Annotated in this window: 77 protein-coding genes and 4 pseudogenes; 46 read left to right on the top strand and 35 right to left on the bottom strand. The window is 72.6% G+C overall.

Features of this window, described 5'->3' with window-relative positions; translation table 11 throughout:
* Positions 1 to 108: 108 nt before the first annotated feature.
* Positions 109 to 2,352: a PIG-L family deacetylase gene (locus FM076_RS02080; protein WP_173868240.1), complete on the bottom strand. Its 2,244-nt coding sequence runs from the start codon at positions 2,350 to 2,352 to the stop codon at positions 109 to 111.
* Positions 2,353 to 2,748: 396 nt separating this feature from the next.
* Complete coding sequence (locus FM076_RS02075) at positions 2,749 to 3,768, bottom strand: Lrp/AsnC family transcriptional regulator (RefSeq protein ID WP_173868239.1); 1,020 nt, start codon at positions 3,766 to 3,768, stop codon at positions 2,749 to 2,751.
* A gap of 107 nt (positions 3,769 to 3,875) precedes the next feature.
* Between FM076_RS02075 and FM076_RS02070 the strand changes: the two genes are divergently transcribed.
* The 6 genes from FM076_RS02070 to yicI all read left to right on the top strand — a co-directional run bounded on the left by FM076_RS02070 (position 3,876) and on the right by yicI (position 12,311).
* Positions 3,876 to 5,291 carry an MFS transporter gene (locus FM076_RS02070; RefSeq protein WP_173868238.1) on the top strand — a complete coding sequence of 472 codons (1,416 nt, stop codon included), beginning with the start codon at positions 3,876 to 3,878 and terminating at the stop codon, positions 5,289 to 5,291.
* Positions 5,292 to 5,539: 248 nt separating this feature from the next.
* Positions 5,540 to 6,550 (top strand): LacI family DNA-binding transcriptional regulator, encoded by a 1,011-nt coding sequence (locus tag FM076_RS02065; RefSeq protein WP_173868237.1) that lies wholly within the window; start codon positions 5,540 to 5,542, stop codon positions 6,548 to 6,550.
* A 231-nt stretch (positions 6,551 to 6,781) separates the two neighbouring features.
* Positions 6,782 to 7,993 carry a sugar ABC transporter substrate-binding protein gene (locus tag FM076_RS02060; RefSeq protein WP_345944852.1) on the top strand — a complete coding sequence of 404 codons (1,212 nt, stop codon included), beginning with the start codon at positions 6,782 to 6,784 and terminating at the stop codon, positions 7,991 to 7,993.
* A gap of 9 nt (positions 7,994 to 8,002) precedes the next feature.
* Positions 8,003 to 8,995 (top strand): carbohydrate ABC transporter permease, encoded by a 993-nt coding sequence (locus tag FM076_RS02055; protein ID WP_173868236.1) that lies wholly within the window; start codon positions 8,003 to 8,005, stop codon positions 8,993 to 8,995.
* Positions 8,996 to 9,092: 97 nt separating this feature from the next.
* Complete coding sequence (locus tag FM076_RS02050) at positions 9,093 to 9,821, top strand: carbohydrate ABC transporter permease (RefSeq protein ID WP_202034953.1); 729 nt, start codon at positions 9,093 to 9,095, stop codon at positions 9,819 to 9,821.
* A gap of 138 nt (positions 9,822 to 9,959) precedes the next feature.
* Entirely contained in the window at positions 9,960 to 12,311 is a 2,352-nt protein-coding gene (gene yicI / locus FM076_RS02045) for an alpha-xylosidase (RefSeq protein WP_173868234.1), read from the top strand.
* Between the two features lie 271 nt (positions 12,312 to 12,582).
* On the opposite strand, the gene FM076_RS02040 is transcribed toward yicI, so the two are convergent.
* The gene (locus FM076_RS02040; RefSeq protein WP_345944851.1) at positions 12,583 to 13,506 is read right to left on the bottom strand and encodes a glycoside hydrolase family 16 protein; all 924 of its coding nucleotides are present in this window, start codon (positions 13,504 to 13,506) and stop codon (positions 12,583 to 12,585) included.
* A gap of 789 nt (positions 13,507 to 14,295) precedes the next feature.
* Between FM076_RS02040 and FM076_RS02035 the strand changes: the two genes are divergently transcribed.
* The 4 genes from FM076_RS02035 to FM076_RS02020 all read left to right on the top strand — a co-directional run bounded on the left by FM076_RS02035 (position 14,296) and on the right by FM076_RS02020 (position 21,723).
* On the top strand, positions 14,296 to 15,456 hold the full coding sequence (locus FM076_RS02035; RefSeq protein WP_173868232.1) for an ATP-grasp domain-containing protein: 1,161 nt from the start codon (positions 14,296 to 14,298) through the stop codon (positions 15,454 to 15,456).
* Positions 15,457 to 15,987: 531 nt separating this feature from the next.
* Positions 15,988 to 18,726 carry a non-ribosomal peptide synthetase gene (locus tag FM076_RS02030; RefSeq protein ID WP_173868231.1) on the top strand — a complete coding sequence of 913 codons (2,739 nt, stop codon included), beginning with the start codon at positions 15,988 to 15,990 and terminating at the stop codon, positions 18,724 to 18,726.
* A 50-nt stretch (positions 18,727 to 18,776) separates the two neighbouring features.
* Positions 18,777 to 19,733 (top strand): NAD-dependent epimerase/dehydratase family protein, encoded by a 957-nt coding sequence (locus tag FM076_RS02025; protein WP_173868230.1) that lies wholly within the window; start codon positions 18,777 to 18,779, stop codon positions 19,731 to 19,733.
* Between the two features lie 22 nt (positions 19,734 to 19,755).
* Positions 19,756 to 21,723 carry an aminotransferase class I/II-fold pyridoxal phosphate-dependent enzyme gene (locus FM076_RS02020; protein ID WP_173868229.1) on the top strand — a complete coding sequence of 656 codons (1,968 nt, stop codon included), beginning with the start codon at positions 19,756 to 19,758 and terminating at the stop codon, positions 21,721 to 21,723.
* A 64-nt stretch (positions 21,724 to 21,787) separates the two neighbouring features.
* On the opposite strand, the gene FM076_RS02015 is transcribed toward FM076_RS02020, so the two are convergent.
* On the bottom strand, positions 21,788 to 22,228 hold the full coding sequence (locus FM076_RS02015; RefSeq protein ID WP_173868228.1) for a hypothetical protein: 441 nt from the start codon (positions 22,226 to 22,228) through the stop codon (positions 21,788 to 21,790).
* 313 nt (positions 22,229 to 22,541) lie between these two features.
* On the opposite strand from FM076_RS02015, the gene FM076_RS02010 reads away from it, so the two are divergent.
* On the top strand, positions 22,542 to 23,591 hold the full coding sequence (locus FM076_RS02010; RefSeq protein ID WP_173868227.1) for an ABC transporter substrate-binding protein: 1,050 nt from the start codon (positions 22,542 to 22,544) through the stop codon (positions 23,589 to 23,591).
* Positions 23,592 to 23,700: 109 nt separating this feature from the next.
* On the opposite strand, the gene FM076_RS02005 is transcribed toward FM076_RS02010, so the two are convergent.
* Complete coding sequence (locus FM076_RS02005) at positions 23,701 to 24,534, bottom strand: SAM-dependent methyltransferase (protein ID WP_173868226.1); 834 nt, start codon at positions 24,532 to 24,534, stop codon at positions 23,701 to 23,703.
* A gap of 327 nt (positions 24,535 to 24,861) precedes the next feature.
* On the opposite strand from FM076_RS02005, the gene FM076_RS02000 reads away from it, so the two are divergent.
* Positions 24,862 to 25,242: a peptidase inhibitor family I36 protein gene (locus FM076_RS02000; protein WP_173868225.1), complete on the top strand. Its 381-nt coding sequence runs from the start codon at positions 24,862 to 24,864 to the stop codon at positions 25,240 to 25,242.
* A gap of 390 nt (positions 25,243 to 25,632) precedes the next feature.
* Positions 25,633 to 26,592 carry a hypothetical protein gene (locus FM076_RS01995; protein ID WP_173868224.1) on the top strand — a complete coding sequence of 320 codons (960 nt, stop codon included), beginning with the start codon at positions 25,633 to 25,635 and terminating at the stop codon, positions 26,590 to 26,592.
* Between the two features lie 43 nt (positions 26,593 to 26,635).
* On the opposite strand, the gene FM076_RS01990 is transcribed toward FM076_RS01995, so the two are convergent.
* The gene (locus FM076_RS01990; protein ID WP_173868223.1) at positions 26,636 to 27,061 is read right to left on the bottom strand and encodes a hypothetical protein; all 426 of its coding nucleotides are present in this window, start codon (positions 27,059 to 27,061) and stop codon (positions 26,636 to 26,638) included.
* 272 nt (positions 27,062 to 27,333) lie between these two features.
* On the opposite strand from FM076_RS01990, the gene FM076_RS01985 reads away from it, so the two are divergent.
* Positions 27,334 to 28,338: a pirin family protein gene (locus tag FM076_RS01985; RefSeq protein WP_173868222.1), complete on the top strand. Its 1,005-nt coding sequence runs from the start codon at positions 27,334 to 27,336 to the stop codon at positions 28,336 to 28,338.
* A gap of 205 nt (positions 28,339 to 28,543) precedes the next feature.
* A complete protein-coding gene (locus tag FM076_RS01980; RefSeq protein ID WP_173868221.1) occupies positions 28,544 to 28,918 on the top strand; it encodes a hypothetical protein in 375 nt (124 codons plus the stop codon).
* Here FM076_RS01980 and FM076_RS01975 read toward each other — a convergent pair.
* Positions 28,899 to 29,621 (bottom strand): nitroreductase family protein, encoded by a 723-nt coding sequence (locus FM076_RS01975; protein WP_173868220.1) that lies wholly within the window; start codon positions 29,619 to 29,621, stop codon positions 28,899 to 28,901. The two genes, FM076_RS01980 and FM076_RS01975, sit on opposite strands and share 20 nt — an antisense overlap.
* Positions 29,622 to 29,722: 101 nt before the next feature.
* Here FM076_RS01975 and FM076_RS01970 point away from each other — a divergent pair, with 101 nt between their 5' ends.
* From FM076_RS01970 to FM076_RS01960, 3 genes are all read left to right on the top strand, one after another.
* A complete protein-coding gene (locus FM076_RS01970; RefSeq protein WP_173868219.1) occupies positions 29,723 to 30,625 on the top strand; it encodes a sigma-70 family RNA polymerase sigma factor in 903 nt (300 codons plus the stop codon).
* A gap of 48 nt (positions 30,626 to 30,673) precedes the next feature.
* Positions 30,674 to 31,438, top strand: a complete 765-nt coding sequence (locus FM076_RS01965; RefSeq protein WP_173868218.1) for a YqjF family protein — start codon at positions 30,674 to 30,676, stop codon at positions 31,436 to 31,438.
* Positions 31,439 to 31,567: 129 nt separating this feature from the next.
* Complete coding sequence (locus tag FM076_RS01960) at positions 31,568 to 33,022, top strand: MFS transporter (protein WP_243274268.1); 1,455 nt, start codon at positions 31,568 to 31,570, stop codon at positions 33,020 to 33,022.
* A 139-nt stretch (positions 33,023 to 33,161) separates the two neighbouring features.
* Here FM076_RS01960 and FM076_RS01955 read toward each other — a convergent pair.
* Positions 33,162 to 33,395, bottom strand: a pseudogene (locus tag FM076_RS01955) (iron chelate uptake ABC transporter family permease subunit); the annotation flags it as partial.
* Between FM076_RS01955 and FM076_RS35230 the strand changes: the two are divergent.
* Positions 33,334 to 34,206, top strand: coding sequence for an HtaA domain-containing protein (locus tag FM076_RS35230; protein ID WP_428814634.1), 873 nt, complete (start codon positions 33,334 to 33,336; stop codon positions 34,204 to 34,206). The pseudogene FM076_RS01955 and the gene FM076_RS35230 overlap by 62 nt on opposite strands.
* Here the strand turns inward: FM076_RS35230 and FM076_RS34870 are convergent.
* Together FM076_RS34870 and FM076_RS34865 are read right to left on the bottom strand one after the other, a co-directional pair.
* Positions 34,140 to 34,706, bottom strand: a complete 567-nt coding sequence (locus FM076_RS34870) for a helix-turn-helix domain-containing protein (RefSeq protein WP_345944850.1) — start codon at positions 34,704 to 34,706, stop codon at positions 34,140 to 34,142. The genes FM076_RS35230 and FM076_RS34870 overlap by 67 nt on opposite strands.
* 179 nt (positions 34,707 to 34,885) lie before the next feature.
* Positions 34,886 to 35,053 (bottom strand): annotated as a pseudogene (locus FM076_RS34865) (AraC family transcriptional regulator); the annotation flags it as partial.
* A 438-nt stretch (positions 35,054 to 35,491) separates the two neighbouring features.
* Here FM076_RS34865 and FM076_RS01940 point away from each other — a divergent pair.
* The 5 genes from FM076_RS01940 to FM076_RS01920 are packed head-to-tail and all read left to right on the top strand — an operon-like array spanning position 35,492 to position 40,898.
* Positions 35,492 to 36,913, top strand: a complete 1,422-nt coding sequence (locus tag FM076_RS01940) for an ABC transporter substrate-binding protein (RefSeq protein ID WP_173868216.1) — start codon at positions 35,492 to 35,494, stop codon at positions 36,911 to 36,913.
* Complete coding sequence (locus tag FM076_RS01935; RefSeq protein WP_173868215.1) at positions 36,910 to 37,740, top strand: carbohydrate ABC transporter permease; 831 nt, start codon at positions 36,910 to 36,912, stop codon at positions 37,738 to 37,740. The genes FM076_RS01940 and FM076_RS01935 overlap by 4 nt, the downstream gene beginning before the upstream one ends.
* Complete coding sequence (locus FM076_RS01930) at positions 37,737 to 38,645, top strand: carbohydrate ABC transporter permease (protein ID WP_428814633.1); 909 nt, start codon at positions 37,737 to 37,739, stop codon at positions 38,643 to 38,645. Before FM076_RS01935 ends, FM076_RS01930 begins: the two co-directional genes overlap by 4 nt.
* Before the next feature lie 52 nt (positions 38,646 to 38,697).
* Entirely contained in the window at positions 38,698 to 39,837 is a 1,140-nt protein-coding gene (locus tag FM076_RS33275; protein WP_243274267.1) for a peroxidase-related enzyme, read from the top strand.
* A complete protein-coding gene (locus tag FM076_RS01920) occupies positions 39,834 to 40,898 on the top strand; it encodes an acyl-CoA dehydrogenase family protein (RefSeq protein ID WP_173868214.1) in 1,065 nt (354 codons plus the stop codon). Before FM076_RS33275 ends, FM076_RS01920 begins: the two co-directional genes overlap by 4 nt.
* Positions 40,899 to 41,035: 137 nt before the next feature.
* On the opposite strand, the gene FM076_RS01915 is transcribed toward FM076_RS01920, so the two are convergent.
* From FM076_RS01915 to FM076_RS01900, 4 genes are all read right to left on the bottom strand, one after another.
* Positions 41,036 to 43,471, bottom strand: a complete 2,436-nt coding sequence (locus FM076_RS01915; RefSeq protein WP_173868213.1) for an ATP-binding cassette domain-containing protein — start codon at positions 43,469 to 43,471, stop codon at positions 41,036 to 41,038.
* A gap of 528 nt (positions 43,472 to 43,999) precedes the next feature.
* On the bottom strand, positions 44,000 to 44,584 hold the full coding sequence (locus FM076_RS01910; protein ID WP_173868212.1) for a hemerythrin domain-containing protein: 585 nt from the start codon (positions 44,582 to 44,584) through the stop codon (positions 44,000 to 44,002).
* A gap of 292 nt (positions 44,585 to 44,876) precedes the next feature.
* Positions 44,877 to 46,136 carry an FxsB family cyclophane-forming radical SAM/SPASM peptide maturase gene (locus FM076_RS01905; protein WP_345944848.1) on the bottom strand — a complete coding sequence of 420 codons (1,260 nt, stop codon included), beginning with the start codon at positions 46,134 to 46,136 and terminating at the stop codon, positions 44,877 to 44,879.
* 85 nt (positions 46,137 to 46,221) lie between these two features.
* Complete coding sequence (locus FM076_RS01900) at positions 46,222 to 46,458, bottom strand: hypothetical protein (RefSeq protein ID WP_173868211.1); 237 nt, start codon at positions 46,456 to 46,458, stop codon at positions 46,222 to 46,224.
* A 333-nt stretch (positions 46,459 to 46,791) separates the two neighbouring features.
* Here FM076_RS01900 and FM076_RS01895 point away from each other — a divergent pair, with 333 nt between their 5' ends.
* Positions 46,792 to 47,835 (top strand): acyltransferase domain-containing protein, encoded by a 1,044-nt coding sequence (locus tag FM076_RS01895; protein WP_173868210.1) that lies wholly within the window; start codon positions 46,792 to 46,794, stop codon positions 47,833 to 47,835.
* A gap of 366 nt (positions 47,836 to 48,201) precedes the next feature.
* Here the strand turns inward: FM076_RS01895 and FM076_RS01890 are convergent, their stop codons facing one another.
* Entirely contained in the window at positions 48,202 to 48,792 is a 591-nt protein-coding gene (locus FM076_RS01890; protein ID WP_173874446.1) for a choice-of-anchor C family protein, read from the bottom strand.
* Positions 48,793 to 49,141: 349 nt separating this feature from the next.
* Complete coding sequence (locus FM076_RS01885; RefSeq protein WP_173868209.1) at positions 49,142 to 50,776, bottom strand: MFS transporter; 1,635 nt, start codon at positions 50,774 to 50,776, stop codon at positions 49,142 to 49,144.
* Between the two features lie 313 nt (positions 50,777 to 51,089).
* Here FM076_RS01885 and FM076_RS01880 point away from each other — a divergent pair, with 313 nt between their 5' ends.
* Entirely contained in the window at positions 51,090 to 51,746 is a 657-nt protein-coding gene (locus FM076_RS01880; RefSeq protein WP_173868208.1) for a maleylpyruvate isomerase N-terminal domain-containing protein, read from the top strand.
* Positions 51,747 to 51,817: 71 nt separating this feature from the next.
* Here FM076_RS01880 and FM076_RS01875 read toward each other — a convergent pair whose 3' ends face one another.
* Together FM076_RS01875 and FM076_RS01870 are read right to left on the bottom strand one after the other, a co-directional pair.
* Positions 51,818 to 51,979 carry a hypothetical protein gene (locus FM076_RS01875; protein ID WP_207730258.1) on the bottom strand — a complete coding sequence of 54 codons (162 nt, stop codon included), beginning with the start codon at positions 51,977 to 51,979 and terminating at the stop codon, positions 51,818 to 51,820.
* Between the two features lie 272 nt (positions 51,980 to 52,251).
* Complete coding sequence (locus FM076_RS01870; protein WP_173868206.1) at positions 52,252 to 53,652, bottom strand: glycoside hydrolase family 6 protein; 1,401 nt, start codon at positions 53,650 to 53,652, stop codon at positions 52,252 to 52,254.
* Between the two features lie 522 nt (positions 53,653 to 54,174).
* Here FM076_RS01870 and FM076_RS01865 point away from each other — a divergent pair.
* From FM076_RS01865 to FM076_RS01850, 4 genes are all read left to right on the top strand, one after another.
* A complete protein-coding gene (locus FM076_RS01865; RefSeq protein WP_173868205.1) occupies positions 54,175 to 54,465 on the top strand; it encodes a polyprenyl synthetase in 291 nt (96 codons plus the stop codon).
* Positions 54,452 to 55,510: a polyprenyl synthetase family protein gene (locus FM076_RS01860; protein ID WP_173868204.1), complete on the top strand. Its 1,059-nt coding sequence runs from the start codon at positions 54,452 to 54,454 to the stop codon at positions 55,508 to 55,510. Before FM076_RS01865 ends, FM076_RS01860 begins: the two co-directional genes overlap by 14 nt.
* A gap of 240 nt (positions 55,511 to 55,750) precedes the next feature.
* Positions 55,751 to 56,857 carry an oxygenase MpaB family protein gene (locus FM076_RS01855; RefSeq protein ID WP_173874445.1) on the top strand — a complete coding sequence of 369 codons (1,107 nt, stop codon included), beginning with the start codon at positions 55,751 to 55,753 and terminating at the stop codon, positions 56,855 to 56,857.
* A gap of 147 nt (positions 56,858 to 57,004) precedes the next feature.
* Positions 57,005 to 58,051, top strand: a complete 1,047-nt coding sequence (locus tag FM076_RS01850) for a TauD/TfdA family dioxygenase (RefSeq protein WP_173868203.1) — start codon at positions 57,005 to 57,007, stop codon at positions 58,049 to 58,051.
* Positions 58,052 to 58,198: 147 nt separating this feature from the next.
* Here FM076_RS01850 and FM076_RS01845 read toward each other — a convergent pair whose 3' ends face one another.
* Positions 58,199 to 58,831 (bottom strand): ANTAR domain-containing protein, encoded by a 633-nt coding sequence (locus tag FM076_RS01845; RefSeq protein ID WP_345944847.1) that lies wholly within the window; start codon positions 58,829 to 58,831, stop codon positions 58,199 to 58,201.
* Positions 58,832 to 59,103: 272 nt separating this feature from the next.
* Here FM076_RS01845 and FM076_RS01840 point away from each other — a divergent pair, with 272 nt between their 5' ends.
* Entirely contained in the window at positions 59,104 to 59,469 is a 366-nt protein-coding gene (locus FM076_RS01840; RefSeq protein ID WP_173868201.1) for a helix-turn-helix transcriptional regulator, read from the top strand.
* Positions 59,470 to 59,851: 382 nt separating this feature from the next.
* Here FM076_RS01840 and FM076_RS01835 read toward each other — a convergent pair whose 3' ends face one another.
* Together FM076_RS01835 and FM076_RS01830 are read right to left on the bottom strand one after the other, a co-directional pair.
* The gene (locus FM076_RS01835; protein ID WP_173868200.1) at positions 59,852 to 60,610 is read right to left on the bottom strand and encodes a trypsin-like serine protease; all 759 of its coding nucleotides are present in this window, start codon (positions 60,608 to 60,610) and stop codon (positions 59,852 to 59,854) included.
* 256 nt (positions 60,611 to 60,866) lie between these two features.
* Positions 60,867 to 61,691, bottom strand: coding sequence for a hypothetical protein (locus FM076_RS01830; protein ID WP_173868199.1), 825 nt, complete (start codon positions 61,689 to 61,691; stop codon positions 60,867 to 60,869).
* 196 nt (positions 61,692 to 61,887) lie between these two features.
* Here FM076_RS01830 and FM076_RS01825 point away from each other — a divergent pair, with 196 nt between their 5' ends.
* Both FM076_RS01825 and FM076_RS01820 read left to right on the top strand, forming a co-directional pair.
* Complete coding sequence (locus FM076_RS01825; protein ID WP_173868198.1) at positions 61,888 to 62,511, top strand: LysE family translocator; 624 nt, start codon at positions 61,888 to 61,890, stop codon at positions 62,509 to 62,511.
* A gap of 64 nt (positions 62,512 to 62,575) precedes the next feature.
* Positions 62,576 to 63,064 carry a glutathione peroxidase gene (locus FM076_RS01820; RefSeq protein ID WP_173868197.1) on the top strand — a complete coding sequence of 163 codons (489 nt, stop codon included), beginning with the start codon at positions 62,576 to 62,578 and terminating at the stop codon, positions 63,062 to 63,064.
* 206 nt (positions 63,065 to 63,270) lie between these two features.
* On the opposite strand, the gene FM076_RS01815 is transcribed toward FM076_RS01820, so the two are convergent.
* Positions 63,271 to 63,666 (bottom strand): MerR family transcriptional regulator, encoded by a 396-nt coding sequence (locus tag FM076_RS01815; RefSeq protein ID WP_173868196.1) that lies wholly within the window; start codon positions 63,664 to 63,666, stop codon positions 63,271 to 63,273.
* Between the two features lie 64 nt (positions 63,667 to 63,730).
* Here FM076_RS01815 and FM076_RS01810 point away from each other — a divergent pair, with 64 nt between their 5' ends.
* Positions 63,731 to 64,663: an NAD(P)-dependent oxidoreductase gene (locus FM076_RS01810; RefSeq protein ID WP_173868195.1), complete on the top strand. Its 933-nt coding sequence runs from the start codon at positions 63,731 to 63,733 to the stop codon at positions 64,661 to 64,663.
* 243 nt (positions 64,664 to 64,906) lie between these two features.
* Here the strand turns inward: FM076_RS01810 and FM076_RS01805 are convergent, their stop codons facing one another.
* Positions 64,907 to 65,947 (bottom strand): ArsR/SmtB family transcription factor, encoded by a 1,041-nt coding sequence (locus FM076_RS01805; RefSeq protein ID WP_173868194.1) that lies wholly within the window; start codon positions 65,945 to 65,947, stop codon positions 64,907 to 64,909.
* A gap of 56 nt (positions 65,948 to 66,003) precedes the next feature.
* On the opposite strand from FM076_RS01805, the gene FM076_RS01800 reads away from it, so the two are divergent.
* The 3 genes from FM076_RS01800 (at position 66,004) to FM076_RS01790 (ending at position 68,854) form a co-directional block, all read left to right on the top strand.
* Positions 66,004 to 66,519, top strand: coding sequence for an SDR family oxidoreductase (locus tag FM076_RS01800; RefSeq protein WP_173868193.1), 516 nt, complete (start codon positions 66,004 to 66,006; stop codon positions 66,517 to 66,519).
* Positions 66,520 to 66,527: 8 nt separating this feature from the next.
* The gene (locus FM076_RS01795; RefSeq protein ID WP_243274266.1) at positions 66,528 to 67,742 is read left to right on the top strand and encodes an MFS transporter; all 1,215 of its coding nucleotides are present in this window, start codon (positions 66,528 to 66,530) and stop codon (positions 67,740 to 67,742) included.
* Between the two features lie 677 nt (positions 67,743 to 68,419).
* Positions 68,420 to 68,854, top strand: a complete 435-nt coding sequence (locus FM076_RS01790) for a hypothetical protein (protein WP_173868191.1) — start codon at positions 68,420 to 68,422, stop codon at positions 68,852 to 68,854.
* Between the two features lie 357 nt (positions 68,855 to 69,211).
* On the opposite strand, the gene FM076_RS01785 is transcribed toward FM076_RS01790, so the two are convergent.
* Together FM076_RS01785 and FM076_RS01780 are read right to left on the bottom strand one after the other, a co-directional pair.
* Positions 69,212 to 70,117, bottom strand: a complete 906-nt coding sequence (locus FM076_RS01785; protein WP_345944846.1) for a serine hydrolase — start codon at positions 70,115 to 70,117, stop codon at positions 69,212 to 69,214.
* Positions 70,114 to 70,998: a LysR family transcriptional regulator gene (locus FM076_RS01780; protein WP_173868190.1), complete on the bottom strand. Its 885-nt coding sequence runs from the start codon at positions 70,996 to 70,998 to the stop codon at positions 70,114 to 70,116. The genes FM076_RS01785 and FM076_RS01780 overlap by 4 nt, the downstream gene beginning before the upstream one ends.
* Before the next feature lie 146 nt (positions 70,999 to 71,144).
* Between FM076_RS01780 and FM076_RS01775 the strand changes: the two genes are divergently transcribed.
* On the top strand, positions 71,145 to 72,257 hold the full coding sequence (locus FM076_RS01775; RefSeq protein ID WP_173868189.1) for an MBL fold metallo-hydrolase: 1,113 nt from the start codon (positions 71,145 to 71,147) through the stop codon (positions 72,255 to 72,257).
* Between the two features lie 99 nt (positions 72,258 to 72,356).
* The gene (locus FM076_RS01770) at positions 72,357 to 73,364 is read left to right on the top strand and encodes an MBL fold metallo-hydrolase (RefSeq protein ID WP_173868188.1); all 1,008 of its coding nucleotides are present in this window, start codon (positions 72,357 to 72,359) and stop codon (positions 73,362 to 73,364) included.
* Positions 73,365 to 73,416: 52 nt separating this feature from the next.
* On the opposite strand, the gene FM076_RS01765 is transcribed toward FM076_RS01770, so the two are convergent.
* The 7 genes from FM076_RS01765 to FM076_RS01735 form a co-directional block, all read right to left on the bottom strand.
* Positions 73,417 to 74,553 carry a class I mannose-6-phosphate isomerase gene (locus tag FM076_RS01765; RefSeq protein WP_173868187.1) on the bottom strand — a complete coding sequence of 379 codons (1,137 nt, stop codon included), beginning with the start codon at positions 74,551 to 74,553 and terminating at the stop codon, positions 73,417 to 73,419.
* On the bottom strand, positions 74,550 to 75,389 hold the full coding sequence (locus FM076_RS01760) for an SDR family oxidoreductase (protein WP_173868186.1): 840 nt from the start codon (positions 75,387 to 75,389) through the stop codon (positions 74,550 to 74,552). Before FM076_RS01760 ends, FM076_RS01765 begins: the two co-directional genes overlap by 4 nt.
* Positions 75,390 to 75,646: 257 nt before the next feature.
* A complete protein-coding gene (locus FM076_RS01755; RefSeq protein WP_173868185.1) occupies positions 75,647 to 76,420 on the bottom strand; it encodes a class I SAM-dependent methyltransferase in 774 nt (257 codons plus the stop codon).
* A gap of 96 nt (positions 76,421 to 76,516) precedes the next feature.
* Positions 76,517 to 76,672 (bottom strand): hypothetical protein, encoded by a 156-nt coding sequence (locus tag FM076_RS01750; RefSeq protein WP_173868184.1) that lies wholly within the window; start codon positions 76,670 to 76,672, stop codon positions 76,517 to 76,519.
* Between the two features lie 482 nt (positions 76,673 to 77,154).
* Entirely contained in the window at positions 77,155 to 78,114 is a 960-nt protein-coding gene (locus FM076_RS01745; RefSeq protein ID WP_173868183.1) for an alpha/beta hydrolase family protein, read from the bottom strand.
* A 687-nt stretch (positions 78,115 to 78,801) separates the two neighbouring features.
* Positions 78,802 to 79,131 carry a hypothetical protein gene (locus tag FM076_RS01740; RefSeq protein ID WP_173868182.1) on the bottom strand — a complete coding sequence of 110 codons (330 nt, stop codon included), beginning with the start codon at positions 79,129 to 79,131 and terminating at the stop codon, positions 78,802 to 78,804.
* Positions 79,132 to 79,241: 110 nt separating this feature from the next.
* Positions 79,242 to 79,736, bottom strand: a complete 495-nt coding sequence (locus FM076_RS01735; protein WP_173868181.1) for a hypothetical protein — start codon at positions 79,734 to 79,736, stop codon at positions 79,242 to 79,244.
* A gap of 305 nt (positions 79,737 to 80,041) precedes the next feature.
* On the opposite strand from FM076_RS01735, the gene FM076_RS01730 reads away from it, so the two are divergent.
* The 3 genes from FM076_RS01730 to FM076_RS01720 all read left to right on the top strand — a co-directional run bounded on the left by FM076_RS01730 (position 80,042) and on the right by FM076_RS01720 (position 83,992).
* Positions 80,042 to 81,823 (top strand): SpoIIE family protein phosphatase, encoded by a 1,782-nt coding sequence (locus FM076_RS01730; RefSeq protein ID WP_173868180.1) that lies wholly within the window; start codon positions 80,042 to 80,044, stop codon positions 81,821 to 81,823.
* A 104-nt stretch (positions 81,824 to 81,927) separates the two neighbouring features.
* Positions 81,928 to 83,394 (top strand): MFS transporter, encoded by a 1,467-nt coding sequence (locus tag FM076_RS01725; protein WP_173868179.1) that lies wholly within the window; start codon positions 81,928 to 81,930, stop codon positions 83,392 to 83,394.
* Positions 83,395 to 83,497: 103 nt separating this feature from the next.
* Positions 83,498 to 83,992 carry a VOC family protein gene (locus FM076_RS01720; protein WP_180217693.1) on the top strand — a complete coding sequence of 165 codons (495 nt, stop codon included), beginning with the start codon at positions 83,498 to 83,500 and terminating at the stop codon, positions 83,990 to 83,992.
* 98 nt (positions 83,993 to 84,090) lie between these two features.
* On the opposite strand, the gene FM076_RS01715 is transcribed toward FM076_RS01720, so the two are convergent.
* Together FM076_RS01715 and FM076_RS01710 are read right to left on the bottom strand one after the other, a co-directional pair.
* Positions 84,091 to 84,303, bottom strand: coding sequence for a hypothetical protein (locus FM076_RS01715; RefSeq protein WP_173868178.1), 213 nt, complete (start codon positions 84,301 to 84,303; stop codon positions 84,091 to 84,093).
* A 353-nt stretch (positions 84,304 to 84,656) separates the two neighbouring features.
* Positions 84,657 to 85,541 (bottom strand): restriction endonuclease, encoded by an 885-nt coding sequence (locus FM076_RS01710; RefSeq protein ID WP_173868177.1) that lies wholly within the window; start codon positions 85,539 to 85,541, stop codon positions 84,657 to 84,659.
* Positions 85,542 to 85,702: 161 nt separating this feature from the next.
* On the opposite strand from FM076_RS01710, the pseudogene FM076_RS01705 reads away from it, so the two are divergent.
* The 3 genes and pseudogenes from FM076_RS01705 to FM076_RS01695 all read left to right on the top strand — a co-directional run bounded on the left by FM076_RS01705 (position 85,703) and on the right by FM076_RS01695 (position 87,984).
* Positions 85,703 to 86,714: pseudogene (locus FM076_RS01705) on the top strand (ATP-binding cassette domain-containing protein).
* A 164-nt stretch (positions 86,715 to 86,878) separates the two neighbouring features.
* Positions 86,879 to 87,523: an ABC transporter permease gene (locus tag FM076_RS01700; protein WP_428814632.1), complete on the top strand. Its 645-nt coding sequence runs from the start codon at positions 86,879 to 86,881 to the stop codon at positions 87,521 to 87,523.
* Between the two features lie 12 nt (positions 87,524 to 87,535).
* Positions 87,536 to 87,984 (top strand): annotated as a pseudogene (locus FM076_RS01695) (MerR family transcriptional regulator).
* A gap of 57 nt (positions 87,985 to 88,041) precedes the next feature.
* On the opposite strand, the gene FM076_RS01690 reads toward FM076_RS01695, so the two are convergent.
* Positions 88,042 to 88,377 (bottom strand): hypothetical protein, encoded by a 336-nt coding sequence (locus FM076_RS01690; protein WP_173868176.1) that lies wholly within the window; start codon positions 88,375 to 88,377, stop codon positions 88,042 to 88,044.
* 2 nt (positions 88,378 to 88,379) lie between these two features.
* On the opposite strand from FM076_RS01690, the gene FM076_RS01685 reads away from it, so the two are divergent.
* Positions 88,380 to 89,714: an MFS transporter gene (locus FM076_RS01685; protein ID WP_173868175.1), complete on the top strand. Its 1,335-nt coding sequence runs from the start codon at positions 88,380 to 88,382 to the stop codon at positions 89,712 to 89,714.
* Positions 89,715 to 89,754 lie beyond the last annotated feature (40 nt).

Raw genomic sequence — 89,754 nt, 5'->3', positions numbered from 1 at the left:
CCCCGGGGACCCGGGCCCTGGCGGACAGGGGGCAGGGGCGTGCCCGCCGCGCCGGGTAAGGCACCGCACCGGCGCCCTGCGGGCTGAGAGGCCGCCCGCCCCCGGGCGTCAGGCGCGGCTCCAGCCCACGGTGCCGCTCCCGCCCGTGCGGGCCCAGTACAGGTGGCCGTCCAGTCCCGCCACGGCGAGATCGGCGTCCCCGTCGCGAGGGCCGGAGACACCCGCCGGGGCGCCGGCGCACAGGAAGCCGGTCCTGCTCCACCGGACACGGGCGGCCACCGTCTCGGCGCGCGGGGCGCCACCGGCCGTGTCCTGGCGCTCGTCGACGACTGCGGTCTGCAGGTCGCCGTTCTCCGCGCGGGCCGCGAGCAGTGTGCGGCCGTCGGGGAGGCGGGTGACGGCGACGGGGCCGTACCCGGCGGCCCCGCCCAGGTCCGCGACCCGCGCCGGGCGGACCGGGCCGCCCGGTGTGCCGAGCCCGGCGGCGCCGATCCGGGCGGTGAGCACGTGCCCGGAGCCGGGGGCGCGCATGTGGAGGCGTACGGCGTCGTGGCCGTCGCGGCGCACCGTGAGCGGGCCTGTGACGGCGGGCAGCCCGGTCGCGGACGGGCCCGAGAGCGGGCCGCCGGCAGCCGGCCGGGTCCAGGCGAGCACCGTTCGCGCCGTGGCACCGAAGACGAACAGCCGGCCGCCGCCGTCGACAGCCGCGGCCGGGTCGCCGTGCACCCCGGTGCCGCCGAGTGCCCGCCACGGCAGCCAGGTGCCGTCCGGCTGCCGGACGCGGGCGGCGAGCTGGTGGCGGGAGGTGCGGACGACGGCGGTCACGGTGCCGTCGGGGGTGACCGCGGCGGCCGGGGCGCTGATGTCCGAGAGCCCCGCCAGGTCGCCGGGCTCGGGGGTGCCCAGGGAGTGCCAGGGCCCGAATCCGGCGGGGGAGCCGGCCCCCGCGCCGCCGGGGCGCTGCACGGTCCAGCCGACCTCCCTGCGGTAGCCGCCGGGGCCGTCCTCGGTGACGGTACGGGTGCCGAGGAGCGCGGTACGTCCGTCGGGCAGGCCGACGGCGGTGAGCGTGGGATCGATGCCTTTGTCCGGCAGCAGGACGGGGGCGCTCCAGCGGGCGTGCGCGCCGGGCGGGCGGTGGCGGACGGCGATCCGGCCGTCCAGGACCCCGTACGCCCACAGCGCGCCGTCCGCACCGGCCCGCAGCCAGGAGACGGAGTCCCCGCCGGTGTGCCGTATGCCGTGCGACCAGCCGTGGTGCTGCCGGCGCGGCACCATCTTCAGATCGCCGCAGCCGGCCGCGAACGCGCAGGGCCGCTCGGCGCGGTCGGTCCACGCGTAGGTGTCCAGGGTGCGGAGCTTGTTCTCCGCCGTTCTGCGGCCGAGTACGGGCGGCAGACCGCCGTTGAAGTAGCCGAGGTAGGTGGCGACCGTGAAGTGCGGCACCCTGCCGCGGGCCGCCTCGTCCCCGTACCGGGCCAGGGCCTCCTGCACGAACCGGGCGCCCGCGAAGTGGTCCTGGTGGTCGGCGTAGGCGCCGCCGCGGTCGAGCCGGCCGGGTGTGGGGTCCTGCATCCGGATCTGTGTCGGCCGGAAGCGGCGCAGGTGGCCGACGAGGGTGTCCACGAGCGCGCCGCGCGTGACGTGGAAGCCGCGGGTGACCGGACCCGCGGACGTCAGCTGCGAGCCCAGTCGGGACGTCTCGCCCTTCCACAGGCCGTAGAGGCTGTGCGGACGGTCGCCGGTGAGGGTCCCGGCCTCGTGGAGCAGGTCCCACACCAGGCGGATGTGCGGGTGCCCCTCCAGGGTGTCCAGCTCGGCCCGGCCGCCGCCCGCCGTGTGCAGGACGGTGCGCTTCCAGGGGGTGGCGCGGTCGCCGGTGGCCATCTCGGCGTAGGCGGCGCGTATGCCGTTCTGCCGGGCCTCTGCGTACACCGCTTTGTCGCCCCGGTCGCCCGGCTTGCGGGCCGGTGCCGCGGCACCCGGTACCTGGCGGCGCGGGGCGTTGACGCCGTCGGACTCGCCGGAGGTCAGATACACCGTGGTCAGCGGCCGGCCCGAGCGGAGCGACTGGGCGGTCTCCGGGTTGATGAAGTACAGGTCGTCGTCCGGGTGCGCGACGATCTGCAGTACGGACTCGGCCGTGCGGACCCGGCCGCCGGCGCCGGCCCAGGTGCCGGTGGGGACGGGAGCGGCCTGGTGGGGCGCGCCGGCCTGCCGGGTTCCGCGCCGGTCGGTGGGCTCGACGTGGGCGCAGCCGGTCAGTCCGGCCAGCAGGCCGAGGGCGCACAGTGCGGCGGTCAGTGGGCCGTGGCGCCGCCGGCCGGTGCCGGCTCGGGATATGGGGGGCATGGGCGTGGTGCTTTCTGCATGCATGATCACTTCGCCATGCATGATCGTTCCGAGGCGCGCAGGGATGTACGCTCCGTTGTGAATTCTGCGGGACCGGCTGAGTGTCCAGGCCCGCGGCCAGGGGGAGGAGACGGGGTCCCGTGCCGACCCCACCCCCTGCTGAACGCGCAACCATGCGGCGGCGCAAGGGCGTTGCCATCCGTCGAGGTCTTCTTGGCGCGCGGAAGCTCGGGCGGGTGTGGGGTATCGCACAGTGCGCCCGCGCGGTGCGACCCGCGCGCCGCTGCCCCGGAAGCCGGGCGTACCCCCTGCCCGTCCCGCGCCGTTACCGTCCCGTTGCGTGCCCGTCCCGCGCCGTGACCGTCCCGTTCCGCGCCCGGTCCGCCGCCGAGGGGCTCAGCGTTCCGTCGGCAGCAGGGCGCCGGCCCGTTTCACCGTGCGGATGACGGGGGCCGTCTCCATGGTGTGGATCGCCTCCAGCGAGGCGATGCTCTCGGTCAGGTACCGCGCCAGGTCGAGGGAGTCGCGGCAGTTGACGGCCGCGAGGAGGTTGGTCGGGCCGGTGGTCTGGGCCACCAGCGAGACTTCGGGATGGCGGGCCAGCGCGGAGGCCACGGCGGTGAGCCGGGAGGGCTGTACCGACATCCACAGGCGGGCCTCGGAGTGGAAACCGAGCGCGGACGGCGGGATGTCGACGAGGAAGGTCAGCACGCCCGACCGGCGCAGGGCGGTGAGCCTCCGTCGCACGGTCGACTCCGACCATCCGGTCGCGGCGGCGAGTTCGGTGTGGCTCGCTCTTCCGTCCCGGGCCAGAACGTCGAAGAGCGGCCGGTCCGCGGGGGCGAGGGTGACCTCGCCCCCGCTGTCGCCCCTCTGGTGGCTGTCCGCGTGGTTCCCGGGGCCGCCGCCGGTGCCCGGCGGCGTCAGGAGCGCCGTCTGCTCCGGGGTGAGGCGGGCGGGTCCCGCCCAGGTGCTGGGCAGTGCGTGGTGGCCGAGCAGCAGGTGCGCGGAGACGGACGTGATGCGGCCGGTCCTGGGCGGCTTGTGCAGCAGCAGCGCCTCGCTCTCGTCCGCCGTGGGGGTCTGGACGCTGCACGAGATCTCGGTGCCGCCGGAGAGCAGGTAGACGTACGAGGTGTCGGAGCGGGCGGCGAGGGCCTTGGCCAGGGAGGTGGCCGCGTCCGGGGTGCACCGCAGCCGGATGGTCCATGCCTGGTACCCCAGGCGGACGCCGTTGAGGGTGCCGACCACCCGGAGGACGCCGGAGGTGCGCAGCCGGCGGTAGCGGCGGGCGACGGTGTTCTCGGAGACGCCGAGGACGGCGCCGAGGAGGCGGAGCGGGGCCCGGCCGTCGATCCGCAAGGCGTGCACCAGGCCCTGGTCGACCTCGTCCAGCGTGACGGTATTCGTCTTCATGGGGTGCCAGTGTGCCAGTATCCGCTGCGGTCGCCGGGCTGGATGGCGAGGACCGGGACCGTTCCGGACCGTGTGGAGCGTCCGGAAACTCCACGGAGGAAACTCTCATGCGCAAGTGGTGGCCCCTGGTGGCCGTCTGTCTCGGTACCTTCATGTTCCTGCTCGACACCACCGTGCTGTCCGTCGCCCTGCCCCGCATCGGGACGGACCTGTCCGCCTCGCTCCCCGCCCTGGAGTGGGTGGCCAACATCTACACGCTGGTGCTGGCCGCGCTGATGCTCACGGCGGGCACGCTGGTGGACCGGTTCGGCGCGCGCACGGTGTACGTGGCCGGCCTGGCCGTCTTCGGCCTCGCCTCCCTGGCCTGCGGCCTGGCTCCCGGTGTGGGCGTACTGGTCGCGGCCCGCGGGGTGCAGGGAGTCGGCGGGGCGGCCATGGCCGTGACGGCGTTCGCCCTGACCGGCTCCGTCTACCGGGGGCCGGACATGGGCCGGGCGATGGGCGTCTTCGCAGCGGTGACCGGCCTCGCGGCCGCGGCGGGGCCGATGCTCGGCGGCATCCTCACCCAGTGTCTCGGCTGGCAGGCGGTCTTCCTCCTCAACCTTCCCCTGGTCGCGGTCACCGCCGCGCTGTCCCTGCGGGTCCTGGAACCGGGAGGGCGGGGCACCGGGAAGCGCGTCGACCTGCCGGGCGTGCTCGCCTTCGCCGTGTGCGCCGGGTCGCTCACCTATGCCCTCACCCTGGCCGGCGAGGAGGGGCCCACGCACCGGGTGCAGGCCCTGCTGGTGACGGGTGCCGTCGCCGTGGTCGTCTTCGTCCGCCTCGAACTGCGCGGCGACGCCCCGCTGCTGGACGTCCGGCTGTTCTGCCGCGCCTCCTTCTCGGCCGTGATGATGTGCGTCGTCGCCTCCACGGCCGCCTTCGCCGCGCTCGTCCACACCTCGGTGTGGCTGCAGTCCGGACTCGGCCTGGGCCCGGTGCGCGCCGGGCTGGCCCTCATGCCGCTGGCCCTGGCCTCCTTTGTCACCTCCTTGGCCTGCGGGCGGGGGCTGCACGGGAAGTCCCCGCGCCTGGTCCTGGGCACCGGCCTGCTGCTCTGCGGGATCGGCAGCGCCCTGGAGGCGGCTTCGCACACGGACGCGTCCGCGGGCTCGCTCGCCGCCGGACTGGCCGTCACCGGCATCGGCGTGGGACTGACGGCGCCGGCCATGGGGGCCGCGGTCTTCGCGGCGCTCCCTCCCGAGCGGACGGGGATGGCCGCCGGTGCCATGACGACCTTCCGGCAGCTCGGACAGACCCTCGGCGTCGCGGTGTTCGGCGTGCTCTTCCAGCACGGCGGTGCCTCGATGTCCCACAGGCTCGACCTGGTGCTGACCGCCGCCGCGGCCGTCGGCATCGCCGGTTCCGCCCTCGCCTACGCGTTCGTACCGGACCCGGGGCGGGAGCCGGCCGCCGCGGCACCGGCCGGGCGGGAGCCGGCCGGGAGCGGCCGGGAGGCGGGCACGGTCGGCGGCGACGGCTGAGCGGCACCGGCCCGGCGGGGCGGGGCGGGGCGGGCCCGGTGGTGGCCCGCTTCGGCCGGGGCGATGCGCAGGGGCCATTGACATGGCCGTGACCCGGCCTTACGGTCCCGCACCCGAATCGCTTCGACGGACGCGTCGAACGGATTCGACAAAGCCGCCACCCCGGACCGGGGAGGCCCCGTCCGGGACACCCGCTCGCGTTCGGATGTCGTCCGCCGCACCGGATGACACGGCGACAGGAGAGGCCGTTGGTCAAGATCACCGATGTGGCACGGCACGCGGACGTCTCGCCGAGCACCGTGTCCTACGTGCTCAGCGGCAAGCGCTCCATCTCGGCGGCGACCCGTCAGCGGGTCGAGCGCAGCATCCGCGAGCTGGGCTACCGCCCGCACGCCGGGGCGCGGGCGCTGGCCAGCAGCCGCTCCAACGTGCTGGCGCTGGTGATGCCCCTGCGCAGCGGCATCCACATGCCCGTGCAGATGCGGTTCGCCGCTTCCGTGGTGACGACCGCGCGCACCCACGACCACGACGTCCTGCTGCTCACCCAGGAGGAGGGCGTGGACGGACTGCGGCGGGTGGCCGACAGCGCGCTCGTCGACGCGCTGATCGTGATGGACGTCCAACTGGACGACGAGCGCGCACCGTTGCTGCGCTCCTTCGCGCTGCCCTCCGTGCTCATCGGCTTCCCCGCCGAGGCGGCCGGTCTGACGTGCCTCGATCTGGACTTCACGGCGACGGGCGAGGTCTGCGTCTCGCACCTCGCCCAGCTCGGGCACCGCTGCGTGGCCTTGCTGGGGTCGCCGCCCGAGGTGTACGCGCGCGGCACCGGTTTCGCCCGCCGGACAGCGGCCGGCTTCACCGCCGCCGCCCGCCGCTTCGGCATGGTCTCGACGGTCCGTGCCTGCGAGCCGGGCGGGGAGGCCGCGCGGGAGACGGTCGACGCGCTGCTGCGCGAACACCCGGACCTGACCGGGGTGGTCGTGCACAACGAGTCCGCGCTTCCCCCGCTGATGGAGGCGTTCCAGCGGTGCGGGATGCGCGTTCCCGAGGACCTGTCCGTGGTGGCGGTGTGCCCCGACGAGCTGGCCGAGTCCGCCGCGATACCCCTCACCTCCGTCGCCATACCCGCCGCCGAGGTGGGAGCGCGGGCGGTCGGGCTGCTCATGGCCAAGCTGGCCGGCCGGAAGGTGCCCGAGGCCACCTGGCTGGCGCCCCGGCTGACCGAGCGGGCCAGCACCGTCCCGCGCCCCGTGCCCTGACCCCCGGCGGCGCGGCGCACCCGCACACGCCCGTCATCGAAGCGCTTCGACCCGGAGGAGTCCGCAGTGGACCGACAGCGCGTTCCCCGCCGCCGTTCGCCCGCCCGGCGCCCGGCGGTGCCACCGCCCGGCAGAGGTCACAGCCCCGGCACCGCCCACCCGGCCACCGCGCGAAGACGCCCCGCACCGGGCGGCGGCGCGCGGTTCCGACCGGCCCCGCGGGTGCTCGCCGTGGTAGCGGCGACGGCGACGGCCGCGCTCGCGCTGCCCGGATGCGCCCCCGCACCCGACCCCGGGACCGTGACGGTGCTCAACTCGGCGACGGACACCGCCGAGCACACCAAGAACCAGAAGTTCTTCGACCGCTGTGCCCGTCCGCTCGGCCTGCGGGTCGAACAGCTCAGCGTCCCCGCCGACCAGGTGGCCTCCAAGGCACTGCGGATGGCCTCCTCGCACTCGCTGACCGACATCCTCGAACTCGACGGCTCCGAGCTGCCGCAGTTCGCGGAGACCGGCGGGCTGCGGCCGCTGGCCGAACTCGCCGTCACCACATCGGGCTTCTCCCGCGGTGCCGTCTCCCTCGGTTCCTACCGGGGCACCCGCTACGGGATCGCCCGCGCCGTCAACTCCCTGGCGCTGTACTACGACCCGGACAAGCTGGAGAAGGCGGGTGTCGGACCGCCGCGCACCTGGCGGGAGCTGCGGACGGCCGCCAGGAAGCTGACCGGCGGCGGCAGCTACGGCCTGGCCTTCAGCGCGAGCCCCGACGCCGACGGCGTCTACCAGTTCCTCCCGTTCTTCTGGTCGGCCGGCGGGAACGAGGCCCGGCTCGACGGAGGCGAAGACGGGGGCGGGGGCGGGGGACGGGCGGCGCTGCGGCTGTGGAAGGAGCTGGTGGATGACGGGTCGGTCTCCAAGGCCGTCGTCAACTGGAACCAGCAGGACGTCAACGACCAGTTCGTCGCGGGCCGCGCCGCCATGATGATCAACGGCCCGTGGCAGGTCCCCGCGCTGGAGGCGCAGCGGAAGGTGGACTGGGCCGTGGCCTCCCTCCCGGTCCCGCACCGGGGAACAGCGGCCGTGGCGCCCATCGGCGGCACCGTCATGACCGTCCCCGGGAGCGGCGACGAGGGGCGCCGGAGGAACGCCGCGAAGATCCTCACCTGCCTCAACAGCCCCTCGAACCAGCTCGCCTGGTCGGAGGCCGTCAACAACGTCCCCAGCCGTACCGCGGCGGCCCGCCGCTACGCCGGCCAGAACCCGAAGCTCGCACCCTTCGCCGACCTGGTGACCACCGCCCGCTCCCGTACCGCGCGGGTCGGCACCCGGTGGCCCGCCGTGAGCGACGCCCTCGCGGGCGCGTTCCAGACCGTGCTGACCGGCCGCGGCAGCCCGGAAACCGCCCTGCGCCGCGCCCAGCGGCAGGCCACCGGAGGGGAGTGAGGAGCCGCCATGAGCACCGCCGTTCCCTCTCCGTCCGCCGGCGCATCGCCACGCGCCGGCGCACTTGTCCTCACGGGTGCGCCCGCGCGTGGCCGCCGGCACCGCGCGACGCTGCTGCGCTGGCTGTTCGTCGCCCCCGCCCTCGTCTACATGGCGGCCTTCTTCGGCTACCCGCTCGTCCGCAACGTGCTGATGAGCTTCCAGCGCTACACGCCTGCCACCTACTTCACCGGCGAGGCGCCCTTCACCGGCCTCGACAACTGGCGTGCCGTCCTGGCAGATCCGCTCTTCACCGACGCGCTGTGGCACACGGCGCTGTTCACGGCCGGCTCACTGCTGGGCCAGTTCACCCTCGGGCTCGCCCTCGCGGTCTTCTTCGCGCGCCGCTTCCCGCTCTCCGGGATCGTCCGGGCCGTCCTGCTGCTGCCCTGGCTGGTGCCCATGGTGGTGGCCTCCGTCGTGTGGCGGCGCGTCCTCGACCAGGAGCACGGGGTCCTCAACGCGGCACTGCGCGCCCTCGGGCTGACCGACGGCGGAGTGCCGTGGCTGAGCAGCCCGAGCGTGGCACTGCTGTCGGCGGTGCTGGTCAACATCTGGATCGGCATCCCGTTCAACATGGTCATCCTGTACGGCGGCCTCCAGGAGATACCGCGCGAGCTGTACGAGGCGGCCTCGCTGGACGGGGCGTCGGCATGGCGGACGTTCCGCAGCGTCACCCTGCCGATGCTGCGGCCCGTCATCACCGTGGTCCTCGTCCTCGGATTCATGTCCACGGTCAAGATTCTCGATCTGATCCTCGCCCTCACCGCGGGCGGTCCCGCCGACGCCACCCAGACCCTGGGCACCGTCACCTACCAGATGTCCTTCCTGCGGCTCGACTTCGGCCGGGGCGCCGTCGTCGGCAACGTCCTGATCCTCATCAGCGCGGTCTTCGCCGTCCTCTACCTGCGCGCGGACCGCGCCGACCGGGCCGACCGCACCGACCTCGGCAAGGGGAAGTGATCCCGTGGCCCCGACGACCGTCCGCCGGCTGCGCGGCGCCCGGAACACCGCCGCCGCGCTGCTGATCCTGGCCGTCCTGCTGTTTCCCCTCTTCTGGATGCTGGTCACCGCGCTGCAGCCGTCCGCGGGCATCGACGTGCGGTGGTTCCCGGCCTCTCCCGGACTCGACAGCTTCCGCGCCGCGCTGGAGAGCCAGGGCCGCTCCCTGCTCACCAGCCTCACCGTCGCCCTGGGCGCGGTCCTGGTCTGCCTCACGCTGGCCGCTCCGGCCGCCTACGGGCTGGCCCGCTCGGGACTGCGGGGCGGCCGTGCCGTCGTCTTCACCACGCTCATCACCCAGATGGTGCCGGGCATCGTCATCGCCAACGCCCTCTACAGCGCCTACGCGGAGCTGGGACTGGTCAACTCCTGGCTCGGCCTCATCCTGGCCGACGCCTCGCTGGGCCTGCCGTTCTCCATCGTGCTGCTGCGCGCCTTCATGGTCTCCCTCCCCGGCGAGATCGTGGAGGCCGCCCTGGTCGACGGCGCCAACCGGTTCACCGCGTTCGTCCGCGTGGTGCTGCCGATGTGCCGCAACGCCCTCATCACCGCAGGGCTGTTCACGTTCCTGTTCGCCTGGTCGGACTTCATGTTCGCCCTCACCCTCAACACCACCGACGACGTCCGACCGGTCACCCTCGGCATCTACCAGTTCGTCGGCGCCCACGTCAGCGACTGGGGCGCCGTGATGGCCACAGCCGTGCTGTCCGCCGTGCCCGCCGCGGTGCTGCTGGTCGTCGCGCAGAAGTACATCGCCGCCGGAATCGCCGGCGGTTCCGTCAAATAGGCCGCTCCGACCCGGATCTCGTACCCAGCTCTCCGCCCCGAGTCTTCGCCGAGGCCACCGTTCCAGGTCTTGGTCAGGCTCTTCGTCCCAGGCCCGTCGCAGGGCCGGCCCCCGCAGCGAGTGAGGCGTGTTCTCCCGATGAAGTTCACCGACGGCTACTGGCTGATGCGCGAGGGCGTCGAGGCGTCCTACGCCGCCGAGATCGCCGACACCCGTGTCACCGACGACCGCTTCACCCTCTACGCCCCCGTACGCCGTGTCCGGCACCGGGGCGAGACCCTCAACGGGCCGCTGCTCACCGTCGAGTGCTTCTCGCCCGCCGAAGGCGTCATCGGGGTGCGTGCCACCCACCACGCCGGGACGCCCGGCCGGGGGCCCCGCTTCGCGCTGCGCACCGGTACCGGACCGGACGGCGCCTCGGCCGGGACCGTCACCCGCGACGGATCGCGGCTCGAACTGTCCAGCGGGCGGCTGTCGTTGCGTGTGGACACGTCGGCCCCCTACCGGCTCGACTTCACCGCCGACGGCCGTGCTCTCACCTCCGTCGGGTCCAGGGGCACCGGCTTCGCCACCACTGCCGACGGCGCCCACCACTCCCTCGCCCAGCTCTCCCTCGGCGTGGGCGAACTCGTCTACGGGCTGGGGGAGCGGTTCACCCCGTTCACACGCAACGGGCAGAGCATCGACCTGTGGCAGGCCGACGGCGGCACCGCCAGCGAACAGGCGTACAAGAACGTGCCGTTCCACCTCACCAACCGCGGCTACGGCGTCTTCGTCAACCACCCCGGGCGCGTCTCCTACGAGGTCGGTTCCGAGGCCGTCGGCCAGGTCCAGTTCAGCGTCGAGGACCAGACACTGGAGTACTACGTCGTCCACGGCCCCGAGCCCAAGACGGTCCTCGACCGCTACACGGCCCTGACCGGCCGCCCCGCCCTGCCCCCGCCCTGGTCGTTCGGCCTGTGGCTGTCCACGTCGTTCACCACGTCCTACGACGAGGAGACCGTCGGGCGCTTCGTCCGCGGCATGGCCGAACGCGATATCCCGCTCGGCGTCTTCCACTTCGACTGCTTCTGGATGCGCGCCTACCAGTGGTGCGACTTCACCTGGGACCCCGACGTCTTCCCCGACCCCGAGGGCATGCTCCGGCGGCTCAAGGAGGAGCACGGGCTGCGCGTCTGCGTGTGGATCAACCCCTACATCGCCCAGAAGTCGCCGCTGTTCGAGGAGGCCGCACGGCTGGGCCACCTCGTCCGCAGGCCCGACGGGAGCGTGTGGCAGTGGGACATGTGGCAGGCCGGCATGGCGCTGGTCGACTTCACCAGCCCCGGCGCGTGCCGGTGGTACGCGGACAAGCTGCGGGCCCTGCTAGGCCAGGGCGTCGACTGCTTCAAGACCGACTTCGGGGAACGCGTCCCCACCGATGTCGTCTGGCACGACGGCTCCGACCCGTCGCGGATGCACAACCACTACACCCACCTGTACAACCGGACCGTCTTCACGACCCTGGCCGAGGAGCGGGGGAGCGGCGACGCCGTGCTCTTCGCCCGCTCCGCCACCGCCGGCGGCCAGCGGTTCCCGGTCCACTGGGGCGGGGACTGCGAGTCCACCTTCGGCGCGATGGCCGAGTCGCTGCGCGGCGGACTGTCGCTGGGCCTGTGCGGGTTCGGCTTCTGGAGCCACGACATCGGCGGCTTCGAGGGCACCCCCGCCCCGGAGGTCTTCAAACGCTGGGTGCCGTTCGGCCTGCTCTCCTCGCACAGCCGCCTGCACGGCAGCAGCTCCTACCGGGTGCCGTGGAACTTCGACGAGGAGGCCGTCGCCGTCACCCGCGCCTTCACCCGCCTCAAGCTGCGGCTGATGCCGTACCTCTACCGCGCGGCCCGGCAGGCCGCCGAGCACGGCACGCCCGTGCTGCGCGCGATGCTGCTGGAGTTCCCCGAGGACCCCGCCTGCCACACCCTGGACCGGCAGTACATGCTCGGCGACGACCTCCTGGTGGCCCCCGTCCTCGCCGCCGACGGCACCGTCGAGTACTACCTGCCGGACGGGGAGTGGACGCACCTGCTCTCCGGTGAGCGGGTACGCGGACCGGGCTGGCGCCGCGAGCGGTACGGCTTCGACAGCCTCCCGCTCCTGGCCCGGCCCGGTTCGGTGATCCCGTTCGGGGCACGGGACGACACCGCCGTCTACGACTGGGCGCACGGGGTGACTTTGCGGGTGCACGCGCCCGTGGACGGCGAGACCGTGACGACGTGCGTCCCGGCGCCCGACGGCGGACCCGACACGGTCTTCCGCACCCGCCGCGAGGGACGGCACATCCGGGTGGAGACCGCGCGCTCCCCGGGACCGTGGCACGTCCGGCTCGACGGCGGCGCGCTACTGACCGCCGCACCCGGCACGACGGAGCTGACCGGCCTGCTGGCCGAGCAGCGCGTGCCCGGCCTTGCCGGCCCCGCGGCCGCGACGCGGCGCCGGTCCACCCCGGGGTGACGCGGCGCCGGTCCACCCCGGCGTGACGCGGCCGCGGGGCCGGCAGGGCGGGATGCGCCGGTTGCCCACCCGGACACGACGCGGGCCGCCGGCCCCGCCGGCCGCCTTCTCGCCGCGCCGGCCGTGGCGCCCTTCACCGAGGAGACCGCGCACCGACCGGGGGACAGGCCGGTCCCCGCTCGGTGAGCACCAGCCGCACCGCGCACGGGCACAGTCCCACCGGGTGCGAAACCCGCGGGGCGTGTCGGGCCACGCCCCGCGGGCGGGCTCGTCAGGCCGCCGGCCGGGTGACCTCGACGGCGACGTGGTCGACGAGGAGGGAGCCGCCGGACGCGGTGGCGGCGGTGGGCGTCGGCCGGCCGGCGACGCCGTCCGGGAACGCCCCGCCCATCGCCAGGTTGAGCAGGACGAAGTGGCCGTGGTCGGTGGCCTTCTGCCAGGTGGCGGCGTCCATGTCGGACTGCCGGACGGTGTGGAAGAGCCGGCCGTCCTGGTACCAGCGCAGCTCCTCGTTCGCGCCCGTGCGGTCGAGTTCGAGGGCGAACTCGTGGTAGCCGCCCTGGCAGGTGCCGCCGCACGGGGCGCTGTTGCCGATGCCCTGGGTCTCGTCGCAGGGACCGCCGGGGTTCACGCCGCAGTGGAGGACGCCGTGTGCGGCGCCCTGGCCGTTGACGTTCTCCATGATGTCGAACTCGCCCACGCCGGGCCAGTTCTGGTAGTTGCCCCGGTAGTCGGCCCCCAGTGTCCAGAAGGCCGGCCAGTAGCCCAGCGCACCGTCACCGGAGACCTCCGGCAGCTTGAGGCTCGCGGAGATCCGCAGCTTTCCGCCCTCGGGCGCGGCGAAGTCCGTCCGCCGGGTCTCGATGCGGGCCGAGGTCCAGGCGTCGCCCTGTTTGAGGGCCGTGATCTTCAAGTGGCCGGCGCCGTCCAGCTGGACGTTCTCCGGCCGGTCGGTGTAGGTCTGCACCTCGCCGGTGCCCCAGTTGGGCGGGCCGCCGGGATAGCCGGTGCCCGTGTCGATGATCCAGTCGTCACCCGAGGGCGGGGAGCCGGCGGCACCGTCGAAGTCGGTCCGCCACACCTTCTGTGTCACCCGCGCCTCGTCGGTGGAGGGCGCACGCCGGGACGCCGGTGCCTCGTCGGCCCGCGCCGTGGGCAGCGCCAGCGCGCCCAGGGTGGTCAGTGCCGCGGCCACCGCGGCCGCACGTGTTCGACGGTGTCTCCTGCCCGCAGGGAACATGGCGACGCGCTCCTTAGTAGTGGGGGGTGGGTGAGCGCTCTCACGGCACAGCACCGTGCCGAAGGTATGGACCAACGTCAAGGCTTCCGCGCGAACGGGCACACCCGGGCATGAGCCCCTCCGTGCGGGCGGAGCCGGCCCGCCGCCAACGGGCGTACGCCCGGCTTCCGAGACGCCACTGAGTCCCCGTCCGAACGCCACCCCCTCGCCCCTGCGTTGCTGCACGGCGGTGCCTGAAAAGCCCCGTGCGCCACGAGCCCGGGTGGGCGAATCGCTCGACCGGTCCCGCATTCCCCGCGTCGCTCCGTACGGGCTCGTTTGTCGGGGTCTGCCGAAAGGCTCGCCCTTCGCGGCTGGTGACGATTCGTACCGCCGGGTGTGCGAGGAGCTATGAGGCGCGAGCAGAAAGGGTGCGAGAGTTCCTGCGGGCCGGATGCCGTGAAGATTTTTTCTGCCCGCTCGCCGTGAACTCCAAGCTGTGATCCATGTCACATCCTCTGCTGTAAAGGATCATGAATGCGCATATCCCCATCGCCGGGTCCCGTGTGACACGATGCGGCGGTGCGGGCCGCAGGGGAAAGAAAACATCGCCTGGCAATCGACGTGGTTCCGGCCGGGTGGGACACGTGCCCGCGAGGAAGCGTTTATCCGCCGCGCTGAGCACCCGAATCATCACGCCGGCGGCAGTAGTACGGCACACGAACTTCTTGCGCGTTCCGGTGTGCCGTAAACGGGGAGACGATGATGCCGACAGTGATCGTTATCGGATACCGGGAAGATCTCGACCGCGCACTGCAACGGCGAGGCCTGGAACCCTACTACCTCGTGCAGTCCTCCATGGGCGAGCCGAAAGGACGCAGGTTCTCCCGTGTCACCGACATGGAGAACGCCCAGGAAATCCTGCGGGCCGTACTCGCCGCGCGTATCGGCGAGGTGGCCGGGGTTCTCACCGTCCACGAAATGGGTGTGTTCGGTGCGGCCTACCTGCGCAGGGAGTTGAAGCTGCCCGGACACAGCGACCCGCAAGCGACTCTCTGCTTCCGGGACAAATATCTGCAGAAGAGCAAACTGCCGCCCCACATCCGCCGGGCACGCTGCCGGTACGCGACGAAAGACACGACATTCGCGGAACTGGCCCGGGAACTGGGGGAGGTGTTCGTCGTCAAACCGGCCACCGGAGCCGGCTCCCTCCGTACGAGCATCGTGCGGTCCCCGGACGAGTACGCGCGCGCCCTGCGACCGCTCTCCGTCCAGTCGGATGTCGAGGTCGTCGCCGAGTCCTTCATCGATGCCCCGGAAATCTATGTGGACGGTGTCTGGCAGGACGGCGCGCTGCGATGGTCGTCCATAGGCCGCTACCAGCTCTCACCGCTCGGCGCCGTGCAGGGCGGCATCCTGGCCGCGCACGTCCTGGACAGAAGGCGGCATCCGGCGCTCTTCGAGGAGGCGACCACACTCGTCGAGCAAGCGCTCTTCGGCCTCGAAGCACCCGATTGCGTCTTCCATCTGGAAGCGTTCGCGGAAGAGGCCGGACTGACCTTCGGGGAGTGCGCCATGCGACTTCCCGGGGCGCTCTCCCCCAAGGTCAATGAACTGACTTTCGGCGTCGATCTCCTCGACGTCGAAATCAGCCTTGCTCTCGGGGAAGAGCTGACACAGCCCCTGGAATCCGAGGCCCCGGACCGCTTCTACGGCTTCCTCCTTCTGCGGCGCCCCAAGGCCGGCACCCTGACCCAAGAGGACTTCGAGCGCAACTTCGCTTTCGACGAGATCGAATACGACTCGTCCCCCGGCGCGCCGGTGGGGCCCTACGGCCGTGTCGGACAGGCGATCGTCTCCGACACGGACGAACTCCGGCTGGAGAAGACCCTCGGGGAGATCGTGCGGTTCAACGAGAGCGGCTGAAGCCGGCGGGAGCGCGGTGCACCTGCCGGAACCGTCCGGGACAACACGCCGTCCGCGGCGGGCCGGAACCGGCCGCCCGCAGCGGAATGCGCCGCGAAGGGCACGTCGGTACGGAACGCCGTCCTCGCGGCGCCCGGCAATCGCACGCCGAGAACTGCTTCGACTTGATCGCACGGGGGTGGACGTGGGCGAGAAGCCAGGCGGCGGACGCGGCTCCGCCGTGCGACACCGCATGAGGCGCGCCACGGACTTCTCCCCGCACGGCGGAAAGCCCCCGCCCCGGGCTGTGTCGCGCCGCCCCACCTGAATTCCACGGCGGCGCCGCGACAATACGCGGCCCGCCCGGGACCGCCCCGAACGCCCCGCCCCCGCCCTCCGGCTCCGGCGTCCGCGAGCCGGCTCACGTACCAGCCCGGGTCTCTTCGGCGCATCCGCCCACGAGGGGAGGCCGAAGCCGGACCCGGGCCATCCGACGCACACCCACGCGTCCACGCGGCTTGTCCGCCCCTTCCGATCGGAGGTCCTCGTCCCATGCCGGAACACCCTTCTGCCCCGACGCTCCCCCAACTGCTGGAGAACGCCTGCCGCGACAGCTCCCGTGGCCTCACCTTCGTCGGCGGTTCCTTCCTCTCCTACACCGAGTTGCGGGAGTGCGCCTCGCGGATCTCCCAAGGGCTGCGCGAGAACGGCACCGGGCCCGGCGACCGGGTGCTGATCGCCGCCGGCGACCCCGAAAGCTTCTTCAAGGCGTTCTGGGGCTGCGTGCTGAGCGGAGCGGTGCCCTGCCCTCTCGCGCCGCCGGCCGACCCGTCCCGCGCGCGGCCCCAACTGGAGCAGCTGCGCGAGCTGTTGGGAAACCCCTTGGTGGTCGTCTCCAAGACGGCACACGGAGACCTGCCCGATGCCGGACTGCGGACGGTGGCCGTGGAGGAGCTGAGCCACACCGCGTCCGACGAGACCCGGCACCACGCGCCCGCGCCCGACGACCTGGCCCTGCTGATGCTCACCTCCGGCTCCACCGGATCGAGCAAGGCCGTCAGGCTCACCCACGCCAATCTGCTGGCGGCACAGGCCGGGAAGGCGGGGGCGCTGGAGCTGGGACCCGCCGACACCACGATGAACTGGATCTCGACCGATCACATCGCCGCGATCGAGGCACACCTGCTCCCGATGTTCACCGGCGCCGACCAGGTGATGGCGACTCCGGCGACCGTCCTGGCGGACCCGGTGGAGTTCCTCAGACTTCTCGCGGCCCACCGGGTGAGGGTGACGTTCACGCCCAACTTCCTCTTCGGCCAGATCAACCAGGCGCTCGCGCAGCGGCCTCCCTCGCGGCAGGAGACCGACCTCTCGCAGGTGCGGTACATCATCTCCGGCGGCGAGGCCACCGTGACCGCCACCGTGCGCGCGTTCCTCGACAGCCTCTCCGGCTGCGGGCTGCGCGGCGACGTGGTCGTTCCCGCCTTCGGGATGACGGAGACGTGCGCGGGCAGCGTCTTCAACCGCGAATTCGCCGCCCGGGACCTGCGGACGGAGTTCCCGCCCCTGGGCCGCCCGGTGCGGGGGCTGCGCATCCGCGTCACCGACGGCAGCGGCGAGGTGCTGGCCTCCACCGACCGGCCCGCCGCCACGGAAGCGGGTGAGGTGCAGCTGCGGGGCCCGATGGTGACCGCCGGGTACTTCGGCGACGCCCCGGCCACCGAGGAGGCGTTCACCCCCGACGGCTGGTTCCGCACCGGAGACCTGGGGCACCTCGACGCCGAAGGCCGGCTGACGCTGGTCGGACGCACCAAGGACTCCGTCATCGTCAACGGCGTCAACTACTACAGCCACGACCTGGAGACGGTGCTGGACGAGCTGGACGAGGTGCGGCGCGGCCAGGTCGCCGCCTTCCCGGTGCGGCCCCAGGGAGCCGACTCCGAGCAGCTCGCCGTCGCGTTCACCCCGGCGGGCGACCCGGCCGACGACATGGCGGTGTACCGGGCGATCGTGGCGGTCCGCAGCTCCACGATCATGCACTGGGGCTTCCGCCCGCAGCTGATCCTCCCCGTCGCCGAGGAGGAGATCCCCCGCGGCAACCTCGGCAAGATCCAGCGGACCCGGCTGCGCGCGGCGGTCGAGAAGGGCGGCCTCGACGCGGCGGCACGCCGGGCGAGCGAGGTGACCACCCGGTTCCTGGGCGGTCACGTGGCGCCGGAGTCGGACGCCGAGAAGACCCTGGCCGACGTGTACGCGCGCGTACTGAACACCGCGCCGGTGCCGGTCAACGCCGGTTTCTTCGACCTGGGCGGGACGTCGCTGGACGTGCTGCGGCTCAAACTGGAGATCCAGAGGGCGTTCGGGATCGACGACGTCCCGATGGCGACGCTTCTGCAGGCGCCCACCGTACGGGCCCTGGCCGGCCGTCTGACCGCCGGGCAGGGTGCGGGCGGGGACTCGGCCTACGACCCGCTGGTGCCGCTCCAGGTCACCGGCGGGGGAACGCCGCTGTTCTGCGTCCACCCCGGCCTGGGGGAGGTCCTGGTCTTCGTGAACCTCGCCAAGTACTTCACCGGCGAGCGGCCGTTCTACGCCCTGCGCGCCCGCGGCTTCGGGGAGGGCGAGACGCACTTCGCCTCGTTCGACGAGATGGTCACCACCTACACGGAGGCCATCCGGCGGGTGCAGCCCGGCGGCCCGTACGCCGTCGCCGGGTACTCCTACGGCGGGGCGGTCGCGTTCGAGATCGCCAAACGGCTGGAGGCCGACGGCGACGAGGTCGGGTTCGTGGGCATCTTCAACCTGCCGCCCCGCATCGCCGACCGCATGAACGAGATCTCCTTCACCGACGGGGCGATCAACCTGGCACTGTTCCTCGAACTGATCGACCCCGGCGACATCGAGCGGCTCACCACCACCCTCCGCCCCCTGCCCGAGGCCGACCAGCTGGCCCACCTCATCGCCCACGCGCCCCAGCGGCGGCTGACCGAACTCGACCTCACCCTCGAACGGTTCACCGCGTGGGTGCACCTGGCGCAGAGCATGGTGCACCTGGGCCGCACCTACGCCCCCTCCGGCTCCGTCGCACAGGTACGCGTCTTCTACTGCACGCCGCTGCACGGCACCAAGCAGGAGTGGCTGGACAACCAGCTGCGGCACTGGGACGGCTTCACCCGAGGCCCGAACCGCTACATCGAGGTCGAGGGGGAGCACTACACCCTGATGAGCCCCGAGCACGTGCAGAGCTTCCAGGCGACCCTGCGGCGCGAACTGGGCCGGGCGCTCGGCTGACGACGGGTGGACGCGACCGCTGACGGAACAAGGACCAGGAGCCGCCGGACATGCAAGGCAAGAAGATTCTCGTCACCGGAGGGACCGGGCAGGTCGCCAGGCCCGTCGCCGAGGCCCTCGCCCCCGACAACGAGGTGTGGTGCCTGGGCCGCTTCGGTGACCCGGACGCCCGCAAAGCGCTGGAGGAACGGGGGGCCCGCACCGTCACCTGGGACATGGCCGCCGACGGACTGGAGGACCTGCCGCGCGACTTCACCCACGTACTGCACTCGGCCGTCCACCGGGGCGACGGACGCGACTTCGAGGAGACCGCACGCGTCAACGCCGTGGGCACGGCACGGCTGATGACGCACTGCTCCTCTGCCGAGGCGTTCCTGTACGTCTCGTCCGGTGTCATCTACCACCGCGCGGACAGCACCCACCGCTACCGGGAAGGCGACCCCCTGGGCGGTGCGGCGCCGTGGCTGCCGACCTACCCCATCGCCAAACTGTCCGCCGAGGGAGTCGTGCGCGGCCTGGCCGAAGCACTGTCGCTGCCCGCGGTGACGGCCCGCCTCAACATCGCCTACGGCCCGTACGGGCACGGCGGCATGCCCATGATCCTGTTCGACCAGATGCGCAGAGGGCAGCCGTGCGCGGTGCCCCGCGAGGGGCAGAACTACTGCAACCTGCTGCACACCGATGACGTCGTCCGCCAGGTACCGCTGCTGTGGGACGCGGCCCGGGTGCCCGCACGCGTGGTGAACTGGGGCGGCGACGAGGAGGTCGGCGTCACCGACCTGCTGGGGTACATGTCCGCGCTCACCGGGGTGCCGGTCGTGCTGGAGCGCGGCGACCACAGCCGGGAGACCGCCGTCTTCGACCACGAGGTGCGCCGCGGCCTCATCGGCGGCTGCTCCGTCGGCTGGCGGAGCGGTATCGCCCGCACCTTGGCCGAGATGTTCGAGGAGTACCGCGACCGCATCGAGCGGTACGCCGACGAGCACGCGGCCGGGATGTCCGAGTGACCAGGAGGAGTGGAGACTCAGCATGCGCAGGTCCGCAGACATCGACGCGCTCCAGCACGCGCTGTGCGCCGCCCTCGGCTCCCGCGCACCCGTGTGCACCCTCGCCCGGCTGGGCCAGGACACCGGCGCGCTCGCGGCACTGGACCCCGCCGTCCTCGACCGCCCCACCCTCGTCCACGGCGGAGCCCCCTACGGACCCTCCAGCCCGGCCCCCGCGCCGCACGCCCTCAACGCGCTGCTCCGCCGCGCCGAGACGCTGCACGCGCCCCAGGTCCTGGTGCCCCACGTGCGGCGCACCGACGACACCGGCCCGCTGCGCGCCGCGGGCTTCGTCCCCCTCGCCACCGCGCCCGAGTGCGTCGTACGGCTCACAGGCGAGGTGGACGACGTCCTGCGGGCCCGCGTCGGCCCCGCCCGGCTCCGCGATCTGCGCCGCCGCCACCACGCCGTCTCCCGCGACCTCACCTGGGAGCGGATACGGCTGAGCCGGCTCGACGCGAAGCCCTGGGCGCGGGACGCGTTCGTGGAGCTGCACCGGCGCCGTGCGGAGCACCACGGCGGCGGCCACAACCCGTACACCGCCGACGCCCTCGACGCGCTGGCGAGCGGCGTGCTCGCGGACCGCACCGAGATGTTCGTGCGCCGCCGTGGGAACGCGGTCGTCCAGGCCGGTCTCGTCACGGTTGCCCACAACGGCCGCGGGCTGTACCACCTCACCCAGGCCGTCGACCACGACGATCCCGCCGCGGGGCGGAACCTCTACGTGGCGAGCCTCTACAGGCTCTACCTCGACGCACGGCACTCCGGCCTGCGCTGGGTGCACCTCGGCCGGGGGGACGCCGAGCGCAAGCGCCGCCTCGGGGCCGACCTGTTCGTCCCCCTCGACCACTGGCTGCGCGCCCCCGGCCTCGGCCCCGCACCCAACAGGGAGGCGGAGCCGGCGCTGTCGCGGTTCGCGGCCCCGCCCGTCACGGCGGTGCCGGTCCCCGGCCCGGCCCGCTTCCGGCACCGGCCGCGGTTCGACACCGTCGACCTGTCGGGCAACACCAACCCGTTCCTGGAGCCGGAGAGCCAGTACCCCCACCTCGACACGGCGGAGCTGGCCCGCACGTATCTGGCCGCTGTCTCGAAGGTACCCGGCCACAACGATCTGACCGGACTGAGCGCCGACCACCTGCTGTTCAGCAGCGGGGCCGTGGACGGCGTCATGCTGCTCCTCGCGGCGCTGGCCTCGCCCGGCGAACGCGTCTGCGTGACGCCGCCCACCTTCGAGCTCTACGCCCACTTCGCCCGCGTCCTGCGGCTGCCGGTCGTCGAGGTGCCCCTGCGCGGTGACGATCTGTCCCGGCTGGATAGCGAACGGATCCTGGCAGCCGATCCCCGGGTGACCCTCCTGTGCGACCCGAACAACCCCGTCGGGACGCGGCTCGACCGGGACCAGGTGCGCACCCTCGTCACCCGTACCAGGGGAGTGGTGGTGATCGACGAGGCCTACGTCGAGTTCAGCGGCAGCCCCTCGTACGCCGGGCTGGTCGCGGAGCACGACAACCTCATCGTGCTCAGGACCCTCTCGAAGGCGTGGGGGCTCGCCGCCGCGCGCTGCGGCGTCGCCCTGGCCCAACCCGGCCTCGTCGACGCGCTGCGCCGCGTCCAGGTGCCCTTCGGGTTCACCGACGCGTCGCAGCACGCCGTACGGGACCGGCTGACCAACTCCCGGCGGGCGCTCGCCAGTATGCGGCTCATCCGGGCCGAGCGGGACCGGATGGCCGCGGCACTGGCCCACCATCCCGCGGTGGACCGCGTGTTCCCCTCGGAGGCCAATTTCCTGCTGGTCCGACTGCGCAAGCACGAGCGCGTCATGGAGCACCTGCGCGGCGCGGGGATCGTCGTCGCCGACACCGCGCGCCTTCTCCCGGCGACCTGCCGCATCTCCGTCGGCGACCGGCGCGCGAACAACGCCCTGCTCGAAGCGCTCTCCTTTGCTCTGTGAACCGGCGGCCGGGTCCCGGGAAGACCCCGGGGCCCGGCCGTGGTCGCGGTCGTGGTCGTGGTCGTCAGAGATCCTCTCCGAGGGGAAGGGGGGCATTCGCGCCGCCCTTCGTCTCCACGACCAGGAACGAGAGGACCTCGTCACCGATGTTCCTCAGATCGTGGAGGTGGTATGCGCCGTCGGAGAAGTCGAAATGCTGGGCCTGCCCCCGGGAGTAGGAAATCTCCCGGGTGGTCCCGTCGCTCACGTGCTGGCGGGCCCGGCCGCTGGTGAGGGCAATCCAGAAATAGTCCAGTACGTGCCGGTGGACAGGTATGCGTGCGCCCGGCTCCAGACGTGTCTCCCAGATGCGGAACGTGTCCGTCTCCTTGACGAGCGTCCGGCCGATCCGGCCGTTCGCGGCGTTGCGGTCGAATTCCTTCCGGAGTTCCGGACTCCAACGGTCGAATTCCTCGGCGACAACGGTTGCGGCCAGGGGGAGTTCGGAGCGGAAACTTTTGCCCACGAACCGGTTCCTTTCGGTCGTGACGGAGTTTTCCGGCTCAGGCTATAGCCGCCCGAAATGCGGCGGCAAGCATTGGGTAGGGAAAGGGGAAAGAGGATCCGGCGAGGCTTGCGGGCGCCACCCGGTACGCCCGATGTGACCGGTGCGCCCGGTGTAGCCCGTGCCGCGGCCCGCATCCGCGTGGCGGCGCTCGGCGGGCCGCCTCCCGGCCGCTGGCCGGCGTTCCCTGGAGCCGGACCGGCCCGTGCGCGTACGTGGCCGAAAAAGGAAGTAAGGTTCGCCTAAGTAGTATCCCCGAGACCCGGAGCACCCGATGCCGATACGCCCGAGCGGCCGCGGTCAGCGCGCTGCCGCAGCCGTCGCCCTGTCCCTCGCCGCGGCGCTGACGCTCTCCTCCTGCGGTTCCTCCGACGACGGCGGCGGCTCGGGCGGCGGCAAGGGCGGCGCGAAGGAGAAGGTCGCCCAGGGCGGCGAGGACTTCGCGCGGGCCGCGAAGAAGACCGCCTCCTTCGGCACCAAGGCCGCGCCGGGCGAGTTCCCACGCACCATCACCCACGCCATGGGCAGGACGGAGATCAAGAAGGCGCCCGAGCGCGTGGTCGTCCTGGACGTCGGTGAACTCGACAACGCCGTCTCCCTCGGCTTCAAGCCGGTCGGCCTCGCCCCCACGGAGGGGGACAACGAGATCCCGAGCTACCTGGAGAAGCAGGCGGGCCACCCGGAGAACGTCGGCACCATCAACAACCTCAACCTCGAGGCCATCGCCCGGCTGAAGCCCGATCTGATCCTCGGCAGCCAACTGCGCGCCGCCGACAAGTACAAGCAGCTTTCGGCCATCGCCCCGACGGTCTTCTCCCTCCGGCCCGGCTTCACCTGGAAGGAGAACTACCTCCTGAACGCCGCGGCGCTCGACCGTACCCGGCAGGCGAAGGCCAAGCTCGACGCGTACGAGAAGAAGGCGGAGCAGCTCGGTGACGACCTCGGGGACAAGAAGCCCACCATCTCGATGGTGCGGTACATGCCGGGCATGATCCGGCTGTACGCCAAGGCGTCGTTCATCGGCACCATCCTCCAGGACGTCGGCCTGCCCCGGCCCGGGAACCAGCGGGTCAACGATCTCGCGACCGAGATCAGCCCCGAGCGGATGGACGAGGCCGACGCGGACTGGATTTTCACCGGAGCCTATGGCGACCCCGAGTCGACGGACCGTGCCAAGGCCCGGAACAGCCCCCTGTGGAAGAACCTGCGCGCCGTCAGGAAGGGCCATGCCAGGGACGTGGACGACGAGACCTGGTACCTGGGCCTCGGGGTGACCGCCGCCGACAGGGTCCTCGACGACCTCAGGCACCACCTCGTCAAGTAGCGGACCCCCGGCCCCGGTTCCGGCGGCGGTTCCGGGAACCGGGGCCGGACGGCTCCGGCAGCGGAACCGGCCGCGGGCGCCGGGCGTCGCGGGCCGCCCGGCGGGGCCGTCAGGCCAGGCGCCCTATGCCGCCGTACCAGGAGACCTCCGCGTGCGAGGGGCGCTCGGACTCCGGGACGGTGGCGCGCCAGTCGGAGACCACCTGGATGCCCGGCTCGACCAGGTCGAACCCCGCGAACAGCTCGGTGAACGCCGCCTGGTCGCGCAGGGTGAGCGGTACCCCCTGGGCGCGGTAGGCGGCCTGGACCCCCAGAGCCGTCTCGGGGGAGATCTCGGCGGTCGCGTGGGAGAGGACGAGCACGCTGCCGGGGGCCAGCGCCTCGCGCAGCTGCGCGACGAGCGCGCCGGGATTCTCCTCGTCGGAGATGAAGTGCAGGATCGCCACCGCGAGTACGGCCACCGGCTCGCTGAAGTCGATCAGCGCCCGGGTCTCGGGGTGCTCGATGATCGAACGGGGGTCCCGGATATCGGTCTCGATGACGGTCGTGCGCGCGTCGGTGGACAGCAGCGCCCGCCCGTGGGCCAGGACGATGGGATCGTTGTCGACGTAGACGACGCGCGCCTCGGGATCGTGGCGCTGCGCGACCTGGTGCACGTTGTGGGCGGTCGGCAGCCCCGACCCGATGTCCAGGAACTGGCGGATGCCCGCCTCCTCGACCACGTACCGCACCGCGCGGCCGAGGAAGGCCCGGTTCTCGCGGGCCGCGGTCCGCAGGGTCGGAAAGGCCGCCATCGCCGCCTCGGCGGCCTCCTGGTCCGCGGGATAGTTGTCCTTGCCGCCGAGGAGGTAGTCGTACATACGGGCCGAATGGGCCTCATTGGTACGCAGTCCGGTTCCACTGGACTCGAACAGCCCCGGCGACTCCTCGTTGGTGTGCGTCACGCTTCCTCCGCTTCTGGCCGCAACTCCCCGATACAGCACGGCAGATCGGATGATCTGCTCGCATGGGAGGAAGCCTATCCGGCCCCGGACCGCGCCCGGCCGCGGCCTCGCGGATCCAGGTAGGGAACCGCCGTGCCCTGGGAACTCCGCGCCGGTCGCGGCGCGCCGGCGGTGTTCCTTCGAAAGGGCGGTTTGCCCCGATGTTCGCTTGGCTGCGGCATCTCGGATGTGGCTTGCTGGGCACCGGACGGCCCCACTGGTTTTCCACCGACGGAAAGCGATTCCGTCCCAGGGGGCCGTCGGCACGGGAAAAGAGGAATGCACGCCATGCGTCGTATCTACTCGATCGCCATTGTCTCCGTCACCATGGCGGCGGCTTTCGGCACCGCTCCGGCTCAGGCCGCCGCTCCGCAGGCACCCCGGCAGGCCGCGGCCTACAACTGCTCCCCGGGGCACTTCTGCATCTACAGCGGGTGGGACGGTGGCGGAACCCGCTGCCAGTGGTCCCAGCGCAGCAAAGCGAACACGGCGGACGACTGCTCCTTCATCCGGAGGGGGCAGAACGTGCGCTCGGTGTGGAACGGAACCGGGCACCGGGTTCAGTACTACACCCAGACCAATTACCACAACCGTGTCGGCTCCACGCCCGCCGGTAAGGGCGGAAACCTCCAGGGCAACTATCAGATCCGCTCGTTCAAACCGCAGTAGGCACCGCACGGCAGCGGACACGCGGACACCGGACACCCGGTGGTCGTGACAGCGCGTCTGCGAGGACTGTGAGGGGACGGCCCGGTTCCGGGACCCGCGAGGGCACCGGGACCGGGCCGGGTCGCGTCCCGGCACGGCGAGTGCCCACGAGAACGCCGCCCCGGGCCGAGGCGGAAGAGCGGAAGAACGGCGGCCGGGCCACGGGACCCCGGGCCGCTCCGCCCTCCCGGTGGTGCCCGGCACACCCCGCGCCCCGTCCCCGGTTTCCCGGCGCCCCCGCGTGGTGCACCATGTTCCCCGCGCCGTCGCCGCTCGCCGGCGTACGGCCGACCGTGCCCGTCCATTCGGAGGCCCGGGCGCCATGCCGGGCCGGGAGCACCAAGGGGAGAATTGAGCGACGAATTCGATCTGCTGGCCGCGCGGATGGAGAACCGCCGGGCGGCCGAGGACGCGGAGCGGGAACTCGCCGGGTTCGACGAGGCGCTCGCGCGGCTGTCGCTCACGGACGCGGAGGTTCCGCTGACCCGGGAGGTGCTCGGGCGACCCCAGGCCTACCCGACTCTGGCCGCGATCGCCTGGCTGGTCACGGCCGCGACCGCGGTGTTCCTCGGACTGGCCGTGGAGGACCGGCTGGAGCCCTCCCATCCTTCCCTGGCGACGGCCGGCGGCGCGAGTGCGGCCATGGTGTTCGCAGTGGTGCTCGGCTCGGGATCCGCCTGGCTGCTGACGCGGACGAGGGCGGGCGGCGAGGCCGCGCGCAACCGGCTCGTCCACGTGGCGGCCAGGACGGTGCTCGCCTGCGCCCGCGTCCACGACGTGCACGACCTCGCCCGGCGCGCCGGGCACATGCGGCAACTGGACCGCTCCTACCGGCAGTTGGAGCAAGCCGTGCTGCGAGCGCACCGCGCCCGCGCGACCATGCCCTTCTCCTCCCCCCGGCACGCCGTCGCCCGGCAGCACGCGGCCTGGGTCGTGGGGGCACTGCGACAGGACATCTACCGGCTCGACACCGAACCCGACGACGCGGTGCGGAAGCTGGCCGCGAAGGTGGTGCTGCTCGGCGAGCGGTACGCCGAGGGCCGGGTCGGGGCGCTGCTGCCCGAGGAGGCGCTCGAAGGAGCCGAGCCGGTCTCCCTGGCGCGAAGAGCCCTGCGGGAGTCGGCACACATGGCGCTGGTCCTCGTGGCGGCCGTGGCCGGGGCCTGGGCGGCGCAGGTGGGAGGGCAGGCGATCGACGCGTCGAAGGGCCTCCAGGCGGTTCTGCTGGCCGTCGGCGTCGTCCTGGGCGGCACCCTCGCGGGCGGGTGGCAGCGGGCGTCACGCCTCGTGGAGCTGTTGCCAGGGAAGTAGTGGCCCGCTCGGCACCGGCGGGACTCCGCCGTGGTGCCGGCCGTCACCTCCTCCTGGAGGTGAGTTCGTCCACGACGAACCCGAGGCCGATCCCCAGCATCCACACGTCCTTGGCCAGCGGCGTGCCCTGTTCCGTCGGGCGCACACTGCCCTCCTCGTGCATGCCGGGGGTGCGCAGATACATCCCCAGGAGCCCGGAGGAGAACGCCACCAGCCCCGCGCCCGCCAGCAGCGTCGGCACGACCGGCAGCAGCAGGGCGGCACCCAGGGCGATCTCCCCGGAGGAGAGCAGCCGCGCGAAGGTCGTTGGATGCGTCTTCTCGAGGAAGGGATAGGCGCCTTTCGCCATCCCGTGCAATCCGGTGGCGCTTTCCTCGTCCATCCCGCGCTTGGTCAGTCCGGAGTTGAGAATGAACGCTCCGGTGGCCAGCCGCGGCGCTACATGCCTGAGGGCGATCGGAAAACGCATGGGGCCTCCCGGCTTCCGTGGGGTCGGAGTGCCAGTCTAGGCGGAAAGTCCGTTTAGAGGATTGAGGGAGGATTCGGCCGAACAGGTCGGATATGGCGGAGCCGACGGCGCTTCCGGCGGCGCACGGGGCGGCGCACCGCCGCGCCCTGCCGTGCCGGAGCCGTCCGGACGGCCGAACGGGCGCCGCCCGGCGGACATGAGCGCCCCCGCCCCGGGAACAGCCCGTACGCCGCACCCGGCACCCCCTCTCCGCAGGCCGGTACGGTGACCGTGTGAGCAACACGGACACCCACCCCCCGGAGCAGACGGTGTGCTCCGGTCCGCCGACGGGCCGGCCGGAGCCTGACATCGAGCTGCTCGAAGCCCGTGAGGTTCCGCTGGGCGGCCCCCGGGCCATGCTGGTGGGGCGCAGCCTGCCCAACCGGGACCGGCGGATGGTCGGGGCCTGGTGCTTCGCCGACTCCTACGGGCCGGCCGACATCGCGGGCCGGCCGGGCATGCAGGTGCCCCCGCACCCGCACACCGGGCTGCAGACCGTCAGCTGGCTGCTGGAGGGCGAGGTGTGGCACCAGGACAGCCTCGGCAGCAGGCAGATGGTGCGGCCGGGGGAGCTGAACCTGATGACGGCGGGAGCCGGTATCGCCCACTCCGAGCAGTCGCCGCCGGACCACTCCGGTTCCTTGCACGGGGTCCAGCTGTGGATCGCCCTGCCCGAGCGGGACCGCGGCGGGCCCGCCCACTTCGACCACCACACCGGGCTGCCCGCCTTCAGCGAGGCGGCGGGCAGCGTCACCGTTCTCATGGGCGGGCTGGCCGGTGCCGTGTCCCCGGCCCGCGCCTACACACCGCTGGTCGGCGCCGAGATCGCCCTCGGCGCGTACGGGCGGATGACCCTGCCGCTGGAGCCGGAGTTCGAGCACGCCGTGCTCGCCCTCGCCGACCCGGTCCGGGTCGAGGGGCACACGGTCACCACGGGGGCGATGCTCTATCTGGGCCGGGGGCGTCGTGAGGTGCGGCTGGAGGCCGGGCCGGCCACCCGCGCCCTGCTGATCGGCGGCGTCCCCTTCGAGGACCCGCTGGTGATGTGGTGGAACTTCGTCGCCCGCACCCACGAGGAGATCGTCGAGGCGCGGACGGCATGGGAGGCCGAACGGGAAGCGCGCGGCGGGGCGGCGGCCCGCTTCGGCGCGGTGACCGGTTACACGGGCCCCGCGCTCCCCGCGCCCGCCCTCCCCACGACTCCGCTGCGCGCCCGCCCCCGCTACCGGGCCCGCTGACCCCCGGCAGGCGGCCCGCAGAGGTGGAGGGCGGGCCCGCGGGCAAGGATCCCGCGGGCCGGCTCCGTCCCGGCTGGCCGGCTCCGCCGGCACCGATCCGCCCTGTCACCACCGAGGCGTCCCCGGCCACCGCCGATCCGCCCCGGCACCGTCGATGCGGCTCGTCCGTCGCGGACGTGATCGGGGCCGTATAACATCAGCACCCATGTCGAACGCTGATGAGCTGCTCGTTGACATCGCCGCCATGGTGGAGTCCGAGCAAACCAATCAGATGTCCCTGACCGTCGTGGTCCACGGAGCTGTCATCACGGGCCGGCTGGCCCCTGAGACGGTGTGGCGGGAGCGAGTGGCCGAGGTCCTGAGGGACTCCGACCGGCTCGTCCCGTTCGCCGGCCTCTTCATGGGTGCGCCCGACGAGTCGGGCCGCGAGCGGACCGGGCCGCCCTCCCACCTGCACTTCCACGTGGCCAGGATCCTGCAGGGACAGGTGGGCATCCCCGAGACGGGCGGGATGTACCGCATCGCCATCAAGGACGTGAGCGCCTGGACGATGGGGGACCTCAGCTACTCCGACCAGTGAGCCGCGGCTGCTCCGGCCGGCGCCCCGGCCGGGGGCCCGCGCCGCCGAGGAACGTGACCGTCTCCGCGAGCGGGGCGCGGCCGATGCGGGCGCAGGCCGCGGCCCGGTCCTCGTAGCCGACGGACAGGCCGCCGAACAGCAGCAGCTCCTTCGGGGGCGACACCACGGCGGCGGCCGTCCGGTGGTAGACCGACCACGCCATCTGCGGGCAGCTGTGCAGCCCTTCGGCACGGAGCAGCAGCATCACTGTTTGCAGGTAGATGCCCAGGTCCACCCACTGGGCCGCGCCCATGTCCCGGTCGATGTAGCAGAGCAGCAGGGCGGGGGCGCCGAAGCAGCGCCAGTTCGCGGCGACGGCCTCCTGGCGTGCCCGGGAGTCCTCGCGGCGGATGCCGAGCGCGTCGAAGCGCTGCGCCGCCGCGGCGGAACGGCGCTCCCGGTACGGCGGTTTCAGCTCCGCCGGGTACATCCGGTACTCCCGCTCGTCGCCCGGGTCACCGGCCTCGGCGCGCCGCGTGGCCCGCTCCTTCAGCTCGGCCAGCGGAGCACCGGTGAGCACGTACACCCTCCACGGCTGGAGGTTCCCGCCCGACGGCGCCCGTGCCGCGGCGGCCAGGACGCGTTCGAGGGCCGCCGTCGGCACCGGCTCGTCCCTGAACCCGCGCACCGCCCGCCGGCTCCCGACCGCCTTGTAGATGTCCACCCGTACGACCTCCCGGCTCCTCGTTCCCCGGACCCCGGCGCCACCCGTGGTTCGGTGTGTTCCCTACTGTGGTGACGGGCGGCGTCCGGGAAAGGTGACAGGTGGAGCAGCAGCACGAGGCCCTCGCGGAACTGTTCGAGGCCCATCGCGACCGACTGCGTACGGTGGCTCACCGGATGCTGGGCTCCCTGCCGGACGCGGACGACGCCGTGCAGGAGACCTGGCTGCGGCTGGCGCGCGGCGACGCGAGCGCCATCGTCAACCCGGCCGGCTGGCTGACCACGGTGATCTCCCGCATCTGCCTGGACATGCTCCGCTCCCGCGAGGCCCGCCGCGAGGAGCCGGCCGGCCACCCGGAGACGCTCGACCACCCGGACCCCACCACCCGCGGCGACCCGGAGCGGGAGGCGCTGCTGGCCGACTCGGCCGGACGCGCCCTGCTGGTCGTCCTGGACCGGCTGTCCCCGGCCGAGCGGGTCGCCTTCGTGCTGCACGACGTCCTCGCGGTGCCGTTCGACCAGGCCGCGGCCGTCGTGGACCGCTCGACGGCCGCCGCGAAACAGCTCGCCAGCCGCGCCCGCCGCAAGGTGCGGGGCACACCGGCGGTCCCGGCCGACGAGCTGTTCCGGCGGCGGCGGGTGATCGAGGCGTTTCTCGCCGCGTCGAGGAGCGGCGACATCGACGCGGTGCTCGCGGTGCTGGCCCCGGACGTCGTCCGCACGGCGGACCGGGCCGCCCTTCCCGGCGGCAGGCCGTCCGAGGTGCGCGGCGCGCGCGAAGTGGCCGGGGAGGTCGCCGTCTTCGGACGGAACGCGAGGTTCGCCGAGGTGGCCCTCGTCGACGGCGTCCCCGGGATCGTGGTGGCGCCCCACGGCCGGCTGCGCCTCGTCCTCACGGTCACCGTGGAGGGGGACCGGGTCGCCGGCTACCGGGTCGTCGCCGATCCGCTGCGGCTGCGCGACTTCGACCTGGCGGTCCTCGACCACGCTCCCGCACGCGGCTAGCGCGGGGAGCGGCACCCGGGCCGGTGGCGCGTCTGCGATCCTGCCCCCATGCCGTTCACCTCGCGCGGTCCCCACCCCGTCACTCCGGACGCACCGGTGGACATACCGCGTCCCCTGCTGACGCAGCAGTGGCTGGATCTGACCTTCGTGCACTGGGCGGTGGACCCGGCCGCCGTGGCGCGGGTGCTGCCGGCCGGGACGGTGCCCGACGTGTTCGACGGGATGTCGTTCGTGGGGCTCGTCGCCTTCCGGATGCACCGGGTCGGCTGGCTGCGGCTGCCGGGCGTGCCGTATCTGGGCACGTTTCCCGAGACCAACGTCCGCCTGTACTCGGTGGACGCGCACGGGAGGCGCGGTGTCGTCTTCCGCTCGCTGGACGCCGCCCGGCTGGTGCCGGTGCTGCTGGGGCGGTTCGGGTTCGGGCTGCCGTACATGTGGTCCCGCATGGCCGTCCGCACCGGGAAGGACACGGTCCGGTACGAGAGTGTGCGGCGCTGGCCGGGACCGCGCGGGGCGCGCAGCCGGATCGTCGTACGCCCAGGTGAACGCGTGGCGGAGCCCACCGGCCTCGAGCACTTCCTGACCGCCCGGTGGGGCATGCACACGGCGTTCTTCGGCGCGGCTGCCTACCTGCCCAACGCCCACCCCCGGTGGCCGCTCCACAAGGCGGAGCTGGTCGCCTGCGAGGAGGATCTCGTGACGGCCGCGGGGCTGCCCGCGCCGGTGGGGGAGCCGGTCAGCGTGCTGTATTCCCCAGGCGTCCCCGTGCGGTTCGGCAGGCCCGTCCGCCCGGCCGGCGTCCCTACGCCCTGAGCCCGCCTCGGTCCGCGGCCCCGTGCCGCAGCGGGCGGGCCGCGGCCCCGCGATCCACAACGAGGGTGCGTGAAAGGGGCGCCGACAGGTGTTGGACCGCGCCCCCCGGCGGCGGCGACGCTGAACGGCATGCCCGTCTACCACCGCCCCCGGCCCGCCCGTCCGTCCGCCGCCACCGCACCGGCCCGGTACGCCGTCCACGGCAGCACCCTCCTCCTGACGCACCCCGCACCGACGAAGCGCGAGCACGCGCCGCACGCCCGTGAACCGCACACCCGTGAACCGGATGAGGGGGAACCCCATGAGGGGGAAACCCATGAGGGGGAACCGCACGGTCGGGGACCGTGCGACCGGCCCCGTGACGGGCGGGAAGCGCGTCCGCGGACAGCACGCAATCCGTACGCCCGGCTGTTCGCCCGTCCCGGCACCGCCGGCTTCACCCTCGGCAGCCTGCTCGCGCGGCTGCCGATGGGCATGTTCACCGTCAGCGCCGTGCTGATGATCGCGGGGGAGCGCGGTTCGTACGCGCTGGCCGGGAGCGTGACCGCTGCGGGACTGGCGGCGACCGCGCTGGCCGGACCGCTCGTCGCACGGCTCGTGGACCGGTACGGGCAGGCTCGTGTCGCCCTGCCCGCCACCTCTATGGCACTGCTCGGCTCGCTGGCGCTCGTGGTGTGCGTCCACACCCACGCGCCGGACTGGACGCTCTTCGCCGCCTACGCCGCCACCGCCACCACCCCCAACACCGGCGGTATGGCACGGGCCCGCTGGGCGCATCTGCTGCGCGACGACCCGGCCGCGCGGCACACCGCCAACTCCTTCGAACAGGCCGCGGACGAGCTGTGCTTCATGCTCGGGCCCGTCCTCGCCACCTTCCTGTGCACGGCGCTCTTCCCGCAGGCCGGGACGCTGGCCGGGTGCGGGCTGCTGCTGACGGGGACGCTGCTGTTCGCCGCGCAGCGCTCGACGGAACCGCCACCCCGCCGCGAGAGCGCACAGGCCGGGCCCGCACCGCTGACCCGGCCCGGAATGCCCGCGCTGCTGCTGGTCTTCCTCGCCACGGGGGCCGTGTTCGGCGCGCTGGAGGTCGTCACCCTCGCCCACGCGGACGGGGAGGGGCACCGGGCCGCGGCCGGCGCCGTCCTCGCCTGCCAGGCGGCCGGTTCCGCCCTCGCCGGGCTCGCGTTCGGCGCCCTGCCGCCGGCCCGCTCGGCGCGGCGCCGGCTGGCCGGATACGTGGGGGCGATGGCCGCCCTGACGACCCTGCCGCTGCTGGCCTCGCTGACGGCGCCGCTGCCGCTGCTGGCCGGGGCACTGCTGGTGGCGGGCATGGCGACGGCACCGGCGATGGTCACCGGCATGGCTCTCGTCCAGCAGCTGACTCCGGCCGGCCGCCTCAACGAGGGCATGACGCTGGCCGTCACCGCGCTGCTCGGCGGCATCGCCACCGGATCGGCCACCGGGGGCTGGGCCGTGGAAGCGCTCGGCCCCGACGGCTGGGCCTACACCGTCCCCCTGACGGCGGCCACCACGGCAGCCCTCCTCGCCACCGCCCTGGCGGTACCGTCCCGCCGGTCCCGGTGAACGGCGCCGGGCGCTCCGCGAGAGGCGGGCGCGCCGAGGCCGTCGCACCGCCGCCGGCCCGGCAACTCGGGGAGATCCCTGAGCAACCCCCGACCCGGTCCGGTCAGCGCGGCGGGGTGCCGTCAGGGGCGGTGCCGTCCGTCAGCAGCGCGACGACCAGCACGAGGGCGAGCCGCAGCCGTTCGACGTCGACGCCCAGGTGCCGGGCCGGCCTCTCGCCCAGGGCCAGCAGATCTCGGCGGCGGGCGTAGCAGGGCGCCACGAGGAGCCCGGCGAGCGCCCAGGGCAGGACGGCCAGCACCTTGGGCCAGGTGGCCCGGGCCAGTGAACCGAGCTGCCAGAAGGTGATCTGGGTGAGCTGCGCGTTGTCCGCCCTCGCGGCCCCGGGCACGGTGCGCACGGCCGCTCCGGCAGCCGCCCCCGCCCTCCCGCTCACCGGCGGGACGCTGGACTGGGGCGTCAAGAAATCCTTCCGCGCCTGCCTGACCGGCCGCGCGGGCGGGAAGATCACCGTGGGGACGGCGCCGGAACCAACGACGACGGCTCCTCCCGCTTCACCAAGGGGAAGGGCGGCTACGACGCGAGGGCGCACGCTGTCACCATCCTTCCACGGCAGCGTCCACCTGTACGGCCACCACGGGGCACTCGACATCAAGCTCTCCGGCTTCTCCGTGCGGACCGGGGGCAGGAGCGGGACCCTGACGGCCGATCTGGCCACCGGAACGGGCGAGAAGGGCGACGGCGAGCCCAAGGAGACCAAGGACGACGTGCCGTTGGCCGCACTCGACCTCTTCCAGGTGACGCCCGCCTCGGGCCGGGGCGGCGAGATGACGTTCGCCGACATCCCCACGACCCTGACCCCGAGGGGTCGGACGCGCTCGGGGGCCGGCGCCCGGCCGCCAACCGCCGGGCGCCACCACCGGGGTTCACGGCGAGCACGGCCCCCGCTTCGAAGGCTTCGCCGCTCGGATACGGCGCCTGTGCGGAACCGCACCGACGGCGGGCTCGACTCGCCGCCGTCGCGGGCTTCCTGGCACGGGCGACCCACCGGCAGTCCGGGGCGACACGCCTCCTCGCCTGAGGGCACACCCCCCCGGACTCGTCGTCCACTGCGGTGTCAGAAGCGTGCTCCGGCTTCGCGGGGCTCCGCGCCGGGCTCTCCGTTCACGGCCATACGCCGGTAGTCGCGCGGCGGGATGCCGTAGGCGGCGCGGAACGCCCGGGTGAAGTCGCCGGGACGGGGGAAGCCCCACCTCGCGGCGATGGCGTGGATGGGCCGGTCGCGCAGCCGGGGGTCCGCCAGATCGCGACGGCAGTGTTCCAGGCGCTGCCGCCGGATCCAGGCGGCCACCGTCAGGCCGTGGTGCTGGAAGAGCCGGTGCAGCGAGCGGACCGAGATGTGGTGTGCCGCCGCCACCTCGTCCGGGGTGAGGCCCGGGTCGCCCAGCTGCCGGCGGATGAAGTCCTGGACCCTGAGGAACAGGGCGCGATGCCGGCTCTCGAACGCCACGGTGTGGCCGGTGCCGAGGCGCTCGGCGGCGGCTCCGGCCACCAGGTCGAGCAGGACCGTCGAGAGGCGGGACGCGTCCTGGCCGCCGTGGCGAGGGGGACGGCAGGACAGGTGGGTGAGGAACCGGGCCAGCAGCGCGGTGCGTTCCGCGGTGCGGGGGAGTGGTGCGGCCACCAGGCGGGTGAGGTGGTCCGGCGGTATCGGCAGGCCCTTCTTGGGGAACTGGGCGACGATCTGCCGGGAGCGTCGCGAGCCGGACCGGGTCCAGCCCTCGAAGGGCAGCGAGGAGTCGTAGACGACGAGGTCGCCGGTGCCGAGCCCCGCCCGGCTCCGGCCTGTTCGAGGCCCATGGTGCCTTCGAACGTGAGGGAGAGCTGGAAGAAGTCGGGATCGCTCCGCCGGATGAGCCGGGGTGTGCGACGGACCGTCATGGGCGGGTACGCCATGGTGGAGACCTGGACACCGCCGAGGTCGAGGATGTCCGCCGTCGCCGGGAAGTCCCCGGCGCGCTCGCTGCTCATCGCGGTGGGGATCAAGGACGTGGCGGTCATGTCGTGCCACCAGCCGAAACGGTCGCAGGCGGGCAGCCGCTCCGTGGACAGACGCAGACGTGCGGGCTCCACGTTCCGCCGTCACCTCCCTCGCTCTCACGGCACATACTGGTCCGCCGGTGCGGCCTGGGGAACAGCGGGCCGGGCCCTCGGGTGCCGGGGCGGTGCGGCCGGTCCACGGGGCGGATCCTCTTTGACAACGGCACAGGTCGCCGCATAGTTTGCCGCTCACCTGCGACGCGGCACCCGCGTCGCGCCCGATTCCGAGGGAGGGCAGCGCTGTGACGACTCCGCGTCTCACCCAGCGCCGCTACCTCGACCTGCGGCGGTCCACCAGCACGGGATGTTGAGCGGCACTCTCCTCCGCTCCGTCCTTCCCCCGCTCACGCACCCTCACCCTGGACCGCCATGCCCTCCGCGCGCATATCGCGGCGGCTGACGCGGCGCGGCCTGCTGTCGCTGGCCGCCGCGTCCGCCGTCACCGCCACCGGTTCCGCCCTGCTCACCGCCCGCGGCACCGGCGGCGCCTCCGGCGACAAGGTCGTACCCTTCTACACGACCGAGTCGGACCCCGAATCGCTCGCCTTCTACCGCTCGGTGATCAGGAGGTTCGAGCGGAAGCACCCGGGCGTCACCGTGAAGATGACGCTGTACTCGGACGAGAACCAGCTCCAGTACCTCCAGTCGGCCATGCAGACCGGCACCGACATCGGCGTCTTCGCCCCGCCCGCCGCCAACATCCTCGACTGGGCCGTGAAGGGCTATCTGCTGCCGCTCAGCGGCATGGTCCAGGAGATCGGCGAGGACGACTTCCTGCCCGGCACCCGCATCATCCACCGCGGTGAGGACTACGCGATGCCGTTCCAGGCCAACGCCTCCGTCCTCTACTACCGCAAGGACCTGCTGGACAAGGCCGGCATCGAACCGCCCCGCACCTACGAGCAGTTCCTCGGCGCCGTCCGCGAGCTGCACGGCCGGGACGGCATCGACGGCATCTCGTCCGGCGCGGGCAACACCCCGGGGATGACGACCCAGTTCCTGGCGCCGTACGTCTACCAGGCGGGCTGGGACTACTACGGGCCCGACGGCGAGGTGCTGTTCGGCAAGGACGAGGTGCTGGACGCGGTCCAACGGCACGTCGCGATCATGCGGTACGGCCGCAAGGGCGCGTACAACACCACCTACCCGGACCTGATGAACACCTACATCTCAGGGAAGGCCGCCTTCGCCACCATGGCCGGCCGGCTCGGCGTGAACCTCGCCGCGCAGAATCCGAGGATCGCCGAGGTCACGGGCGTCCTGCCGGTTCCGGCCGGGCCGTTCCGCACGGGGCGGCTGGCGTACGGCGGCAAGAACCAGTACAGCGTCTTCGGGCACACCCGGCACAGACGCGAGGCCACGGCCTTCCTCAAGGAGCTGACCACCGGCGGGAACGCGCTGGAGTTCTCCCTCACCGTCCCCGGGCACCTCGTCCCTCCGCTGAAGTCCGTGCTGGCCCGGCTCCGCGAGGAGATCGGCCGCTCGCAGGACCCCTACCTCACCCAGTACGGCGACTGGGTGCGCACCATCCTCGACCTCGTCCCGCACGCGATGAGTCCCGACATGGCCATGGGCTCGGTCGTGGACGGGCGCTACGACGGCAAGCGCTCCAATCCCTGCCCCTGGGCGGGCAAGGCGTGGGCGCCGCCACCGGCCGACGCCTCCATGGTGCAGTCGATCCTGCTGCGCGGCGACGACCCCGAGCGGGCGTGGCGCCGGGCCGTGGACCAGTTCGCCTTCGCGGCCCGCGACTGGAAGTCGGCCAACCCCACGTGGAGGCCCGCCGCATGAGGACCCTCCGCCCCGGGCGCGCCCTCCAGTACGCGGCGCTGGCCGCCGTCGTCCTCGCCGCCGATCTGCCGCTGCTGTGGATCCTGTGCACGGCCGTCAAGCCGGACCAGGAGATCATCGCCTACCCGCCGACGTTCCTCCCGCACGAGATCACCCTCGACAACTTCCGCACGCTCTTCGAGATCTCCTCCTTCGGCACCTACCTCGGCAACTCCCTGATCGTGGCCGCCTGCTCGACGCTGCTCGTGGTCGTCCTCGGCACCTGCGCCGCGTACGCGCTCGTCCGCTTCCGCATCCCGGGGCTGCGCTGGGTCGGTGAGCTGTCGCTGTTCGCCTACCTGGTGCCGCCCATCCTGGTGCTGGTGCCCGTCTCGCAGCTCGTGGCGCGGTTCGGGCTCGCCAACAACCTCGCCGCGCTGGTCGTGATCTACACGGCCACGCTGCTGCCCTTCGCGCTGTGGACGCTGCGCTCGTACTTCCACGGGCTGACCGTCGAACTGGAGGACGCGGCGATGGTCGACGGCTGCACCCGCTTCGGCGCCTTCGTCCGGGTCGTGCTGCCCCAGTCGGTACCGGGGATGGTCGCGACAGCCGTGTTCGCCTTCAACGCCGCCTGGAGCGAGTACCTCTTCGCCTCCACGCTCATGGCCGACCCGGAGAAGCTGACGCTCAGCCCGGGGCTCTCGCTGCTGATGGACCAGACGAGCGTCTACTCCTGGGGTGTGCTCATGGCCGCCGCGCTGATCGTCGTCGCGCCGGTGCTGGTGCTGTTCGTGTTCGTCCAGAAATTCCTCGTCGGCGGCATCGGACAGGGGGCCGTGAAATGAAGACCGTGAACGCCACACCCCGCAGGGGCCTCTCCGACCGGACACTGGGCACGCTGATGCTGCTGCCGGCGCTCGCACTGCTGCTCGTCTTCGCCGTCCACCCCTTCCTCGCCTCGGTCTTCGACAGCTTCTTCCACGTCGACTTCCTCACCCGCGAGCACACCTTCCTCGGCCTCGACAACTACCGCCGCCTGTGGGACGACCCCGCCACCCGTGGCGCCTTCGGGCGCAGCGTGCTGTGGGTCGCGGGGAACGTGGTGGTCCAGGCCGTCGCCGGCGTCGCGCTCGCGCTGCTGCTCAACGCCGGGCTGAAAGGCCAGACCCTCGCGCGCGGACTCGTCCTGTTCCCCTACGTCGTCCCCGCCGTGGTGGCCGCCATGGTCTTCCGCTTCGCCTTCAACGACACCTCGGGCATGGCCGGGTACGTGCTGCGCACCCTCGGGCTGAGCGACAGCCTCGTGAACCCCTTCGCCGACCCGGCCACCGTGCTGGCCGCGCTGGTCGCCGTGAACTGCTGGAAATATGTGCCGTTCATCGTGATCGTCGTCCTCGCACGGCTCCAGACACTGCCGGGCGAGCTGCGCGAGGCGGCGGCACTGGACGGCGCCGGGCGCTTCGGCGTCTTCCGCCACGTCACCCTGCCGTGGATCGCGCCCGCGCTCGTCGTCGCCATGCTGATGCGCACCATCTGGACGGCGTACGACGTCGACCTGCCGTACCTGCTCTCCGGCGGCGGCCCGATGGACACCTCCACCACCGTCCCCCTGGAGATCCGCAAGCTCGCCTTCGCCGACCAGGACCTGGGGGCGGCTTCCGCGCTCGCGGTGTGCGTGGCGATCCTGCTGGTCGCGGGGGCGCGGCTGTACCTGCGCGCGTACCGGGCGAGCGAGGACGCGACGGGCTGAGCCCCCGGCGGAGCGCCGATTACTCCCCTCACGACGAGAAAGGCACCACCCCATGTCCGATGTGATCGACGCCGTCGCGGGCACGCCCGCCGCGCTGCGGACCCACCGCGACAAGGCGTACCTCCACACCCAGGGCGCCCACGACGCGCTGCTGTCCGCGACCGCGACCACCGGAACGGGAACGGAGACCGGAAACGGCGGCGGCAGTGGGCTCGGCCGCGCCGAGCGGGCGGCGCTCGCGGCGTACGCCGCCGAACTGGACGGCGCCTCGGCGCTGGCCGCGCACTATCGGAGCCTGGCGCAGGCGCCGGCTCCGTCCGCGCGTTTTTCGGCGTTGCGGCGCCACGCCGACCTCCTCGTCCTCGCCCCCTCCAAGGCGGGCCCGAAGGACATCGCGGCGCTGCAGCGGGCGGGCTGGAGCGCCCCCGACATCGTCACGGCCTCGCAGCTCATCGCGTTCGTCACCTACCAGTCGCGGCTCGCGGCCGGGCTGCGGGCACTCGGCGGCCTGACGGCCGAGGGCGGCGAGGCGCCCGCGTACGAGCCCGCGAGCGAGGGCCGCCCGTTCACCATCGACGCGCTGGAGTGGGACGCGTGGGTGGAGACCGTGGACGTGGAGCACGCCACGCCCGAACAGCTCGCCGTACTGGAGGAGTCTCTGCCGACGGCGAAGACCTCCCCGTACTATCTGGCGCTGGCGCACGATGTGACGGCGCTGCGCGAACGGTCGCGGCTCTACAACGCGATCATGTACGCGCCGCGCGGGCTCGACCGCCGCGAGAGGGAGATCGCCGCGCTCGCCGTCTCCCGCGTCAACGGCTGCGTCTACTGCGCGTCCGTGCACGCGCGGCGCTTCGCACAGCTCAACAAGGACGCCGCACCGGCCGAGGCACTGCTGCGCGAGGGTGTGACGGCGGACATGGGGACGGCCCGTCGCCGCGCGGTCACCGACCTCGCGGTACGCCTCACCCGCGAGCCCAACCAGCCGCTCGACCTGACGGCGCTGCGGAGGGACGCGGGACTGGACGACACGGAGATCCTGGACCTGATCCACGTCGTCGCCGTCTTCGCCTGGGCCAACCGCCTGATGCTCACCCTGGGCGAACCCCGTCCGCTCCCCTCCAGCCCCTCGTCCCCCTCCTCCCCGTCCTCCTCCTCGCACTCCTCGCACCCCAAGGAGCCCACAGCATGACCGCGACCCCCGACCACCCCCTCGTCGAGGCCGCCCGCCGCCTGGCCCACGACGTCCTCGCCCCCGCCGCCGAGACGCACGACCGCGAAGGAGTCACCCCCGAGGCCGTCGCGGCCGTCAAGGCATCGGGTGTACTGGGCGTCAACGCACCGGCGGCCTACGGCGGCGCGGAGGCTCCGGCGGCGGTCGGCCGGGAGATCGCCGAGATCCTGGCGGGCGCCTGCTGCTCGACGTTCTTCGTCCAGGCCCAGCACCACACGCCCGTGCGCACGCTCGCCGCGGGCGGTACGGAGGCCGAGGCGGCCCGGGAACGCTGGCTGCGCCCGCTGGGCGAGGGCACCCGGCTCGCCGGGATCGCCTTCTCCCACCTGCGCGCCCACCCCAGGCTGCCGGTGCGGGCGACCCGCGTGCCGGGCGGCTGGCGCTTCGACGGCCGCGTGCCCTGGTACACCGGATGGGGGCTCAACGACCTGTTCCTGCTGGGCGGTGCCACCCAGGACGGCGAGGTCGTCTTCGCCGTCGCCGAGGCCCGCGAGCAGCCGGGCCTCGCCCCGACGACGCCGCTCCAGCTCGCCGCGCTCACCGGTTCGCGCACGGTCGGCCTGCTGCTCGACGGCCTGGTCCTGCCCGACGAGGCGGTGGCCCTGCGCACCCCGTACGAGCGCTGGGCGGAGGAGGACCGCCCCAAGAACACCAACACCAACCCCGCCGTCTTCGGCGTGGCCCGTGCCGCCCTCGACCTCCTGGACGCCTCCGGCGACGGAGAGGCGAAGGAGACCGCGGACATCCTGCGCACCCGCCTCGACGCGGCCCGCCGCGACGCCTACGCCCTCGTCGACGAGGTCCCACCCGCCGAACGCCTGGACGACAGGCTCGCGGTCAAGACCCGCGCCTACGACCTGATGCGGGCCGCCACCACGGCCGCGCTCGTCGCCGGCGGCGGACGCGCCTTCGGCCTCTCCAGCCCGGCCCAGCGCCTCGCCCGTGAGGGCCTCTTCCTCGTCGTCCAGGGCCAGACGGCCGAGGTCCGCACGGCGCACCTGGGAGCGCTGCGGGCCTGAACGGGAAGCGCCGGCCGCCGGGTCGGTGGAAGTGCGCACGCGGCGCGCGGCCCGGCCCACGAGGCGGCTGTGCACCGGCGTCCCCGTCCCCGTCCCCGACAAGACCCCCGACAAGACCTCCGACAGGACCGTGCCGGTCAGCGGGCGCCGACGTAGGCCGCGAGGTGTTCACCGGTGAGGGTCGAGGGGGCGGCGACGAGGTCGGCGGGGGTGCCCTCGAAGACCACGCGGCCGCCGTCGTGGCCGGCGCCGGGTCCCAGGTCGATGATCCAGTCCGCGTGCGCCATGACGGCCTGGTGGTGCTCGACCACGATGACCGACGTGCCGGAGTCGACGAGCCGGTCCAGCAGACCCAGCAACTGCTGGACGTCGGCGAGGTGGAGGCCGGTGGTCGGCTCGTCGAGGAGGTAGACGCCGCCCTTCTCCCCCATGTGCCCGGCCAGCTTGAGCCGCTGCCGCTCGCCGCCGGACAGCGTGGTGAGCGGCTGGCCGAGGGTGAGGTAGCCGAGCCCGACGTCGGCGAGCCTCCCCAGGACGCGGTGCGCGGCGGGCGAGCGGGCCTCGCCCGCGCCGAAGAACTCCAGGGCCTCCGTCACCGGCATGGCGAGCACCTCGCTGATGTCCCGGCCGTCGAGGCGGTGTTCCAGCACCGACGCCTGGAACCGCTTCCCCTCGCAGTCCTCGCAGAGGGTGGCGGTACCGGCCATCATCGCCAGATCGGTGTAGAGGACGCCGGCGCCGCCGCAGGTGGGGCAGGCACCCTCCGAGTTGGGGCTGAAGAGCCCCGGCTTGACGCCGTTGGCCTTGGCGAACGCCTTGCGGATCGGGTCGAGCAGACCGGTGTAGGTGGCCGGGTTGCTGCGCCGTGAGCCGCGGATGGGGCTCTGGTCGACCGCCACCACGCCCGCACCGGCCGCCTCCGCCTGCTTCGGCACCGACCCGTGCACGAGCGAACTCTTGCCGGAGCCCGCGACCCCGGTGACGACGACGAGCACGCCGAGCGGGATGTCCACGTCCACGTCCCGCAGGTTGTGCGCCGACGCGCCGCGGATCTCCAGCGCGCCGGTGGGCCTGCGTACCGTCTCCTTGAGGGCGGTCCGGTCGTCGAGATGACGGCCGGTGACGGTACCGCTGGACCGCAGCTTCTCGACGCTGCCCTCGAAGCAGACGGTGCCGCCCGCCGCACCCGCCCCGGGGCCGAGGTCGACGACGTGGTCGGCGATCGCGATGGTCTCCGGCTCGTGCTCCACGACGAGCACCGTGTTGCCCTTGTCCCGCAGCCGCAGCAGCAGGTTGTTCATCCGCTGGATGTCGTGGGGGTGCAGGCCCGTGGTGGGCTCGTCGAAGACGTAGGTGGTGTCGGTGAGGGAGGAGCCGAGGTGGCGGACCATCTTGACGCGCTGCGCCTCGCCGCCCGACAGCGTCCCCGAGGGCCGGTCGAGCGAGAGGTATCCCAGCCCGATCTCCTCGAACGAGTCGAAGGTCTGCCGCAGCGCGGTGAGCAGCGGTGCCACCCTGGCGTACTCCTTGCTCGACGAGCCCCGCGAGGATTCCTGGAGCCCGCGGACCCACTCGGCCAGGTCCCTGATCTCCCTCGCGCAGGCGTCGGCGATGCTGACCCCGTCGATCTTCGACGACCGGGCCGCCTCGCTGAGCCGGGTGCCCTCGCACTCGGGACAGGTGGTGAAAGTGACCGCCCGCTCCACGAACGCCCGGATGTGCGGCTGCAGTGCCTCCTTGTCCTTGGACAGGAACGACTTGTGGATCTTGGGGATCAGCCCCTCGTAGGTGAGGTTCACCCCCTCGACCTTCACCTTGGTCGGTTCCCGGTACAGGAAGTCGCGCATCTCCTTCTCGGTGAACTCGCGGATCGGCTTGAGCGGGTCGAGGAACCCCGACTCGGCGTAGACCCGGACGGTGAAGAAGCTGTCGGACTTCCAGCCCGGAATGGTGAACGCGCCCTCGGCCAGCGACTTGTTCTCGTCGTAGAGCTGGCTGAGGTCGATGTCGGAGACGCTGCCACGGCCCTCGCATCTCGTGCACATGCCGCCGGTGCGCGCGTAGGTCGCCTTGACCGCCTTCCTGTTGCCGCGCTCGACGGTGATCGCACCGCTCGCCCGCACCGAGGCGGTGTTGAAGGAGTACGCGCTGGGCGGGCCGATGTGCGGCTGCCCCAGCCGGCTGAAGAGGATGCGCAGCATCGCGTTGGCGTCGGTGACGGTACCGACCGTGGAGCGGGGGTCGGCGCCCATCCGCTGCTGGTCGACGATGATCGCGGTCGTCAGCCCTTCGAGCACATCGGCCTCGGGCCGGGACGGCGTCGGCATGAAACCCTGCACGAAGGCGCTGTAGGTCTCATTGCTCATCCGCTGCGACTCGGCGGCGATCGTGTCGAACACCAGGGAGCTCTTGCCCGAGCCGGAGACGCCGGTGAACACCGTCAGGCGGCGCTTCGGGATCTCGACGCTGATGTCCTTGAGGTTGTTCTCGCGTGCGCCGTGCACGCGGATCAGACCGTGGCTGTCGGCGGGGTCCGGCGTGTGCGCGCCCGTCCGCTGGGCAGCCGTGCTCATCGTGTCTCCCTCTGTCGTGGGCCGGTGCGGCCGCGGAGTGTCCTCCCCTGCCAGGACCCCGGTGCCTCGCAGGCCTTCCACCTGGTGTGCGGGGTGAGGTCCATGGCGTCACGCTAGCCGGGCCCCGGCGCGGTCTGCTTCTCGATTCCTGACCTGTCGGTCCGCAACGGCCTCGCCGCCGCCTGCCTGCCGGGGGAGGAGCGGGAGCGGCGGGAGGAGGCCGTCCAACTGTTCGAGCAGGCCGCGGGCGGCTGGGCGCGGGCGCTCGGAGAGGAGCACCATGAGACGCGAGGGGTGCGCCGTGCCCTCGCCGCCACCCTGCTCGGCGTGCGCTCGCCGCCGCCCTGCTCCGGCATGCCCTCGCCGCCCACGGCGACGACTCACCTGCACCACCGTGCCCTCGTTCCCTTCCCGCCGGACACACCGCCGCCGTGCGGCGCTCGCGCACAAGGCCGCCGCGGCAGCCGCCCGGACGCGGAGAGGGCTGCCGGGCGGTCCCTCGCTCCTGCCGCCGGAAGGGGACGGCGTTTAGTGGCGGGAGGCGGAACCGATCGCGTCGCGGACGCGGTCGAGGAGCGCGGCGAAGGGACCCAGGGCCCACTGCGCGGCCGCCGAACCGGTGGTGGAGGGGTGCGGGCGGGTGGGGGCGGCCTTCTCCACGGCGAGGAGGCGTGCCCCCATCCTGACCAGCTCCTCCGGGGTGCACAGACGGAGCAGGGAGGGGAACTCCTCGCGCTCCTCCAGGTCGGCGTGCTCGTGGACCGCCCGCTCGAAGTCGGTGAAGGCGGCGGTGAAGCGTGCGCTGCCGAAGTCGAGCTTCTCCAGGCCGGCCAGGGCCCTGGCGGCCTCCTTCTCCTCCTTGTCGCGGGCGGCGGCCTGCCGCTCACCGCCGATCTTCCTGACCACGGGGCGGACGATCATCTCCTCCGCGGTCTCATGCACCGCCAGCAGGACACGCAGCTCCAGGAACCTCTCCTCGCGCCGGTCGGCGGGGCCGTCGCGTACCGCGTCGAACAGTTCCCGGATCCGGGAGTGCTGGGCCAGCAGTACGCCGATGACATCGCCGGGCGGCAGCCCGGCGGCGGCCTCACGGTCGTGCCGCGCGTCACGCATGGGATCTCCTTGCTCGCGGGGTAACTCACCCGGCTGAGGGCGCGTACCCGGGGAAGGTCCCCACCGACCCGGGAGTGGCGGCACCGGCGGCGGCGCCGCCACTCCACAGGGTGCCGACTGTCACCCCGATGGGGACGGCGCCGGGACCGCGCGGAACGCCTGGCCCCTGCGAGTCACGGGTCAGGCGAGGAGCCCATACGGGCGCCGCCGGTCGCGGCCCGCCGAGGGCGGTCCCAAGGCCGCGCGTCCCAGCCGTCCGTCCGCCTGCCCGCCGACCGACCGGAACCGTGGGTCAGCCGGCCGTCGCGCCGTGCTCCCTCAGCCGTGCCACGTCGGTGAGCACCCGGTCGCGGATGTGGCAGATCAGCTTGGTCAGGTCGGCGCAGTAGACGGAGGGATTGAGGAAGCCCGTGCCGGCGCGGTAGCGGGTGCTGTACTCGCCGGCCCCGCAGATGTCCCGGACCGAGCAGCCGGTACAGGCCGGCGACAGGGCGGCCACGCCGCGCTGCCGGGCGACCACGCCCGGGAGGAGGCGGGCCTCGTCCAGTGAGTTGCGGAAGACGTTCAGGCCGGTGAACGGAGCGCCCGCGTAGGCGGACTTGAGCGCGTCGCCGAGTTCGATGGTGCCGTCGCTCTCGATGACGAGCAGCTGGAACGGGGCGAGCCCCACCGCCTCGACCCGGCTGTGCCCGCCGAGCGTCATCGCCATGACGCTCTCGAAGAGCCGGACACCGGTCGGGACCGGGACTGTGCCGTACCAGTGGTCGAAGACGGGGATGAGCCAGTCGGCGTAGGCGGTGCCTCCGTCCCGGCCGGTCCATCCCGGCGGCGGTGACGTCCAGTTGCCGAGCGGCAGGAGGAAGTCCACGGCGGGCGCCCCCGTATCGGCCAGCGCCCGGTAGGTGGCCAGCGGGTCGTTCTCCAGATCGATGGTGCACAGCACGATGTCGAACAGCTCGCGGTAGGCGGGCCGGTTCAGCGCTTCGATGCCGCGCATCACCCGGTCGTAGCTGCCCCGGCCGTTGGCGTACCGGCGGTGCCGGTCCTGTCCCTCCTGGTCCCCGTCGAGGCTGACCGTGACGCCGATGCGGTGCTCGCGGAGCACCTCCAGCAGCTCCTCGTCGTCGAGGAGTATGCCGTTGGTCGTGGTGACGAGCCGCAGCTCGGCCTCGGGCGGCGCGGCCGCACGCAGTGCCCGGGCCGCGTAGGCGAACCGGTCCGCACCGGCGAGCAGCGCCTCGCCGCCGTGCATCCGCACCGACGCTCCGCGGACCTCGCCCGCGTGGGCCCGCAGATGTTCTCCGAGCCGGAAGGCGAACTGGTCGATCACCTGCCGGGACATGGCCATCGGCTTGTCACGCCAGCTCTGGTCGGCCATCTCGTACATGTAGCAGTAGTCGCAGGCCAGGTTGCACCGGCCGTGGAACTTGAGGGCGAACTCCACGAAGGGCAGCGGGCGCCAGGCCGGATCCGCGAGCGCCTGATCGGTGACCTCCTGGGTGGGCCACTCGGCAGTCCGCTCGTTCACCTGCACGATCGGCAGCTCGGTCACGAAACGATTCCTCCGGATCTCGGCAAGTATGTCGTCCCGGTGGGCCGTTCCACGGACGAGCCGTCCGTGGAACGGCCCGGGCTCGTCACCTGTTGAACAGCCCCAGGGAGCCGACTTCCCCGTCCTCGGCGGTCACCTGGTTCAGGACGGCCCCGAGAGCGCTGTCCGGCTGGGCGGCCGACGCCGCCTCGGTGAGCTGGGCGGAGGTCGGCTCGGCGGCTGCGGCGCTGCCGGCCGTCCCGGCGGTGAAGGCGGAAGCGGCCGCGACCGCGGCAGCCGCGAGGGCTGCCTTTCGGACAAGATGCCCTGCGTGTTCAGGCACTGGGTTTCCTTTCCACGTGAATGGACGAGGGAGTGCCGCCGTGACGATCGGCCACGGCGACTTGCTGAAGCGTACTGACTCGAACGTGAGTTCACTAGGGAGTGTGATCTCCTTATGTGTGCAGCTAGTTGACACCCCGTCAGTGCCTGGATGCGCAGCTGCGGGAAGCCCCTCGGGGCCAGGGCCGGAGGGGCGGAACCTGGCGTCCGGGCGCCCACCGGTGCCGTCCGGAGCCCGCCCCACCCTCTCCGTGGCCGTCCTCTAGGGTGCGTATCAGGCCATCGACCCAGGGCCCGAAGCCGTCTCACCGAGGAGCACCGAGGAGCACCGACCATGACGACATGGCACGCCGATGATCTGCGTGGCGCGCTCAGCCTCGGCGAGGACTGCCGGAGCTGGACGGAGGCCCTGGAACTCATCGAGGGCCCCTTTCCCCCGCCGGCCATACCCGAGGGCGACGAACTGGTCGCCCTGCTGGACCAGTTGGGCGTGCGTGACGAGGACCGCGCCGACCTCACCGCCGCCCTGCCCGCACTCACCGCGCCCGGCTCGCCCTGGCGCTGGCTGCTGGACCGCACGGTCCGCGTCCTCACCACCGGCATGGGCACCAGCGCCGACGAACTGCAGCTGGGACCCCTGCTCCACGAGTACGGCCGGACGGCGCGCTGGTTCCACGCCGCCGTGTACCTCGCCGCCATGGAACACACCCGCGCCTACCACCGGAGCATCGACCTGCCCGAGGACGTCTCGCGGGACAGCCTGGCCGTCTTCGGGGACCAGCTGGCCTGTTACCGCCGCAGTTTCGGCGAGGGCGGCTGCGGCCCGTTCGTGCCCCTCACCTACGTCTGCCGCGGGGTCACCTTCCGGATGGGGCAGCTGGACTGCGCGGTGCCCAAGGGCGCCCGCAGCATCGCCGTCGGGGTACGCGGTGAGGCGGGCCCGCTGACGACCGTGCCCGACCTGCGGTGGGCGAAGGAACTCGTGGCGTTCTTCCACCGCCACGTCCCCGACTTCGCGCGGGACGTCAGATGGGGCTTCGACGCCGCCGGAGTGGAGGTCATCAGCTGGGTCAACGACCCGGCCCTGCGCGACTACCTGCCGGAAGACCACGACCTCGTGCGGTTCGCCGGCCACCTGGGATCGTGGCTGGGCACGGAGCCCGCCGGCGTCTCCCAGGAACCGGACGCGCACGGCCTCACCGAGGCGGACCGGGAAGCCCTCTGCTACGCCTACGGCCGGCTCGTCGACGACCTCGAAACGGCCCTCACCCTCCCCGCGCACACCAACGTGCAACGCGCGGTCACCACCCATCTGCGAGCGGGAAAGCACTGGAGACTCCGCAAAGGCGGCTACCCGGTCTTCACCTTCTGGGACTGAACAGCCTGTCATCCGCAGCCCACCTCATGCCCACGGGCCCGTGAACGACCGACCGTCCCGGGACCGGCTTGGCGACGAGTGCGGCGGAAGGGAAGAGGCTGACCTGTCCGATGGTGGGGCCACGCGCGCAGGCGGACGAGGCTGAGCGTGGTGCGCGGCACCGAGCGGTTGCCGGTGGCCTCGTACAGCGCCGCCGGCACCTCGGCCGACTCGGGAACCGGCTCTGCGGGGACCTGCGTCCACCCCGCCCTCGGCAGGTCTGTGCCCGGTGAGCGTCGCACTCACCGGGCACAGGGCACTCACCGGACACCGGCGCCGCGGCCCGTGTCGCTCCTCACCGCGGTCCGGCCGCCGGTCGCGCCCCGGTCAGCCGGAACAGGTGGAGCAGGAGCAGCAGGTCCCGACCCGCACGTCGTCGATCACAGGGCCGTACGCGCCGCTGGCGGTGGTGCTGGCGAACGACAGCGTGGTGGAGGTGCCGGTGGCCACGAACGTCGTCTGCCGTCCCACATAGCCCATGCGGGCGCGGGTCTTGCCGGTGGTGTCGAAGGAGAAGTCCTGGACGTTCTGCCCGTCGATGAGGACCCGCCCCGTCTTCACGCCCTGGTTGCCCTCCGGATTGCCGGCCAGCGCGTAGGAGACCGTGTACGTCTTCCCCGCCGTGGTCGGGAACGTCTGCGACACCCGGGCGGGACCGGTGCCGTTGAGATCCACGGACTGGACCCGCTCGGCCGCCTGCCAGAAGCCCCTGCCGATGAGGTCGACCGAACCACTGTCCACCGTCCAGGGCCCGATGGTCTGGCCGGCCCTCAGCGTGCTGAAGGAGTTCGCGGGCGCGGCGGGGTACTCGAAGCTGCCGTCGTCGACCCCGGCCGTCACGGCCAGTGCGGTGCTGGGCATGAGCGCGAGCAGTCCGGCAGCGGCGACCGTGGTGAGGTACGTGCGTATGGCCACTATGGCTTCCTCCTGATGAGGGGTTGGGGTTGCGCTGGTGGAGCAGGTGAAGTCTGTTGCGCCCACCAGGCTTCGGCCAGAGCACAAAGACGGCGTGCGGAGGCGGCCCGCCGGGTGTGTCCACGGCTTCGCGCCGCCCCCTCACCCTCGCGCGCCGGACGCCCGGCGCCGGACGCCCGTTGTCAACTGCCCGATTCGGACAGCGGACGACCGGACGCGCTCCCGGCGCGGGACCGAGCCCGCACGCGGCGGCAGCCCCGCGCGTCAGTTCAGCAGGTTCCAGACGACAACCGAGCGGGCCTCGGAGACGGGGTCGTCGAAGGAGGGGCCGTCGTCGGACCCGCGCGGACCGTCATCCCTCGGCGTCGAGCCGGTCCTGTCGCTGTTCGTGCGTGGGGCCTCCGTGCTGCCGTCGGCAGGCGAGCCGGCCTCGCCGGGACGGGCCCGCACCGGCTTCCGCTGTGCCGGGGGAGTCGCGCCGCAGCACCGCGGCGGCGACCACCACTCCGGCGGTCACGCAGGCTCCGGCGGCGAGCATGGTGGCCGTCTGCGCCTGTGTGAAGGCGGTCCGCGCGGCTTCCGCCAGCTCCTGCCCTGCCACGCCGCCCTGCGCCGCGCTGTGGTCGAGGGTCGCGGCGAGCGCGCCGCGCGCGGACCCGGGGACGGCGGAGGGCAGCTCGGTGCGGTAGACGGCGGCCAGGAGTCCGCCGAGGGCGGCCACACCGAACGCGACGCCGAACTGCTGGTGGGTGTCGTTGAGCGCGGAGCCCATGCCCGCCCGGTCCTTGGAGACGGCTCCCAGCACGGTGCTGGTGACGGCCGGACCGGCGAACCCGTTCCCCGCGCCCACCAGGAACAGACCGACCGCGACCAGGCCGTAACCGGGGTACAGGGCCAGCGCGGCCAGGACGAGGAAGCCCACGGCCGTGCCCGTGAAGCCGAGGACGACCGAGCGGCGGTGACCGATACGGCCCGGTGCCCGGCCGCCGGCGTACGAGCCGAGCACGATGCCCGCCGCCATCGGGAAGGAGGCCAGCCCGGCCTCCAGCGGCCCCATCCCGCGTACCAGTTGCAGATACTGGGCGAGGATGAACAGCGTGCTGCCGGTGCCCAGCGAGATGACCGTCACGGCCAGGCTCCCGCCCGCGAACTGGCGGTCCCGGTACAGCGTGAGGTCGACCATGGGCGAGGCCGCCCGGCGCTGGCGTCGCAGGAAGACGGCCACCGTCACCAGCGCGAGGATCCCGCACGCCAGCGGCAGCGGGCGGCCCGCCCCGCCCTCTCCGGCCATGATCACCGCCGAGGTCAGCGCGGTCATGCCCACGGTGATGAGGACGGCGCTGTACGGATCGACCACACGCCCCTGGCGGTCGCGGGACTCGGGCACCAGGCGCACGATCGCCGCCACGGCCCCGCACACCACCGGAACGTTGATCAGGAACGCGCCCGGCCACCCCCACAGCTGCACCACCGCCCCGCCCAGCACCGGTCCCAGCGCCATCGCGACGGAGGCGACCACACCCCACACGGCGAACGCCCGGGGACGCTCGGAAGCGGGAAACACCTGTACCAGCAGGGCCAGAGTGGCGGGCATCACCAGCGCGGCCCCCGCGCCCATCAGCGCGCGCGTCACCACGAGCCACCACACCGACCACGCGAGCGCCGCCGCGGCCGACGACAGACCCAGCACCACCAGGCCCGTGACCATGGCACGCCGCCGCCCCCACCGGTCCGACACCGCCCCCGCGGTGATCAGCAGCCCGGAGAAGACGACGGTGTACGCGTCCAGCACCGCCTGCTGCCACGCCGTGGACGCACCGAACGACGCGGAGACCGAGGGCAGCGCCACGTTGAGGACCGTGTTGTCCACCACGATCACCAGCAGCGCGGCACACACCGCCACCAGGATCGCCCACCGGCGCGGATGCCCGCCGCCCTCCTCCTCGTCCCCGCACGGCACTTCCCCCGCCGGGCTGGTTCCGCTCACCTGGACTCCGCCTGCTCGTCTGTTGTGCCTGCTCCGCTTGTGCCGCCTGTGCCGCCTGTTGCGCCTGTGCCGCCGTTCACTCCCGTCGCCCAGGGACGGTGGCCGTGGCTCGCGGCCCGTGGCCGGGACACGCGGGAGGGCGGCCCGTGCCCGGCGGTCTTGTCCGGCCTTGTGTTGTTCGGCCTGGTGCGGCCTGCGTGACCTGGCGGACCGGGCGCCGGAGCGGCTTCGCCGCCCCGTCGGCCTCGCTGCCTCGCCAGGGACCGTCCATTATGTGCTTGTCCGCCTTTCACCCCCGCACTACCGTGCGGGGGTGGATCTCTTCTCACGCTCGTGGACGGCGTTGCGGACGGCGGTCGCCCAACTCCCCGACGAGGACTTCGCGCAGCCCTCCGGCTGCACCGGCTGGCTCGTCCGGGACCTGGTCTGCCACCTGGTCATCGACGCGCAGGACGTCCTGATCACCCTCGTCACCCCCGCCGACGCGGAGCCGACCGCCGACGCGGTGACGTACTGGAACGTCCAGGACCGGCCACCGAGCGGCGAGGACCCGCTCGACGCGCTGATCGTCCGGCTGGCCGCCGCGTACGAGGAACCACGCCTGCTCAAGTTCCACCTCGACGACGTCGGCTCGGCCGCCGGCCGCGCCGCCGGACTCGTCGATCCCGGCCTTCGGGTGAGCACCCAGGACAAGGTGCTCACCGCGGGCGACTACCTCACCGCGTACGTCCTCGAATGGACGCTGCACCACCTCGACCTGGCCGCACACCTTCCCGGCGTGGCGGAACCGCCCGCCGAGGGCCTCGCCCGGTCCCGCGCGATGCTGGAGGAGATCGCCGGGACAGTCTTTCCCGCGTCCTTCACCGACAAGGACGCCCTTCTGACCGGCACCGGCCGCCGGACGCCGACCGGCGCGCAGCAGGCCGAGCTGGGCGCCCTGGCCGCGAAACCGCCCTTCGTCATCGGCTGACTCCCTGCCCGTCCGTCCCGCCGAGCGGCACCTGACCCGGCCGCGCGGCATCGCGTCGCCCCGAGGGCCTCTCAGCTGTCACCCGCGAAGGGGACCGACCCCTGACCGGGACTCCAGGCGGTGGCGAACGGTACGAGATCCTGGACGCGTACGCGTCCCACGCCCTGCTCCGTGGGAAGGATGACCTCGATGCCGGGGTGGTGGGCCAGCAGCACCTGGCGGTCCCTGCCCACCGTCTGGGCACCGCCCTCCCACCGGCCGTCAGCAGCGAGGCCGCGCACCAGCAGGTGGGGAACCCGACGCGGAGACAGGCGGGTTCGGCCAGGGCCTTGCCGAGCGCGCCGCGCGAAGTCGACGCGGCGGACACCGGTGGCGGTGCGCAGGTCGTTGACCGGGCAGGGGCGCCGTGCGGCGGCGCGTGGCGGTGCGCCGGGCCGGGCCGAGCCGGCCGTCGAGGGCGGTGCCGCGGTCCGGCCCGCGCGGGGCGGGCCGGACGCGGGTGTCCTCAGGACACCGGCGGGTAGGCGTTCTTGAGGAGTTGCTGGAACTGGGCCGGGAACCATGTGCCGGACAGCGGTGCGTTCGGCAGCGCTCCGGACGGGTTGTAGTTGTTGCGCGCGTTGCCCTGGTATGTGGGGTCGCACATGCGGTCGAACCCCTTGCCCTCGTTGTTGGGGATCTCCGTGCTGGACCCGTCGGACTCGCCCGGCGGCTTCATCCACACGTAAGCGTCGATGCCGGAGGCGGGGGAGGACCGCGGACGTTCGCCGAGGCCGGCACCCGCCTGGTTGCACCAGTTGCCGACGTGGATGCGGCGGTCGTAGCGCCCGCCGTCGACATACGCGTTCACCGAGGTCGTGGGTCCTGGGCCGGTGGGCCGGTCCGGACCGCCCCAGCCGTTGCGCGAGGTGTCGATCAGCATGCCGATGCCGGAGGAGAAACCGGCCGAGACGGCGGCGCGGCGGAATCCCTGCGCGAAGCCGAGTTCGTCGACGTACTGGTTCCAGTCCACCCACGTGGACTGCCGGACGGGCTGGCCGTTGACCGTGTCGCCGACCGAGAAATTCTTCTCCTTCAGCGCGCTGTAGTTGGCCGTGTTGACGATGAAGCCGTGGACGTCGGCGGGCGTGGCGCCGCCCGCCCTGGCTGCCTGGTACATCACGTCGGCGGCGGGCTGGAGGTTGCTGTCCCAGCCGAGCCAGCCGTGGTGGCCGGCGTCGATGTAGTTGTAGACGTTGCTGATCGCGCCGAGTTGTGCGAGAGCGTAGCCGACCCCCTCGATGTAGTTGCCGTTCCGCTTCATCTCGTCGCACTCGGGGGTGGAGGTGGGCCGTCCGCTGACGTTGGTGACGAGGTTCGGCAGCGAGTCCGGCTCGATCGTCGTGACGACCCGCAGGTTCGGGTGGGAGGAGTACGCACGCAGGATGTCGCGGATCGGGTTGATGTAGTCGCTCTTGTACCGGCCGATCTCCTCGGGTCCCAGTTCGCCGTTGGAGGCGAGCGCCGCGCAGTCGCGGCCGGGAAGGTCGTAGACGACCAGCTGGACGACGACGGGCTTTCCGCCCGCCTGCTGGAGCGCGGCGTCGAGGTGTTCCCGCAGGCCCATGGCGTCCCGGGTGCCCTCGATCGCCGCGATCCGGTCGAGCCACACGCCCGTTCCCTCGTCGGCGACGGCGTCGCCACCCGGCTCGGCGGCGGCCTTCGCCGACCAGTCGGGGTTCACGTACAACCGCGCGCCCTCGTACGGGTTGTCCAGCTTGGCCTGGGCGCCGGCCGGAGGCTGCTGCGCGAATCCTGCCGCGCCGAGCGGTCCGGCGGTGAGCGCGAGTGCGGCGGCGACGGCGCCGGCAAACCGTCCGGTTCTGCGGCCCCGGCCGCCGCGGTGTCGATCGGTGAGGCGTCTCATGTGGTGTGTTCCCTCCAACGGTTGCTGTGGTGCGGGAGTGCCTCGCGCGGTCTCGCGCTCCTTCGGGATCACGATTCCGCCGGCCTCCCGTGGAACCCCCGTGAGGTGGAACCGCTCCCATCCCCACGACGCGGTACTTGGGCGGTGCGGATGGAAGCGCTCCCACGGACGGTAGCGCCAAGTCCCCGTTGCGCAAGGGGCGGTGCGAGCCGGATTCGGGACGTGCGGACGGACAGGTGCGGCGAACCCGCTTCCCCGTCCTGGCGGAACCGTCGGGCCGGTACGAGGTGACCACCGAGCCGGTACGAGGTGATCGCCGACGCCGGTGCGGTGACCGCCGATGCGGGGATGGGATGACCGCCGGCGCCGGGTGAGATGACCGCCAACGCCAGCGGCAGGTCGTGGAATGCGTGGAACGGAAGTTCAGCCTTTCACCCGATAGGGGCTGTCCCCCTCCCCACCACACCGGCTGCGTCACTCTGAGGGGTGGCCGGGCGACGTCGTGGGGAGTGGGGAGCGGGCATGGAAGCCGACCAACGGGCGCACACGGGCGGACCGTCGCAGGTGAGTGACGCCCTGCTGCTGGCGGTGGGCGCCGCCGAACTGGCGGTCAGCGGGCTGGCCACGGCGCTGGGACGTGTCCGCGAACTGCTGAGCCGGGCGGACGTACCGGAACTGGCGGCGGACGGAGGAGAGGAACTCAAGGCGCGGGGACGCCTCGTCCTGGACAGGCTCGCGACCGGCCCCGCCCACCTCGAAGTCCTGGCCCGGCAGGCTGCCGCCCGCCGCGCGGACAGCGATGACGCCGCCTGACGCGCTCCTCCAGCTGGGACTCCGGGAGCGCGTCGATCAGGAACTGCGGGCTTTCGTCGAGGAGGAGATCGCACAGCTGGTGGCGATCGACGAGGAACTGGAGCCGGTTGCCGCGCAGTTGCGCGTGGCCACCGCCCACGGGAAACGGCTGCGCGCCGCCTTCTGCTACTGGGGCTGGCGTGCGGCCGGCGGGCCCGACAGCGAGGCACTCGTGCGGGCAGCGGCCTCGATGGAACTGGTGCACGCCGCGGCGGTCGTTCACGACGACGTGATCGACAGCAGCGGGCTGCGCCACGGGCTGCCCACCGCCCACCGCGCGCTGCTCCGGTCGGTGAGACGACAGCCCAGAGCACCTGCCGCGGCACGGTCGCTGGCCGTGCTCGTGGGGGACCTGCTGATGGCGTGGGCCGGGCAGATGTTCGCCCATTGCGGACTTCCCGCCGCCTACCTGGGCAGGGCCCGCCCGCTGTGGACGGTGCTGGCCAGGGAGCTGGTGGCCGGGGAATGCCTGGAGGTGCTGCGGACCGGGAACCCGCCGGACACCGCCGCGTCGATGCAGGTGATCCGCTACAAGACCGCCAAGTACACCGTCGAGCACCCGCTCCTCATCGGCGGCGCCCTGGCCGGTGCGGCACTGGCTCTCCGCGACGCCTACTCCGCCTACGGGGTACCGCTGGGGGAGGCGTTCCAGTTGCGGGACGACCTGCTGGGCCTGTTCGGAGACCCCCGGCGCACGGGCAAGTCCACCGGCGACGACCTCACCGCGCGCCGCCCCACCGTGCTGCTCGCCCTCGCCTGGCAGCATGCCGGTACCACCGAACGCGGCGTCCTGGAGGGCTTCCTGCGCCGCCGCGAGCTGACGGACGCCGAAGTACGGCACGTGCGCGAGGTCATACGCGGCACGGGGGCGCCGCAGCGCGTGGAGGACATGATCGCCGAGCGGGTCCGGACCGCCACCGCGGTGCTGGGCCGGACGCCCGTGCCGCCCCAGGCCGCGCGGGCGCTCACCGAACTCGCCCGCACCGCGACGGCCCGCTCGGGGTGACCGGTGACCCGGTGGCTGACACGGTGACACTGTTCCCGTACCGCGACGCGACCGCGAGGACGGTCCGGGGCGCCTGCCGCGACCGCTCCGCCCCCGGAAGCCGTGCGCCGCCCCGTGACCGGCCGCGACCACCCACAATCCTCCCCCCCAGCCTTTCGCAACCGTTCTCGATGCGCACGAGGAGCTGCCGTGTCCCGTTCCGAGGAAATCCCGCACGCGCTGCGGCTGGCCGGTGACGAGATGGCCGACGCCACCGTGGCCACCCTCTTCGAGCGCGGTGAGGCGGGGAAGTTCAACACGCTGATGCGCTGCTTCTCCACTGCCGGGCAGGAACTTCCCGAGGGGCTGCCGGTGTACGTCCGCGACTACCTTCGGGAAACAGCCGCCCCGCCCTCATGGGTGGACTGGGGACTGATGGAGAAGGCGCGGCTCTTCTTCCTCGACAACAACGTGCACATCTCCACGGCGCTGTCCTTCGCCTCCATGCCCGCCTGCTACGTCGTACCGCACGTGGCGAAACTCCTGTACGCGGCCCATTCCCTCGAGTTCCCCTCCAAACGCATGGCCGAGACGGGGCAGTTCGTCATCCACCTCATGCAGCCGGAAGCCTTCGAAGCCGGGAGCCGTTTCCTCCCCGCGGTGCAGAAAGTGCGCCTGGTCCACGCCGCCGTCCGCCACCACCTCCGGCGGGAGGGCGACTGGGACACCGACACACTGGGCACACCGATCTGCCAGGAGGACATGATCGGTGGCCAGATGATCTTCTCCACCCAAGTGCTGGACGCCCTGCACCGGCTCGGCGTCCACATGACCGAGGAGGGCGCCGGGGCCTACTACTACGCATGGCGGGTGGTGGGCGCACTCCTCGGTGTCGACCAGAGCCATGTGCCGCGCGACCTGGAAGAGGCACGCCGCTTCTCGGACCGCTACATGACCCGCTACATGGGCCCCAGCGAGGAGGGCGCCCACCTCACGGGCAAACTGATCGAGCTGTACGAGGAAGTGGTGCCCGGCACCTTCTTCGACCCCCTGGTCTCGGCGTTGATCCGCTATCTGCTGGGGGACACGTGTGCCGACTGGCTGCGCGTGCCGCGCTCCGGCTGGGACACGGCCGTGCAAGCGGCACCGGCGCTGCTGAACGTGCTGGAGACCATCGAGGACCGCTCGCCCCTCGGCGCGTGGGCGCTGGACCGCCTCGGACACCTCACCGCCGTCTTCGAACTCAGCTCGCTCACCCGGGGCCGTGTCATGCACCACGCCGTCCCGGAACACCTCAAGAAGGATTACGGGGTCTCCTCCGCGATTCCCCGCACCCGCCGCTGGGTACCGCCCGCCGCGATCCTGTGACTTCTGCTCAACTCCACGCCGGACGAGTGTCCTTGTCCGCACCTGAGAGTTTCCTCACGGCTCCTCTTCCCCACCCCGGGCAGCATGACGCGGGCCTTCCGCCGACTTTATGATGCGGCGTCGGACGTGACGGAAGGGAACCAAGTGATGGACCAGTCCTGGGCGGCAGCCGGGAACGACGGCGTGAACGGATCCTGGCGATTCGGTGTCCTGGGAGACGAGGCCGTCATCGGCGTGGCCGATGAGGACATGGCGGATTTCACACGGGCGGCCTCCCGGATCGCCGAATCCCACGCAGAAAAGGAACTTGATGATCCGGTTGTGCTGGGCGCCGCCGAAATGGCACGCCGTTTCCTGCCCGACTTCCTGGTGGAGCAGTTGATACGTTTCCGGGTCGCCGGAAACGAACCCGGAACGCTGTTGCTGCGGAATCTCCCGGTGGAGACGGCACTGCCCAAAACACCGGTGGACGGAAAGCTGGCGGGCCCCTGGGCCGCGCTTCCCCTCAGTACGCTCACCCAGCTCTCCGTCATGAGCGTGCTGGGCGACACGGTCTCCTACGCGGACGAGAAGGAGGGGCGGCTCGTCCAGGACATCTGCCCGCAGCCGGGGGCCGAGGAGCGCCAGGAGAACTCCGGCAGCGTCCTGCTCGACCTGCACACCGAGGACAGCTTCCACCCCTGCAAGCCCGACTATCTCAGCCTGTACTGCCTGCGCTCCGACCCGGACGACGACGCCTTCACCGTGACCGGTTCGATCAGGGCGGCGCTCCCGCTGCTGTCCCCGGCCTGTGCGGCGACGCTGCGCGAGCCGCTCTTCCGCACCAGGTTCAGCAGCTCCTTCACCGGCGACGCGGAACCCCGCCATACCTCGCCGCGGCCCGTGCTCACCGGTCCGGCCGACGACCCCGATCTGTGCGTCAACTTCTTCGGCACCCAGGCGCTCGGTGAACGAGCTGCCACAGCCCTGGACGAACTGCGCGGGGCCGTGGAGAAGGTGCTGTGCGGAGTGGTCCTGCGGCCCGGCGACATGATCGTGATCGACAACCGCGTCGCCGTGCACGGCCGCACCGGGTTCACCCCCCGCTACGACGGCACGGACAGGTGGCTGCGCCGCTCCTTCGCCGTGGCCGATCTGCGCCCCTCCCGGGCCCTGCGGCAGGGCGACTCGCGCGTCTGCGCCGCTATCCGGTGACCGGAACCGCTCCGAGGGCGGGATGAGGCAGGCCCGGCTCCGGGTGGGGCGGGGCAGGGCCGTACCTGACGAAGTTCACCGGGCCGAGGGTGTGTGCGGCCTCGGCCCGGCGACGCGTACACCCTCCGGCCCGGCGGCGTCTCCAGATCACGTCTTCGACTTGCCGCTGTCCGTCTTGATGCTGTCCGTCTTGGTGCTGTTCGTCGGGGCGCTGTTGGCCTTGGCCACGGCGGCGGCCAGCTGCTTTTGCACGGCGTCCGGCAACGGGACCCCCTCGACCGTGCCGACCAGGTCGCTGGCCAGACGGTGCAGCTTGGTGTTGGTGTTCTGGGAGGTCGTGACGAGGACGTTCCAGGCTTTCTGGGGACTCAGGTGGAACGTGGCCATGAGCATGCCCCGGGCCAGGTCGATGGTCGGCCTGGTCTCCATGGCGCGCCGCAGTTGGTTCACCTCGGCCCGCAGGTCTTCTTCCGCGGCGTGGTCCGGCTCGACGGTGTCGGCCGCGTCCTTGGCTTCTGGGCTCGGATGAACGAACAATGTGCCGGCTCCGGTCAGGTCGAGCAGCCGCTCGACCGGGGGACTGCTGGAATGGATGGTGACGGTCTTTCCCTGCGCGAGGGCCCGGCGGCGCAGGCCGAGCAGGACGCTGAGCCCTGAGCAGTCGCAGAACGCCACCCCGGACAGGTCCAGGTCGATGCCGCTGCCCGACCTTTCGAGCGCGCGACGCAGGTCGGGCTGGAGCTGGTGACCCTGGAGATCGAGTTCTCCTCGCACGCTCACGCGAATCCGGTCGCCGTGCGGCACGGTGCTGAGAGCGGCCGGACACAGCGGGAAGTCCGGTGCGCTCACGCTGTCCGCCTGCGCGGTGCGTGCGGCGGGTGGTGTGGTGAGAGGCCGCGCGGGAAGCGCAGGTTCCGACATGGGCTTCTCTCCCCTCGGTGTGAGGCCCGTCTCGGTCCCAGGCCGCTTCCCCGACCCGCATGCGTCAGAATATACACGAACTCTCTTACGTGTATGTGGCTGCGTGAATGGCTGATCGGTAGAATCACGGCATGCATGGAGTGCCCGAGTCACACACCGGATGGACGTTTCTGACCAATCACGCACGGGTGCTGGCGGCCATCGCGGACAACCACAGCGCCCGCATCCGCGATATCGCGGTGCACTGCCGGCTCACCGAGCGTGCCGTCCAGAAGATCATTTCCGACCTGGAGCGGGACGGCTACCTCTCCCACACCCGCGAGGGGCGCACCAACACCTACCGGATCGACCCGAGCAAGGTGCTGCGTCATCCGGCCGAGGCCGGCCTGACGGTCGCCTCCCTGCTGTCCTGGCTCCTACGGGACGAGGCCGACCGCAACGAGGCCGACCGTGGCGAGACCTCCCTCGACCGGGACCGTCCCCACGCGACGGCCTGAGGGGAGGGGCGGTGCGGCCCGAGGGGGCCGTGGTGACGCCCGGTGCCGAGGCATTCGCCACGCCGAGGTGGTTGGCCGGAGCGCGGGGGATGCCGGCCGGGCGTATGAGCCGCGAGTCGCCGCACGATGACGCGGAGTTGTCGTGCGTCTCCGCGATGACGCGGCGCAATGGGCAGGTGCGGGCGTTGCCGTGTCGTGGGTAAGCCCTCGGTGTCACCGAGGCGTGTCGCGGTCGGCTGTTCTCCGCCTGGCACTTGTCCGGAAGCGGCTGGGCACTCGTCCGGAAACGGACGCGCGCCCGCCCCGCGTCGAAGACGGCGGGACGGGCGGCGTCAGGTGCGACGGAACAGCCGAGGATATCGAGGGCTGTCGACGGCCGGGGTCAGACGCCCGCGACGGACTGGACCCAGGAGCGGTACTGGGTCACATTGGTGTACGCCGTGGTGGTCTGCCGGTCGCTGGTGGACGCGACTCCCACCTGCACACCGTTGGCCATCATCGGGCCGCCGGAGTCGCCGCCGGCGGTGATGCCGTCACCCCGCCGGGCGCAGATCGCGGAGCCGCCGTAGGCGTCCGAACACCCGCCGGTCACCGTGACGTTGGCGTACTTCAGGTACTGCGACTGGCAGTTGATCTCCTGTCCGCACCGGGAGGTGGCCCCCCAGCCGTAGACCTGCACGGACTGGCCGACCGACACCGAACCCGGGTTGCCGAGCCGGGCGTAGGTCGTCGCGACGGACCGGTCGAGGCGGACCAGGGCCAGATCCGCCGTCGAGTGGGTGTGGACCTGCGTGCCGTTGGCCAGAGTGCCGCCGCTGGTCTGGTCGAGGCTGCCGATGCGGAAGGACAGCTGTCCGCCGCTGACACAGTGTTTCGCGGTGAGGATCCAGGTGGGGGCGATGATCGTCGAACTGCACGTCTGCCTGCCGGCGGAGAACAGCCGCGCCGCCCACGGACCGCTCTGGGCGTATCCGCCGCCGATGATCGGCCGCTGACCACCGGTGGCGGCGCGGTCGTCGGCCGTGACGCCGGCGGGGGCGGCGCCGCTGGGCGAGCGGTCGGCGGCGACCGCCGCGCTGCCGAAGGTGAGGGCCGCCAGTAAGGCGGCTATGAGTGTGGGGAGTAGCCTGGTGAATCTCACGGTTCCTCGTTTCCGAAGTCGCGCTCTCGCGCGAGACGGCCAGGGAGGTTCGGGACTCAGGGTTCCGGAAAACGAGGAGAACCGGGTAAGAGCATTTCTCTCATAGCACGCCGTTATGCCCCGCCGACGTTCGAGGGCGGCCTGATCACCTCTCCTCCCATGTACGAGGACAGCCTGGCCGTCCGCGAGGCGTCCGACCGACGTCCGGCAGCCGGCGACCGGAGCCCCGGCCCGCTCGTGCGCCGGTGCGCGGCGCTCACGCGTCCAGGAACCGGCGCAGGGAGGCCGTCATGGCGGCGACGAACGCCTCACGGGTCCCGTCCGGAACCAGGTCCAGGGACAGATAGGGATTGAGGTCCTCCAGCTCGACCAGGAGCAGGTCGCCCCGCTGGGTGCGGCAGGCGTCCACCCGCTGGACGCCGTGCTCGAGGGTGTTCCAGTCGAGGAAGCGGCGCGCGAAGGCGAGGTCCGTGCCGGTGGGCTCGTAGGGCTCCAGCACCCAGCGCCGGCCGGGGTCGGGGGCGTACAGGGCGTACTGGAACGCGTCGTCGACGTAGAAGAAGGAGACCTCGTAGCGGAAGTCGACGCGGGGCTGGACCAGGATGTCGCCGTAGGCGAGGCCGCTCAGCTCGTGCCGGGGCACGAACGCCAGGCCGATGGAGTCCGCGCCCTCCTTCGGCTTGACCGCGTACTGCTCGGACTCGGGCAGCAGGTGCAGGTCCCGCTGCCGGTCGATGGTGGGGATGACCGGGTACCCGGCGGCGGTGAGATCCAGCAGATACCGCTTCCCGCCCATGTCCCCGCGCCCGGACAGCGGGTTGTAGACCCGCGTGCCCCGTGCCTCGGCCCGCGCGCGGAAGGCGTCGTACTCGTTCCGGTAGTGCAGTACGGGACCGCTGTTGCGGACCACGACCGCGTCGAAGGTGTCCATCAGCGCGGCGGCGTCCAGCGGGTGGCACAGCGCGATGTCGAAGGCGTCGCGCAGCCGGGAACTCAGAAAGATGTCCTCGTCGCAGTAGCGCCGTCCCCGGGCCTGGTAGGCCAGGTCGGTCACGTAAAGAATACGGGGGCGGGCAGGCACGGCGCGTCTCCTTCGGCCCTTCGGCATCGGCCCATCAGCCTAACCGCGCAGGTGGCGGACGATCCGGGGGGCCCGTCCCGCTGTCTGCCCGTCTCCTCCGCGCGCACGCGCCTCCGCTGTCGTCCCCCCCTCCAGACATCCACGTCAGCCCGGCTGTACCCTCTTACGCCTCTTCAGCGAATGCCATAATCACCGCATGTTCGTACAGCTTCTGGCGGCAGGCGGTGTGCTCGCCGTGCTGACCGTGGTGCCCGGGCCGGACATGGCCGTGGTGACGAAGCGGGCCATCTCCTCCGGTTGGCAGGACGGACTGCGGACCGTGGGCGGCATCACGGCGGGGCTGCTGGTATGGGGCGTGCTCACCGTGATGGGCCTGGCCGCCGTCCTCGCCGCCTCGGCCACGGCCTACACCGTCGTGAAGCTGGCCGGCGCCGTCTACCTCGCCTTCCTCGGACTGCAGGCCCTGTGGCACAGCCGCCGCGGCCGGCTCCAGGCGGCCCTGGCCGCAGGCGCGCCGTCCCCTTCCGGCAGCCCGTGGCGGACCGGACTTGTCAGCAACATCGTCAATCCGAAGATCGCCGTCTTCTACACCGGCCTGCTGCCCGCGCTCGCGCCGTCCGGTCTCCCGCCGCAGGCCGGGATGGGGCTGCTGGTGCTGCTGCACGCCGTACTCACCTTCGGCTGGCTCGGCGGTTACGTCATACTGCTGAGCAAGGCCCGCGCGTTCTTCGAGAAGCCGGCCGTACGCAGGAGGATGGACCGCCTCACCGGTGTCGTCCTGATCGGATTCGGCGTCAAGGTCGCCACCTCCCAGCCCTGAGAGAACCGGCGGGCCCGGTGGACCGGACATCGGGCCCGGTGCGATGGCAAGCCAAGGAGCCCGCATGTCCTTTCACGATGTGAAGATCGACGCCCTCACCGGTGGCCCGGCCGACCTCGCCCAGTACCGCGGCACGGCGGTACTCGTGGTGAACGTCGCCTCGCGGTGCGGCCTGACACCGCAGTACGCGACGCTGGAGAAGCTGCACGAGCGGTACGCGCCCCGTGGCTTCACCGTGCTGGGCGTGCCGTGCAACCAGTTCATGGGACAGGAGCCGGGCACCGCCGAGGAGATCGCCGCGTTCTGCTCGACCACCTACGGCGTCACCTTTCCCCTGACCGAGAAGATCGACGTCAATGGTGAAGGCCGCCACCCCCTCTACGCGGAACTCGTCGCCACCCCGGACGCCGAGGGCCACACAGGGGACATCCGCTGGAACTTCGAGAAGTTCCTGATCGCCCCCGACGGTACCGTGGCCGCCCGCTTCGACCCCCGCACGGAACCGGACGCCCCCGAGGTGACCGCCGCCATCGAGGCCGTACTGCCCGTTTGACGGCCCCGCACCCCCGACGACCGCTGCACCCCACACCGCTCGCCGACGCGGGCGCGTGTGACCGCCTCAGCGGCGGGAGTCGGGGGTGGCCGTACCGTCCGGCCGTCCGCCGTCGGAAAAGGCATGGCCGAGACGGAAAACGCGCCGGCCGGTGAGGAAGAATTCCCGGGACGGCATGGAGCCTCGCCGGACGAGCCGGAGACCGATCACGGGACAGCCTTCAGGCACGCGTCCGGGTTGTCGGGGTCGGCCTGCGGCGTGGCCGCGACAAGGGCGTCCAACGCCGCCCGCGCGGTCAGGAGATCGGCCACCGCTCTGTCGATCCGCTCGCGTTCCCGGTGCAGATCGGGGAGCAGGCCGGAACAGGCGGGCACGGGTCCCGTGCCGTCATCGACCGTGCAGGGCAGCAGTCCGGCGATCGTGCGGGTGCTGAGACCCGCGCCCAGCAGCATGCGGATGCTCCGGACGGTGCGTACGTCGTCCTCGTCGTACTCGCGGTACCCGCTGGCCCTCCGCTGCGGCTTCAGCAGTCCTTGCTCCTCGTAGTAGCGCAGCAGCCGCTGGCTTACTCCGGTCCGGCGGGAAAGTGCTCCGATGCGCACGTGACGGTCACCACACATATTCGATTTGACTCTCACATCGATGTGAAACCCTAACCTGCCGCTCATGACAACACAGCGGACAACTCATCAGCTCAGCAGCCCCGTCACGGTCGTCGGCCTCGGCCCCATGGGGAGGGCCCTCGCCGGGGCGCTTCTGGAGAAGGGGCACCCCCTGACGGTCTGGAACAGGACACCCGAGAAGGCCGAGGACCTGGTCGCCAGGGGCGCCCGGAGCGCGGCGACCGTCGCCGAAGCGGTGTCCGCGAGCCCCGTCACGGTCATGTGCCTCAAGGACTACGCGACCATGTACGAGGTCTTCGACCCGGCGGGCGAAGCGCCGGCGGGCCGCACACTGGTCAACCTCAACTCCGGTACGCCGCAGGAGGCGCAGGCCGCACACAGCTGGGCCGGCGAGCGCGGCATGGAGTACCTGGACGGTGCCATCATGGTGCCGCCGCCGCTGGTCGGGCAGCCCGGAGCCGTCTTTCTGTACAGCGGATCGCGGGAGGTCTTCGACAAGCAGCGGGAGACGCTCGCGAGCCTGGGCGACCCCCGCCACCTCGGCACCGATCCCGGTCTCGCCGTGCTCCACAACACGGCGCTGCTGGAAATGATGTTCGCGACCATGAACGGCTGGCTGCACGCGGCCGCCCTGGTCGGCTCCGCCGGCGTCCCGGCGAGCCGGTTCGCCGAGCTGGCTTTCGGCTGGTTCATGCCCACGGTGGTGAGCAACACCTTCTTCCTGGAGCAGGCGGCCAACCTGGACAAGGCCCACTATCCCGGCGACCTCGGCACGATGGAGATGAACCTGAACGCACTGGAGCACATAGCCCGCACCAGCGAGGAACAGGGCATCCACTCCCGCCAGCCGCACGTGATGAAGGAGATCGCCGAGCAGGCGATCGCGGACGGCTACGGCGACCGGAGCTACCTCTCCCTCTTCGAGGTCTTCAAGAAGGCGGCACAGGCTCAGGGACCATCCCGGCCGCGACCGTAGCGCCCGCCGGCCTCACGGCATGGAGGAGCCCACCAGCGACACCAGCGTGGCGGCACCGGCCGCCGTCGCCAGCGGTGCGCTTGCCCTATCGCCGTACTGGTGTCCCGGCGCACGTCCCCGAGCGGGGACACCCCCGGGCTCCGGCCGCTGTGCCCGCACTCGGTGCCCTGTCCCGCGTGGTGCCGGCGACGCACCGCGACGCGGGTGTGTGGTCGCGCGGACCGGCCGTGCTCGCCGCCGGTCTCAGTCCGTCGCCTCGCGGTGGGACCCGTGGGACCCGCGCGCCTCGGGCGCCCCGTGCGAGCCCGTGAGCCGGTCGCCGAGTTCGCTGCGCCGGTACAGGACCTGCCGTCCGTCGCGTGCCCGGGTGACGAGCCCCGTCGCGTGGAGTACGCGCAGCTGCTGGGAGACGGCGCTCGGGGTGACTCTGAGACGGCGTGCGAGTTCCACCGTGGGCAGCGGCTCATCGAGCAGGGCGAGCAGTCGTGCCCGAGGTGCGCCCACGAGCGATGCCAGGGCGGCCGCGTCCGCCGTCGGTGCAGGTGCCCACAACGTGGCCACTCCACGGCTGGGGTAGACGAGCGAGGGCGGTTCCTCGGCGCTGACGGGTGGCGCCGGCTTGTGGGCGAACACGGACGGCACCAGCAGCAGTCCCCGGCCGGCCGCGGTGGTGCGGAAATGGCTGATCATCTTGTCGATGTGCAGGACGCCGTCCTTCCAGCGCAGGTCGGGATGCATATCCGCGAACAGCAGCCGAGCGCCGCCCAGGGCCAGTTGGCGGGCCCGATAGGTCATGTCGGCTTCCAGTACCAGTCGTATCCGGGGCCATAGCGGCTCCAGAGCTGTCTCCCAGTACTGCCGCAGCACGTCGCAGATGTCGTCGCGGAGGCGGACGACGGCAGCGTCCTCGCCCGTGGCGGCGTCGCGCAGCGCCGGCGGCAGCGGGTCCGGTGCGTGCGCGGCCACCAGATCGCGGCGGACCGCGTCGGGCCGGGTCCGCCGGACGACGGCCAGTTCCTCGCCGAACGCCGGTGAGAAACCGCCGGGCCGCGGGGTCAGGAAGTCGGGGAGGGTGCGCCTCCGCGCGACCAGTGACAGCAGCAGGCCGGTGTCGAGGGTGCCAAGGGTCTCCAGTTTGCCGAGGACGGACCTGCGCCACGGCAGGTGCAGCGCGGACAGGCCCGGCTCCCGCAACACCCTGAGGCTGAGCACGGTTTCGGCCAGGGGCGAGACGGCGAAGCGCGTGTCCGCGAGGTCCTCGACACCGAGCACAAAGCTGATCATTAAGCCGTACGCTACATCGATTGGCGGGGCGGTACCGATGCCGTGAACTTCCCCGCATGACGCACACGGACATCGCGCACGGACGAAGACCGGCCCTCGTCGCCGGTGCCGCACGCGGTATCGGCGCAGCGGTGGCCCGACGGCCGGCACACGACGGGTTGGCGGTCGGGGCGACCGACCTGGACGGGGCGGACCGCGCCGACACCGTGGCGGCCATCACCGGCGCCGGGGGAGTAGCGGCAGCCGTCGCCGCTGACGTTTGGGACGAAGCCTCGGTGACGGCAGCCGTCGCACGGGTCGCGGACGAGCTGGGGCCTTGGACGGTCCTGGCCGGCAACGCGGGCATCGGCGCTCGTGCCGGGCTGGTCGCGAGGACCGCACAGCGATCCGTCCGGCGCCTCGGCGGCGAGTCCGAGGAGTTCCGGCGCGGCGCGGCGCGGTCGATCCCGGCCGGCCGGGTGGGCGGGCCGGAGGACGTCGCGCACACGGCGTCCTTCCCGGTGAGCCCGGAGGCGGGCTTCGTCTCCGGGCAAGTCGTCCACGTCGCCGACGGGCCGGTGGGCCGGGGATGAGCCCACGCATGACGCTGCTCCTGGCCGTGACCTGCGCCGTGGCCGTGGGCAACCTCTACTTCCCGCAGGCGATCGTCCCCTTGGCCGCCGAGGGACTGCACACGTCCCCCGACGCGGCCTCCCTGGCCGTGACCGCCACTCAAGCCGGCTACACGGCCGGGATCTTCCTGCTGGTGCCGCTCGGTGACCGGCTGCCGCACCGGCGGTTCCTCGTCACGCTGCTCACCCTGACCGGACTGGGCCTGCTCGGCGCGGGCTGCGCCCCCGGCCTGCCCTTCCTCGTCACCGCCGGCGCACTCGTCGGCCTCACCACCGTGGCCGCGCAGGTCGTCGGCCCGATGGCGGCCGGGCTGGTGGCCTCCGACCGTCGCGGAGCGGTCCTCGGCACTCTCCTGAGCGGGTCGACCGGGGGCATGCTGCTGGCCCGCGCCTTCAGCGGAACACTCGGGGAACGGCTGGGGTGGCGAGCCCCCTACCTGGTGGCCGCGGCGGTGACCCTGCTGCTCGCGGGCGTACTGGCCCGCGCCGTGCCCGCTGTCGCCCCGCCCTCGCGTCAGCCCTACCGGGCGCTGCTGGCCGATACGCTGCGGCTGCTGCGCACCGAGCCGGGCCTGCGCCGCTCCTGCTTCTACCAGGCGACCGTCTTCGCCGGGTTCTCCGCCGTGTGGACCTGCCTGGCGCTCCTCCTCTCCGGCCCGGCCTACGGTATGGGCGCCCAAGCCGTCGGGCTCCTCGCCCTCGTCGGCGGCGCGACCATGCTGTGCACCCCGCTGGTGGGCCGCCTGGTGGACCGCCACGGCCCCGGCCCCGTGAACCTGGCCTCCATGGTCGCCGTTCTCGTCTCGGCCGCGATCCTCGTCGCGGGTGCCCTGGGCGACGTACCCGGACTGGTCGCCCTGGTCGTCGGGACGCTGCTGCTCGATGTCGCCATGCAGTCGGGCATGGTCGCCAACAAGGCCCGGGTCTACGCCCTGTGTGCCGACGCCCGCAGCAGGCTCAACACCGCCTACATGACCTGCGCCTACCTGGGCGGCAGCGCCGGCTCCTGGCTCGGGGTACGCGCCTGGGGCCAGGCGGGGTGGTGGGGCGTGTGCGCACTCCTGGCACTGCTCGGGTCCCTGGCCCTCGCCCGCCACTTGATGGTGCCGCCTGGTGGCCGGAGGGGAGGACGCGGCGACATGACGTCAACGGTGCGCACTTCGGATGGGCGGCACGAGTGCTGATCGTCATGAGTGCTGACCGTCACGAGTGCTGAGCGGCACAAATGCGTGGTGCACGAGCCCCCGCCGCGTGCGCACACCCGACCGGTGCGGTCCGCCCGTCTCTCTCCCCCCCCCCCCCACGCGCAGACCGGTGGATGCTGGACGCCGGGGGGTGGTCGCGCCGTGGCCGGTGAGCGGGAACGGCAGAGCGTGATCGAGGTGGGGGAGCTGACGTTCTACCCGGAGCCGCTGGGGCGGACCGGGTGCTCCTTCCATCCGGTCGGAGCCCGGCAAGGCGGCATGCTCGGCTGGAACGCCGTCCGGGGGACCGCGGCCGAACGCGACGAGTGGCGGGCGGCGGGCGAGCGGTTCCGCCGCGCGGTGCGGGAGGCGGAGGACGCGTACCACGCCGTCACCCGGCGAGGCGTGGGCCGTCGCCTGCCCGGGGCGCGGCGGCGGAAGGAACGCGCCGCCGAGCGCTTCCGGGGGGTCGTGGCCGCCGCCGAGGAGCGCTGTGCGCCGGTGCGGGCGGAGATCAGGCGCCGTCTCGTCCTCGCGGAGGAAGAGGCGCGCCGGGAACGGGGAACCGTGAACGTCTCTGGGCGGCCGAGGAGGCCAGGCGGAAGGAGCGGGAGCGGGTGGGACTGGCGCGCGGGAAGCGGTGCCACACGCCGGCGTCCCGGGCGGTATGGGGCTGGATGCTGGTCGGCGAAGACGGCACGACCGCGCTCGTCCACCGCCACGACGTACACCCCGCACAGCCGCTGCCGACCGCCTCAAGGCGGTCCGCCGACCCTTTGAACGCCTACGCCCTGGCGAACGAACTGGAGGAACTCGGGAAAGGGGAGGGGCCCGCGCGACTCACCCGCGTCCGGTGGGAGAAGGCCGCCCGCGAGAGCGTGATCCGCGCATGTTCGACGCCGGAGGACCCGGTGCGGTTCGAGCAGTGGTGGGCCGAGGTCACCGGCCGCCGCCGGCGGCCGCCCGAGGAGCTTCCCCCGCCCTCGTCCCCCTCGTCCCGCCCGGGCCACGGGCACGGCCACTCGGGCGGCGATTACGGCGGCATCGGCGGGGACTTCGGCAGCGGACACAGCGGTGGCGGCTTCAGCTGCGGTTTCGGCGGCGGGTACTAGGGCTCGGGCACCAGGGCTGTCGCGCTCCCGATGCGTCCCACCCGGACCGGGCGGGACGCCCGCCCACGCGTGTCGCCCGATGTCACCGCGGACGCGTATCGGAACGACGGCCGTCGCGGCGCACGAGCCCGGCCCGCTCAGCGTCTGCTCGGCCGGCGCGCGGCGCATGTGTCGGTCCTGGCGCCCGTAGGAATCCAGGCGCCCATGGGAGCCCAGGTGCCCATGGGAGTCCAGGTGCCCAGGCGACAGGTGCGGCCGAGCGGGTCACAGGAGGTACGCGGACTCCGCTCACCGGGAGCCGGACGCGTGGTGGCCGCCGCCGGGAAACCTGTGGTGCCCGGGAACCCGGCGGGGCGGTTACTCCTGGCTCCTCAGGTGTTCGACGGCCGCGCGGGCCGTGGCGCCGATGACCGCGTCGGCGCGGGGCAGCCGGCGGTCGGCACGGGCGGCCTGGGTGAAGACGACGGCCGTGTACGCGCGGCCGTCGGCCAGCTCGACGATTCCCGCCTCGTGCCGCATGACGCCGAACGTCCCGGTCTTCCCGTAGACCGCGACCTCGTCGTAGGGGAAGCCCGCAGCGAGCCGGTGCTGCCAGGGCTGGCGTGCCATCGTGCGGCGGATGAAGGCGCAGCTCTCGGGGGAGGCGGCCTCGTCCAGCCAGATGGCGCGCAGCAGCCGTGCCATCTCCGCAGGGGTGGTCGCGGTCGCCCAGGCCGGGTCGTAGACGCCCGGTGGCACGGCCCTGTCGTTGTCGGTGATCCGTGCGAGTGCCGCGTCCACCGTCTCCGCGCCGGTCTCCGCCACCAGCCGTGCGAGGGTGCCCGCGATGCCGTCGTTGAGGTGGGTGCGGAAGAGGCCGAGGGCCCGGCAGGTCTCGTCGACCGCCGCGGCACCCACCTGGTGCAGCACCGCGTCGGCCGCCGCGTTGTCGGAGATGGTCATCATCATGACGACGAGGTCGCGCAGGGACATCGTCACCTCGTCCCGCAACTGCGAGATGCCGGTGGGGCCCGGCAGCCGGTCCTCGGGGGAAAGGGTGACGCGCTGCCGGGGGTCGAGCACGCCCGCGTCGACCTGGCGGCAGAAGGCGACCATCAGCGGCATCTTGTAGACGGAGCCCATCAGCGCGCTCTCGTCGGCGTCGACGGTGACGCGTGCCCCGGGCCGGTGCAGGTCGGCCACGTGGAGCCAGCCGCGCACCCCCGCGTCGTCGAACATCTCGCGCAGGGTGCGCTCGATGCCGCTGCCGGGCGCCGCGTTCACCGGGTCCCCTTCCCGGCCGGGCGGCGGGCCGCGGCCAGCGCGTCGATCAGGGCTTCCGCCGCTTCGTCCGCGTCCGCCGCGGCCAGCCGCCGGGCGTCCCACACCACCCGCAGCCGCAGCGGGAGCGCCGGGTCGGCGGTCGGCCGGCGGGTGACGCCGTCGGCGGTGAGCGTCTCGTCGGCCGTGACGAGCACGGCCTGGCCGGCGGCGACGAGGGCCAGCCCGGCGCGCTCGTCCGAGACCACCACCGTCTCCACCCGGCGCCCCCGGCCGGCGAGCGTGTCCAGGAACAGGTCGTGCGCGGCGGGTGCTTCGGCGCGTGACCGGACGGCGTACGGCAACAGCTTCCCGGGCGGGATCTCGTCCATCTCCTCGGGCGTCAACAGCCAGGTCGGCAGCAGCGTCACCGGACCCGCGGCCAGCCCGTGCAGGACGGCGGGGTGACGGACGACGGCCAGGTCGAGCCGTCCCGCCGAGACGTCCGTCAGCAGCGTGGCCGTCGGCGCGGTCGTCACCGAGACCCGGCCGCGGACCCCGGCGCGCACGGGTGCGGCCGCGACGGACGCGCCGGTGCGGGGCGGCAGTTCGGGCGGCAGGCCGAGTCGCAGGCGCTGACCGTCCGCCTGCTCCCTGGCGCCGGTCTCCCGGAGTTCGGACAGCGCGGTGAGGGCCCGGCGGGCGTGGGGGAGGAGCAGGGCGCCCTCCTCGGTGAGGGAGACCCCGCGTTCCCGGTCGAACAGCCGCACCCCCAGCAGGGCCTCCAGCCGCCGCAGCGCCTGCGAGAGGGGCGGCTGGGTGATGCCCACGCGCTGCGCGGCGTCGCCGAAGTGCCCCTCCTCCGCGAGCGCGACGAATATTTCCAGGTGCCGCTCCGTCAGCATCCGCCCCCCATGGTCTGCGGTGATATGCCGAACGAATCGGCACGCTCTCGAGAGCGTATTCGACATCGGTTGGCCGCCGGCGCTTGACTCCCTTCCCCCGGGCCCGGGCAGCAGGGGAAACCCGTACGACACGAAGGAGTTCCGCCATGCCCTCTCAGCAGCCCGCAGCCGCTCAGCAGCCGACAGCCGTTCAGCAGCCGGCAGCCGCTCAGCACCTGCCCAGCCGCCGCAGCGTGCTGCGGACGAGCGTGGCGGCCGGGGCCGTCGGCGTCACGGGAGCGTCCGCGACCTCGGCGACGGCGGCCTCCGCCGACGCCCCGGCGAGCGCGTCCCGCCCCGCACGCCGCAGCCGCCGGGGCAGCAGCGGCGTGCGGTTGCGCTGGCTCGGGATCGCGGGCTGGGAGCTGGCCTTCGACGGGCACCGCCTGCTGGTCGACCCGTATCTGACCCGCCAGCCCTACACCGGACCGGACGGCAAGGGCGATATGACGCGGGCGCTTGAGGTGGACCACCGGATCATCGACCGGGTGCTGCGCGAACACCTCGAGGGAGCACCCGAGTTCGTCCTGCTGACCCACGGCCACTGGGACCACCTCGCCGACGTGCCGTACCTCCTCGACCATCCGAGCTGGCGGGACGAGGAGATCAACGTCCTCGGCGCCGAGACGCATCTGCATCTGCTGACCGCCATGGGCGTCCCCGGCAAGGGGCGCGGGCACCGCCTGGTCGTGGTCTCCGGCGGCGAGGTGCTGCGCCACCCCCTCCAGCCGTCCGGCAAGCGGCCGCGTCCGGACTACACCATCGAGGTGTTCCGCAGCCTGCACAGCCAGCTGGGCGGCTACGGGTTCGACCCCTACGGCACGCTGACCGCACCTCCTTCCCGGCCCCGCACGCTGGGCGACCTGGTCGAGGGCGGCACGCTGGGATACCAGGTGACGGTGGGCGACCGGCTGAGCGTCATGTTCCTGAGCGGGACGGCCAACTTCGCCGCCCGCGAGGTCTCCGGCGCCGCCCCGGACGTCCTGGTGCTGGGCGCCAGCGGGCACGCGGCCGTGCACGACTACGTCGAGCGCGCCGTCAGCGCCCTCGGCCGGCCCCGCGTCGTCGTGCCGAGTCACCACGACGACATGGTCACGGCGCTGGACGACCCGGCCGTGCACGGCACGGTGAACCGCCAGGCGGTCGAGCGGCTGCGGCAGGTGGTCGGAGCCGCCGGCCACGTCGTCGATCCCCGGCACCTGGAGCAGTTCGAACTCTGAGCGCCACCGCGTCACCGCGTCACCGCGTCACCCGGAACACGAAGCCGCGAGCCCCCACACGCACACACACCCACCCGAAAAGCAACGAGGAGAACCCCCATGACACCTCCGCCCCGCCCTCGTTCGACGCCCGGCCCTCTCTCCAGGCGCCGTTTCGGACAGCTCGCCGGCCTCGCCCTCGCCGCGGGGGCCGGCTCGCTCCCCCTCGCCCCGGCGGCGGCCGCCCCGGCGGGCGGGCAGGTCCACTACGACCGTGCCCGCCGGCTGGCCGGCGACGACCCGGTGCTGCTGGCCCTCGTGAAGGCGCTGGCCCCGGGCAACGGCGAGGTCCCCCGCCCCCGCGCACCGGAACCGCTGAAGCTCTTCGACGACCTCGCCCTGCTGAGCGCCGGCTGGGTCTCCGCCATGGCCGTGCTGACCGACGACGGCATCGTGCTGATCGACGCGCTCACCTCCGCGCGGGAGGCGGAGGACATCATCGTCCAGGGGCTGCGCACGCTGGGAGCCGATCCGGAGACGCTCGCGTACGTCGTCGTCACACACGGCCACGACGACCACTACGGCGGTGCCCGGTACCTCGCGGACCGCTACGGCGCACGCGTCATGATGGCACCCGCCGACTGGGACCTGGTCGCCCGCACCGACCCGGACCGCGCCCCCGTCCGGGACCTGGACATCCAGGACGGCCAACGGCTCACGCTCGGCGGTACGAGCATCCGCCTGCACCACACACCGGGCCACACCCCGGGCACCGTCTCCCCGGTCTTCCCCGTCCACGCGGGGCACCGGCGCCATACGGCCATGCTGTGGGGCGGCGTGAACCCGCCTTCCACGCCCGCCGAACTGCGCACCTACCTGGCCTCCCTCGACTCCTTCCGCGACCGGACGCGGGAGGCGTGGGTGGACGTGGAACTGTCCAACCACCCCAACGACTACGGCCTCCAGCGCGCGGAGCAGCTGCGGAACGATCCGCACGGACCGAACCCCTTCGTGCTGGGCCGGCCTCGGACGCAGCGGTACCTGAAGGTGATGGACCTGATGCTGCACGGCAGGCTCGCGGACGCCGAGGCGGCGGCCCCCACCCGGCCGGACACCGGAACCGCGTAGGCGGGCCCCCGGCCGGACCCCCGGGGGTGCCGGCCGACCCCGGGGGGCGCGCTCATGACGTGCGCGGGGCCGGGCCGCGGGTGTGTGTGGCCGGGCCGAGGGACTCGACGAGCCGGGGCGGACAGCCGGCTCGGCGCAGCGGTGCGCGGACGTCGCGGTCGAGGTCGGGCAGGTAGCCGAACAGGACGTCGGCCGGACCGGTGATCTCGACCTGGCCGCACACCGCGGGCAGCAGCAGCGTCTCCGCCCGGCCGAGCATCGCGCTGCCCGTGCCCGTGCCCGTGCCCGTGCCTGTGCCCGTGCCCGTCCGCACCCGCACCGGCGCACCGACGTTGGACAGGATCTGTGCGGTGGTGAAGGCGTGCCGCAACGGCTCCGCCGTCCCGGCACGCCACCGTTCGAGAGCGAAGTACGGGCCCGCGCACAGGAAGATGCGCTCCACCCCGTCACCGACGGCGATCCCCAGGCCGGGTGTGAAGTCCGGTCGGCTGTCCAGATCGACCTGCCGCATCAGCATGTCGAGGTTGGCGCCGAACTCGGCGTCGCCCACGGGAGAGCCGTCCTCCATCTTCCAGCGCATCGCGTGCTGCTGGATGTCGGAGGTCTGCTCGATCTCGTAGACCAGCGTGTCCGGGCCGAAACTGTGCGGGGTACCGCCGGGCACGTACACGGTCTCTCCCGCCCGCACCGGCAGGCGGCGCAGGACGGCGTCGAAGTCCTGGGCCTCCAGCGCGGCGCGCAACCGGTCGGCCGTCACTCCGTTCCTGACACCGCACAGGGCGGTCGCGCCGGGGGCGGCGTCGAGGATGTGCCAGGCCTCCGTCTTGCCGTTGAGCTGCCCCTCCAGGCGGCGGGCCGCCCCGTCGTCGGCGTGCAGGTGGACGGGCAGCGCTCCGGCGGCGTCGATGAACTTCGTCAGCACCGGGAAGCGGGGGCCGGACCACCCCTCGCCCATCAGTTCCCCGGGGTGGTCGAGCACCAGCCGGCGCAGGGACCGGCCGGCCAGGGGGCCCTGGGTGACCACACCGCTGGTGCCCTCCACATCGCTGCACTCCCATGTCTCCGCGACGCTCCAGTCCGGGATGCCGGACTTGCCCAGGCGGCGGGCGATCGAGTGGCCGCCGAAGACCAGCGGCTTCGCCGTGACGGACAGCCGCAGCGGGTAGAGGCCGCGTCCGCCGGCGCTCACAGGATCGGCTGCCCGCCGGTGACCGCGATCCGGGCCCCGGAGACGTAACCGGCCTCGTCCGAGGCGAGCAGCACATAGACCCCCGCCAGTTCGGCGGGCTGGCCCGGTCGTCCGAGCGGCACCTGGGAGCCGAAGGTCTCCACCTGCTCCTCCGGCATGGTCGCCGGGATGAGCGGCGTCCAGATCGGACCGGGGGCGACGCTGTTGGCGCGGATACCTCTCGGGGCCAGCATCTGCGCCAGGGAACCGACCATGTTCGCGATCCCCGCCTTCGTCACGTTGTAGGCGAGCAGCTGCGGCGGCGGGCTGTCGGAGTTCACCGAGGTGCTCCCGATGATCGCCGAGCCGGGCCGCATGTACGGGAGGGCGGCCTTGGTCAGGTGGAAGAAAGCGCTGATGTTGATCGCCAGGGTGCGGTCCCACTCCTCGTCGGGGATGTCCTCGACGCGGTCCCGCGTCATCTGGAAAGCGGCGTTGTTGACCAGCACGTCGATCCGGCCGAACGCCTCCACGGCTTCCCCGACGAGCGACCGGCAGTGCGCGGGGTCGGCCACGTCGCCGGGCACCAGCACGCAGCTGCGGCCCGCGGCCGTCACCCACCGCCGGGTCTCCTCCGCGTCCTCGTGCTCATCCAGATACGAGATCAGGACATCGGCGCCCTCACGGGCATAGGCGATCGCCACCGCCCGCCCGATGCCGCTGTCACCGCCGGTGATCAACGCAGCCTTGCCGGCCAGCCGCCCGGATCCGCGGTAGCTCTCCTCGCCGTGATCCGGGGTCGGTGTCATCTCGGAGGTGACACCTGGCGGAGTCTGCTGCTGGCGGGGCTGGGACATGGTGCTTGCTCCCATGGATCGGCCGAGCGGGACGGAGACAGGGGGACGGGAACGGGGGACGGGGGCGCAGGGCCCGCGCTCACCCGGGCCGCGGTAACCGTGTCCCCCTCCCTTCCATGCTCACCCGCTGGCCGGGCACCCGCCATGTGAGCGCACGAGGGCGGCCATGACGCCTCCTCTCCGGGCGTCTGCCGGGACGGCCGGCCGCACGCGCGCACACCGCCGGAAGGGGCGAGGGCGCACGGGGACAGCACAGCTCACGGACAGGCGGCCACCAGCACATCGACCACATACATCTCTTCCAAGGTCTCGCCGGGGAAAGCCGCACGCAACCGCCGGCGCTCCTCGGCGAAGAAGGCGCTGTTGGCCTCTTGGCCGAGGACGAGGAACGCCGAGCGGCTGCCGATGTTGGCGAGGTGCGTGTCGAGGGAGACCACCCGCCGCCAGCGGATCTGCCGACGCGCGACCCGCAGCCCGGTCAGGCCCGCGAGCCGGACGGCTGCCTCGTCGTCGGGCCGGACGGCGGGACGCGGGGGCACTCCGCAGTGCCGTGCGATGCGCTCGTGCTGGGCACGGATCCACGGCACGTCGAGAGCGGTGGTGTTCCACCAGAGCGCGAGTGACCCGCCAGGACGCAGGACACGCAGCGCCTCCGGGACGGAACGGCTCGTATCCGTCCACTGCCAGGACTGCGCGTAGGTGAGGAGGTCCTGCGAGGAACCGGCCAGCGGCAGGGCGTTGCCGTCCCCCCGGACGACCGGCACGCCCGGGAGCACCCCACGGAACCGGGCGGCCATCGCGTCACCGGGTTCGACGGCGATCACATCGGCACCCCGCTCGCGCAGGAGCCTCGTCGCGATTCCCGTGCCCGCGCCGACGTCGGCGACGCGGAGACCCGCCAGCGAGCGGCCCAGGAACTCCTCGACCGTGTCGAAGAGCGCGGGCGGATACGAAGGGCGGCTCGCCTCGTACCGGGCGGCAGCCGAGTCGGACGAGCGAGCAAACGAGCGAGCACGTGAGCCGGAAGTCATCTCCCCATCTTCAGGCCCGCTCACCGTCACCCGTGCCGCGGGTGCCACGCGGCCGCGGCACGGGTGAGGCAGTACGGGCGGCCTGTGCCGGTGGGGTCACCGAGGTGAGCGCCAGCCCCGCCCTCCGGCCACCAGCGCGAAGCGCTCCGGTCCCGCCGCTGCGGCTGCCGGCCGCTCCCGCGGGCGGCCCGCGTGCCGTCCCCACACCTCCGCCACATCGGTCACCGTGCCGTCCGGTTCGGAGAGAGGCACGCCCGGCAGGGAAGCCGCGACCAGCGGTGGCAGACGCACCTCGACGCAGTCCACCCGGTCGCTGCGAACGCGCCCCAGAGACCTGGCGGCGACGAGGCGCCGGGCGTCTGCCGCCGGGTGGTGCCGCCGACGGTCAGCATGTCGTCCTCGAACCCGATCACCACGGTCGCGACGGGCCGGGGCGACACCCGCATCTCCAGCCCGGTGCCCCAGCGGTCCCGGAACGCGGCCACCTCCACGCCGCAAACCCGCAGCCCGCCGGCCGGTGCGGTCACCTCCCGGCCGGCCACTTGCCCGGACACGTCGTCACGCACCACTGGATGCGATCCCCGCCCGGATGCCGTCCCCCTGCGTCCTCTCGACGTCCTCTCGACGGGCGCCGCACGTCCTGGAAGGACGTTCCCGACGGGTCCTCGGAAAACGCGAAGCCGGCAACCAGTCCGACACCGGCCGGGCTGCCGGCTTCGCGCTGTCCTTCCGGACTACTTGGATTCGACCTGTCCGAGCGGGTCGGACTCCGCTGCCAGCGCGTCGCACGCCGTCTGCCACGCGGTGTCACCGGGGAAGAGGGCGGAGCGGAGGTAGGCCCAGGTGAGCTGCTGGACCGCGGCCACGCGCGCGGGGTTCTCGTCCGTCGTCTCGGCCACGTCGTAGCCGGAGACGCCGCCGAGTCCGTGCTCCGCGTCGAACAGGGTGAGCAGGGACTTGGGACCCGGGGAGAGGACGTACGGGTCGGTGTGCCACTCCGGGCCGCTGACCGTCAGATGCTCGGAGGTGTCCTTGTCACCGGCCACCACGAGCGCGGGCGTCGTCATCCTGGAGAAGTCCGTGGTCAGGAAGACGGGGTAACTCCTGGCCGCGTTCTCGCTGAGGGCCTCGCCGCCCCGGCCTGGCGCGGCGAGCAGGACGCCCGCCTTGATGCGGGGCTCGCTCAGGTCCACTTCCGCCCCGTCGAGCGGGTCGACGGTCCGGGCCCCCAGCAGCAGGCTCGCGGTGTGACCGCCCATCGAGTGCCCCGCCACGGCGACCTTGCCGGGATCCAGACGCCCGGCCAGCTGCGGGACGGCGGCTTCGAGGACGTCGAGCCGGTCGAGGACGCGCCCCATGTCCTCGGCCCGTGAACGCCAGTACAGCGGCGCCTCGGGGTCGTCGGAGTCCAGGCTCAGGGTCGCCGAGCTGAGATGGGTGGGCTGTATCACCACGAAGCCGTGCGCCGCCCAGAAGTTGGCGAGAGGGGCGTAGCCGTTCAGGGAGGAGAGGTGGTTCGAGTAGCCCTGCCCGTGCGAGAGGAGGATGACCGGCAGCTCGCTCCCGGTCGCGGGTGCGGAAACCCGGACCTCCAGGTCCACGGCCCGGCCGGGAGCCGGCAGCACCACCGGGCTGACGGAGAGGACGGGTGCGGGGGCACCCGGGGCGGCGGTCGCCTGGGTCGGTTCGCTCATGGTGCGCATATCCCTTCGACGGCCTCCGCCGCCGGTCTCTTGCGGGAGGCGGGCGCGGAGGTGGGCAGAAGTGTCCGGCTTCAGTCGCGACTGAAAGCGGATCGTTGTTCCGTTTACGATACGGAGCACTGTTCCGCTTTGTCAACGAGTGCTGGCACCTCCCGTGCTGTGCAACGCCCTGCGAAGCCCCGACACGGAGACCGGTACGGCCCTCCACCCCCGAAGAGCGCCGCCGCACCGATCGCGTGACCGCCCTTGGCGGTTGCAGCCGGTCGGCCCGGTCGGATAGGAAGCGTGCATGCTGGAAGACGGCAAGCCCGGCTCATGGCCGGACGGCCGGAACGAACACAACGCGCCGCGGAGACAGGGCGACAGCGCCGCACCGCCGGCCCCGGCGAACGTCGTGGGGATGGGGGCCACTTCGACCGGGCGCAGGCAGACGGACACCCGCCAGAGGGGATCGGTGAACGTCTCCCCCGGTCCGAGGCCGCCGCACCGGCGCCGCTGCCACGCCGCTGAAGCGCCGCCGAGGAGGGGAGCGGCAGGGGCGGATCACCGCCTGAGCCTGGTACCGCCGCCCTCCAAGGCGTCCCGCGCGGCCTCCAGGAAGGCGTGCCGGCGTTCCCGTTTGACAGGGATCTCTTCCGGGGGGACGGTATCGCGCATGCGGACGTGCAGCGCCTGCGTCTAGTCGTGCGCGGCCTGAGCTGTCTCGTGCGAACAGGCCAGCTCCACGGCTTTCTTCGCCAGCCACAGGTCGTGCAGCTTCTCGTCGGCGGGATCGTCGGGAGCCGGCAGGCCGAGTTCGCGGCGGTCCAGGACCAACTCGACCCGCTGGGCGGCCGCGAGGAAGCCCAGGACGGCTTCCTTGCGCTCAGCGCGCCGGGCGTCCATGCGCTGCCGCCGGTCACGCCGCTCCTCGACCCGCGTCGTCATGTACTGCCCCAGAAGGGTGCCCGCGGTCCCGACAAGGACGCCGACCAGCGCGAGAACCGTGCCTTGAGCAACTCCGTTCATGGCGTACAGCTTGCTGGTTCCTCCCCCGTTCTGTCCGGCGGGACCATGACGGCGGCCGCCTGCCCGTGCGCAGCCGGCAGCCGGCGGGCAGGAAGCGGATGCCTGCTCCCTCACCCGTCCTTTGTGCGGGACAGGAGGTGGGCGAGTACGCGTTGGGCGACGGTACGGATCGGTTTCCTGGTCGTTCCCCACACCTGGACCGATCCGGTGCCGGGGCCCGTGGCGATGGTCACCGATGCGCCGCCGCCCCGCCGGCCGCCACTGGTCCGGAAGCCGCGCATCGGTTCGGCGGCGTCCTTCTTCCCGACCCAGCTGTTGCTGCGCTCGGTGCGGTCGAGGGCGACCATCAGGCGGTACCGGCCGTTGGGCCCCGAGTTCCAGCCGCACATGCTGAAGTCCTCGTTCTTCGGCCCGTTCGGCCCCTCGGGGAATTCGCCTCCCTGCGGGACGCCGTAGCCGGCCAGCTCCGTCCTGGTCAGGAGGTCGGCGCAGGACACGCCCGTGATGTCGAGGGTCTTCCCGTCGGAGGACGACGAACAGGAGGCCACCACGCACGCGGCGGTGAGCCAAACGGCCGCTCTGGTGGCGGTTTTGAGGCAGAACACGGGGTCAGCTTGCCATGTCCGTCCCGGGTGGCGCACGGGCGCGGGCCGGCGGCCGGGGGGCCGTGAGCCGGGAGGCCGTGGGCGGGGTGTGCCGCCGGTGCCGTCGTGGTGCTCACCGTGCGCAGCGCACGGGTACGGAGTGGGAACGGGGCGGAGCGGCCGGCCGGCGGACACCGGCGGTCGCGGCCGTCCTCCCTGCCTGCGCTTCTCCGCGTCCTCCCGCAGGCTGGAGACGAGGGGCCGGTCGGGCGGCGGGCAGGGCTGCCGGAGGAGGCCCGGAGGAAGACGGAACCGAGGAGTGGCACATGGAGGTCCCGGGCACGCAGGGGCTCGCCGGCCGGCGTCACGCACACATGGTGTCCGAGGTGTTCGGCGCCGGGGTGCTGCTGCTGGATCCTCAGGCGCGGATCGTCGAGGTGAACAGTGAGGCCGAGGTGCTGCTCGGCCGGCCGGCCGCTGACCTGCTGGACCAGGATGTGCACGACGCCCTCCACCGGGACCGCCACGGGCAGACGATGCCCCGGAGCAGTTGCCCCATCCGGCAGGCGTTCCACCGCGGCCGGGCGGCACAGGGACAGCTCGGGTGGTACGAGCGCGGCGACGGCACCCTCCTGCCGGTCCAATGGGTGATCACCCCGTGCCGGACCACCGACGGCACGGACGGTGCGGCGATCCTCTTCCACCGGCACCGATCCGGCGCGGACGGGGAGGAGCGAGGGGAGGGCTCCCAGGAGGCGCTGCCGGAGCTGGATCGTCTGGCCCTGCTGGCCGAGACCACGACCACGCTCACCTCGACCTTGGACGTGCACGAGGCGCTGCGCCGGCTCACGCGGCTGGTGGTACCCCGTTTGGCGGACTGGGTGGTGATCGACTTGATCACAGAGGGCGACGAGGTGTGGCGTGCCGCTGTCGTCCACTACGAGAGCGGTCTGCTGGTCGACCGCGAGGACCTGCAGGGCCCGATGCCGCCCATCCCGCAGGAGTCCGTGATGCCGCTGTCGCGGGCCCTGCGTGGCGCCGCGTCCACACTGGCGGGGCCCGAGAACTACCAGGGGCCGCCGGACGCGGGCATCGCGGTGGCGCAGCGGAGGATGTTCGAGGCGACGGGGATGCACTCGGCGGCCATCGCACCGATCAGGGGCGTGCGGCAGGTGCTGGGCGCGTTGACGCTGGGCCGGTCCGAGCGGCCGGAGGCGTTCTCGGATCTGTCCCTGCTCGAGGACATCGCACGTCGGGCGGGGCTGGCGCTGGAGAACGCGCGCTTGTACCAGCGCCAGCGGCGTGTCACCGAGACCATGCAGCGGCACCTGCTGCCCCAGCTGCCGCGTGTGCCGGGGCTGGAGATGGCCGCACGGTATGTGGCCGCGCCGGAGGCTTCGGAGGTGGGCGGCGACTGGTACGACGCCTTCCGCCTCCAGGACGGGACACTGGCCGTGGCGATCGGTGACGTCGTGGGCCACGACGCCGACGCGGCGGCCGGTATGGCGCAGGTCCGCAACATGCTCCGCGCCTACGCGTGGTCGTACCAGGAACCGCCCAGCTCCATCGTCGGCCGGCTCGACCAGGCCGTGCGGCATATGACCGACGCGTCGCTGGCGACGATGGTCTTCGCACGGGTCGAGATCAGCGGCGAGGACGGGCAGCGCTGCCGGGTGCGCTGGACGGATGCCGGGCACCCGCCGCCGCTTCTCGTCACCTACGACGGACAGGCCCGCTTCCTGGACGACGTCGAGGACCTTCTGATCGGCGCGGAACTCGTCCCCTCCCGCCAGGACGCCGTGGTGGACATGCCGCCCCTGTCCACGCTGATCTTCTTCACCGACGGGCTGGTGGAGTCGCGCGTCCGCTCCCTCGGCGAGGGGCTCGACCGGCTGAGCCAGCACGCTGCCGCCCTGGCGCACCGCCCTCTCGACGCCTTGTGCGATCTGCTGCTCGACCGTGTCCGCCCTGCCGACAACGACGACGACGTCGCCTTGCTCGCCGTGCGCAGACCGGCGCGGACCGCGGCTGACCCGGTGGCGCAGGAGGGGCACCCGGGCCACGACCACGGGTGGGCCGCACCGGGAAGGCCGTCAACGCGTCAATGAACTCGGGCCGTTTTCGCGGTGATCCTGCGACGACCTGTGGAGGACCGGATGGACGACCTGAAGAGGCCGCGTATGAGCAGAGGGGCCGGTGATACGCAGGAGAAATGAACAACGAGGTTCAGCAGCCCCACGACGACGCGGCTGCGCACAAACACAAACCTGAAGTCGGCCGCACCGACATCACGGTGACGGACGAGGCGACGGTCAAGCGGGCCACGAGGGCAGCGGCCATCGGCAACGCCATGGAGTGGTTCGACTTCGGGATCTACGCGTATCTCGCGGTCACCATCGGCAAGGTCTTCTTCCCCGGAGACGGCGCCACCCAACTCCTGGCCTCCTTCACGGCCTTCGCCGCCTCGTTCCTGATCCGGCCGCTGGGCGGGCTGGTCTTCGGCCCGCTCGGCGACCGGCTCGGCCGAAAACACGTCCTGGCGCTGACAATGGTGCTGATGGCGGCGAGCACCTTCCTCATCGGCCTGATCCCCTCCTACGACTCGATCGGCATCGCCTCTCCCGTCCTGCTGCTGCTCTGCCGGATGCTCCAGGGCTTCTCCACCGGCGGTGAGTACGGTGGCGCGGCCACCTTCATCGCCGAGTACGCGCCGGACAAGCGGCGCGGTTTCTTCGGCAGCTTCCTGGAACTGGGCACGCTGGTCGGCTACATCGGCGCCGCCGGCCTGGTGCTGGTGCTCAACACCGTGCTGGGCGACGCGCAGATGCTGGCCTGGGGCTGGCGGATCCCGTTCCTGGTCGGCGGACCGATCGGGATCGTCGGTCTGTACCTGCGGACGAAGCTGGAGGAGACGCCGGCCTTCCAGAAGCAGCAGTCGCACTCGTCGGTTGCGGAGGACGACGAGGGGACCGGACCTGCGCTGTCGGAGGACATGCCGCGCAAGAAGTTCACCGCGATCTTCACCGCGCAGTGGCGCATGCTGCTCCTGTGCGTCGCCCTGGTCGCGGCGTACAACATCACCAACTACATGCTCCTGTCGTACATGCCCGCCTATCTGACCGACGCCCTCGACTACAAGCACTCGATGGAACTGGTCGCGGCGATCATCGCCATGGTGGCCATGGCCGCGGTGATCCAGCGGGTCGGGCACCTCAACGACCGCTTCGGGCGCAAACCGCTGCTGATGGCCGGCATGGGGGGCTTCGCCGTGCTGACCGTCCCCGTCTTCGCCCTCTTCCAGCAGGGCAGCTTCGCCGCGGTGATCGCCGGGCTGCTGGTGCTGGGTGCCTGCCTGGTGTGCCTGCTGGGCACCATGTCGGCGACGCTGCCCGCGCTCTTCCCCACGGATGTGCGCTACGGGTCCCTGTCCATCGGCTACAACGTGTCCACCTCCCTGTTCGGCGGTACGGCGCCGGGCGTGATGACGTACCTCGTCGACACCACGAGCGACAAGATGGCCCCGGCCTACTACGCGTCGGGCGCGGCCGTCCTCGGCATCATCGCGGTGGCGCTCATGAAGGAGACCGCCCAGCAGCCGCTCGCGGGCTCGCCGCCCTCTGTCAGCACCCACGAGGAGGCCCGGGCCCTGGCCCGCGCCGAAGCCGAGCACGTAGTCTGACCGCGCCCAGCGGTCGCCTGTGCGCCCCGGCCGTGGAGCCGGGGCGCACCCGGGACGGCACCGGCTGCGCGAAGCCGGCGCCCACGGCACCCGTGAGGAACACATGCGGGCGGAACCGGGCGGGAACGCCGACCGGAAAGACCATGCACCGTCCGACTACGACATCGGAGAACGCGTGGACGCGTACCCCCAGCTCCTGCAGACCGTGTTCGACACCACCACGCCGCGACGGCTGGCCGAGTTCTACCGGCGGCTGCTCGGCATGACCTACCGCCCTGGTGACGAACCACCCGGGGAGGGCGGCCCGGACGACCCGGAGTGGCTCGTGCTGCGTACCCCTGGCGGTAGGAACAGGCTCGCCTTCCAGCGAGTCGACCGCCTGCCCCGTACCACGTGGCCCGCGCACGACGTTCCCATGCGGATGCACCTCGACCTCACGGTGGCCGACACGGCCGAGCTGGCCCGGCAGCGCCACCGCGCGCGGGAACTGGGTGCCGAACTGCTCCTCGACCGCTGCGACGACCCCGAAGAACCCCTGTACGTCTTCGCGGACCCCTCAGGACACCCTTTCTGCGTGTTCGTCTCCCCCCAGCCATGAGCACACCGGCGCCGGCCGGCGCCGCACGGGCAGATACCGGGCGCGGCCACAGGCGTGCCGCCGCCCATGGCCGTGGCCCGTGAGACGGGCGGCGGAGTTCAGGGGCGGGACAGCCGCTGCCGGATCTCGGCGGTGATCAGGCCGGCAGCGCCCACGACGGCCAGGGCCTGCGGCAACTCCACACCGGCCAGGAGAAGAACGATGAGCGCGGTCAGGACCAGGGCCAGGAGGACCAGGTCGCCCCAGGTCGGAAGAGGGGAAGGGGAAGCGGAGGAGGAGTTGCCCGTGTCCTCGGGGGTGAGAAGCGCCAAGGTGCACTCCCTTGCGACATGGCACCGGTCGCGGACGGCCGGTGCCGGTGTGGGGGACGCCGCCCGTCGTGCCGGTGACCGCGTGCACCGCGGTCAACGGAACCGGGACCTCGTCGAGGAGCGCGCCCACCTCGCCGATCTGCCACCTCAGTGAAGATGTGGCTGTTCATGTTAAATGTGTAGCACTCGGACTTGCCGCATCGCGGCAGGGAAACGCCAGGACTCCGACGTTTTTCGAGGGCGTCCCTCATCGGCCCGCGGGCCGTGCCGGCCCGGCTGGGGGAGCGGTTGGGGCGCGAGTGGGACGCCGGGGCAGGACCCGCCAGGCGGCTCGCGCCTGGAAAGCCCCCCGGTCAGTGTTCGCTGACCGCGTACTCCCACGGCGACGGGCCCGTACCGTGCCACCACGCTTCCACCTCCCGGCCGTTCACGCACACGATTCCGCACTGGTCCGCGTATGCGAGAGCGGGTGCGGTGAAGTCGCTCGTCGTGACCACCGCCGCGATGTCGGCCTCGTGGACGGTGAAGCAGGTACCGCCGAAGCGCTGCATGTCCTGCGAGCCGACCTTGTTGGCGTCGCCGTACCGCTTGCACTGGATGACCAGCCGCCGCCCGTCCCGGGTGACGGCGACGACGTCCGCCCCCAAGTCGCCCGCCCCGCCGACCACCTCCACGTCGCGACAGCCGTCGCGCTCGCACAGCCGCGCCACGGCCTGCTCGAAACCTTCGGCGTCCAGCTCGGCGCAGTCCGCCACGCGGTCGGGCGCGGCGGCCTCGGTGTCGTCCGCCGCGCTGAGCGGCACGGCACCGGTCTGCCTCGTCCACCGCGGTGGGCACGCCTCGCCGGGGTCGGAAACCGGGGCTGCCGTCCCGGCCGGGGGCTCGCCCGGCGCACCGGTCGGCACGGCGGGCTGGGCGTCCTCGTCCGCCGTCGTGGCGCCGAGGCTGTCCGACGCCGTCTCGGCCGCCTCCTCCAGTGCCTGGGCGGTCCGGCGCGCGCACCTCGCCGCGGAGAACCGGCGCCACCTGGAACGGGACAGCCAGGCGACCGCGATGCCGAGCAGCGCCAGCGCACCGGCCCACAGCGGCCGGTTCTCGGCGAAGTGCAGCGCGGCGCGCGCCAGGAAACCGAGGGCGCATACGAGGAGGGCGAGGAGAAGGAAGAACAGGGCGGTCGTGCGCAGGTCGAAGCGCCGGTCGCGATCGACCCGCCGCGCTCGGCGCACGGGTGCGGACATGCGGTTTCCTCTCTCGGGCGGCGATGACGAAGATCGTCGGCCCGAGTACCCGAGATCACCGCCCGCTGTCGTGGGTGTTTCCGGCAGCCGGATGTGCGCGGAGTCCCGCCGCCACGACGGCATTTGACCCTGACGCGGGGTCAACCTCGCAGTATCCGCGCATGACGACGAGAACGAACGCGATCGAGGCCGCCGGGCTGCGCAAGTCCTACGGCGGCCTCCAGGTGCTCGCCGGAGTGGACCTGACCGTCCCGGAGGGCACCGTCTACGCCCTGCTCGGCCCCAACGGTGCGGGCAAGACCACCACGGTGCGGATCCTGACCACCTTGCTCGACGCGGACGCCGGTGCGGCGCGGGTCGCCGGGTACGGCATACGCCGGGACGCCGCGCGGGTGCGCGCGTCGATCGGGGTGACCGGACAGTTCTCCGCCGTGGACGAGTTGCTGACCGGGCGGGAGAACCCGCGGCTGATGGCCGGCCTTGCCCACCTCGACCGGCGCCGCGCCCGGGCCGTGGTCGGGCACCTGCTGGAGCGGTTCGGCCTGGCCGACGCCGCCGGCCGGCGCGCGGGCGCCAACTCCGGCGGCATGAGGCGGCGGCTGGATCTGGCGATGACGCTGGTGGCGGCGCCGCGGCTGATCTTCCTGGACGAGCCGACGACCGGCCTCGCCCCGCGCAGCCGCCGCGATCTGTGGGGAAACGTGCGGGAGCTGGTGGCCGACGGGGTCACCGTCTTCCTCACCACCCAGTACCTGGAGGAGGCCGATCAGCTCGCGGACAGGATCGGTGTGCTGGACGGGGGCCGACTGGTCGCCGAGAGCACCGCGGCAGAACTGAAGCGGCTGGTTCCCGGGGCCACATCGAGCTGAGGGCCGCCGACGGCGCGCGGTTGGCCGAGCTGGCGCACAGGCTGCCCGAGGCGAGAGCGAACGCCCAGGAACTCACCCTGACCGTGCCGTACGACGGCAGCCTGACCGCTCTGAGGCGTCTGCTGGACGGCCTCGTCGAGGAGGCGGCCGAGGCGCCCGGCACGGCCGACGCGGTCACCGGCTCACCGTGCACACCCCGGACCTGGACGACGTGTTCCTGGCCCTGACCGGAGATCCCGCAGCCGGCGAAGAGCCCGCCGTCACACGGTCCGGCGGCCGGCGATCCGAGGAGATGCCTGCATGAGCGCCGCGAGCACTCCGACAGGCACGACGTACGCTGTCCGCGACTCGGTGACCATGTTGCGCCGCAACCTGACGCACATGGTGCGGTACCCGTCGATGACGCTGATGCTGATCGGCCAGCCGCTGCTGTTCCTGCTGCTGTTCACCTAAGTCTTCGGCGGCACCATGGGCGCCGGACTGCCGGGCGCCCCGGCGGGCGACCGCGGCGACTACCTGACGTTCATCACCCCCGGAATCCTGGTGATGACGGTGGCGAGCGTGTCCATCGGCACCGCTGTCCTGGTCGCCACCGACATGACCAACGGCATCATCGACCGGTTCCGGACCATGGCAATCGCCAGGTCCTCGGTGCTCACCGGGCACGTGCTCGGCGCGATGATCCAGACCGCGCACGCGCTGGCGGTGGCCCTCGGCGCGGCGTTCCTGCTCGGCCTGCACACCGCCGCCTCGGTGACGCAATGGCTGGGCCTGGCCGGTCTGCTCGCGCTGCTGTCGTTCGCGATGACCTGGTTCACCGTGGCGCTGGGGCTGGCCGGCCCGGACCCGGAGACCGCGAGCGACCTGCCGATGATCTTCGTGCTGCTGCCCTTCGTGGGCAGCGGGTTCGTGCCGGTCGAGTCGATGCCGTCCGGGCTGCGCGGATTCGCCGAGCACCAGCCGTTCACCCCGGTCATGGACGCCTGCCGCGGCCTGCTGGCCGGTTCGCCCAGTGGCGCGGACACGCTCGGGGCCCTCGGCTGGTGCGCGGTGATCGGTGTGGGCGGCCACCTGTGGTCACGCCGCCTGTACCGGACCCGCGCCGCGAAATAGGAGACTGACCGGATGCTGACCATCAGCGAGCTGGCGTCGTACGCGGGGGTGACGGTGCGCGCGGTGCGGCACTACCACGCCAAGGGGCTGCTGCCGGAGCCGCACCGGGACCACTCCGGCTACCGCGGATACGACGCCGGGGCCGTCGTCGAGCTGATCAGGATCCGGACCCTCGCCGAGGCCGGTGTCCCGCTCGCACGCGGGCGCTCGACCGGACCGACGACGACCCTCGGCTGGTCGGGCTGGCCGACGAACTGGCCGCCCACCTCACGCGGATGGCCGAGGAAGAGGGCGACGACTACGTGGACGACGTCGAGATGGAGCCCCCGTTCGTCCAGCTGATGGACGCGCTCGCCTTCGATGCGGCGCCGCCCGCCCGCAGACTGATCGAGCTGCTGAAAGAGCGGGGCTGGACCGGCTGGACGGAGCTGGAGCGAACCGGCCGCCCCGGCCGGCGCTGACCGCTCCTCCGCGCCGGCTCCTCGGGGCCCGCGTGCGATACGGCACGGCACGGCGCGTCACGCCGCACGCGGGCCGGACGGCGCATCGGATGGTGACGGTGCGACCGGCTCGGTGACGTGGGCGCGGGCGTAGCCGTTGTCGGTGCCGACGAGGATGCCGACGAGGATGCCGACCACCTCGAAGGAGCGGACCTGCCACGGGGTTTCGCACAGCGCGACGCCGTCCGCCGCACTCCGCGCCCGGCCGGGAAGGCTGCTCTCCCTGACGGGTCCGGGCGCCTCCCGGCCCGCACCGTGTCCGCATGCCGGGACAGTTCCGGCGTGCAGGAATGGGGGCGTGCCGGTGCCGGGTTGTCCGGGGCGCACAGCAAGCGCGCCGGAGAGGAAGACCATCGATGACGCAGTCGACAAAGCAGTCGCGGGAGGCGACCGCGGGAGCGGAGCCGGGGAAGCCGGACGGGGTGAGAGGCAGGCCGCCCGGGCGGACGGCCCGGCAACTGGTGGCGGCCTCCGTCGGGAACGGCGTCGAGTGGTACGACTGGTTCGCGTACTCGTTCCTCGCCACCTACATCGCGGATGAGATCTTCCCCAAGGGGACCGGCAACTCGCTGGTCCCGCTGCTGTCCACCTTCGCCGTCTTCGCCGTGGGCTTCTTCATGCGGCCGGTGGGCGGGCTGCTGCTGGGCGCGGTCGCCGACCGGGCCGGACGGCGGGGCGCGCTGACGCTGACCATTCTGCTGATGGGCGGCAGCAGCCTGCTGGTCGCGGTCACCCCCACCTACGCGTCCGCCGGGGTGCTCGGCCCGGTGGTGCTGGTGGTCGCCCGGCTCGTGCAGGGGCTGTCGGTGGGCGGGGAGTTCGCCGCCTCGACGACGTTCCTGGTGGAGTCCGCGGGCCCGGGCCGGCGCGGGCTGTTCTCCAGCTTCCAGTACGTGTCCACGACGGCGGGCCAGTTGGCGGCCTCCGGGGTCGCCGCGCTGTTCGTCTCCACGCTGGACGACGGGCAGATGCACCAGTGGGGATGGCGGGCCCCGTTCGTGATCGGGGCGCTGCTGAGCCTGGCCGGCTTCTGGGTGCGGCGCGGGGCGCAGGAGACACGGAGCGAGAAGCACGCCGCGAGCCCGCGCCCGGGGCTGTTCGACGCGCTGCGCGGCCACCCCCGTGAGTCCCTGCTGATCGTCGGCATCACGGCCGGCGGGACGATCGCCTACTACGTGTGGACCTCGTACCTGCCGACCTACGCGCAGGTCAACGCCGGTTTCGACAAGGGCGACGCGCTCATCGCCGGCACGATCTCGCTGGTGTTCTTCATGCTGCTGCAACCGCTGGGCGGGATGCTGTCGGACCGGGTGGGCCGCAAACCGCTGCTGCTGGGGTTCGCGGTCGGGTTCGCCGTGCTGTGCGTGCCGCTGCTGCACGCGGTCGGCGACTCCTTCGTCTCCCTGCTGCTGGTGCAGTGCGCGGGAATGGTGCTGCTCACCGGCTACACGGCGATCGCGGCGGCGGTGAACGCCGAGATCTTCCCGGCCCGGGTCCGCGCCGCGGGCATCGGCTTCCCCTACTCGCTGGCCGTGGCCCTCTTCGGCGGCACCGCGCCCTACATCGGCACCCTCTTCAAGGAACTGGAGATGCCGGGCGCCTTCCCCTGGTACGTGGCCGTGCTGTGCCTGTTGTCGGCACTGGTGTACCTGCGGCTCCCGGAGCGCGCGAAGGAAGAACTGGAGCGGTGAGCGGCGGGCGGACGACGCGTCGGGCGGTCGGCCTCCGCGG

The sequence above is a fragment of the Streptomyces albus subsp. chlorinus genome (assembly GCF_013302895.1).
Taxonomy (GTDB): domain Bacteria; phylum Actinomycetota; class Actinomycetes; order Streptomycetales; family Streptomycetaceae; genus Streptomyces; species Streptomyces chlorinus.
The sequence above is the reverse complement of the archived record's forward strand: the minus strand, read 5'-3'. Positions and strand labels throughout refer to the sequence as shown.

Bases quoted from the DNA above. Each gene is read 5' to 3' on its own strand.
- FM076_RS02020 (WP_173868229.1), top strand. From the start codon at position 19,756: ATGCGCAGGTCCGCAGACATCGACGCGCTCCAGCACGCGCTGTGCGCC.
- FM076_RS01725 (WP_173868179.1), top strand. From the start codon at position 81,928: ATGAACAACGAGGTTCAGCAGCCCCACGACGACGCGGCTGCGCACAAA.
- FM076_RS02080 (WP_173868240.1), bottom strand. From the start codon at position 2,352: ATGCCCCCCATATCCCGAGCCGGCACCGGCCGGCGGCGCCACGGCCCA.
- FM076_RS02055 (WP_173868236.1), top strand. From the start codon at position 8,003: ATGAGCACCGCCGTTCCCTCTCCGTCCGCCGGCGCATCGCCACGCGCC.
- FM076_RS01860 (WP_173868204.1), top strand. From the start codon at position 54,452: ATGACGCCGCCTGACGCGCTCCTCCAGCTGGGACTCCGGGAGCGCGTC.
- FM076_RS01740 (WP_173868182.1), bottom strand. From the start codon at position 79,131: ATGAACGGAGTTGCTCAAGGCACGGTTCTCGCGCTGGTCGGCGTCCTT.
- FM076_RS02025 (WP_173868230.1), top strand. From the start codon at position 18,777: ATGCAAGGCAAGAAGATTCTCGTCACCGGAGGGACCGGGCAGGTCGCC.
- FM076_RS01760 (WP_173868186.1), bottom strand. From the start codon at position 75,389: ATGTCCCAGCCCCGCCAGCAGCAGACTCCGCCAGGTGTCACCTCCGAG.
- FM076_RS01840 (WP_173868201.1), top strand. From the start codon at position 59,104: ATGCATGGAGTGCCCGAGTCACACACCGGATGGACGTTTCTGACCAAT.
- FM076_RS01795 (WP_243274266.1), top strand. From the start codon at position 66,528: ATGACGCTGCTCCTGGCCGTGACCTGCGCCGTGGCCGTGGGCAACCTC.
- FM076_RS01855 (WP_173874445.1), top strand. From the start codon at position 55,751: ATGGCCGACGCCACCGTGGCCACCCTCTTCGAGCGCGGTGAGGCGGGG.
- FM076_RS01895 (WP_173868210.1), top strand. From the start codon at position 46,792: ATGACGACATGGCACGCCGATGATCTGCGTGGCGCGCTCAGCCTCGGC.
- FM076_RS01775 (WP_173868189.1), top strand. From the start codon at position 71,145: ATGCCCTCTCAGCAGCCCGCAGCCGCTCAGCAGCCGACAGCCGTTCAG.
- FM076_RS02010 (WP_173868227.1), top strand. From the start codon at position 22,542: ATGCCGATACGCCCGAGCGGCCGCGGTCAGCGCGCTGCCGCAGCCGTC.
- FM076_RS02035 (WP_173868232.1), top strand. From the start codon at position 14,296: ATGCCGACAGTGATCGTTATCGGATACCGGGAAGATCTCGACCGCGCA.
- FM076_RS01720 (WP_180217693.1), top strand. From the start codon at position 83,498: ATGCGGGCGGAACCGGGCGGGAACGCCGACCGGAAAGACCATGCACCG.
- FM076_RS33275 (WP_243274267.1), top strand. From the start codon at position 38,698: ATGTCCGATGTGATCGACGCCGTCGCGGGCACGCCCGCCGCGCTGCGG.
- FM076_RS01790 (WP_173868191.1), top strand. From the start codon at position 68,420: ATGCTGGTCGGCGAAGACGGCACGACCGCGCTCGTCCACCGCCACGAC.
- FM076_RS02050 (WP_202034953.1), top strand. From the start codon at position 9,093: ATGCTGGTCACCGCGCTGCAGCCGTCCGCGGGCATCGACGTGCGGTGG.
- FM076_RS02030 (WP_173868231.1), top strand. From the start codon at position 15,988: ATGCCGGAACACCCTTCTGCCCCGACGCTCCCCCAACTGCTGGAGAAC.
- FM076_RS01800 (WP_173868193.1), top strand. From the start codon at position 66,004: ATGACGCACACGGACATCGCGCACGGACGAAGACCGGCCCTCGTCGCC.
- FM076_RS01685 (WP_173868175.1), top strand. From the start codon at position 88,380: ATGACGCAGTCGACAAAGCAGTCGCGGGAGGCGACCGCGGGAGCGGAG.
- FM076_RS01745 (WP_173868183.1), bottom strand. From the start codon at position 78,114: ATGAGCGAACCGACCCAGGCGACCGCCGCCCCGGGTGCCCCCGCACCC.
- FM076_RS01690 (WP_173868176.1), bottom strand. From the start codon at position 88,377: ATGGTCTTCCTCTCCGGCGCGCTTGCTGTGCGCCCCGGACAACCCGGC.
- FM076_RS01700 (WP_428814632.1), top strand. From the start codon at position 86,879: ATGGGCGCCGGACTGCCGGGCGCCCCGGCGGGCGACCGCGGCGACTAC.
- FM076_RS01770 (WP_173868188.1), top strand. From the start codon at position 72,357: ATGACACCTCCGCCCCGCCCTCGTTCGACGCCCGGCCCTCTCTCCAGG.
- FM076_RS01940 (WP_173868216.1), top strand. From the start codon at position 35,492: ATGCCCTCCGCGCGCATATCGCGGCGGCTGACGCGGCGCGGCCTGCTG.
- FM076_RS01825 (WP_173868198.1), top strand. From the start codon at position 61,888: ATGTTCGTACAGCTTCTGGCGGCAGGCGGTGTGCTCGCCGTGCTGACC.
- yicI (WP_173868234.1), top strand. From the start codon at position 9,960: ATGAAGTTCACCGACGGCTACTGGCTGATGCGCGAGGGCGTCGAGGCG.
- FM076_RS01755 (WP_173868185.1), bottom strand. From the start codon at position 76,420: ATGACTTCCGGCTCACGTGCTCGCTCGTTTGCTCGCTCGTCCGACTCG.
- FM076_RS01965 (WP_173868218.1), top strand. From the start codon at position 30,674: ATGCCGTTCACCTCGCGCGGTCCCCACCCCGTCACTCCGGACGCACCG.
- FM076_RS01805 (WP_173868194.1), bottom strand. From the start codon at position 65,947: ATGATCAGCTTTGTGCTCGGTGTCGAGGACCTCGCGGACACGCGCTTC.
- FM076_RS01710 (WP_173868177.1), bottom strand. From the start codon at position 85,541: ATGTCCGCACCCGTGCGCCGAGCGCGGCGGGTCGATCGCGACCGGCGC.
- FM076_RS02070 (WP_173868238.1), top strand. From the start codon at position 3,876: ATGCGCAAGTGGTGGCCCCTGGTGGCCGTCTGTCTCGGTACCTTCATG.
- FM076_RS01780 (WP_173868190.1), bottom strand. From the start codon at position 70,998: ATGCTGACGGAGCGGCACCTGGAAATATTCGTCGCGCTCGCGGAGGAG.
- FM076_RS01820 (WP_173868197.1), top strand. From the start codon at position 62,576: ATGTCCTTTCACGATGTGAAGATCGACGCCCTCACCGGTGGCCCGGCC.
- FM076_RS01935 (WP_173868215.1), top strand. From the start codon at position 36,910: ATGAGGACCCTCCGCCCCGGGCGCGCCCTCCAGTACGCGGCGCTGGCC.
- FM076_RS01910 (WP_173868212.1), bottom strand. From the start codon at position 44,584: ATGCGTGACGCGCGGCACGACCGTGAGGCCGCCGCCGGGCTGCCGCCC.
- FM076_RS01980 (WP_173868221.1), top strand. From the start codon at position 28,544: ATGTCGAACGCTGATGAGCTGCTCGTTGACATCGCCGCCATGGTGGAG.
- FM076_RS01915 (WP_173868213.1), bottom strand. From the start codon at position 43,471: ATGAGCACGGCTGCCCAGCGGACGGGCGCGCACACGCCGGACCCCGCC.
- FM076_RS01810 (WP_173868195.1), top strand. From the start codon at position 63,731: ATGACAACACAGCGGACAACTCATCAGCTCAGCAGCCCCGTCACGGTC.
- FM076_RS01920 (WP_173868214.1), top strand. From the start codon at position 39,834: ATGACCGCGACCCCCGACCACCCCCTCGTCGAGGCCGCCCGCCGCCTG.
- FM076_RS02000 (WP_173868225.1), top strand. From the start codon at position 24,862: ATGCGTCGTATCTACTCGATCGCCATTGTCTCCGTCACCATGGCGGCG.
- FM076_RS01850 (WP_173868203.1), top strand. From the start codon at position 57,005: ATGGACCAGTCCTGGGCGGCAGCCGGGAACGACGGCGTGAACGGATCC.
- FM076_RS02075 (WP_173868239.1), bottom strand. From the start codon at position 3,768: ATGAAGACGAATACCGTCACGCTGGACGAGGTCGACCAGGGCCTGGTG.
- FM076_RS01865 (WP_173868205.1), top strand. From the start codon at position 54,175: ATGGAAGCCGACCAACGGGCGCACACGGGCGGACCGTCGCAGGTGAGT.
- FM076_RS01730 (WP_173868180.1), top strand. From the start codon at position 80,042: ATGGAGGTCCCGGGCACGCAGGGGCTCGCCGGCCGGCGTCACGCACAC.
- FM076_RS01930 (WP_428814633.1), top strand. From the start codon at position 37,737: ATGAAGACCGTGAACGCCACACCCCGCAGGGGCCTCTCCGACCGGACA.
- FM076_RS01990 (WP_173868223.1), bottom strand. From the start codon at position 27,061: ATGCGTTTTCCGATCGCCCTCAGGCATGTAGCGCCGCGGCTGGCCACC.
- FM076_RS01870 (WP_173868206.1), bottom strand. From the start codon at position 53,652: ATGAGACGCCTCACCGATCGACACCGCGGCGGCCGGGGCCGCAGAACC.
- FM076_RS01960 (WP_243274268.1), top strand. From the start codon at position 31,568: ATGCCCGTCTACCACCGCCCCCGGCCCGCCCGTCCGTCCGCCGCCACC.